The following is a 115,343-nucleotide window of genomic DNA, read 5'->3' as shown; positions in this document are numbered from 1 at the left end:
ACCACGGCACGGCCTACATGGCGATGCCCTGTTACCAGGGCCGCACGCTGACCCAGACCCTGCGCGAGATGGGCGGCGCTCCCGGCGAGGCCTGGCTGCGCGCCATGCTGGCGCCGCTGCTGGACGCGCTCGAAACCATGCATGCCGAGGATTGCCTGCACCGCGACATCGCGCCCGACAACATCCTGATGCTGGCCAACGGCCAGCCGCTGCTGCTCGACTTCGGCGCCGCGCGGCGCGCCATCGCCGGCATGGCGCAGAATTTCACCGTGATCCTCAAGCCCGGCTATGCGCCGGTCGAGCAGTACGCCGAGACCGGCGCGATGCCCCAGGGGCCGTGGACCGATATCTATGCGCTGGGCGCGGTGCTGCATTTCGCCATCACCGGCCGCCCGCCCGCGCCGTCGGTGGCGCGCATGGTGGCGGACGCGCAGCCAGCCCTGGCGGGCGTCGCGGCCGGGCGCTACAGCGACGCCTTCCTGGCCGGCATCGACCGGGCTCTGGCGGTTCGGCCCGAGCACAGGCCGCAAAGCATCGCCGCCTTGCGGGACGTGATCGGCCTATCCGGCGCGCCCCGGCCGCCGGAACCGTTCACGCCGGAGCCGCCCCCGCCAAGCCAGTGGCGCGCGGCCGAACCGACCGGCCCGCGCGGGACCGAGCCGCCCGGGCCCTCCCTTTCGCAAGGAACCGGCGCGCCGGAACCCCGCATGCCACAAGGCCCCGGGCGGGCCAGGCCGCGCGCTGTGGGACATACCTCGGCCATCCTGGCCACCCGGGCGCGCCGCGCGGCCGTGGCGGCGCTGTTGCTTGCGGCGGCGGCCGGCGTTTATTTGGCCACGCGCGAATGGAACGCCCCGTCACGACGCGCCGCGTCGCCGGCGCCAACGCAGACGCCAACGCCACCCCCAACGCAAACGCAAACGCAAACGCGGCCCCCGGCCGGGGATACCGCGCCGGCTCCCCTCGATCCGATCGCCGTGCTCGACCGCATCGCGCTCGCCAGCAACCGGGACCACGCCGTGACGGTCGGCGTCGCGCAGCCGCGGGTGCGCATCGGCGTGGACCGGCTGCGCTTCTCGGTGCGTTCGTCCCGGGCCGGCTACGTCTACCTGCTGATGGTCGGCACCGACCGCTCGCAGTTCTGGCTGCTGTTCCCCAACCGGCTGGACGGCGACAACCGCGTGGACGCGGGCGGCGCGCTGGCGCTCCCGCGCCCGAGCTGGCGCATGACGGCGGCCGGCCCGCCCGGCGTGGACCACTTGCTGGCGCTGGTGTCGGAATCGCCGCGCGACTTCAGCGCCGCCGGCCTGCGGGCGAACCCGCCGTTCGCCGAGTTTCCGGTGGCGGCGCTGGCGCGGGCGGCGGGCGACGCGCGCGCCGGAACGGTCTTCGCCGGCGTGCCGCGCTGCCCGGCCGGCGCGGCCTGTCCCGCGTCGTATGGGGCCGCGCTGTTTTCGATCGAGGAGACGGCGGCGCCGTGAGCGTCGCGCGTCGGTTTTTTGTCAGGAGAACACGTTTCAGGAGAACGACATGGGCTACGAAGGCGAACTACTCAATTCATGCGGGGCGATCCATATCGACCCGTCCAGCCTGCAGGTCGTCGCCGTCAGCGGCGACGGGCCGAATTTCTGCGGGCACCTGCTGCTGCACACGCCCAAGGGCGGCGGCTACTACTTTCACGTGGTGGGCCTGCGCGGCAACCCGCGCTACATGAACGAGGCCGGCTACCAGCGCTATCTGAAGGAGGCGAAAAAGTCCGAACTGCGCCGCAGATCCCTCGACCTGCCCAATCCGCAGGGCGCCCTGCTGCACATCGAAAGCCTGCTGGCCGAGCCTTGGACCTGGGGCGGCGTGCCGCACAATTGCGTGACCTTCGTCGAGGGGGTGATCAAGGCCGGCGGCGGCAACTGGGGTTCGTACAGCAACTGCCCGGCGCTGGCCACGGCGGACTCGGTGTCGGACCGCATCAACGCCTTCTTCCGCTGGATGGAAAGCGGCGTCCGCGGCCTGTATGGCGCGCCCTGACGGTCAGGCCACCTGCCAGTAGCGCTGGAAGGCGTCGCGTATGGTCTTGCGCAGGTTGGCGTCGTCCCAGGGTTTGGTCATGAACTTGAAGACCGCGCCCTGGTTGACGCTTTCGGTGACGGCCGCCAGGTCGGTATAGCCGGACAGCATGATCCGTATCGTGTCCGGATACAGGTCCTTGACGATGCCGAGGAACTCGGAACCGGACATCCCGGGCATGCGCTGGTCCGAGATGATCACCTGCACCCGGTGCAGGGACAGCAGCCGCAACCCTTCCCGCCCGCTGTCGGCGGTCAGCACCCGGTAGCCCTCCCTGCGCAGCGTCCGGTTCAAGGCGGCCAGGTTGTTCGGCTCGTCGTCGACGATGAGCAGCGTGTCGCCCTCCTCCCCGCTCCCGGCGGCGCGCAGCTGCGTTCCCTCGCGCAGCATGGCCTCGAACGCCGCCGCCGGCACCGCCGGGCTGAAGAAATAGCCCTGCATCTCGTCGCAGCGGCGCTTGCGCAGGAATTGCAACTGCCCCTCGGTTTCCACGCCCTCGGCCACCACGCGTAGGCGCAGGCTGTGCGCCATGGCGATCACGGCGGTGACGATGGCGGCGTCGCCGGGGTTGCTGGTCACGTTGGCGATGAAGGAGCGGTCGATCTTCACGTAGTCGAAGGGAAAGCGCTGCAGATAGGCCAGCGAGGAATAACCGGTGCCGAAGTCGTCGAGCGCCAGTTGCACGCCCAGCGCCTTCAAGGCCTTCAGGTTGTACGCCGCCTCCTCGGGATTGCCCATCACCATGGACTCGGTGAGTTCGAAGGAAATGTGCTGCGGCTCCAGGCCGTGGCGCTCGAGGGCGTCGCGTATGGTCTGCAGCAGCTTGCCCTGCTTGAACTGGACGGCCGACAGGTTGACCGCCACCGGCACCACCTCGAGCTGGCGCGCGATCCACTCCGCCTGCTGCACGCAGACGGCGTCCAGCACCAGCGCGCCGATGGGAACGATCAGGCCGACCTCCTCGGCCAGCGGGATGAAGGCGGCCGGCGCCACCAGGCCGCGCTGCGGATGGCGCCAGCGCACCAGTGCCTCGGCGCTGACGATGCGCCCGCTGCCCAGGTCGACCTTGGGCTGGTAGAACACTTCGAATTGCCTGGCCTCCAGCGCGTGCCGCAACTCGTTTTCCAGTTCCAGCCGCACCGAGTGCGCCGCGTTCATCGCGGGGGCGTAGTAGGCGTAGCGCTCGCCGGCGGCCTTGGCGTTCTTCAGGGCCACCTCGGCGTGCTTGAACAGGGTTTCCGCGTCGCCGCCGTCGCCGGGGAACAGCGCCAGGCCGGCGCGCGCCGAGACGCGCGCCTCCTGCCGGTCCATCACGAAGGGCTGGACGAAGCACTCGAGCACGTCCTGCTCCAGCACGCGGCCGAAGTCGGTGTCGCCGTGCGGGTCCGGGATGGCGACGGCGAAGGTCGAGCCCGAGATCCGGGCCAGGCTGTAGCCGCCCTGCAGCGCCTCGTCCAGGCGCGCCGCCAGTTGCTTGAGCAGTTCGTCGCCCGCATGGCGGCCCAGCGCGTCGTTGAGCTGGGCGAAGCGGTCGACGTTGACCAGCGCCACGCCGACGCCGCGCCCCTCCGCCTTGGCGGCTTGGATGAACTGCGCCAGCCTGTCCTCGAACAGCTTTGCGTTTGCCAGCCCGGTCAGCGAATCGTAATAGGCCAGGTAGCTCAGGCGTTCCTCGTTGTCGATGAATTGCAGCGCGAAAGTGAGGTCGCCGACGACGTCGTCCAGCAGCTTCATCTCGGCCTCGTCGAAGAAGCCGGGCACGTCGGCCAACAGCGAGAACACGGCCACCGCGCGGCCGTTGCGGATCAGCGGCAACGCCACCGCCGCCCGGTGGCCGCGCGCCAGCAGGTCGGCCGAGAGGAAGGCGATCGACGGATCGCTGGCGATGTCGTTGCAGATCACCGGCCGCATCTCGCGCACGGCGGCGCTGGCCGGGCGCGAGCGCTCCGGCGCGTCCTCGCGCGCGGTCAGCAGGATGTTCTCGGCGATGCCGGGCGCGCCGCCGAACCAGGCCACCACCCTGCCCTCCAGCGTTTCCGGATCGACGACGCCGATCCAGGCCATGCTGAAGGCGCCGTCGTGCACCGCCACCCGGCAGGCCTCCTGGAACAGCTCGTCGCGCTTGTGGATGCGCACGATGGCCGAGTTGATGCCGCTGGAGACGGCGTAGATGCGGCCCAGCCGGGCGATGCGGGCCTGCTGCTGGGTCTGCTCCGTGACGTCCTGGATGGTGTTGAACCAGCGCAGCGCCGCGCCGGAGGCCACCGGCGGCAGCGGTTCTATCACCTGGCGCAACTGGACCCAGGCGCCGTCGCCGCGCCGCAGCCGGTACTCGGCGCCCACGCGCGTCCCCTCGCGGGCGGCGGCGATGCAGTTGTCGCGGAAACGGGCGCGGTCGTCCGGATGCACCAGCTCCAGCCATCGCCGGGTGTCGGCCGGGATGTCCCGGGGCGCCAGGCCGACCAGCAGCGGCAGCGTGTCGGACCAGCTTTCGAAGACACCGCCCGGGCCGGTGATCACGTGCGCGCTCTTGTTCGTCACCTGCGCCCGGCGCAGGCCGGCCTCGCTCTCGGCCAGGCGCTTGGTGGTGCGCAGCAGTTCGGCTTCGCGCTCGATGAATTGCAGCGCGAAGGAAACATCGGCGGCCAACTCGTTAAGCAGCCGCAACTCGGCCTCGTCGAAATAGCCGACCACCGTGGTGCACAGCACCAGCACGCCGGCCACCCGCTGCCCCGAAAACAGCGGCAGCGCCGCCAGCGCGTAGCGCTTGCGCTCGCCCACCCGCTCCAGCCAGTCGGCCAGGGCGGGCTCGGCGTGCAGGTCGTTGTAGACCACGGCGGCGCCCTCGCGCGCGGCGCGGCTGGCGGGCCGGGCGCTGTCGGGCGCGTCGGCGCGCGCGCTGAGCCGCGTCTGGTCCAGCAGCGGCAAGGCGGCGCCCGCGCGGGCGGCGATGGCGCCGTCCAGCGTGTCCGGGTCGATCTCGAAAATGTAGGCGGCGACGAACTCGCCCTCCTCGATGGCGATGCGGCAAGTCTCGTGATACAGCTCGGCGCGCTCGCGGGTGCGGATGATGGTGGAATTGATCCGGCTGAGCACGGCGTAGATACGATTCAGCCGCGCGATCTTCTCCTCCGCCTGGGCGCGCGCCGTGACGTCGTGGGCCAGCACGAATTTGCAGTCGCGGCCATTGAAGTACAGCGGATGGGAGGTGATGTCGACGTCGATCGGCGTGCCGTCCTTCTTGAGGTGCCGCCAGGTCCCCGATTTCTCCAAGGCGTGCAGCGGCGCGGCGCGCAGGTTGTCGCGCAGCCTGGCCAGCTCGGTTTTGGGCCGGATGTCCTTGATCGTCATGCCGAGAAATTCGGCCTCGGTGTAGCCGTAGTGGGTGATGGCGGCGGTGTTGACCGCCTGGAAACGGAGTGTTTCCAGGTCGTACACCCACATCGGAACGGGGTGAGCCAGAAACAGGGCGATAAAGGAAGAATCGTCTTTCTGTATCATGCGGATCGCCGGGATTTTCGTTACCCAATTCTACTGGATATCCCAGCGTCATGCTCCTCCGTTTCCTGGAGGACACACCCCTCGTCCCGCCCCGCGACGCTAGGTGGCGGGCCGCCCGTTGACCGAGGAAATGATCTCGTCGTGCCGCTGGTTGTCGGTCTTGTGCAGATAGGCCGCCGTGGTGGCGATGCTGGCGTGGCCCGCCGTGTCCTGCAGCGTCTTCAGTTGCACGCCGTTGTTGGCGTGGTTGGTCAGCATGCTGTGGCGCAGCCAGTGGGCCGACGCCTGCCGCAGGCTGGCCGCGGTGTCGCCGTCGCCCAGCGCGGCCGCCGCGTCGCCGGCCGCCGCGAACACTCCCTTCAGCGCCCCGGCCGCCGCCTCGTCCGTGATGCGGGACGGCGCCGCGCCCCGGCTGGACAGCACCAGCGGCATGGCGTCGCCGCGCGCGGTCTGCGGCAGCAGGCCGAAGGCTTGCCGGTAGGCGCGGTAGGCGTCCAGCATCTCGTCCGGCACCGGCAGGCGGCGCGGCTTGCCGCCCTTGCCCATCACGTCCAGCCACCAGCGGCCATGGCCCTCGGTGTACAGCGCCCCCATGGCGGCGCTGACGATCTCGTTCAGCCGGGCGCCGGTGTGCGCGTACGCCAGCAGCAGGAAACGGTCGCGCGCGCGGCGGCGCTGCGCGGCCGGCGTCCCGGCCTCCCGCGCCTCGACGGTGGCCAGCGCCAGCGCGATCGCCCGCGGCGTGAGGTAGCGCGTGATGCGGGCGGCGGTGGCGACCTTGACGTTCCTGACCAGCGCGCCGGGATCGCGCCGCAGGTAGCCGGTCTGCTCGGCGAACGCCATCAAGCCCTTCACGGCGATCATCGCCTGGCGCCGGCTGGCATCCGACAGCGGGCCGCTGAATGGCCGGTAGCGCTCGTCCGAGCGCGGCCACTTGGTGTGGCACACCCAGTCGGCGGGCGGTGCCTTGAGGAACTCCTTGTAGCCGTTCAGGTCGGCGACGGTGAGCTGGCGCAGCGTCTTGCCGGCCTCCTCCCTGCACCAGGTGAGGAAACGGAACAGTTCCTTTTGCGTGTTCGCCATCGATTTCGGGCTCAGTTCCCCGTGGGCGATGAATTCGCGGGCGATTTCGCTGTCCGTGCGCGCGTCGGTGATGGCGTCCTCGGCGATGCCGCGGTGCTCGGCGACGCGCCGCCTGCGGTGTTCGGCGTCGGCGGAAAGCGACGCCGTGGGTTGCAAATCGATCAATGCGAATTTACTGGTCATGCGTACAGTATAGCATACAGTGTTTCATACAGTTGTTTTAATGAAATTAATAATGCTTGTTTTAATATCCCGCTGCTATAAAATTTATCAATGCCCCGTTCGTCTTAAATCCGTCTTTATTCCCGCCAATAAGGAGAAAGTAATGGAAATCGCGTCGCCCGACCATACGCCGGTAATCGATCAATGGCAGCAACGGCGCCAGAAGGCTTTCAAAACAGTACCCGAGGAAGGCAAGCGTATTAAATACCTGGGCAAGGAATTCCTGGTGTATCCGGACACGTTCTGGCCGTACAAGGACAGCCAGCCGCTGGTGCGGCATTTCCGCGTCCGCCCCGGGGAGCACGTGCTGGACGTGGGCACCGGATCCGGCGTGATCGCCATCTTCGCCTGCTACCAGGGCGCCGGCCGGGTGGTGGCGGTGGACGTCAACCCCTCGGCGATCCGCAGCGCCACCCACAACGCGCGCCACCATGGTTTCGACCACCTGATGGAGGTCAAGCAGTCCAACCTGTTCGAACAGCTGGGCGACGAGCAGTTCGACGTCATCACCGCGAACCTGCCGTTCCGCAACAAACCGGCGCCCGACGTCGTGGCCCGCTCCCAGTGGGACACCGATTTCCGCACCAACACCCGTTTCTTCGAGGAAGTGGCGCGCCACCTGAAGCCGGGCGGCAGGATTTACTTCTCCCAGTCCAATTTCGGCGCCATCCCGGAAGTGAAGCGGCTGGCGAAGGCGGCCGGCTTTTCCATCCGCAAACTGGCGGACGACAGCAACAGCAAGGACGAGAACAAGACGTTCTACGCCTTCGTGCTGAGGAAGGTCGACCGGGCGCCGGAGGCATGAGCGCGTTGATCGACACGGTCAACCGGCTGCGCGCCGTGCACGGCCCCGCGATGGCGGCCGAGGTGCGCTCCGTCTGCGTGATCCTGTGCAGCTCCCGCTCGGGCTCCAGCCTGATGCACAGCGTGCTGGCCGGCCACCCGGACATCGCCACGCTGGACGGCGAGATCGAGCCCTTCCTGGCGCTGACGGGCAACGGCTTCGGCTACTCGTCCGACAGCGACGCGCTGGGCACGCTGGTCCACCGCGACGAACTGGCGGCAAACCTGCTGGACGAGGCCAGCGTCCACGCCGACGGCAGCCTGCCGCCGGCGGCGCTGAGGGAACGCTGGCGCAAGCGCTGCCTGCTGCAGTTTCCCGCGCTGTTCACCCAGCCGGCCGCCCACCGCCACCTGCGGCAGGCGCTGGACGCGGCGCTGGGGGACGCGCAGGACGGCGTGCCCGGCGACGAGGCCGCGCTGCAAGCGGCGGTGCTGGAACGGCTGTACCGGGAGTCGCCGTGGCGCATCGGCTGCTACGACGGCCAGGGCGAGGCGGTCGGCGAATGCCGCTTCGACGAGCTGGAAAAGATCGAGGAGCCGCCGTTCGTGCTGCCGCGCCATTTCTGCACGCCGCTGGCCGAGGCCGGCGCGGACGGCAAGGTGCTGCTGTTCAAGGCGCCGTCGGACGCCTACCGCATCGGCATCCACCGGCAACTGTTTCCCAACGCGGACATCCGCTACATCCACCTGACGCGCGGCTACGCGCAGACCGTGAACGGCCTGATGGACGGTTGGCTGTCCCCGCGCGGCTTCTTCTCGCACGACATGCGGCGCGCCGGCGTCTCGCTGCGCATCCGCGGCTATTCCGACCAGACCCCGTTCGGCGAGCGCTGGTGGAAGTTCGACCTGCCGCCCAACTGGCGCGACTGGGTGCACGCCCGGCTGGACCAGGTGTGCCTGAACCAATGGATGTCCGCGCACCATGCCATCCTCGACAGCGGCCTGCCCTGCCTGCGGCTGGCGTTCGAAGACTTCCTGGACGATCCGTCCGCCACCATGCGCCGCCTCACCGACTACCTGGACCTGCCGCCGGCCGACGTCCCGGACGCCATGCCGGTGCGGATGGCGACCGAGCGCCCGCGCCGCCAGCGCTGGCGCAAGCGCGAGCGGATGATGCTCGATCTCGGCGAAAGCGCCGGCGTGGCCTCCATGATGGACCGCCTGGGCTACCGCATGGCGCCGGAGACTTGGCCATGAACCGCCACCTGGTCACACCCTACCTGATGGGGCAGCGTCGCGACGGCCTGGCCCGGGTGACGGAACTGGACCATCACGGCTGGGACGTGCTGCTGCGGCCGGACTACGACGCCGTCCACCTGGACGGCGCCAACGAGAAGCTGCGCCGCATGGGCGGCGTCTATGCGCTGCTGGCCGGCGCCGTCGAGCGCGTGGCGCGCGCCGGCCAACGGCCGGTGAGCGTGGCCGGCGATTGCGTCTCCACGCTGGGCGTGCTGGCGGGGCTGCAGCGGGCCGGCAAGACGCCGGACCGCATCCTGTGGCTGGACGCCCATGGCGATTTCCACACCTGGGCCACGTCCCAGACCAAATACCTGGGCGGCATGCCGCTGGCCATGCTGGTGGGGCGCGACGACCGCCGCCGTGGCGAGCGCAACGCCATCGACGCCATGCGGCGGGAAATCGGCGTGCAACCGTATCCCGAGGAGCGCATCATCCTGTCCGACGCGCGCGATCTCGATCCGGGGGAAAAGGAATCGCTGGAGGCGAGCGCGATCACCGTGTGCGATATAGAAGAGATACCGGGTTATTTATTGCAGCATGAAAGTTTATACCTGCATTGGGACACCGATGTCCTGGACGCCAGCGTTGAATTACCCTCGCTTAAATACCAGGTGAGCGGTGGACCGGGAATCGCGCAATTGGCCGAATTGTTCCGCCTATTAAAAAGTTTCCCGTTGCTCGCCGTTTCTGTTTCCGCATGGCATGAAGAGCAGGACACCGGCGACCGTGCCGCCAGTGCCTGCCTCGCCCTGCTCTCCGAGCTGGATTAGAACTTATACGTCGCGCCGACGAAATAGCGGCGGCCGGACCAGGCCAGCTCGTTGCGGCGCGCCGTCGAACCCGAGTTCAGATACTGCCCCTCGTCCGACAGATTCTTGCCCTCGAACGAAATGGTCAGCTGGTCGTTGACCCGGTACTGGATCTTCGCGTCCAGGAAACCCACCGCCTCGCCGTACACCGGCAACTGCGCGTTGGCGTCCACCGAGCCGGTGTAATAGCCGTCGCGGTAGTTGTACGCCAGGCGCGCGTTCCACTGGCCCAGGTCGTACCAGACGCCGATGTTGTAGCTGTCGCGCGACATGCCGGGATACGGCAGCACCGAGTTGTCCAGCGGATTGAGCAACTCCTTGCCCGGCGCGTACTTGAAGCTCATGCGGGTGTAGTTGGCGTCCAGGCCCAGGCCGCCCAGCACGCCCGGCAGCATGGTCAGCGCCGTGCGTCCCGCCAGTTCCCAACCCTTGGTCACGGCGCCCTCGCTGTTGATCGAGGTCTTCAAGTCCCATAGCACGCCGTCGCCGAACACGTTCTGGTTGGGCAGGATCACGTCGTTCTGGATGTAGCTGCCGATGTCCTTGCGGAAGAAGGCCAGCGACAGCTGCGAGTCGCGCGACGGATACCATTCCACGCTGACGTCCTTGTTGGTGGCGCGGAACGGTTTCAGCTTGGTGTTGCCGCCGGTGCAGTCGTCCGCGCTGCCGTCGCCGCCGAAGCGCGACTGGCCGCTGCCCTGGATGCAGTTGACGGTCGGCGTCAGGCGGTCGATGAAGGGACGGGACATGACCTTGCCCCAGCCCACGCGCGCCACCAGGGTGTCCGGCACCAGCCAGCCGGCCATGTTGAAACTGGGCAGCACGTCGCTGTATTCGTTCTCCACCGTGACGATCCGGTTCTGCAGCACGCGCTCGATGCGCGAGCCGCCGGTCGGATTGTCCTCGTAGCGGCGGTAGGAGCTCAGGCCGGTGGCGCGCGTCTTGGTGCCGGCGTAGCGCAGGCCCACGTTGCCGTCCAGCTCCACGCCGAACAGCTCGTGCGAGAAGTCGGCGCGCACGTAGAAGGCCTTGATCTTCTCGGACACCGCGAACTGCGGCGGCATCGCGTACACCTTGCCGTCGCTGCCGATGGATTCGCGCAGCAGGTCGTGGTTGTAGCGCGACAGGTCGAAGAATTGGGCCGAGTTGGCGAAGCTGGGCGCCATCCAGCCGGTCGGATAGCCGCTCAGGCCGTCGTAGCCGTTGAGGAAGGTGCCCGGCGTGTTGACGCGGATCTGGTCCACCAGCGACGACATCTGGGCGGCAGTCACATAGCGGGTGGTGTTGTTGGCCGTTAGTCCGGTGCCCGGGATGACCTGGCCGTTGTTGCGCAGCACGCCAGAGGTGTTGAGTGGATCGAAGATGATCTCGTGGCGCACCTCGGGGCTGCGCACGACGATGTCGTCGGCGGTGCTGGCCAGGTCCGCGCCCGGGCTGGCCATGTAGCCGGTCCAGCGGTACTGCTCGGAGGTGGACTTGCGGCCCTGGCCGCCGAAGGACAGCGCCTTCAGGAAGGCCATGTCGGTGCGGTATTTCAGGTCCAGCTTGAGCTGGTCCTCCGTGTTGTCGGTCAGCGAGGGCTGGTAGTTGGAGACGATGCGGGTGTAGGTGCCGCTCTTGCCCGGGTCGTAATTGGCCGGGAAGGTGAACTTGGGCAGGCCCTGCTCGTCGAACTTGACCTGCAGGCCGGGGATGTTGGCGTCGAGCACGATGTTATTCGTGTGCAGCTCGTAGTAGGAGCTGGTCTTGGCCACCAGGCCCTCGGCCGACCAGGCGCCGCTCTTCCAGTTGAAGCCGCCGGAACGGTAGTTGGAATTGATCTTCAGCGCGAAGTCGCGCGCCGCCGTGTTGAAGTTGTAGGAGGCGCCCTCGCCCGGCACGTTCATGCAGGTGCCGGAGGAAAAGGCCGTCATCACGTGGTTGGCGAAGCTCATGCCGGGCGGCGTGACGCCGGTGGCCGGCTCGGCGCAGGAAGCGGCCGGCGTGCCCAGCGGCGCGCCGTTGGCGCCGTACACGGGCGCGGTGCCGGAGGTGGAGAAGCGCTTGACGGCGCCGAAGTCGGACACATAGTTGCGGTCGTTCAGCATCTGGTCCTGGTTGTTCTTGTTGTAGCGGGCCCAGACGTTCAGTTCGTTGCTGACCTTGTACTGAGCGGTCAGTTCGGCGCTGGAGCGCTCGTGGTCGCGGGTCCAGATGCCGTAGCGCGGCACGCCCGGCGAATAGTCGAACCACTGGCTGTCGCAGGCGGTGCGGTCGGCCCCGGCCAGCGCGGCGCAGCCGGCCTTGCCCGTCACGGCCGAGGCGCGCGGATTCAGGCTGACGTTGGTCTTCTCGGGCGACTGGTCCCAGTCGCGGAAATAGCGCCAGTTGCTGTTGCGCACGTAGTCGTTCTGCGTGTAGACCTTGTCGTAGACCAGGTTGGCCATCAGGCCCAGGCGGCCGTCGAGGAACTTGTCGGCCCACAGCAGGCTGCCGCGCGGCTGGGCGCCGCCGCGGTTGGTGCTGCGCTCGCCCTCCAGTTTCATCACCAGCGTGCGGGTCTTGAAGTCCAGCGGCAGGTTGGTCTTGATGCTGACGGTGCCGCCGATGCCGCCCTCGGTCTGGTCGGCCGTCACGCCCTTGAACACGTCGATGGATTTGATCAGCTCGGCCGGCAGCTCGCGCAGCTCGGCGCCGCGGCCGGCCGTGCCGTTGGTGCTGAGCACGGACAGGCCGTTGATCTCGATGCGGTTCAGGTTGGCCTCGACGCCGCGGATGTTGACCTGCGAGCCCTCGCCGAAATCGCGCGACAGTTGCACGCCGGTCACGCGCGACAGCGCCTCGCCGACGTTCTTGTCGGGAAACTCGCCGATGTCCTCGGCGACGATGGAATCGACCACCGTGCTGGCGTTCTTCTTGCGGTCGATCGCCGAGGCCACCGACTGGCGGGTGCCTGAGACGACCACGACATTGGCCTGGTCGGCGGCGGTTGCCTGCTGGGCGCGGGCGTCCTGCGCCAGCAGGGTGACGGCGGCCGCGACGGCGGCGGCGCAAACGGTGGGACGGACGCGGTGGTGCGTGCTGCGGTTCGATGGCATTGAGTGGTCTCCGGATGTTTTTATGACGACAACCTTGCTAGTTGCTGTCCCAATTCTAGGAGAACCGACTTTTCAAAAACCGCCGCGCGCCCAAACGCTCAGCGAGATGAGTGTTAGGCGGGGAAGAGTATCAATCAAGCAACACCCTCCCGTATGCGGGATTGCCGTGGCCCGGAAAGCGCATTAGAATCCCGCGCCCGGGCGGGCCGTCCGCAACCGCGCGCATCAGCTCGCTGGCCGGCACCGGGCGGCCGAACAGGTAGCCCTGGTAGCGCCGGCAACCCAGCTTGGCCAGCAGTGCGCGCTGGGCCTCGGTCTCCACGCCCTCGGCGATGACCTCCAGCTTCAGGCTGCGCGCCATGGCGATGATGGTCAGCACGATGGCCTGGTCGTTGCCGTCGCCGACCAGGTCGCGCACGAAGGACTGGTCTATCTTCAACTGGTCCAGCGGCAGCCGCTTCAGGTACTGCAGCGACGAGTAGCCGGTGCCGAAATCGTCCAGCGAGAGTCGCACGCCGATGCGCTTCAGCCGGTGCATGGTGGCGATGGTCCGCTCCATGCTCTCGAGCAGCATGCCTTCGGTCAATTCGAGTTTCAGGACGCCCGGCGCCACGCCGTGGCGCGCCACCGCCGCGGCGACCCGCTCGCAGAAATCGGGCTGGTGGAACTGGCGGGCGCTGACATTGACCGCCACCGTCAGGCCGCGCGTGCCGGGCAGGCGCTGCCACTCCTTCCACTGGGCGCAGGCGCGCTCCAGCACCCAGCCGCCCAGCGCGAGGATCAGCCCCGTCTCCTCGGCCAGTGGAATGAAGCGGGACGGCGGCACGCAGCCGCCGTTCGGGTGGTTCCAGCGCACCAGCGCCTCGGCGCCCACGATGCGGCCGCGCTGGTCCACCTGCGCCTGGTAGTACAGCTCGAACTCATCCCGCTCCAGGGCCAGCCGCAGTTCGCTCTCCAGCCGCACGCGGGCGCTGATGGAATCCTGCATGCTCTGGTCGAAGAAGCGCACGCCGTTGCGCCCGGCCTGTTTGGCCTGGTACATGGCGATGTCGGCGTGCATCAGCAGCTCGTCCGGACGCTGCGGGTGGCCGTGGTGAAACAGCGCGACCCCGACGCTGGCCGAACTGTGGCACTGGTGCGCCCCCAGCCTGTAGGGCTCGTTCAGCGCGGCCAGGATCTTGCCGGCCACGCCGTCGGCCTCGGCCGCCGCGTCCAGCGGCTGGCCGCCCAGGCCCTCGAGCAGCACAACGAACTCGTCGCCGCCCAGGCGCGCCACCGTGTCGCCCTGGCGCAGGCAGGCTTGCAGGCGGGCGGCGACCTGCTGCAGCAGCAGGTCGCCGACGTTGTGGCCCAGCGTGTCGTTCAGGGTCTTGAAGTTGTCCAGGTCGAGGAACATCAGCGCGCCGCCGTGGCGCCCGGCGGCGGCGGCGGCCAGCGCCTGGTTCAGGCGTTCCAGCAGGAGCCGGCGGTTCGGCAGGCGCGTCAGGGGATCGTAAAAGGCCAGCATCTTGATCTCGTCGCTGGCCGCCTTGCTGACGGTGATGTCGGTGATCGCGGCGACGTAGTTGGTCACCGCGCCGTCGCAATCCTTGACGGCCGCGATGCTGAGGCGCTCGGGGTAGACCTCGCCGTTCTTGCGCCGGTTCCATATCTCGCCCTCCCAGCCGCCGTGCTCGTTGATGCAGCGCCACATCTCCCGGTAGAAGGCGGCGTCGTGGCGGCCAGAGCTGAGCACGGCGGGCCGCTGGCCGACAATCTCCGTCGCGCTGTAGCCGGTGATGTTGCAAAACGATTGGTTGACCTTCAGGATGACGCCGTGCTCGTCGGTCACCATCATGCCGTCGGACGAATCGAAGGCGATGGCGGCCACCCGCAGGCTGGCCTCGGCCTGGCGCCGCGCCGTGATGTCGCCGTGCGCCACCACCGCCCCCGCCCAGCCGTGCGCCAGCGGCGTCACCGACATGCCGAACCAGCGCTGACGCTCCTCGCTGTGGCAGGTGTACTCCATGGAGAAGCCGTCGCGCTCCCCGGCCAGCACCGCCTCGATGCCGGCCAGCGCGTCCGCCGCGCCCTCGGCGCCGCGCGCCGCCGCGCGCCGGCACTCGTCCAGGTAGCCTGCGCCGACGCCGCAGCGCACCGGCGGCGTCCGTTGTTCGTCGGCGAAGCGGCGCCACGCGGCGTTGACCGCGACGATGTCGCCGCCGGCGTCCAGCACCGCGATCTGCTCGGGCAAGGCGTCGAGTATGGCGCAGGCGAAGCTGTGGCAGGCCGCGGGTGGTGGCGTCTCGCCCCGGCGTTGGGCGCAAAGCGCAATCGGGGCGATGTCGGTTGCTGAACTCATGGCGGGACTCGCTATGCATTGATGTGCAGTCAGAGTAATGATTTGGAGCAAGAAAAAAATTGACCCAGATCAAAAATCCCAAACAAATCCGCGTTCACCCCGCCTTGCCGCTGGACGCCGGCCCTGCCCGTCCCTACGCTGGGCCGACCTGTCACCACAAACGGAGCACCGCCATGTCCTATCGCACCATCCTCGTCCACGCCGACACCTCGCGCCACGCCAAGGACCGCATCGCGTTCGCCGCGACGCTGGCCCGCACCTACGACGCCCATCTGGTCGGCGCCGCGCTCACCGGGGTCTCGCGCTTTCTGCCGCCGGTCGCCATCGAACAGGGCGGCCAATTGGTGGCCGAACAGATCGCCCTCATGCGCCAGGCCGCCGATGACGCGCTGGCCCTGTTCGAACAGCAGGCCGCCGGCCTCGGGGTCGACTCGCGCGAGGGGCGGCTGGTCAACGACGACCTGGACGGCGGCATGGCGCTGCAGGCGCGCTACGCGGACCTGACCATCGTCAGCCAGACCGATCCCGACGACCCCGCCCTCGGGGCCTGGCGCGACCTGCCCGAGTACGTGCTGCTGAACGCCGCGCGCCCGCTGCTGGTGCTGCCCTACGCCGGACGGCACGAGCACGTCGGCAGCCATGTGCTGGTGGCGTGGGACGGCAGCATGGAGGCCACGCGCGCGTTGGCCTGCGCCCTGCCGCTGCTGCGCGACGCCGCGCTGGTGTCGGTGGTGGTGTTCAATCCCGGCGAGGGCGACGGCGTGCACGGTGAGCAGCCCGGCGCCGACATCGCCATGTACCTGAGCCGCCACGGCGTGCGCGTCGAGGTGTGCGCCCAGCTCACCGGCATCGACGTCGGCAACGCTTTGCTGTCGCTGGCCGCCGACACCGGCGCCGACCTGCTGGTGATGGGCGGCTACGGCCACGCGCGTTACCGCGAACTGCTGCTGGGCGGGGTCACGCGCACCATCCTGCGTTCGATGACGCTGCCGGTGCTGATGGCGCACTAGGCTTGACGGCGCGCCAGGCGTGGCGGCGAGCCGGGCGTGCCCGGCGCCCTCAGCCGCCGCCGGCGCGGCGGAACCGGTCGCGCCCCTCGCGCTTGGCCGCGTACATCGCGCCGTCGCTCAGGCGCTGCAAGTCCCGCGGGCTCTCGGCGTCGACCGGATACAGCGCGATGCCGATGCTGGCCGAGACCGCCGCGCTCCCCCCTCCGGGCAGCGCGACAGGTTCGCGCGCCGCCAGCACCACCCGCTCCGCGATCTCCTCGGCCCTGGCCGGCTCGTCCAGGTCGGCCAGCAGCAGCACGAACTCGTCGCCGCCCACGCGCGCCACCGTGTCGTTCGCGCGCAGCAGGCGCTGCAGCCGGGCCGCCACCGCCACCAGCACCTCGTCGCCCGCCTCGTGCCCGCCGTTGTCGTTGACGGCCTTGAAGCCGTCCAGGTCGATCGCGCACACGGCCAGCAGCGTGCCGTCGCGCCGCGCCCGCGCCAGGGCCTGGCGCAGGCGGTCTGCCAGCAGGCGCCGGTTGGGCAGCCCCGTCAGCGGGTCGGTGTAGGCCACGCGCTCGATTTCCTCCTGCTCCAGCCGCTGGCTGGTGATGTCGGAAAACAGCGCGATGTAGTGGCTCACCGCGCCGCCGGCGTCCACCACCCGGCTGATGGTCAGATAGGCGGCGAACAGCGAGCCGTCGCGCCGCCGGTCCCAGATCTGGCCCTGCCAATGGCCGTGCGCGGCGATGGCCCGCCACATGCGCTCGTAGTACGCGCGGTCGTGCTTGCCCGATTGCAGGATGCGGGTCGATTCGCCGATCAATTCCTCGCGGCGGTAGCCGCTCATCGCCTGGAACGCCCGGTTGGCCTCGACGATGCGCATCTGGGCGTCGGCCAGCACGATGCCCTCGGCGGTGGCGCTGAACACGCTGGACACCAGTTCCAGCCGCGCCCCGGCGGCCTCGCGCGCGGCCTGCATCTCGTTGAAGCGGCGCGCCAGCCGGACGATCTCCAGCGGACCCGTCAGCGGCGCCCGCGCGGATCCGTCGCCCTCGGCGGCGCGCCGCGCGGCCTCCTCCAGCGCCGCCAGCGGCCGCGACACCGCGCGCGCGAAGCGCCAGGCCATGGCGGCGCCCGCGGCCAGCGCGGCCAGCACGGCGGCGACGGCCCAGGCGGAACCGCCGGATTGGCGCAGCGTCAGCAGGAATGCGCCCCCGACCAGCGCGCCGGGCAACAGCGTCAGGGCGAACAGCCACCCCACCCCGCCGCGCGGGCCTTTGTTCGCCGCGGTGACCGCCATGTCCCCTCCCCTGTGGTTCGCTATCACATTATTGGCCGACAGGCATGTTGCAAGTCAAGAACATGCGCGCGCGACCTTGGACGAATTTGATCTGGATCATGGCCGCATGGCGCCGCCATGCGCAGACTGGTCCCATCGGCGCGAATGTCCGGGAAAGGAAAAAGATGCACACATTACTCTGGTCGTCGGCCATGGAGTTGGGCCACGCGGGCATGGATGAATCGCACCGCCTGCTGTTTGAATCGCTCGGCCGCCTGGCGCGCCTGGCCGATCGGGAATTCACGCCGGCCTGGGGCGCCCTGGTCCAGCGCCTGGAGGCCGATTTCCGCGAGGAAGAGGCGCTGATGGAACGGCTGGCCCACCCCGGCCTGCGCGCCCACCGCGAACAGCACGCTTCGATGTTGGCCCCGCTGCATCGCGCGACCGGCGCCCTGCTGCGGGGGGATCCAGCCCCGGCGCGCCAGGCGCTGGCGCAACTGCCGCATTGGTTCGTGCTGCACATCGTCTCGATGGACCTGGCGCTGGCCGAGGCGGCGGCGAACCCGCTTCCGCCGGCGCTCCGGACCGCCTCCGGCCCGCTTCACACATACAACTAAGGAGACCCACCATGTTCAAACACATCCTGCTGCCGGTCGATGGTTCCGAGGCCGGCCGCGCCGCGCTCGAGGCCGGCCTGCGCCTGGCGCGCGACTGCGGCGCGCGCGTCACCGCGCTGCACGTGCTGCCCGACTTCCACGTCTTCACCTACCGCCCGGCGATGCTGGAGGAGACGCGCGAGGAATTCATGCAGGACAGCACCGAGCAAGGCGCGCTGGCGCTGGCCCATGCCAGCGAGGCCGCGCGCGAACTCAGGGTCGAATGCGACACCCTGGCGCTGCGTTCGGACCAGCCGCACAAGCGCATCGTCGAGGCCGCCCGCGAGCGCGGCTGCGACCTGATCGCCATGGCCAGCCACGGCCATCTGGGCCTGACAGGCGTGCTGCTGGGCAGTGTGACGCACAAGGTGCTGGTGCACAGCGGCGTGCCGGTGCTGGTGCTGCGGGGCGCATGAACGCGCCCGAACCCGCCGCCGCGCCGGTCGAACGCGCGGCCAGCGCCTGGCAGGACCACGGGAAGGACGCCACGCGCCAGCGCGAGTGGGCGCACTGGGACCTGTTGCTGAACGCCTGGCTGGGCAAGGCCACCGGCCACCTGTCGCCGGTGGGCGTGGGCCTGGCGTACGCCGACTGGCTGGCGCACCTGGCGCTGTCGCCCTCCAAGCGCGCCGAGCTGGCCGGCAAGGCGGTGCGCAAGCTGATGCGCTGGCAGCGCTACGCCCTGCATCCGGCCTTGGCCGGCGAGGCGGGCGAGTCCGGCGAGGCCGAGTCCGGCGTCGAACCGCTGCCGCAGGACCAGCGCTTTTCCGATCCCGCCTGGCGGCGCGCGCCCTACGACCTGCTGGCGCAGGCCTTCCTGCTGCAGCAGCAGTGGTGGCACATCGCCACCACCGGCGTGCGCGGCGTCTCGCGGCACCACGAGGACATCGTCAATTTCACCGTGCGCCAGTTCCTGGACATGCTGGCCCCGTCCAACTTCGTGCTCACCAACCCCGTGGTGCTGGACGAGACCATGCGCCGCGGCGGCGCCAACCTGGTGAACGGCGCGGCCGCCGCGCTGGCGGACTGGCGGCGCCAGCAGAGCGGCGGCAGCGAGCGCTTCCGTCCCGGCGCGGAGGTGGCGGCCACGCCGGGACGCGTGGTGTTCCGCAACCGTCTGATCGAACTGCTGCAATACGCGCCCGCCGGCGAGCGCGCCCACGCGCGGCCCCTGCTGATCGTGCCGGCCTGGATCATGAAGTACTACATCCTCGACCTGTCGCCGCACAATTCGCTGGTGCGCTACCTGGTCGAGCGTGGCCACACGGTGTTCATGATCTCGTGGAAGAACCCGGACGCCGGCGACCGCGACCTGTCGCTGGAGGACTACCGGTGCGACGGCGTGATGGCCGCGCTGGCCGAGGTCGCTCGCATCACGGGAGCGGCCCGCGTCAACGCCGCCGGCTATTGCCTGGGCGGCACCTTGCTGGCGATCGCGGCGGCCGCCATGGCGCGCGACGGCGACGAGCGGCTGGCCAGCATGACGCTGCTGGCGGCGCAGACCGATTTCACCGAGCCGGGCGAACTGTCGCTGTTCATCGACGAGAGCCAGGTCAGCTTCCTGGAGGCGAGCATGTGGGAACAGGGCTACCTGGACACGCGCCAAATGGCCGGCGCCTTCCAGATGCTGCGCTCGAACGACCTGATCTGGTCGCGCCGGCTGCGCCACTACCTGCTCGACGAGCCCCAGGCCGAGACCGACCTGATGGCCTGGAACGCCGACGCCACCCGCATGCCCTGCCGCATGCACAGCGAATACCTGCGCCGCCTGTTCCTGGACAACGAGCTGGCGCGCGGGCGCTACCTGTGCGACGGGCGCCCGGTGTCGCTGGGCGAACTGGAGCTGCCCGTGCTGGCGGTGGCCACCACCACCGACCACGTGGCGCCGTGGCGCTCGGTCTACAAGCTGCTGCAGCAGACCAGCACCGACGCCACCTTCCTGCTGACCACGGGCGGCCACAACGCCGGCGTGGTGTCGCCGCCCGGCCGCGCCGGCCGCGAGTTCCGCATCGCGCGGCGCGTTCCCGGCGCGCCCTACGCCGACGCCGACGCCTGGCTGGCGCAGGCGCGACGCGGCGAGGGCTCGTGGTGGCCGGTGTGGGAGTCGTGGCTGGCGGCGCAGGCCGGGCCGATGGCGCCGCCGCCGCCGATGGGCCCGGACCTGGGCGCCGCGCCGGGCACCTATGTGCTGCAGCGCTAGCGGGCGCCGCCCGGCCGCCGGCCGCTCCTCGTCAGAGGTGGCGGCGGTGATGGAGGGCGTGTTGCGCCACTGCAAGAACCGCGGCAAAGCTAAATGTCTTCAAATTGTGGCTTCGCCCTTTACCGGGTCAGGATTTCCTTATGGGAATTCAGGGATTCGCTGATATTTTTCTTGGAAATATTGCATTAGAGTTCCGGTTTGAGAATCCGGCGTGTGCATTGCTTCATTCAAAAAAAATAAAGGTTGATGCGTGGAAAATATATTGCGCAAGCCCGCCCGTTGCGCGCCCCGTTGCACTGGCCGCATGGGCTTGATCGATCCGAACCGGCGAGCCCGCGTATCGCGATCGTTTGATTGTTGGCAAATTTGGTCACGAATATCCTTCTCCGCTCGCGCGTAGATCTCGCCCATCGGGGCATCGGATTCGAACTCGGACGGTACCCCGTACCTTCGACCGGCTTGTGGCTTTCAATGATTTACCTCTTCGGCGATTGTGCCGGCACGCTTCCTCCTTTCCGTAGGCGACCGGCGACAGGTCAATGACGCCTATCCGCAATCGATTTTCAAAGCACGTTCCCATTTTTCAAAGGAGTTTTGAGTGAGTACGGTACAAAACGTTGCACCCATAGCCAGTTCTGCGGATGAATCGCGGGTGCCTTCCAAGGCCCTCGAATTTCTCGCCTTTACCCTGGGCGAGGAAGAATACGGCATCGACATCCAGAAGGTTCAGGAGTTGCGCGGCTACGAAGCCGTGACCCGGATCGCCAACGCGCCCGAATTCATCAAGGGCGTCGTCAATCTGCGCGGCATCATCGTGCCGATCATCGACATGCGCATCAAATTCAATCTGGGCACCCCGAGCTATGACCAGTTCACGGTCGTCATCATCCTCAACATCGGCGGCCGCGTGATGGGCATGGTGGTCGATAGTGTGTCGGATGTCATCACCCTAACGGACGAGCAAATCAGACCGGCACCCGACATGGGATCCGAGTTCGATGTCGATTACATGACCGGCCTCGGCGTGGTGGAAGAGCGTATGTTGATCCTGACCGATATCGACAGGCTGATGTCATCCACCGAGATAGGTTTGATCGACAGACTGGCTGCGTAGGAGTGACGTGCCCAGCCGCACAAGAAGAATTTCTTCAAGGGAGGGGATGACAATGAAAAATTTAAAGATAGGCGTGCGTCTGGGATTGGGCTTTGGCGCGATCGTTGCGTTTATGCTCGGCCTCTCTATCATGAGCGTGTCGCGGCTCGGCGCAATGAATGATGGAATGAATCTCATCATGAAAGACCGCTATCCGAAGGTCTTGTTGGCCAATGACACGATTACACTCACGATTGACAATGGACGGATGTTGCGCAGCATGTTGCTTTCCGCCAGCGACGAGGAAGCCGAGAAATTCAAGAGGATCGTCGAGAGCACGAATCGTCCCAAGATTGTCGAAGATCTCGCGAAAATGGAAAAACTGATTAGTACCGAGAAAGGCAAGCAGCTTTTCAAAGAGATCATGGATAAGCGCGCATTGCTCGATCCAAAGTACGACAAGCTGTACGCGTTAGCGAAATCCGACAAAGATGCGGCAGCCGAATTCTTGCGCAACGATTTCGCGGCGACCAACAATGCCTACTGGGCTGCGCTGGATGCGATGGCGAAGTTTCAGTCTGAGCAGATGGACGAGGGAGGGGCGAACGCGGATGAAGTCTATCTGGCGACACGCACCTTGATCGTTGCGGTCACGTCCATCACGCTTGTGCTCGCCGGCCTGGTCGCGTTGGTGATTACGCGCAGTGTCACACGTCCAATGAGCGAGGCGGTCAAAGTCGCACAAACCGTAGCGCGCGGCGACCTGACCAGTCGCATCGAGGTGAGCCGCAAGGATGAAGCCGGTCAACTGCTGCAAGCGCTGAAGGAAATGAACGACAGCCTGGTCAATATCGTCGGTCAGGTGCGCACCGGCACCGACACCATCGCCACCGCGTCCAAGCAGATTGCTAGTGGCAACCTTGACTTGTCGTCCCGCACCGAGCAGCAAGCCAGTTCGCTGGAAGAAACCGCGTCCTCGATGGAAGAAATGACCTCGACCGTCAAGCAGAATGCCGACAATGCGCGCCAAGCCAACCAGCTGGCGATATCGGCTTCTGAGGTTGCCGTCAAGGGTGGCGCAGTCGTGTCGCAAGTCGTCGATACCATGGAGTCGATTAACGCATCGTCCAAGAAAATCGTCGACATCATCGGCGTGATCGACGGCATCGCATTCCAGACCAATATCCTGGCGCTCAATGCGGCGGTCGAAGCGGCGCGCGCCGGGGAGCAAGGCCGAGGTTTCGCCGTCGTCGCCAGCGAGGTTCGCAACCTGGCGCAACGCTCAGCCGCCGCCGCCAAGGAAATCAAGACCTTGATTGGGGATTCCGTGGAAAAAGTCGATATCGGCGCCAAGCTGGTCGATCAGGCCGGATCGACCATGCAGGCCATCGTCGAGAGCATCAAGAGCGTGACCGATATCATGGGCGAGATCACCGCGGCCAGCCAGGAGCAGACCTCGGGTATCGAGCAGATCAATCACGCCATTGCACAGATGGATGAAGTCACCCAGCAAAATGCAGCCCTGGTGGAAGAAGCCGCCGCCGCCGCTGGCTCGCTACAGGATCAGGCAGGCAGCCTGGCTCAAGTTGTGAGCGTGTTTAAGCTCAACCTTACACATGCGACTACCGTTGCGCCGTCGCATGCGGCAAGGCGCTTTGTTCCGGTCTCGATAGGCTCCGTGCCTCTCTAGCGGCCACCACGCGCAATGCCGGGCGTTCGACGAAGAAAGTTAAGCCTTTGAAACAGGTGGCGAATTCGCCCGGCCGCCGCCCGCGGCCGGCCAGGACGACGCCCAGGCCGCCCAGCAGCATCAGCCAGGCCCGCGGCTCGGGTATGGAGCGGGCTGAGCAACAAGGCCTGGCAGCCCGCCGCGTCGCATCCCCAGGCTGCGATCTGGTGCCGGTCGTTGATGCCGCGGGCGCCGGCGATGGTCCAGCCGCCCGGCGCCGCCACCACCGCGTTCAAGTCCAGCAGCCGGCCTTCCGTATACAGGAAGCCGGTGCTGCTCCCGGGCAAACCGCTCTCGGTGCCGACCACCTCGCCCCAGATGTTGATGTCGTGGGCGACGCTGTTGTTGGCTGCGCCGCCCAGCAGTCCCAGATCGACCACCTCGCCGCCGGAGAACAGGACCGCGCGAGAATAGTAGGCGTCGCCCAGCCGCACCAGCGCGTGGCCGGCGGCGTCGCCCCGCTCGTTGACGGCGTTCGCGCCGCTCACCTCGCTGCCCGGCAGCGTTCCCAGCGCCGTGACGGCGCCGTTCTCGTAGCGCACCGCGCTGGCGCCCCGTCCCTCGGGGTAGTCCGACATCCCGACGGCGACGCCGGCGTCGTTGATGTCGTTGGCCGAACTGCGCCGGCCGCCCAGCGTGGGCAGCGCCCGCGTCACGCCGTCGGCGTGGACGAAGCCGAAGGCGAACAGGTTCGGATAGTCGAACGGGCTGGTGTCGATCATGCCCGCCACCATGCCGCTGTTGTTGATGGCGTGGCCGTGGCCGGTGTTCCAGCCCAACGCGCCCAGCGTCGTCGTCACGCCGTCCCGATAAATGTAGGGTTCCGCGTGGGCGAAGCCCGAATACACGGTGCCGGTCAGCGCGCGGGCGTCGTTGACGCCGCCCACCTCGGCGTAGTCGCCGCCCAGCCGGCCCAGGCCGGTCAACACGCCGCCGCTGAAGACAAAGGCGGTGCCGGCGATGTCGCCGGCGCGGTTGATGGCCAGGTCCGCGTGGGGCGCGCCGGGCGCCCCGGTCGGCGTGATGGCGTAGCGCGGCGCGGCGTGGACCTCCCGGGCTGCGGGCGCGAAAAGCAGCGGGAGCGCAAGAGCGAGCGCGAGCGCGAGGGGGCGGGCAAGCGGGCGTGCGGGCGTTTTCATGGCTGATCCTGTCGAGTGGCTGCGGCGGCGGCGGAGGTCAGGGAGGAATCGGCTCGTCGGCCGGTTCAATGCTTGTGTTCCGGCCCATCCTTCTGCTGGCCGTCCCTTTTTTCGGCGTCGTGCGGCTTCTTGCCGTCCGCGTGTCCTTTCATCATCATGTGATGCTCGGCCATCATCTGATCCATCATTTGCCGCATCAGTTGCTGGTGTTCCCTCATCCATTCCTCGCGCTCCTGCACGGTGGTCCCGGGGCGCGGCTCCATCGCGCGCATCCCGTCCATGACCTCCTTCATCATCCGCATATGCTCGCCCATCAATTTGGCGCGCTCGGCGCCCTTGGCCGCCTCCGCCTCGCGCAGTTTGTCCTTGGCGGCCATGGCGCGTTGGATGGCTTGGCGCTGCGCCTCGTCCGGCGCCGCGATGGCGGCGCCGGCCAGGCCGAGCATGGCCGCGGCCGCGGCCGCGAGGAATGTGGTTTTCATTTCGATTCTCCTGGTGTGCGTTGCGAACGGTTAAATCATGGCCCGGCCATTGCCGGCGCGGCCGTCCCGGCGGCCGTCAGCGGCAAGGTGGCCCAAAAGCGCCGGCCGAGGTCGCGCAGTTCCGCGTCGTCGGCGGCGCCGGGCCCCGGCGTCAGCGGCTCCAGGGCCATGCCGCACCTGGGGCAGCTTCCCGGCCGGTCCCGTCGTATCCCGGGGTGCATCGGACAGGTGTAGACCGCCGCGGCGCCGGGCGCCGGTGTCGGCGGCGGACTGGCCGGCGCCTGGTGTTCGTGACGGTCCATGGTTCTGCTCTTCGCGGTGGGCGCGGATGGCCGCGCGTGTGCCCAATGGCGTGCCGGCGCCGCGGCGGTTGCGCGCCACGCGCCGACACTTCGACCCGGAATCAACGAAAACGTTCGGCCGGGCCGCGGCTCCCCCTCATGCGGAGGCCGCGATCGTCACCAGGTTGTCCTGGGACTCGGCGTAGGCCAGCGCGTAGGCCAGTTCGCCGGGCGACTCGGCGTGCAGGGTCAGCAGCGGCTGGCCGACCGCGACCGGCGTGCCCAGCGGCGCGTGGAATTCCAGCCCGGCGGCCGGCGCCCCGGGCGCGCCGGCCAGCCTGGCCACGCGCGCCAGGACCCGGTTGTCCACCGCCACCACCGTGCCGGCGTGGGCCGCGCACACGGCGCGCGTGTAGCGCGCCCGCGGCGGCTCGCGCATGCCGCCCTGGGCCGCGCAGATGGCCTGGAACTTGGTCCAGGCGGCGCCGCCGGCCAGGGTCGCGGCGGCCAGCGCCAGGCCGGCGCCGGGCGCCGCCCTGCCGGCCAGCTCCAGCACGCCGCCGGCCAGCAGCAGCGCGCGCCGGCGCAGGTCGTCCGGCGCGCCGGGCTCGCCGCGCAGCACGGCCAGCACGTCGCGCGCCTCCAGCGCGGGGCCGATGCCGCGCCCCACCGGTTGCGCGCCGTCGGTCAGTTGCACCGCCAGCTTCAGCCCGAAGTGGCGCGCCACCGCCGACAGCCGCCGCGCCAGCGCGCCGGCCTCCTCCGGCGAACGCACCTTGGCCGTGCGCCCGACCGGCATGTCGATCAGCACGTGGGTGGCGCCGGCGGCCACCTTCTTGGACAGGATGGAGGCCACCATCAGGCCGTCGCTGTCCAGTCCCAGCGGGCGCTCCACGCGGATCAGCATGTCGTCCACCGGACTGAGCGCCATGGTCCCGCCCCAGGCCACGCAGCCCCCCTCGCGTTCGAGCACGCGGCGCAGGGCGGGCAGGTCCAGCGCCACCGGCGCCAGCGTCTCCATGGTGTCGGCGGTGCCGGCCGGCGAGGTGATGGCGCGCGACGAGGTCTTGGGGATCAGCACGCCGCAGGCGGCCACGATGGGCACCACCAGCAGCGTGGTCCGGTTGCCGGGCAGGCCGCCCACGCAGTGTTTGTCGGCCACCACCGGCGCGTCCCAGCGCAGGCGCTGTCCGGCGTCCACCATGGCGCTCGACAGCGCGGCGGTCTCGGCCGCGTCGAGGCGCTGGCCGGAGCACGCCGCCACCAGCGCGGCCAGCTCGATGTCGGCGTAGCGCCCGGCGGCGACGTCGCCGACGATGCGCGCGGCCGCGTCGGCGCCGAAGGGACGCCCGTGGATCTTGCCGCGCACCGCGGAAAAGGATGGCGGCGGCGCGGCGTGGCGCAGCCGCAGCGCGGCCCCGTCCGCAGCGCCCAGGGCGCGCCAGGCGGCCTCGGACAGGCCGATCTCGTCCGGTTCCAGCAGGGCCAGGCCGGCGCCGTGCAGCAGCACGTTCAAGGTGGCGGTGACGCAACGCCCGCCGTGCCACAACTCGAGCCGCGAGCGCGACCCGAAGCCCTCCGACTTGCACACGGCGCTGTCGCCGCGGAGGTAGGCCACCGGCTGCTGGCAGGCCTCGATGCCAAGCCGGCGCAGCCGCGCCGTGGGTCCCGCGGCGGGCATGGCCGGCTCCGCTTCGCGCGCGCTCACGACAGCTCCGCCTGGTCGCCGCGGGCGGGGGCCATTCAGGCCGCGCGCGGCGCGGCGTAGTCCGGCTGGTTGCCGGCCTCGCCGCCGCCGACGCCGCCGTCCTCCGCCTCGCCCGCCACGCCCAGCGACAACCGCTCCAGCCCGGCGAGGTCGAGCAGGCTGACCTCGCGCTTGTCCAGGCTGATCCAGCCCTGCTTGCGGAAGCGCGCCAGCAGGCGGCTGACGCTCTCGATGGTCAGGCCCAGGTAGCCGCCGATGTCCTCGCGCGACATGCGCAACTGGAAGCTGGCCGGCGAGTAGCCGCGCGCCGCGTAGCGCGCGCCCATGCTGAGCAGGAACAGCGCCAGGCGCTGCTCGGCCCGCATATTGCCCAGGAACAGCATCACCGACTGCTCGCGCTGGATCTCGCGCGCCATGGTGCGGTGGAAATGCTGCATCAGCGGCGGCACCTGCAGCACCAGTTCCTGCAGGCGCGCGAACGGGATCTCGCACACCTCGCTGTCCTCCAGCGCCACGGCGGCGCAGCTGTGCTGGCCGCTGCCGATGGCCTCCATGCCCAGCAGGTCGCCGGCCATGTGGAAGCCGGTGATCTGCTGCTCGCCGCGGCGGTTGACCTGGGCCGTCTTGAAATGGCCCAGCCGCACCGCGTACAGGCTGTGGAAGGACTGGCCCATGGCGTACAGGCTCTCGTCGCGCAGCACGCGGCGGCGGCGCACGATGATCTGGTCCAGGCGACCCATGTCGTGCTCGTCCAGGCCCTGGGGCAGGCACAGTTTGTTGAAGCTGCACAGGCCGCAGCGCACCTCGGCCCGGGCGCCCGGGCGTTGTGGATTGACGACGGCGATCGGTATGGTTGGATGCATGGTCCAGCTCCTGTTGGGCGCGGCGCGGAGAGCGCGCCGCCAATGGAGCCAGTATCGCCGCCGGCGCGCTTTCCGCCTATCGGGCATCGCCAACACTTTGTGTAGGGGATCCCCCACACGCGAGCCCGGACCTGGTCAGATCAAGCCGTTTTGCAGCGCGTAGCGGGTCAGGTCGGCGTTGCTGGCCATGCCCATCTTCTCCAGGATGCGGGCGCGGTAGGTGGTCACCGTGTTCGGGCTCAGGTGCAGCAGCTCGCCGATGCGCACCAGCGATTCGCCGGCCGCGATCAGCTTGAACACCTCCAGCTCGCGGTTCGACAGCGACTCGTGGTCGCCGCCGCCGGCGCCGCCGATCGCCTCCGCCAGCTTTTCCAGCAGCGCCGGGCTGACGTGCTTGCCGCCGGCGGCGGCCTTGCGCACCGCCGCCACCAGGGTGGCCGTGGGCGCGTCCTTGGTCAGGTAGCCGGCCGCGCCCAGGCGCAGCGCCCGCACCGCGTAGATCTCCTCGGAATAGGTGCTCAGCATCAGCACCGCCATGCGCGGGCGTTCCGCGCGCAGCGTCTTCAGCAGGTCCAGGCCGCTCTTGCCCGGCATCGTGATGTCGAGCAGCGCCACGTCGAAGCTCCGCTCGGCGATGCGCCGCATCGCCTCCTGCGCGTCGCCCGCCTCGCCGTCGACGCGGATGTCGGGGGCCGTGCCCAGCATCAGGCGCACGCCGTTGCGGGCGATCGCGTGGTCGTCCACCAGCAGCACGCGGATCGGTTCATTTGCCATCGTCAGTCGCCATTCCAGGTTGTATTCGCCAGCGGCAGCCGCAGGGCCAACACCGTGCCCCGTCCGGGCGCGCCGCTCATTTTCAATTCGCCGCCGAAACTGCGGCTGCGCTCGTGCATCCCGAGGATGCCCCAGGACTCCCTGCTCAGCAGGCCCTCGGAGTCGATGCCCTTGCCGTCGTCCGTGATGGTCAGCAGCAGCGCGCCCTCCTCCAGTTCCACCGCCACCGTCGCCGCGCTGGCCTCGGCGTGGCGCACCACGTTGGTCAGCGCCTCCTGCGCCACCCGGAACAGCATGGTGCTGCGCTCGGGATCGAGTTCCAGCGCCGCCGCCGCCGCGCCGACGCGGCAGTCGCAGCGCAGCCCCGAGCGCAGCGCCACCTGCTCGGCGTACCATTCCAGCGCGGCCCACACGCCCAGCTGGTCCAGCACGCTGGGCCGCAGGTCGGCGATCACCCGCCGCACCGTGTCGATCGCGGTCTGCGCCAGGCCGGCGGTCTCGGCCAGCAGCGGGTCCGGCGCCCCGCCCTGCTGCGCGCCGCGCTCGATGGCCACCGAGATATAGGCCTTGATGCCGGTCAGCAGGCCGCCCAGCTCGTCGTGCACCTCGCGCGCGATGCGCTTGCGCTCCTCCTCCTTGATGCGCTCCTGGTGCGCGGCCAGCTGGCGCAGCTCGTTCTGCGAGTGGCGCAGCGCCTGCTCGGCCAGCTTGCTGGCCGAGATGTCGATCAGGATGCCCTGCATGAACCATTCGCCGCCGCCGGCGTCCACCCGGTCGGCCTGGTCGCGCATCCACAGTTCGCTGCCGATGCGTGCCCGCAGCCGGTATTCCTGCCGCAGCGGCGTGCCCAGGGCGCGGCTGGCGCGGATCGCGGCCCAGGCGCGCTCGCGGTCGTCCGGGTGCAGGCGGTCGCGGTGCAGCCCGGGGTCGGCAAGCCATTCCTCGTCGGTGTAGCCGAGCGCCCGGATCTGCGGGCTGATGTAGCGCAGCGCGCCGGCCTCGCCGGGATCGGCGATGTAGGTGATGGCCTGGATCTGTTCGACCAGCGTGCGGAACTTGGCCTCGGCCTGCCGCTTCTCGTCGAGCAGGCGCTGCTCGCGCAGCATGCGGTCGATGCCGGCCGGCAGCAGTTCCAGGTAGTGGCCGTCGCCGTCCTTGACCAGGTAGTCGCGCGCGCCGCGCCGCATGGCCTCGGCCGCCACGGTGGCGCTGTCGGCGCCGGTCAGCATCATCACCGGCGGGCCGGCCTCGCCCCCGGCCAGGCCGGCCCTCAGGCGGTCCAGGAATTCCACCCCGGTCAGGTCGGGCAGGTGGTAGTCCAGCAGCACGCAGTCGGGGCGGCGCTCCAGCGCGAGCGCCAGGCCGGCCTCGCCGCTGTCGGCCTCCAGCAGCTCGAAGGGCCTGCCGGCGGCGGCGAACGCGCGCCGGCAGGCCATGCGGTCGACCAGGTCGTCCTCGACGATCAACACCCGCAGCGTCGCTGGGACTCCCATGGCTAGGGCATCTCGCTGATGGTCCAGTAGAGGTCGATCGAGCGCACCACCTCGACGAAGCGCCGGTAGTCGACCGGCTTGGCCATGTAGCCGGCCACGCCCGAGTCGAAGCTGTTGACCTTGTCCTGCTGCTCCTCGGAGGTGGTCAGCACCACCACCGGGATGCGCCGCAGCGCCGGGTCGGCCTTGGCCTCGCGCAGGAACTCGATGCCGTTCATCACCGGCATGTTCAGGTCCAGCAGGATGATGCAGGGACGCTCGTTGGCCGGGTCGCGCAGGTGGTCGAGCGCGGCCTCGCCGTGCTCCATCACCACCACCGGGTTGCCGACGCGGATCTCCTTGAGCGCGCGGCGGATGGTCATCACGTCCACGCTGTCGTCCTCGACCAGCAGGATGGGCTTGCTGGAATTGTTCATGCGGTGCTCGCTCCTTGTGCTTGATGGGATCGTCCCGCCGCCTTGGGCCAGGTGAACAGGAAGGTGGCGCCGGCGCCCGGCGCGGACTCGACCCAGACCCGGCCGCGGTACATTTCCACGATTTTCTTCACCAGCGCCAGGCCGACACCGGTGCTCTCGACGCGGTCGCGCGGCGCCAGCGTCTGGAACAACTGGAAGATGCGCTCGAAGTGCCGCGGCTCGATGCCGGGACCGTTGTCGGCCACGCTGAAGCGCCAGAAGGCGCCGTCGTCGGCGCAGCCGATATGGATCTCGCCGTCCGTCCGGCCGATGTATTTGACGGCGTTCGACAGCAGATTCTGGAACACCTGCTGCAGCCGGGTCGGCTCGCCCACCACGGTCGGCAGGCCGGGCTGGACCGTGACGCGCAGGCCTGCCGGCGGCGCCTGCAGGTCGACCACGTCGGCCAGCAGCCGGTTCAGGTCCACCGCGCCGGCCGCCTCGCGCACCCGCCCCACGCGCGAGTATTGCAGGATGCCGTCGATCAGCGCGCCCATGCGGTGCACGCGGTTGATCAGCAGGCGCATGTGCTCCTTGCCCTCGTCGTTGAACTTGTCGGCGTAGTCGGTGGCCAGCCAGTCCGCCAGCGAGCCGATGCCGCGCAGCGGCGCCTTCAGGTCGTGCGACACCACGTAGGCGAAGTTGGTCAGCTCCTCGTTGGCGCTGCTGACCTCCTGCAGCAGCTGGAGGGTCTTCTCCTCGGCCTGGCGGCGCTCGGTGATGTCGCGCACCAGGCCGGTGAACATGCGGCGCCCGTTCAGCGTCATCTCCGCCACCGCCAGGTCCATCGGGAACACGCTGCCGTCGCGCCGCAGGCCCCGCACCTCGCGGCCCTTGCCGATGATGCGCTTCTCGCCGGTGGCCAGATAGTGGGCCAGGTAGCCGTCGTGCAGCTTGCGGTGCGGCGACGGCATCAGCATGGAGATGTTGCGCCCGGCCACCTCGGCCTCGGTGTAGCCGAACATGCGCTCGGCCGCCGGGTTCAGGCGCTCCAGGATGCCGCGCTCGTCGATGGTGATGATGGCGTCCACCGCCGTCTCGAACACGGCGCGCATGCGCGCCTCGCTTTCCTGCAGGGCGCGCTCGGCGGCCTTGCGCGCGCTGATGTCGTGGATGGTGGCCATCACCATGGTCTGCGCGCCGTCGCTGCGCAGCGGCGACAGGCTGACCTCGACCGGGAACTCGCGGCCGTCGCGGTGCGCGCCGTGCAGCTCGGCGCCGGCGCCCATCGCCCGCGGACGGGGATGGCGCGCGTAGTCGGCGCGCAGCGCGCCGTGGCCGTGGCGGTAGCGTTGCGGGATCAGCACCTCGACCGGTTGCCCTTGCAGCGTCCCCGGATCGTAGCCGAACAGGCGCTCCAGCGCCGGGTTGGCCAGCAGGATGGCGCCGTCGCCGTCGATGATCAGCATGGCGTCGGTGGCGGAGGCCAGCAGCCAGTCCAGGCTCTGCTCGGCGATGGTGGGGTTTTTCACGGCTGCGGCCCGCTAGTGGTATTGCCTCGCATCATACGATCCGTACGCCCTTTGGTAAAGGCCGGGACGACATGGCGCAAGATTTCGCTTCGGAAATTGCTGGCGCGCTTGACCTGGATCAAATCGCGCGCGGGCGGCGCGGAACCGCCTGGTCTACATTGGAGGAACGGCGGCGCCGGGCCGCGGGCTTGGGATATCCGCAGCGTGTCCGCCGCGGGGCGGGCCACGATGCTGGCCGGCAGCGGGGAGCTGGAGCGGGTGACGGCCGCCTTCGTGCGCAAATTCCCCCAGCTCAAGGCGATGGTGCCGGGCGCCAGCCCGATGCCGTGGGGCGGCATCGTCTTCCTGCGCATCGCGCCGCGCGTCATCTCGCTGCTGGACTACCGGCTGGGCTTCGGCCACACCGAGCTGTACGACGTGGCTGAGGGGCAACTGGCGCCATGAGCGGGCGCCGCCGCCGTCAACCGGGGGTGATGATCATCTTCAGGGCCTGGGTCTCGGCCGCGTTGACGAAGGTGGCGTAGGCCTGGACGATCTCGTCCAGCGTGTAGCGGTGGCTGATCAGCCGTCCCGGGTCCAGCCGCCGCCCCTGCACCGCCTTCAGCAACTGCGGCGTCGACACGGTGTCGACCAGGCGTGTCGTGATCGTGATGTTGTGCGACCAGAGCCGCTCCAGGTGCAGGTCCACCTTGCAGCCGTGCACGCCGACGTTGGCGATGGTGCCGCCGGGTGCGACGATGTCCTCGCACAGCTCGAAGCTGGCAGGGATGCCGACCGCCTCGATCGCCGTGTCGACGCCGCGCCCGCCGGTCAGCTCCAGCACCGCCAGCGCGGCCGCCTTGCCGACCGCGCGCACCGTGTGGGTGGCGCCGAACTCGCGGCTGACGGCCAGCCGGTGCTCGTCCAGATCCACCATGATGATCTCGGCCGGGCTGAAGAACTGGGCGGTCATCAGGGCGGCCAGTCCGATCGGCCCGGCGCCGACGATGCACACCACGCCGCCCGGTCGCACCTTGCCGTTCAACACGCCGCACTCGAAGCCGGTCGGCAGGATGTCGCTCAGCATGACCAGCGCCTCCTCGCCGCTGCCGGCGGGGATATGGTGCAGGCTGGTGTCCGCGTGCGGGATGCGGACGTAGTCGGCCTGGGTGCCGTCGATCTTGTTGCCCAGTATCCAGCCGCCGTCGGCGCAGTGCGAATACATGCCGCTCCTGCAGTACTCGCAGCGGCCGCAGGACGTGATGCAGGAGATCAGCACCGCGTCCCCCGGCCGGAAGCCGCGCACGGCGGCCCCGGCCGACTCGATCACGCCCACGCCCTCGTGGCCCAGCGTGGTGCCGGGTTTGCAGCTGGGCACGTCGCCCTTGAGGATGTGCAGGTCGGTGCCGCAGATGGTGGTGTGGGTGACGCGCACGATGGCGTCGGTGGCCTCGCGGATTTCCGGCCGGGGCTTGTCGCGCAGGACCGGCAGTCCCGGGCCCTCGTAAACCAAAGCACGCATGGTCGCTCCTTGAAAAGGTGGTGGCAATGGGACCACGATAGGCCCCTCCGGGGTTCCAGTCACGGGCGCGATTTGACCTGGATCAAGGCCGGGCGATATTCAATCGCCGCTTGACCATCCTTCGCGGCGTTTGATCCAGATCAAGGCGCGCGCCGCCTCCGGGCGCGCACACTGGATCGCACATCCAACCGGGAGCCATCATGTACAAGACCATCCTCACCCATATCGACCAGTTCACCGACTTCGAACCGCGCCTGCGGGTGGCCGCCGCGCTGGCCGAGGCTTTCCAGGCCCATCTGGTCGGCGGAGCGGCCAACGGCGCCGACCAGATGGACCGGCTGCTGTTCGGCGCGGCCGCGCTGGCCAAGCTGCCGCCGGCCCCCGAGCCGCCGCTGCAACGCGGCGCCGTGGAGCAACTGCGGCGCTTCGAACAGGCCTGCGCCCGCCTGGGCGTGGCCTCCTACGAGACCCGTCTGGCCGACGGCGGCGCCCTCGAATCCCTGGTGCTGCAGGCGCGTTACAGCGACCTGCTGGTCACCGGCCAGGCCGACCTGAGCGAGCCGGCCATGTTGTGGAGCGCGCGCCTGCCGGGCTACCTGGCCCTGCGCAGCGTGCGACCGCTGCTGGTGGTGCCGCAGCGGGCCGGCGCCCCGATTCCGGGCCGGACGGTGGTGGTGGGCTGGAGCGGCAGCCCCGAGTCCAGCCGCGCGGTCGCCGGCGCCCTGCCGCTGCTGCGGCGCGCCGACCTGGTCAAGGTGGCGGTGTTCAATCCGCAGCGCGACCAGCTCATGCACGGCGCCGAGCCGGGCGCCGACCTGGCGCACTGGCTGGTGCGCCACGGCGTGAAGGTGGAGGTGGTGTGCCGCGACACCTCGCTGGTGGCCGGCGACGCGCTGCTGCGCCTGGCCGACGACAGCGGGGCCGACCTCATCGTCGCCGGCGCCTACGGCCATACCCGCTTCCACGAGTGGGTGCTGGGCAGCACCACCGGCTCGCTGCTGGGCCAGGATAAGACCGCGGTCCTGCTGTGCCATTGAACGGCCCGCCGCCGCACGGCGGGACGGCGCCGCCGCCGTCGCTCGACAGCGAGGCGGCGGCCCGGCTGCTGGCCGAGCACGGCCCCAACCGGCTGCCCGAGCCGGCCCGGCGCCGCTGGTGGCATATCGCGGCCGGCGCCGCGCGCGAACCGATGTTCGCGCTGCTGCTGGCCGCCGCCGGCCTGTACCTGGCGCTGGGCGAATTGCGCGAGGGCCTGTTCCTGGCCTGCATGGTCGCGCTCACGCTGGGCATCACGCTGTACCAGGAGGGCCGCACCGAGCACGCGCTGCAGGCCCTGCGCGCGCTGAGCGCCCCGGTGGCGCTGGCGGTGCGCGACGGCGTGCGCGTCACGCTGCCGGCCGCCGGCCTGGTGCCGGGCGACCTCATCATCCTGGGCGAGGGAGACCGGGTGCCGGCCGACGCCTGGCTGATCGAGGGCAACGGCGTGCGCGCCGACGAATCGCTGCTGACGGGCGAATCCGTGCCGGTCGACAAGGCGCCGACGCCGCTGCCGGGCGCGCCGCAACCGCCGGGAGGCGACGGCCTGCCGTGGGTCTATTCCGGCACCTTGATCGTGCAGGGCCACGGCATGGCGCGCGTGGCGGCCACCGGCGCGGCCAGCGAGATCGGCAAACTGGGCAGCGCGCTGCGCGAGCTGTCCCCGCCGCCCTCGCCGCTGCAAAGGCAGGGCGCGACGCTGGCGCGCAGGCTGGCGGTGGCCGGACTGGCCGCCAGCGCCCTGCTGACGCTGCTGCTGGCCAGCCGCGACGGACTGTGGGTGCCGGCCTTGCTGGCCGGTATCGCGCTGTCGATGTCGATGCTGCCCGAGGAGTTGCCGGTCATCCTGACCGTGTTTCCCGCGCTGGGCGCATGGCGCTTGTCGCGCCGCCGGGTGTTGACGCGGCGCCTGGCCGCCATCGAGACGCTGGGCTCGACGTCCGTGCTGTGCGTGGACAAGACCGGCACGCTGACCGAGAACCGGATGGCGGTCGGCCGCCTGTGGTGCGCGGGCGGCGACGCCACGCCGCGCGCCGGCGCGTTGACCCCCGAGCAGGAAGCGCTGCTCACGGCGGCGCTGCTGGCCAGCCACCCGCGCTCGCGCGATCCGATGGAGCGCGCGTTCGCCGAGCTGGCGGGCCGGGCCGAGCCGGGCGCGGCGGCGGCGGCGGCCGGGTTGGAATTGTTGCGCGAGTACGGCCTGAGCCCAAGCCAGCCGGCGCTGGCGCAGGCCTGGGGCCGCGCCGACGGCGCGCCTGCGGTGGTGGCGATCAAGGGCGCGCCCGAGTATGTGCTGGGGCTGTGCGCGCTGACGGCGGACCAGCGGGCCCTGGCGCTGCTGGCGGCCGAGGACATGGCGCGCCAGGGCCTGCGGGTGCTGGCCGTGGCGCACGCGACGCACGCGGGCGACGCCTGGCCGTCCGGGCCGGAAGGGTTTTCCTACTCCCTGCTGGGCCTGGCCGGCCTGGCCGACCCGCTGCGGCCCGGCATCGCCGAGGCGGTCGCGGAGTGCCGCGCGGCCGGCGTGCGCCTGCTGATGATCACGGGCGACCACCCGGTCACCGCCTGCGCCATCGCGGCCCAGGCGGGCATCGCCACCGGCGGCGTGCTGCGCGGGCCCGACCTGGACGCGATGGACGACGCGCAACTGGCCAGGGCGCTGGCCGGCGCCGGCGTGTGCGCCCGCGTCCGGCCCGAGCAGAAGCTGCGCATCGTGCGGGCCCTGCAGCGCGGCGGCGCGGTGGTGGCCATGACGGGCGACGGCGTCAACGACGCGCCCGCCTTGCGGGCGGCCGACGTCGGCATCGCCATGGGGCAGCGCGGCACGGACGTGGCGCGCGAGGCGGCCCAGCTTACGCTGCTGGACGACAGTTTCGCCTCCATCGTCGAGGCGATACGGGCCGGCCGCCGCATCTACAGCAACATGCGGAAAGCGGTGGCCTATGTGCTGGCGATGCACCTGCCGATCGCAGGCCTGGCGCTGCTGCCGCCGCTACTGGGCTGGCCGGTGCTGTTGCTGCCCATGCATATCGTGTTCATGGAACTGATCATCGATCCCGCCTGCTCGCTGGCCTTCGAGGGCGAGCCCGAGGAGCGGGACCTGATGCGCACGCCGCCCCGGCCCGCCGGGCGCTCGCTGTTCGGCCGCGGCCTGCTGCTGCGCGCGGTGCTCCAGGGTGGCGCCATGCTGGCGCTGATCGCGGCCGCTTATGGCGCGGCGGCTACGCTGCTGCCGGCCGACCAGGCCCGGGGCTTCGGCTTCGCCGTGTTGGTGCTCGGCAATCTGGCGCTGCTGCTGGCCAATCGGCGCCAGGACGGCGCCGCCGGCGCGCTCATGGTCCGCAATCCCGTGTTCTGGGGCATCGTGGGCGCGGCCCTGGCCGCGCTGCTGGCGGCCCTTTACATGCCGGCGGTCGGCGCCATCTTCCGCGTGGCCCCGCCGACGGCGCCGGTGCTGGCCGCCGCCGCCGTCACCGGGCTGGCGATGATGCTCGCGCTGCACCTGTTGCGGGAACGGCGGCCGGACCCGCCCGCGGCGTCGGCCTGAAGGTCTGCGCCGCAAGCCGACAGCCCATCGGCCTTGGGCGTGGTTCCCAGGCCGCCCGACCGCGCGGGTCCGTCCGGCCCCTATACCAGCGCGCCGGCGTCCGGATGCAGCAGCAAACGCATCTCCGCGGCGTCGTCGCCGGCGGCGACGCTGAAGCCGAGCTCGCGCGCCAGGGCCAGCATGCGGGCGTTGTCCGGCAGCGCCGTGCCGCGCAGTTCGCACAATCCCTCGGCGCGGCAATACTCCAGCAGGCGCGCCAGCAGCAGCCGTCCCAGGCCCCTGCCCTTCAGGTCGGAGCGCACGGTGACGGCGAATTCGCCGCGGATGTTGTCGGGATCTGCCACCACCCGCGCCACGCCCAGCGTCTCGGCCTGGCCGCCGGCGCCGGTGCGGGTGGCGATGAAGGCCATCTCGCGCGCATAGTCGATCTGGGTGAAACGCGCCAGCTGCGCCGGCGTCAGCTCCCGCAGCGCCCCGAACATGCGGAAATGCACGTCCTCCGGCGTCAGCGCGGCGAAGAACGCCTGGTGCGCGGCGCCGTCCTCCGGCCGTATCGGCCGCACCAGCAAGTCCTGCCCTTCCCAATGCACGGTGCGCGCCAGTTGCTCCGGATACGGCAGGATGGCCAGCCGGTCCGCCCCGCGCGCGCCCGGCGCGGCCGGAGCCAGCCGCATGCGCGCGTCCAGGGCCAGCACGCCGCCGGCGTCGGCCAGCAGCGGGTTGATGTCCAGCTCCATCAGCTCGGGCGTGTCGGCCGCGAACTGGCCGATGCGCACCAGCACGTCGCACAGGGCCGCGCGGTCGGCCGGCGGCCGGTCGCGGTAGCCCGCCAGCAGCCGCGCCACGCGGGTGCGGTCGATCAGGTCGGCCGCCAGCACCCGGTTCAGCGGCGGCAAGGCGATGGCCTGGTCCGGCGCGGCCTCGACGGCGACGCCGCCCTGGCCGAACAGCACCACCGGGCCGAACACGGGATCGGTGCTGACGCCGACGATCAGTTCGACCGCGCGCGGGCGCCGCGCCATGGCCTGCACCGTGAAGCCGGCCGTGCGCGCGCCGGGCCGCAGCCGCGCCAGCCGCTCGCCGATGGCCTCGGCCGCCTCGCGCAGCGCGCGCTCGTCGGCGATGTCCAGCACCACCCCGCCCACGTCCGACTTGTGCGTCACGTCCGGCGAGAGCAGCTTGAGGGCGACCGGATAGCCGAGCCGCGCCGCCGCCCGCGCGGCCTCGCCGGCGGTCGCCACCGTCGCCGTGCCGACCACCGGGATGCCGTAGGCGGCGAGGATGGCCATCGCCTCGGGCGCGGCCACCGCCGTCTCGCCGCGCGCGAGCACGGCCCGCACCAGCGCCCGCGCCGCCTCGCGGTCCGGCGCGCCGCTGCCGCCGGCGGACGGCGCCTGCATCAGCAGATTCTGGTTGCGCCGGTAGCGCACCTGCTGCAGGAAGGCCTGCACGGCCGCCTCCGGCGTGTCGAACGCCGGCACCCCGGCGTCCTGGCACAGCCGCCGCGCCTCGGCCACGCTGGCGCCGCCCAGCCAGCACGTGAGCACCGGCCGGTCCGCCGCGCGCAGCAGCGGCAGCAATGTCCGGGCGATCGCGGCGCTGCCGGCGATGGCGGTGGGCGCGTGGATCAGCAGCAGCGCGTCGGAATCCTTGCCCGCCAGCAGGGCCCGCAGCGCGGCCTCGTAGCGTTCCGGGGGCGCGTCGCCGATGATGTCGACCGGGTCGCCGTGCGACCAGTTGGACGGCAGCGCCGCCGACAGCCGGGTCAGCGTCTCCGGCGCGAGCGCGGCCAGCGCGCCGCCGCCGGCGATCAGCGCGTCGGTCGCCATCACGCCCGGGCCGCCGCCATTGGTGAGGATGGCCAGCCGCTCGCCGCGCAGGGGCTGGCGGCGCGACAGCATCTCGGCCGCGTCGAACAGCTCGCCGGTCGAATAGACGCGCAGCATGCCGGCCCGCCGCACGGCCGCGTCATAGACCAGGTCGGACCCGGCCAGCGCGCCGGTGTGGCTGAAGGCCGCGTGGGCGGCCTCGGCGGCCCGTCCCGCCTTGACGATCAGCGTGGGTTTGCCGCGCGCCGCGCCGCGCGCCGCCGACATGAACTTGCGCGCGTGGCGCAGGCTTTCCACGTACAGCAGGATGGCGTCGGTGCCGGGATCGGCCGCCAGGTAATCCAGCAAGTCGCCGAAATCGACGTCGCTGCCGTCGCCCAGCGAGACGAAGCTGGAAAAGCCGATTTTGCGCGCGGCGGCCCAGTCCAGCAGCCCGGTCACCAGCGCGCCCGATTGCGACACGAAGGCCAGCCGCCCGGGCAGCGCGTTGACCGGCGCGAAACTGGCGTTCAGGCCGATGCCGGGCACCAGCAGGCCCACGCAGTTGGGTCCCAGGATGCGCAGCAGATGGGGCTGGGCCGCGTTCAGCATGGCCTGGCGCAGGGTGCCGCCGTGGCGCGCGGCGCCGTCCATGCCCGCGCTGAGCACGACGGCGGCCCGGCAGCCCAGTTCACCCAGCTGGGCGATCAGGCCCGGCACCGTCGGCGCCGGCGTGCAGATCACCGCCAGTTCGGGCGCGCGCGGCAGTTGCGCCAGCGAATGGAACACGCGGCGCCCGTCGAACGCGCTGTGCTTGGGGTTGACCGGATAGATGTCGCCCTTGAAGCCGCCGGCGAGCATGTTGCGGTACACGGTCGCCCCCACGCTGCCGGGGCGCTGCGAGGCGCCGACGATGGCGACCGACTTCGGCGCGAACAGGAATTGCAGATTGCGGATGCTCATATTCTTCCCCACGTAATGGACCGTCCCGCGAGGGTAACGAAAGCGCCTGCAAAGATTCATGATTCAGATCAAAATGACGCGAAAGGATCCGTGCTCGGCTCCGTTCGCGGCGACAATCGCCCCATCACAGAAAGGTGGCTGATGGCAAAACTGATGCATTGGATGATCGCGCTGACCGCGTCGGCGTTCCTGGCGGCACCCGCCATCTCGGGGCAGGCGGTCATCAAGACCGATCACGTGCGCGCCGAACTGCTCGCGCACGCGCCGCAGGGGGTGCGTCCGGGCGGGCAATTCAAACTGGGCCTGCTGCTCGAGCACCAGCCGCACTGGCACACCTACTGGAGCAACCCCGGCGACTCGGGCCTGCCCACCACGGTGTCATGGACCTTGCCCGCGGGAATGACCGCCGGCGGGATCGAATGGCCGGCGCCCCGCAAGTTGCCGCTGGGACCGCTGACCAACTACGGCTACGAGGGCAAGGTCTTGCTGCCGGTGACGGTGGACGTGCCCGCCAGCTACCGGCCCGCAGCGGACGGCAAGGCGGTGGAGTTCTCCCTGCACGCGGAATGGCTGGTTTGCAAGGAGATTTGCCTGCCGGAGTCGGGGGACTTCAGGCTGTCCATTCCGGGCGGTGTCCCGTCCACGGCGTCCGCCGCGCTGTTCGATGCGGCGCGGAGGGCCCGGCCCGCCACGCTGCCGGAGGTCCGCGCCACGGCGCGGGCGGGCGCGGCGACGCTGGCGCTCGACGTGCAGGGCTTGCCCGCCACGCTGCGCGGCAAGGAACTCGACGTGTTCGTGGCCGACGCCGGCGTGATCGACCATGCGGCCCGGGTCGCGCAGCGCTGGGACGGCGGCGTGCTGAGGCTGGCGATCCCGCTGTCCGCGCAACGCAGTGAAAGCCCGGCGAAGATGGAGGCGGTGCTGATCCACCCGGCCGTCGCGGGCGGCGTCGCGGTGCCATTCGCCGTGGACGGCGGCTGGCCGGTGTCCGGCGCCGGCACATCGACCGCGGCGCTTTCCGCCGCCACGCAACCGTCCACGCCCTTCGCGGCCTCCCCTTACGCGGGGGCCGCCGCCGCCCAGCCGTCCACGCCCGGGCCCGCCGCCACCCCGCCGATCGCGTCGGCTGCCATGGCCGGTGCCGGCTCCGGGACTGCGGCGGACGGGGCGTTCAACGCAGGCGCTGGCGCCGCATCGCCATCTTACGCGCCGACGGAGCCGCTATCGATCACCCTCGCGCTCGCGTTCGCCGGCGGGCTGCTGCTGAACCTGATGCCTTGCGTCTTCCCCGTCCTTGCGCTGAAGGTGTTCGGCTTCGCCCAGCACGCCCATGAGCGACGCCGCCTGGCTGCCGGCGGACTCGCCTACACGGCCGGCGTGGTGCTGTCCTTCCTGGCGCTGGCGGCCGCACTGTTGGCGCTGCGGGCCGGAGGCGAACAACTGGGCTGGGGCTTCCAACTGCAATCGCCTGCCATCGTCACGCTGCTGGCCGCCCTGTTCACGCTGATCGGCCTGAACCTGGCGGGCGTGTTCGAATTCGGCGGGATACTGCCGGCCGGCGTGGCCGGCTTGCGCAGCCGCCATCCCATGGTCGACGACGCCCTCGGCGGCGCGTTGGCCGTGGCCGTGGCCTCGCCCTGCACCGCCCCGTTCATGGGCGCCGCGCTGGGCGCCACGCTGACGCAGCCCGCCCCGGCTGCCCTCGCCACCTTCGCCGCCCTGGGCCTGGGCATGGCGTCGCCCTACCTCCTCGCCAGCCTGTGGCCGGGATTGGCCCGGCGCATACCGCGTCCCGGCGCGTGGATGGTGCGTTTCAAGGTGCTGATGGCCTTCCCCATGTTCGCCACGGTGATCTGGCTGATATGGGTGCTGGGCCAGCAGACCGGCATCGACGGCGCGGCCGCCGCGCTGGCCTTGCTCCTGGCGCTGGCGTTCGCCTGCTGGACTTTCGGCACGCCCGCCGCCAGCCGCTGGACGCGCGGCCTCCTGGCCGGCAGCGGCCTCGCCGTGCTGGCGGCCGCCGTCGCATGGACCGGACCCGTGCTGACGAACGTCCAAGCCGCGCCGGAAGCCGCCGCAACCGTGGCCAGCGCGTCCAGCGAGGCCGGCCAACGCTGGCAGGCCTGGTCCGAGGCCGCCCAGGAAACGGCCCGCCGGCAAGGGCGCCCCGTGTTCGTCGACTTCACGGCCGCCTGGTGCGTCACCTGCCAGTTCAACAAGCGCACGGCGCTGGCCGACGCGGCCCTGTTGCAAGCCTTCGACGCCAAGCGGGTGCTGCTGATGCGCGCGGACTGGACCCTGCGCGATCCCGCCATTACCCGCCAGTTGGCCGCGCTGGGCCGCAGCGGCGTGCCGGTCTACGTGCTGTACCGCCCGGGCCAGCCCGCGCCGCAACTGTTTTCCGAACTGCTCACAGCCGAGCAGGTTCGTTCCGCCGTAGCCACACTGTAAGCACCCAACCACAGGAGAAATGCAATGTACAAGGTATTGATCGCCGCCGCATTCATGACTGTTTCCACCGCCGCGTCCGCCCAGGCCGTCGTCGGCCAGGCAGCGCCTGCGTTCACCGCGACGGACACGTCCGGCAAGGCCGTGTCGCTGAGCGACTTCAAGGGCAAGTACGTGGTGCTGGAATGGGTCAATCCCGAGTGCCCGTTCGTGAAGAAGCACTACGACAGCGGCAACATGCCCGCCACGCAGAAGCACGCGAACGGCAAGGGCGTGGTCTGGCTGTCCATCGACACCACCGACGGCGTGGCGGGCAATCCCAAGGCCACCGCCGCGCTGGCGTCCTGGCTCAAGGGCCGCAACGCGTCGCCGAACGCCATCCTGGTCGACAGCGGCAAGATCGGACGCGCCTACGGCGCCCGCACCACGCCGCACATGTACGTGATCGACCCGGCCGGCAAACTGGTGTACGCGGGCGCCATCGACAGCAAGCCCAGCACCAACCCGGCCGATATCCCGGGCGCCATCAACTACGTGACGCAGGCCATCGACGAGGTCAGCGCCGGCAAGCCCGTCAGCCGCCCCATTACCCAGCCCTACGGCTGTTCCGTGAAGTACGCGGCCAGCTGAAATTCGCCAAAATGACCGCTAAATTTTAACAACGTCGGCCATTTTGTCTCAAATTAGACAAACGTTGCGCCAAAGACGCACGCTTTGCCAGAAATTCATGCTTTCGCGTCGAACAATGTTTACCTCGTGTCATGAGTATGTGACGATGTTTTACATGAGCCCGGCTCACAAGGCCGGGCTCAGTACTAAAACATCCCACTTACGGAGAGACACGAATGAACTGGAATCATGTGGTCAAGTTTGGCGGTTCGGTAGCGGCAATGAGCCTGTGCCTGGCGGCGAACGCCTCGAACGGCCTGGTGGCAAGCGTCAGCCTGGATAAACACGCGCTGGGTCCCAGCGACGACGTCGTGGTCAAGGTGACGATGACCAACACCTCGTCCGAGCCGCAGCGCGTGCTGAAATGGCACACCCCGTTCGGCGACATCGAGGAATCGCTGTTTGAAGTGACGCGCGACGGCGTGAAAGTCCCCTACGAGGGCATGCACGTCAAGCGTCCGGCGCCAAAAGCGTCCGACTACTTCGTGATCCAGCCCGGCAAGTCCCACACCGTGACGGTCGAGCTGTCCGCGCTGTACGACATGAGCGCCACCGGCGACTACTCGATCCGCTACCACACCAAGTCCAACAAGCTGTTCGACAAGGCCACGCAGGGCGCCCGCGCCAGCGACGAGAAGCAAGCGACGGTGTTGGAATCGGACGCCGTGTCCGTCTTCATCGAAGGCAACGGCAGCCGCACGACCGCCGCGCAGCAACTGTCCGCGGCGCCGGCGGCGACCCTGGCCGGCAGCCTGAGCTTCACGAAGTGCAGCGCCTCGCAGCAGACCACCATCACCCAGGCCATGGGCGCGGCCACCACCATGGCCAACAATGGCGACGCCTACCTGCAGGCGGGCACCGCCGGAACGCGCTACACCAAGTGGTTCGGCTCCTACGACGCAGGCCGCTACGCCACCGTGAAATCGCACTTCAGCGCGATCAAGGACGCCTTCGCCAACAAGCCGGTGACGGTCGATTGCGGCTGCAACAAGACCTACTACGCCTATGTGTACCCGACCCAACCGTACAAGATCTATGTCTGCAAGGCCTTCTGGACCGCGCCGCTGACCGGCACCGACTCCAAGGGCGGCACGCTGGTGCACGAGATGAGCCACTTCAACGCCGTGGCCGGCACCGACGACTGGGCGTACGGCCAGTCCGCCGCGTCCAGCCTGGCGATCAGCAACCCAACCCAGGCCATCGACAACGCCGACTCGCACGAGTACTTCGGCGAGAACACGCCGGCCCTGCAATAAGCTGAACTGCGCGTCCCGCTTCGAGGGGGAGCGGGACGCGCTTCGGGATGTCTCCCTATTTGTCTCCCCTATTTCGCCTCGTGCGTGAACGTCACCGCCGGCGCCGTCAGCGCCACCTCCGCCCCCGCCGCCTGTCCCAGCTTCTTCAAATCCAGCAGATAACTTCCCTCATAGCTCAGCCGATAGGTGCGCTTGCCCGGCTTGAAGGCGTAGCTGTTCGTGATGTCGATGGTGTTGCGATGCTTGGCCTTGGGCTTCAGCGTCAGGTAATCCTCCGCCGTCATCGGCCCGCGCTTGACCATGATGCCCTGGTACTCGACGGGCTCGCCGGTCGCCGCGTCCGTGATCTCGAACATCTTCCCGAACAACTCGTTCTCGCTGGCCAGGGCGCGCGGCACGTGCACCGCGTGCGCGCTCTGGTTATGCAGGGACACGCCCACCAGCACATGTCCCGCCGCCGACTTCACGCTCATCGTCAAGCTGAGTTCCTTCATGGGTCCCTCTTCCGCGTGCAGCGGCATGGCCGGCGCGATCAGCGCGGCCGCCGCCAGTGTGGCGATAGTCTTCCGGTTCAAGTTTGTCTCCCGTCTACAGTGAATTTGTGTGACGCGTCACATTTAACACCATGTTTGCGTGACGCGTCACATATAATAAGCCCAATCACTTCAGGAGGGCCGCATGGCGGAACAGGAAAAACGCGGGCGCGGCAGACCCGCCAAGGAAGATGCGCTCACTCCCGCCGAGCGCGCCAAGCGCTACCGCGACAACAAGCGGGCCGAGCGGATCGCCATCGCGATTAGCCGTGACGCGTCACGGGAAATGGAGCCGCCGGACGCGCCCAGCCGCCTGTTCGCGGAGCTGGACAAGGCGCTGGCGCGAGTGGATGCCCTGGAGCGGGAATTGGCGCAGGCGCGTGCAGAGATCGCCGCGCTCAAGATCACTAAATAAGCGTGACGCGTCACGAAATTAAAGTGACTTAGTTGCGGCTAGTCAAAGTAGCGCCCCGCCCTGTCCGCTTCCCCTATGCTGGGTTCATTGAAACCGGCACGACGGAGGATGCATGCAAACGGAACGACCCAAAGGCGGCGACGTGGTGCGGCCGATAGGCTGGCGCCAGAAAATGATCGTGGTGGGCGCCGCGCGCAGGACGCCGGGCGTCGAGGACGGCGTGTGCTGCCGCTGGAGCGACGACGACGGCGGCCATGAACAGGTCTTCAGCGCCCGCCAGCTGGAAATCGTCAAGCGCGGCGCCGAGTTCTCGGTCCCGGGACAGCAGGCGGCGCGTCCGCGGCGGCGCCTGGTCCTCCACCGCGGATAGCGCCCCCGCCTACTGCGCATCCCAATAGAACGCCAGCGAACGGTCGCCGTGCCTTGCCACGGTGATGACCTTCTGCTGCTGCCTGCCCGCCGCCGTCGCCGTGACCTTGTAGCGTCCCGCCGGCAATTGCGTGTAGAACAGCGGCCCCGCCTGATCAGCCTGCACCTGCACGCCGCTGCGCATGTCGCGGATGTCGACCGCCACGGCGGAGCGGTATTCGCCGCTGCCGCGGTCGGCGAAGGTGAGTTTCAGGTTGTAGTCCGGGCTCGCGGACTGCATGGCTTGTCGTTCCTCCATGCCCACCCCGCCCGTCACATAGGGTATGCCGTTGACGGTTTTCGGCACGGCGGCGGCCGTGTCCGGCGCCGGCGTCTGGGTCTCGGCCTGCGCCGCCAGCGGCAGCGCCATCGCGCCGGCCAACAGCCAGACGCCTGTCTTCGATCGGTTCATGGTGACCTCCCGGTGTTGTCCAGGAGGCCAGTATCGGATAATCGGCGCCACAGTGGCGCTCGCTTATGCAAGCCGCGCGCTCAGCGTTCGATCAGGATAGGCACTTCCTTGAAGGCAGGCGTGTTCGAGCCGCGCGCCGTCAGGTCCGGCGAGGACAGGGGCGTGAGCTCCGGGAAATAGCCGAACACGTCGTCGTTGAGGATGGGGTATTGCACTAGCCGATAGCCATGCACCACGCGTTCGACGCCGTCCAGGGAGGCCGCGCGCAGGCTCACGATCTCGCCGTCCAGGAAACCCAGCCGGGCCAGCGTCGCGGGACCGATGAACAGCACCTTGCGCGTGTGGTGCACGCCGCGGTAGCGGTCCACCTCGCCGCGCGGATCGTGATAGACCGTGGTGTTGTACTGCCGGTGCGCCCGCACCGTCGCCAGGCACAGCACGCGGTCGCCATGGCGCGCCCGCGCCCTCTGCATGATGGAATCGGCCGGCAAGGCGTGGGCCGCGAAATTGGCCTTGCCCGTGTCGGTCTTCCACACGCGCAGCGCCGCCGTGTTCGGCAGGTGGAAGCCGCGCCGCTGGCGGATGTTGGCGTTGTAATCCTCGAATCCGGCCACCGCGCCCTCGGCCACGCGTTCGATCAGGTCGCGCGTGACGTCGTAATCGCGGCCCATGGCGCGCCAATCGATGGCGGAATCCGGCAGCGTGTGGCGCGCCAGTTCCGTCACGATGTGGGGCTCGGAGCGCAGCTTGCCGCTGGCCGGCCGGTTGCGCCCGGTGGACGCGTGCACCATGCTGGCCGTGTCCTCCACGCTGACGAATTGCTGGCCGCCCGGTTGCTCGTCGTGCTCGGTGCGGCCCAGGCAAGGCAGCAGCAGGCCGATGGCGCCCGGATACAGGTGTGTGCGGTTCAGCTTGGTGGCGATGTGCACCGTCAGCTTGCAGTTGGACATGGCCGCCAGCACGCGCGGGCTGTCCGGACCGGCCACGGCGAAGTTGCCGCCCAGGCCGGTGAACGCGTGCACCGACCCGTCCAGCAGGCCGTGGATGGTGGCCACCGCGTCCAGTCCGGGTTCGGACGGCGGCGTGAAGCCGAACACCCGCTCCAGGCCTTGCAGCCATTCCGCCTTGGGACGGTTGGTCACGCCCACGGTGCGGTCGCCCTGCACGTTGGAGTGGCCGCGCACCGGCATCACGCCCGCGCCGGGCTTGCCCACGTTGCCGCGCAACAGCATCAGGTTGACCAGCATCTGGATCGTGGCGATGGCGTACTCGTGCTGGGTCAGGCCCATGCACCAGGTGGCGATGGTGGCGTTCGATGCGCCGTAGAGCTCGGCGATGTGCTCCATCTGCGCGCGCGACAGGCCGCTGTCGCGCTCGATGGCGTCCCAGGGCTGCGCCTGGACCACGGCCGCCATCTCGTCGTATCCAGCCGTGTGCTCGGCGATGAAGGCGCGGTCCAGGTGCCGGTCCGGCGCCAGCAGCGCCTTGATGATGCCGGTCAGCGCGGCCAGGTCGCCGCCCGTCCGCAACTGGTAATACTCGTCGGCGATGACGGTGCTGCCGCCGGTCAGCATCTCGCCGGCCGATTGCGGATCGGTGAAGCGCTGCAGGCCGCGCTCAGCAAGGGATTGAAGACGACGATCTTGCAGCCGCGCAGCTTCGCGTGGCGCAAGTCCCCCAGCATGCGCGGATGGTTGGTGGCCGGGTTCTGGCCGAACACGAAGATCGCCTCCGCGTGCTCGAAATCCTCGCGCGTCACGGTGGCCTTGCCCACGCCGAGCGACAGGCGCAAGGCGTCGCCGGACGACTCGTGGCAATAGTTGGACGAATCCGGCATGTTGTTGGTGCCGAAGGCGCGCGCGAACAGCTGGTAGGGGAAGGCCGCCTCGTTGCTGCTGCGGCCGGACGCGTAAAACACCGCGCGGTTCGGCGACTCCAGTTCTCGCAGGGCCTTGCCCGCCATGGCGAAGGCGTCGTCCCAGGCGATTTCGCGGTAGGTGTCCGAGGCGCGGTCGTACAGCATGGGGGCGGTCAGGCGGCCGATGGCTTCCAGTTGCCAATCCTCGCGCGTGCGCAGCTCCGTGACCGTATGCGCGGCGAAATACTCCGGCGTCGCGCGCTTGGGCGTCGCCTCGTGCGCGATGGCCCAGGCGCCCTGCTCGCAAAAGTCCACCGACTTGTCGGTCGGCGAATCCGGGTAGGCGCAGCCGGGGCAATCGATGCCCTGCGGCTGGTTCACATGCGGCAGCGCCTTCAGCGCAGGCAGCGGGCCGTTGCCGGTCAGCGCGCTGGCCGTGCCGCGCAGGGAACCGAAGCCGCCAGCGGGCTTGTCGTAGGCTTGAATGGGGATGATTTTGTCTGACACGAGGGCCTCCACATAGGCAAGGCGCGCACTTTACCACAAGGCCCTCCATGCTCAAATCCTAGCACAGCCCCAGCCCCAGCCGAAGCGGCCTGAGCCCCATTTGGGGCCTGGCCCCAAATGGGGCTCAGGCCGCTTGACGCCAGGCCACACTCAGCCGGCGACGGCGCGCGCCGGGGCGGCGGCGGCGAGCAAGGTGGCGCGGTCGGCGGATGGCGGGTAGATCCATTGCGTGTTGATCTTCACTTTCAAGGCCTTGGCGTCGGCACCTGCCATTTTTACTTGACGGTCCCAGCCTTCCGTGTAGACCGCGCCCCACCCGCCCAGGTCCAGGCAGGTCACGTAACGCGGCTGCCGGTAGGCCAGCGTCGGCAGGCCCAGCAGGTCGGCGGCGACGTTGTGGCCGGCGTGGCGGCCCATGTCGAGGGCGTGCTGGCAGGACATCAGCGCGTGCTTGCCCTGGTCGTCGACGACGGCGCTCGCCACATCGCCGGCGGCGAAGACGCCGGGGACGCCAGCGACGCGCAGGTCGTCCTCCACCCGCAGGCGGCCCAGGGCGTCGCGCTCGCCGGCCAGTTGCTCGGTCAGCGCGCTGGCGCGCGGGCCGCCGGTCCAGATCACCGTGGCCGCTTCGACGCGCCGGCCATCCGCCGTGCGCACGCCGCCGGTGTCCACCGCCACCACGGCGGCGCCCAGCACGCGCGTGACGCCCAACTTGTCCAGCGCCTCCTCGATCACCGGGCGCGGTCCCGCTCCCAGGTCCGGACCGATCTCGGCGCCGCGCTCGACCAGCACGATGTCGAACGCCGCATCCCCGCCCAGCGCCGCGCGCAGCCGCGCCGGCAGCTCGCAGGCGACTTCGATGCCCGTGAAGCCGCCGCCGACGACGACCACCGTGTTGCGCGCGGGCGTTTCTGGCAGGCTGGCGAGCCGCTTCAGGTGGCGGTCCAGCGCCACCGCCTCTTCAAGCTGGTCGACGCTGAAGGCGTGTTCGCGCAGGCCCGGCACTTCGGGGCGGTGCATGCGGCTGCCGCTGGTCAACAGCAGGCGGTCGTAAGACAGCGTCAGCCGCCCGCCATCGGCGGAGGTCGCCTCCACGCACTGGTCCCGCTGGTGAATGCGGTCCACCGTGCCCTGGATGTAACGCACGCCCGCCGCTTCCAGCAGCGGCAGGATGGGCGTCGTCATGCCCTCCGGTTCGCTTTCATGCAGCCGGGGCCGCATCGCCAGCACCGGCGCCGGCGAGACCAGCGCGATCTCGACCGGGCCATCCGCGCGGCCCTCCATGTCCAGCAGCCTGGCCGCGCCGAGCGCGCCCCACAGTCCGGCGAAACCGCCGCCGACGATCACAATTTTCCTGCTCATAGTCTTCCCTTTCAGATGATATTAAACTACGACTCGATTAATCGGAGTTTACAATACAACATGAGAGGCGCGCGGGCAAGCGCTTGCCAAGCACGGCGGGAGTGGTTATCCTAAAAACTACGATAGATCAAGTCGGGGTTTTGGATGTCTCATATCAGCACGGGCGTGGAATACGGCCTGCATTGCCTGTTATTCCTGGCCAATCCGGCGGGCGGCGCGAAGGAAGCCAGCGCCAAGGACCTGGCCGACCTGCAGGGCATCCCCGCCGAATACGTGGCCAAGCTGTTCACCAAGCTGAACAAGGCGGGACTGGTCAGGGCGACCGAGGGCGTGCGCGGCGGATTCGCGCTGGCGAAGCCGCCCGGCGAGATATCGGTGCTGGATGTGGTGGAGGCGATCGATGGCAGGAAGGCGCTGTTCGACTGCCGCGAAATCCGCCAGCGCTGCGCCGTGTTCGAGGATGAACAGCCGGACTGGTCGCAGGTGCCGCCCTGCACCATCCACATGGTGATGATGTCCGCCGAGCAGCGCATGCGCGAGGAACTGGCCGGCCACACGCTGGCCGACCTGTCCAGCCGGGTGACGTCGAAAACGCCGCCCGCCTACCACGCGGCCGTGGTGCAATGGCTGGGCAAGCGCGCGGCCGGCAAACGGCCGGGCCGCGCCGAACGGGAGCCGGGCTAGCGCCGCGCGGCCAGTTCCTTGCCGACCCAGCGCATCAAGGCGGCGTCGTCCCCCATATTGCCGGGATACGCCACGTCCGGCGTCATGGGCTCGCGGGTGGCCGTGGACGATAGAAAATACCCGGATGGCACGAACAAGGCCGCCCTGCCGCTCGGCAGCTTCACTTCGGTGGTTTCGCCGTAGGGGGAATAGCCCACGGTGGCTTCGCCCAGCACGACCGCCCCCTTTACGCGCCGTATCTGCTGCAGCACCGACTGGCACGAGCTGAAGCAGTTGCGGTCGATCACGGCGGCCAGTCGCGGCCCGCGTGGCGCGGCCAGGCTGAAGGGCTGCCGGATGGCGGCCGGGTCGCTGTCGTCGCCATCGATCAGGTCCACGGCGCGGCCGGCCTGTCTGGCGGCCGCCAGCTTCGCGGCGCTTTTCAGCAGGTAGTCCTTCATGGGCGCGAAATTGGGATGGGCGGCGAAGCGCGTGAACTGGTCTATCGTCGCCTGGTCCGCGATCGCGTAGCTGGCGGAGCCGGCGCCCTTCTCCAGGCGGTCCGCGTAGCCGCCGCCGTACATCGCGGCCAGCGCGTTCTGGCCCCAGGCGGTCGAGCCGCCGCCATTGCCGCGCAAGTCCAGCACCACCCATTTGGCCCCCTTCAGGGCCCGTAGTTTCGCGTAGACGGCCTCGTAGGCCTTGCCGCCGTCGCGCACGCCGAACGAGGGCATGCCTACCCAGTACATGTCGCGGGGCATGGGATAGACGTCCACCGGACGCGCCACGGCGACGCGGTCGCGGGTGGCGGCGTCCAGCCGGGTCTGGCTGACATCGGATGGCACGCCGCGCAGCGGCAGTTCGTAGGATTTGACGGCGCCATCCCCAAGCACGAAGGTGCAGCGGGCCGGCGCCCAGGCCAGGCCGTTCTGCCGCATGACCTGTTGCGCCAGCAGACTCATGGTGTGGGCGTATTCGCCCGCGTGGTTGACATAGGGCGCGACCCGGGTCTGCAGATAGGTGCCGATCCAGACGCCATCGCAGTCCCGGACCTCCGCGCCCCTGGGCGGCAGCGCCACCGGCCAGTTCGCTTCGCTCCAGGTGACGCGATAGCGGCCGTCCACGCGGTCCAGCATCAATCCGGTCCAGCCGGTGTCCCGCAAGTCGAGCTCCAGCCCGGTGTGCGGATCGCCGAAACCGCTGACGAAGCGGGCCAGCATGCGGTTATAGGCGATTTCATCGCCCACCAGCGCGGCCTCCGCCTGCGCGGCGCGCAGTCCGTGCTCCAGCGGCGCGGTCACGTTCAGGTGGCCGGCCACGGCGCCGAAATGCCGGCCGCGTATGGCATCGGCCGCCGCCCGCAGGTCGCGCTGCGCGAGTTCGGCCCATCCAGCCGCGCCGTCCGGGGTGGCGGCGGATGCGCCGGACAGCGCGCCGAATAGCGTCAGCGCCAGCGGCAAGGCTTTACGATAAGAAATCATGTCGATTTATTAAGAACGAAATGACGGATCGTAAAGCGCGCCGTTCCGGCGGTCAAGTCCCCCCGCTTATTGCAGCGCCTCGGCCGGACCGAAGAACTCGTAGTGGGTCTGCGCCTCCGGAACGCCCAGCTCGCGCAGATGCGTCTTGACCGCCTTCATGAACGGCGTGGGTCCGAGGAAATAGGCGTCCACGTCGCGCGACTCGGGCAGCCAAGCGGCCAGCGTGTCGCGGGTAATGTAGCCGGTGGCATGCGGTGGCACCGCGCCGTTGTCCTCCTCGTACACGTAATAGCGGGACAGCTGGGGATGGTCCTCGGCGAGCTGGTCGATAAGCTGGCGGAAGGCATGCACGCCCGCGTGGCGCGCGGCGTGGATGAAATGCACCGGACGGCGCGTGCGCAGCGCCGCCGACAGCATCGCCAGCGTGGGCGTGATGCCGACGCCGCCGCTGATCAGGACCAGCGGCTTGTCGCCCGTGCGCAGCGTGAACGCGCCGGCCGGCGGGAACAGCTCCACCGTGTCGCCGGGCTGCACGGCATCATGCAGGAAGTTCGACACCTTGCCGCCCGGCTCGCGCTTCACACTGACGCGGTAGGTCTCGCCATTGCTCTCGGCCGACAGCGAATACTGGCGGCGCATCTCCTCGCCATCCACCGTCACCTTGACGCTGATGTACTGGCCGGGCTGGAAAGCCAGCACCTTGCCGCCATCCACCGGTGCGAACACAAAGGACGTGATCTCGGCGCTCTCGGCGGTCTTGCGGACCACCTGGAACTGGCGGCCGCCGCGCCAGCCGCCCTCCGCCTCGGCGTTCGCGTCGTAGATTTGCTGTTCCGCGCCGGCCAGGATATCGGCCAGCTGGCCGTAGGCCGCGCCCCATGCCTCCAGCACCGCGTCGGTCGCCACCTGCGCGCCCAGCACTTCGCGGATGGCGCCCAGCAGCGCCGCGCCCACCATCGGATAATGCTCGCGCTGGATCTGCAGCGACACGTGCTTGTTGACGATGGTTCCCACCAGCGGACCGAGTGCCTCCAGCCGATCGATATTCGACGCGTACATCAAAATGCTGTTCGCCAACGCCCGCTGCTGCGTGCCGCCATGCTGGTGCGCCTGGTTGAAGAACGGCGCCACCTCCGGATACTCCCTGAACAGCTTCTGATAGAAGTGGCGGGTCAAGGCCTCGCCGCCCTCCTTCAAGATGGGGACGGTGGCGGTGACGATGGCGCGATGTTCTTGAGACAACATGATGAGTCCTTTACTGATGAATTACCGGAAGAAGTAAGAAGTTCAGTAGTGAATATACCCGTTTCCCTATAAACATGCAAATATAATATATGTTTAAAGTAAAAAGCGCCCAGGGCTATTTTTCCCGTACGGGAATAAAAGCCCTGGGCGCTTTTCCGGGGGGGCAGTGCTGTGGGGCGAGGCGCCACAGATGCACGGAGGCGACGGCACATGACGGCGCGGAAAAAAGCGCCCTGGGCTATTTTATCCATGCGGGAATAAAAGCCCTGGGCGCTTTTCGGGAGGTTAGCGGTGGGGGGCGAGGCGGGACAGCAGCGCGTCGGCGACGGCGATGGCGGAGGCGGGGTTTTGACCCGTGATGAGCTCGCGGTCGACCACCATGTGCGGCGTCCAGTCGGCGGCGCTGCTGTACTTGCCGCCGGCGCGCTCCAGCGCGGTCTGCGGCGTGTATTTCATTTCGCCGCCCTTCAGCATGGGCTTGGCCGCGTCCTCCTCGGTGTTGCTGATCACCGTCATGCGGTAGTCCTTGTAGATCCAGCCGGCGGCCGGCGCGGCGGAGGCGCCGGATTCCAGCTGGCCGACCAGCCGGCCCTTGTCGTCCAGCGCGGACAGCAAGGCGGCCGGGCCGTGGCAGACCAGCGCGGTGGGCTTGGCCGCCGCGTGGAAGTGCTTGAGCAGGCGTCCCAGCGCCGGGTTGCGCGTCAGGTCCTGCATGGGCGCGTGGCCGCCGGGCACGTACAGCGCGTCGTACCTGCCGTAACCGCCCTGCTCCACGCGCGCCAGGCTCACCACCGGCGAATCGGCCGCCGTGATGCGCAGCTTCTCCATCAGCGCCAGGTGTTCGGCCATGGCCGCCTCGCCGCCGAAGTACGACGGGTCCAGCGAGTTGCGGTCCACCGTGGGCGCCTTGCCCAGCGGCGTGGCGAAGGTGACGCTGTGGCCGGCGTCCAGCAGCTTTTTCACCGGCTGCATCAGCTCGTTGGCGTAAAAGCCGGTCTCGAAGCCGCGCCCGCCGCGCAGCTCCAGCCGGGCCTCGTCGGACAGCACGACCAGCACGTTGGCGGCCTGGGCGCCAGCGGCGGCCAGCAACAGCGCCGCGGCGGCGGCGTGACGGATCGAATGGTTCATGGTTGGGCTCCTGTTGATTTGTTGAATGACAGGCGCCAGTCTATTCATGCCGCTATAATCAATAAACAGCCACACAGACAAATCATTTGTTCCACAGAGATCATAATGCCACGCCAATTCGACTATCTGGGCGACGTGGAAGCCTTCCTCGCCATCATGGACCACGGCACCATCAGCGCCGCCGCCGTGGCGCTGGGCACCACGCCCTCCGTCCTGAGCCGTGCCGTGGCCCGGCTGGAGACGCGGCTGGGCGCGCAGTTGATGCGCCGCACCACCCGCCGCATCAGCATCACGGAGGCGGGCCAGGCCTACCTGGAGCAGGCGCGGGACGCCTTCCGCCTGCTGGCCGGCGCGGAGCGCGCGGCGCAGGGCCAGGGCGGCGAGCTGACCGGCACCGTCCGCATCAGCGCGCCCACCACCTACGCCCACTATCGCCTGCCGGGCTTGCTGCGGCCCTTCATGGACAGGCACCCGCGGGTGGTGATCGAACTGAGCATCGCCAACCGCAACGTCGACCTGGTGTCCGAGGGCTATGACATGGCGATACGCCTGGGCGAACTGAAGGACAGCGGCCTGGCCGCGCGCAAGCTGGAGGATGCTCCGCTGTGCCTGGTGGCCGCGCCCTCCTACTTGGCGCGGGCCGGCGCGCCGCGCGCGATAGCCGACCTGGCCGGCCACGCCTGCCTGCCCTTCGTCATGCCCAGCACCGGCAAGCTGGCGCCCTGGCTGCTGCGCGAGGACGGAGGGGACGTGGACTGGGTCCCGCCCGCGCGCCTCCGGGTGACGGACGACGTGCTGGGAGTCGTATCCTTGGCGCAACAAGGCTTAGGCATCTGCCAAACGTATGAATTCATCGCCGCGGAGCGCCTGGCGCGGGGCGAGCTGGTGGCCGTGCTGCCCGCGAACAGCGGCCGCGTCAGGGCTTTCTCGCTGATCTACCCGCCGCACCGCGGCCTGCCCGCCGCCTGCAGGGCGCTGATCGACGCGATCGCCCATGAAACGCACGGGCCCGCCGCGTAGACTTTCCTACAGCAATTGCGTATGCTTGCCCGGTGAACCTCATTCAACGACACAGGCGCCTTCGTGCGGCTGTCCATCCCTAGCAGACGATGCCGAGAACAGCAAGCTCAGGTAAATACACCTGGTCCGCTCGCCGATGGTTCGCACGCGTCGCCCTGGCGCCCGGAGTTGCGTCCATGCTCGCGTTGGCCGCTCCCCCCGCCCTATCCGCTCCCGCCGCCCCGCCGGCGGCCGACCGCTGGGCCAAGCTGGCCACGCCGCTGTTCGAACATCTGGGCCAGGAGCACGAGCAGGCCATCACGATGGCGCTGGCGCAGGACGGCGACGGCTTCGTGTGGATGGGCACGCAGAACGGCCTGGCGCGCTGGGACGGCTACCGCTTGCGCCGCTTCAAGTTCGATCCCGCCGATCCCGGTTCGCTGCCGGGCGATTTCATCCAGGCGCTGCACGTGGACCGCCAGGGCCGGCTCTGGATCGGCACCACACTGGCCGGCCTGGCCATGTACGACAAGGCGCTGGAGCGCTTCGTGCGCTATCCCGCCAACGCCACCGGCCTGGGCCACGCGGCCGTCAACGCCATCGCCAGCGACGCCCACGGCGGCGTCTGGATAGGCACGGCCGGCGGGCTGGACTACATCAATCCCGCCACGGCCGCCATCGCCCACTACCGCCACGAGCGCGGCGTGGCGGGCGGCCTGCCCGACAACCAGGTCCGCTCCCTGCTGGTGGACCGGCGCGGCGACCTGTGGATCGGCACCGCCACCGGCCTGACCCGGCGCGACGCAGGCAGCGGCCGCTTCCTCGCCGTGCCGGTCGGCGCGGCGCCGGGCGACAACGGGGCGCCCCCGGGCGCATGGCAGGACGCCGTGCTGAGCCTGCACGAGGACAGCCAGGGCGCCATCACCTTCGGCACCCTGAAGAGCGGCATCGGCAAGGTGGACGCGGCGGGCGCGGGGACGGCGGCGGCCGGCCGCATCCTGCAGCTGCCCGGCGTGCCGGACGCGCACGCCAGCATGGTGCTGTCCATCGCCGAGGCGCGCCCGGGCAAGTTGTGGGCCGCCACCTACGGCGGCGGCGTGCTGGAGTTCGACACCGCCGGCGGCCCCGCGCGTCGTATCCAGCACCAGGCCGCCGTGCCCGCCAGCCTCGGCAACGACCGCACCGCCGCCCTGCTGCGCGACCGCAGCGGCCTGGTCTGGGTGGCCAACGAGCGCGGCATCGACTACCACTCGCCACAAAGCCGCGCCATCGGCGCCGTGTTCGGCGGCGAGGGCTTGCTGGAGGCGGCCGTCACGGCGGTGATGGCCGACGGCGCCGGCCGCGCCTGGATCGGACTGGCGGACCAGGGCGTGGACATCGTCTCGCCCGGCGGCGGCCGCGTCGCCGCGCTGCGGCCGGACCCCGCCAAGCCGGACACGGCCCTGCCCAAGCGCGTGGTGCTGGCCCTGGCCGAGGCGCCGGGAAGGGAGGCCTGGATCGGCACCCAGCTGGGCCTGTACTTGAGCTCGGCCGGCGGCACCCGCGTCAAGCGCGTGCCGCTGCCGCTGGAAACGCCCTATCCCCGCATCGGCAACATCCTGCCGCTGGACGGCAAGCTGTGGCTGGGCACCTACGAGGGCCTGCTGCGCTTCGATCCCGCCACGCGCGCGCTGCGCGCCTACGTCCAGCGCCCGGCCGGCGGCGGCGGCCTCACCGACGGCCGCGTCCACGCCCTGCTGCCGGACGGCAAGGGCGGCCTGTGGGTCGGCACGCGCAGCGGCCTGAACCTGGTCGACATGGCCGGCGGCGGCGTGGAACAGATCGCGCCCAACGGGGCCTCGCGCACCGGCTTGCCCGAATCCATCATCACCTCGCTGGCCTTCGACAGCCAGGGCCGGCTGTGGGTGGCCTCCCACGGCGGCGGCATCAGCGTGCTGGAGCGGCGCGGCCCCGGCGGCGCGCCCGAGTTCCGCCGGCTGGGCGTGGCCGACGGCCTGCCCAGCGACGTGGTGCCGGCCCTGCAGCTGGACCGCAAGGGACGCATGTGGGCCGCCACCGCCAGCGGCATCGCCGTGTTCGACACCCAGACCATGAAGGCGCGCTCGCTGGGACGCGCCGACGGCGTCGCCTTCCAGACCTATTTCATCGGCGCCGCCGCGCAGACGGCGGAGGCGGACCTGCTGTTCGGCGCCACCGGCGGCCTGGCCGTGTTCCACCCGGACGCGCTGCAGACCTGGTCCTTCCGCGCGCCGCTGGCCATCACCTCGGTGCTGGTGGACGGCCGCCCCGTCGCCCAGCCGCGGCGGCTGACGCTGGAGCCGGAGGCCAAGGGCTTCGAGGTGGAGGTCGCCGCGCTGGACTATTCGGCGCCGCAGCGCAACCGCTACGCCTACCGGCTGGACGGCTACGACCACGCCTGGACCGAGGCCGACGCCAGCCGCCGCGCGGTCACCTACCGCAACCTGCCGCCGGGCGACTATCTGCTGCGCCTGCGCGGCGCCAACCGCGCCGGCATGTGGAGCCCGGACGAGCTGACGATACCGGTCCAGGTGCTGCCCGCCTGGCACCAGACCGCCTGGGCCCACGGCGCCTTCGCGCTGGCCCTGGCGCTGTTGGCCTGGGGCCTGCTGCGCTGGCGCACGCTCTACCTGCGGCGCGACCAGGCCCGCCTGCAGACGCTGGTGTACTCGCGCACGCGCCACCTGGAGAAGCTGAACGCCATCGTCAAGTCCATCAACGAGCAGCTCGATTTCGACGCGCTGCTGCACACCATCCTGCAGGAAACCACCGTCATCAAGGGCGTCGACGCGGCGCTCGCGCTGGTGCGCAAGACCGGCACCGACACGCTGACGCTGCGCGCGGCCTGGGGCGACGTGGGCACGGCCGACGCGCGCCAGCGCCTGGAACTGGCGGAGGCCGAGGCGGCCTATATGGACGCCGGCGAGCGCATCGCGCCGGACATCTTCCTGGTGCGGGCGGCCGAGGGCAGGATGCTGCACGGCGCCTGCGCTGTGCTGGCCGTGCGCATCTGCGTGGACCGGCACGTGGAGGGCTACCTGCTGTTCGAGAACCACCGCCAGCACGCCGCCTTCGACGGCAGCGACCTGGACCTGCTGAAGGCGCTGAGGGAACCGTTCGTGACGGCCTTCCAGAAGGCGCGCTCGCTGCGCCAGGTGGAGCTGGCGCGCGCCAACGCCGAGGCCGCCACGCGCGCCAAGAGCGAGTTCCTGGCCAACATCAGCCACGAGATCCGCACGCCGATGAACGCCATCATCGGCTTCGCCGGCCTGGGCGTCCAGATGGACCTGCCGGCCAAGCCGGTCGACTATTTCCGCAAGATCGGCCGCGCCGGCCAGAGCCTGCTGCGCATCATCAACGACGTGCTGGACTTCTCCAAGATCGAATCGGGCAAGCTGGAACTGGAGGCCGTGCCCTTCGACCTGAACGACACCCTCACCCAGATCAACGACCTGTTCTCGTGGCAGGCGGCCGAGAAGGGCCTGGAACTGGTGGTGTGGGCCGCGCCCGACGTGCCGCCCCACGTGCTGGGCGACCCGCTGCGGCTGGGCCAGGTGCTGACCAACCTGGTCGGCAACGCGCTCAAGTTCACCAGCCGCGGCCATATCCGCCTGCGCGTGGAACTGGACGACAGCGCGCCCGCCAGCGACGAGAGCGACATGGTGCGGCTGCGCTTCCTGGTCGAGGACAGCGGCGTGGGCATCAGCGCCGAACAGCAGGGCCGCCTGTTCCAGGCCTTCGCGCAGGCGGACGCCAGCACCACCAGGGTCTATGGCGGCACCGGCCTCGGCCTGGCCATCTCCCAGCAGCTGGTGCGCAAGATGGGCGGCGCCATCGTGGTCGACAGCGAACCCGGCCAGGGCAGCCGCTTCGGCTTCGCCGTCTCGCTGCGGATCGCCTCCGCCAGTGCCACGCAGGCGGCCACCGGCCCGTCGGGCGCCGTCAGGCCGGCGCAACGGCTGGGCGGGCTGCGCGTGCTGGTGGTCGACGACAACATCATCAACCAGCAGGTCTGCGCCGAGATCCTGCAACGGGCCGGCGTCGCCGTCGAGCTGGCCGGCAGCGGCAAGGACGCGCTGCGCATGGTGGCGGCGCAGCGCTACGACGCGGTGATGATGGACATCCAGATGCCGGACATGGACGGCTACCACGTGACCGAGCGCATCCGCGCCATGCCCGCGCTGGAGCGCCTGCCCATCATCGCCATCACCGCGCACGCGGTGCGCGGCTACCGGGAACACTGCATCGCCATGGGCATGAACGACTACGTGGCCAAGCCCATCGACCCGGCCACGCTGTACGCCGTGCTGGACCGCTGCACCGGGGGCGGCGGCGCGCTGCACCTGGAACCGGCCCAGGTGGCGTCCCGGCTGACCTTGCCGCCGCTGCCGGGGCTGGACCTGCCGGCCGCGCTGGAACGGCTGGGCGGCAACGCGGCGCTGCTGGGGCGCTTGCTCACCATCTTCATCCACGATTTCGACACCCTGCTGCCGCAATTGCGGCAAGCCATCGCCGCCGCCGAGCATGAACAGGCCGCGCGGCTGGTGCACAAGGTCAAGGGCGCGGCCAGCAACCTGTCGGCCAACGAGCTGTACCAGGCGGCGGCCGCGCTGGAACAGGCGCTGGCCGGCCGGGAATCGGCCGCCTTGCCCGGCCTGCTGGACGCCTTCCTGCGCGCGCTGGCGCAGGCGGGCGACAGCGCGCAGTATTATCTTGAGAAAACAGCGTCCATGTCTTAGGATGGTTGCGGCGGCACACATAAACGCCATCCATCCAACGTGATGAAAGGATTTCAAATGGAAACTGTAATAGGCAGCGATATTGATACCGTCCTCGACAAGCTTTCGCGCGACGACGCCTTCCGCGCCTGGGTACTGGACGATCCCGCGGCCGCGCTGGCCAGCGTGGGCGTCGCCATCGATCCCCGGGAACTGCCCGCGATCCGCAGCCTGCCGTCGAAAGAAGTGGTGATGTCGGCGCGCCTTGCCATCAAGGCCAAGCTGGCCAGTTCCGCCGGCGCCATTCCGTTCTTCCTGTCCGGCAAGCTGTAAGTCGCCTGGACAGTCCGGCTGCGGCCAGCCCGCGGCCGTCCGTTACGCCCCTCCCCGTCCCAAGCACATGTCCGTCCCGGCGGCGGAACCGCGCCGCCCGCTGCACAGTTGAAAAATATGCCATCATAGCGATCCAACAACGAAGGAGAACCCCCATGTCCGAACGCGCCGACGTCCAATTCCACGCCCTGCACGCGGAGGGCTTGCTGCTGTTGTCGAACTGCTGGGATGCCGGCAGCGCCCGGCTGGCCGAGGCGGCCGGCGGCAAGGCGCTGGCCACCAGCAGCGCCGCCGTCGCCTGGTCGCACGGCTACGCGGACGGCAGCCACCTGCCGCTGGAACTGCTGCTGTCGACCGTGCGCGGCATCCGCCGCGTGACCACGCTGCCGCTCACCGTCGACATCGAGGACGGCTACAGCGGCGATCCGCAAGAGGTGGCGGCGCTGGGCGCGCAACTGCTGGGAGCGGGCGTGGTGGGCGTCAATATCGAGGACGGCGCGGACGAGCCGGAACTGCTGTGCCGCAAGATCGCCGCGCTGCGCGCCGCCGCCTCCGCCGCCGGCGTGGACCTGTACATCAACGCCCGCACCGACGTCTACCTGCGCCAGCTGGCCGGCGACGGCGAGCGCGTGGCCGAGACGCTGCGCCGCGCGCGGCTGTACCGCGAGGCCGGCGCCAGCGGCCTGTTCGCGCCCGGCGTGCGCGACGAGGCGGAGATCGCCGCCATCGCCGCCGGCAGCCCGATGCCGCTGAACGTGCTGGTGCGCCCCGGCTTCCCATCGCCGCAGCGCCTGCTCGAATTGGGCGTGCGCCGCCTGAGCGCCGGCTCGGACATCGCCGAGATGTCGCTGAGCTACGTGTCGCACGCGATGCGCCAGTTCCTGGACAGCGGCAGCATCGTCTCGCCGCAGACGCCGATCCTGACCTACCCCGCGCTAAACGGGCTGATGGCGCGCGGCTAAGGCTTTATGATGGGGTTTCCCCGTTTTTCATGGAGCCGGACATGATAGAAGGAAAATCCTTGCGCAGCGACCTGCACCGCCTCGCGCGCGCCCTGACGGCGCTGCACCACGCGATGCCGGACCCTGAGGCGCGGCGCAAGCTGGGCATCCTGATGGCCGACCTGGACGAGTGCCTGGACGACGAGGAGGCGCTGGCGGTGGACATGGAGCGCCGCTTCCATATCGAGGTGGAGCGGCTGCTGGGGCCGCTGCCGCCCGCCGACCCGGCCTTCCGCGAGCGCTACACGGCCATGCTGGCGGCGTCGCCGGCGGTCGCCATCGCCGACGCCGCGCTGCGCGTGGTGCTGGCCCGCATGCCCGTCCCGCCGCAACCTTAGCCGGCCGCCATCCGGCACGGACCGCGCGGCTTCCGGCCCCTCGCGGGTCAGCCCTCGCGGCCGTCAGCCTTTTCCGGCAGGACCACGGCGTGACGCCCCCGGCCGCCGGCCTTGGCCCGGTACAGGGCCTGGTCCGCCAGCCCCAGCAGCTGCTCGAGCGTGCCGCCGTCGCGCGGGCGCATGCTGCTCAGGCCGATGCTGATGCTGACGTTGGGCCCGCTCGGCGAGGCCGCGTGGGGTATCTCCAGTTCCGCCACCCGCTGGCAGATCCACTCCCCGTACTGGTCCAGTTCGTCCGCTCCCGTGTGCGGCAGCAGCACCACGAACTCCTCGCCCCCGTAGCGCGCGACCACCTCGTCGGGCCTGCGCGTGCCGGTCTCCAGGGTGCGCGCCACGTCCTGCAGGCAACCGTCGCCCAGCTGATGCCCGTAGTGGTCGTTGTACAGCTTGAAATGGTCGACGTCGATCAGCGCCACCCCCAGCGCCTCGCCGTGGCGCCGGTGGCGGGCGAACTCCTCGGCGTAGCGGTGGTCGAAATAGCGGCGGTTGTACAAGCCGGTCAGCCCGTCACGGTTGGCCTGGCTCTGCAGGCGGTTCAACGCCGCCTGCAGCCGCAAGTGGGTGCGCACGCGGGCCTGCACCACGGAGGCGTTCAGCGGCTTGCTGATGAAGTCCACCGCGCCGGCCGCCAGTCCGGCGATCTCGCTGTCCGCGCCGCTCTGGGCGGTGACGAAAATCACCGGGCTGTTCTGCAAGTCCGGGTCGGCCGTGATGCGCCGGCACACGGCGAAACCGTCCATGCCGCGCATCTCCACGTCCAGCAATATCAGTTGCGGCCGCACGCGGCGCGCCAGTTCCAGCCCGCTCTTGCCGTCCAGCGCGAACAATATCCTGCCCTGGTCGCGCATGATGGCGCTGAGCAGCTGTATCGTGTCGACGTTGTCGTCGATGATCAGGATCGTGTTGTCGTCGGCCCGAGGATGGTCAGCACGGCGGGAAAGTCCAACCTCGCCATCGCCTCCTGGATCGCGTTCCTCCGTGTGGTGTCCAGGATGCCCAGGCTGTTCTTCAACTGGTGATACTGCGCCACCGCGTCGATGTTGTTTTCGGATAGCAATTTTTTCCATTTTTTCATGGCCAGTTCAAGGTCATCGGGTGCCGGCGCCGCGGTGCGCGCCTGCCTGTCCAGCCAGGCGCGCACCGCCCCGGCCACTTCCGCCAGCTCCGCGCCGGCCCTGGGAAACAGCGTTTCCGCCAATTCGCGCTGTCCGGCCTTGACGGCGGCCTCCAGTTCGCGCGAGGTGGCGGCGAAGGTGTTCGCCCCCAGCGTGCCTATGCTGCCGCGCAAGGCGTGCAGCGCCGCCGCGGCTTCGCGGTATTGCCCCAGGCGGCAGGCCTCGCGGGCCGCCTCCAGGTCGGCGCCGGCCTGCTCGCCCAGCCGCTCCAGCAGCGCCAGCAGCGCCTCCCTCTGGCGCGGCGGGCTGTTCGGCGAAAGCAGGCGCGACACGTCGAAAACGTTGGGAATGCGGTCTTGCCCCGGATCTGGAATGGATGGCATCAATCTCCCCTCAAGAGCTCGGCGGACCCGCCGGCACCGTGATCATACCCGTTATCGGGCTCGGCCAGCAGGGGCAGAACGACCTCGACGGTGCTGCCCAGTCCCGGCCCCGGGCTGTCGGCGCGCAACCGGCCGCCGTGCAATTCCACGATGCTGCGCACGATGGACAGTCCCAGCCCCAGTCCGCCGGCGGCGCGCGCCAGCGGCTGCGGCGCCTGGTAGAACGGTTCGAAGATGCGCTCGATCAGTTCCGGCGCCATGCCGATGCCGCGGTCGCTCACCCGCACGCGGGCCTCGCCGGGATGCTGCTCCAGCGCCAGTTCGATGTCGCCCTCGCCGCCGAAACGCACCGCGTTCGACAGCAGGTTGGTCAGCACCTGCACCAGGCGGCTCTCGTCTCCCAGCACCCACAGCCGGGCCGGCATGCGCGCCAGGATGGGCGGCGCGGGCGAGCGGGTGGCGCGCACCGTTTCCACCGCCTGCCCGGCCACCTGCACCAGGTCCACCGGTTCCATGCGCAGCTCCAGCTTGCCGCGGGTGATGCGCGACACGTCCAGCAAGTCGTCGACCAGCCGCTTCAAGTGGCTGACCTGGCGCCGCATCACTTCGCGCTCGCGCTTGTAGGCGCCCTGCTCGCGCGCCTCCATCAAGTCCAGCGCGGTGACGATGGGGCTGAGCGGATTGCGCAACTCGTGGCCGAGCACGGCCAGGAAGTGGTCCTTGGACTGGCTGGCGCTTTCGGCCCGGGCCAGCGCCTCGTCCTGCGAGCGCACCGCCTTCTCCAGCGACGCCAGCAGTTCGCCCCGTTCCCGCTCGTGCTCGGTGCGCTGGCGCGCGGCCACGGCCAGCGCCCTGCCCATCTGGTCCACCTCGTAGATGCGCGAGGGCGTCACGTCCACCGGCTGACCGCGGCCCAGGCGCGCGGCCTGCTCCTGCAGCGCGGCCATTTCCCGCACCGTGCGGCGGGCGATCAGCGCCGCCAGCGCGGTGCACAGCAGCAGCGAGGCGGCGATGGCCGTGGCGTACACGGCCGCGCTTCTCAGCCACGCGGCGCGCAGGTCCGCCGTCGGCGCGCCCACCGCCACCGCCCAGCCGTAGCGCGACTGCTTGCTGAAGGCGGTCACCACCTCCACCCCTTCCAGCGTGTGGGAGACGCCGACGCCCTCCGGCCCGGTCCCCATCAGCCTGGCCAACGTGGGGCTGGGGCCGGTGCCCATGGTGCGTTCGTGGTCCCTGGAGCGGGCCACGCGCAGGCCGGTGTTGTCGTGGACGGAAATGACCCAGCCGTCGGGTATCTTTTGGCGCTGCACCACGCGCAGCACGCGGCTGGGCTGGATGGCGGCGGTCAGCACATAGAAGCGGTTTGCCGCGTCGGTGACCGGCACGCGCACGGGAAACGCCGCGATGCCCTTCTGGCCGACGGCGATGCGCCCGACCACCGGCACGCGCGTGGCCAGCGCCCTGGACAAACTGTCCGGATCGGCGATCCTCCCCTCGGGCGAGCCGAAGGGTAGCGAGGTCTTGAACAGCAGCTTGCCCCGCGCGTCGCTCAGCAGCACGCCCACCCAGTCCGGCTGGGCGCGCGCCTGCTCGCGCGCCAGGGTGTAAAAGGCCTGCAGGTCGCCGCCCGCCATCGCCGGCGCGTGCGACATGCCGCGCAGGGTGTCGACCCAGCCGTCCAGTTCCGCGTCCACCGCGCTCAGCAGCGCGCGCGACTGGTCCAGCATGGAACGCTCCAGCTCCCTGCGCTGGTAGTCGGCGGCGGCGTGGATGCCCCAGGCGCCGATCAGGGTCACCGGCAGGAATCCGATCACGGTCAGCAGGACCAGCAAGTATCTCAGCCGTAACGGCGCGCGTTTGTCCGGTCTCATCGTTCGGCGGGTCTCTCGTAGGGAGTGTGAATCACAGGCTCAAGGTTGCGCCCGCCACGCGGTATATGCAAGTTGGGTATGAAGTTATAACGCATCTGTATTGGTTATACGCAGCTTGCTGAGGCAAGAATGCGACCTATCCCTTACAATGTTGCCCACGGCATCATTTTTTCAGCAGCATACTCTTTTAGTCAGGATTGTGACACATGAGCAACATGAACGAAGAGCGCGTATTGAGCGTGCACCATTGGACGGACACCCTGTTTTCCTTCACGACCACGCGCGACCCCGCGCTGCGCTTCTCCAACGGCCACTTCACCATGATCGGCCTGCGCGTGGACGGCAAGCCGCTGCTGCGCGCCTACAGCATCGCCAGCGCCAATTACGAGGACCATCTGGAGTTCTTCAGCATCAAGGTGCCGGGCGGTCCGCTGACCTCGCGCCTACAGCACTTGCAGGTGGGCGACACCGTGATCGTCGGCCGCAAGCCGACCGGCACGCTGGTGTCCGACTACCTGCTGCCGGGCAAGCGCCTGTACATGCTGTCGACCGGCACCGGCCTGGCGCCATTCATGAGCATTGTGCGCGATCCGGAGATTTACGAGAAGTTCGACCAGTTGATCCTGGTGCACGGTGTGCGCCAGGTGGACGAGCTGGCCTACCACGACCTGCTGGTGGAGCACTTGCCTAACCACGAATTCCTGGGCGACCTGGTCACCAGCAAGCTGCGCTACTACCCGACCGTGACCCGCGAGGAATACAAGAACATGGGCCGCGTGACGGACCTGATCGAGAGCGGCAAGCTGTTCGAGGACCTGGGCGTGCCCGAACTGAACCCGAACGAGGACCGCGTGATGATCTGCGGCAGCGCCGACATGCTGCGCGACCTGAAGGAAATGCTGGAGGCCCGCGGCTTCAACGAAGGCAACACCTCCACGCCCGGCGACTTCGTCATCGAACGCGCGTTCGCCGAGAAGTAATCCGCATGGCGAAAATAGCCCTGGGCGCTGTTAAAAAGCGCCCAGGGCTATTTATTTAGAACGCGCCGACGTAGTTTTCCGCCAGCGCCGTCATCATGGCGCGCGAGGCGACCACATTGTCCAGCTCGGCCCGCTGCACCTGGCGCTCGAACGCCGACGCGTCCTGGAAGGTGTGCAACATGCTGGTCATCCACCACGAGAAGTATTCCGCCCGCCACACCCGCTTCAGCGCCGTTTCCGTGTAGCCGTTCAGCAGCGCCTCGCCGCCGGTGCGGTAGAAACTGTCCAGCCCCTCGGACAGGATGCGCACGTCCGAGATCGCCAGGTTCATGCCCTTGGCGCCGGTCGGCGGCACGATGTGGGCCGCGTCGCCCGCCAGGAACAGCCGTCCGTGCTGCATCGGCGTGGACACGAAGCTGCGCATGCCGATGATGCCCTTCTGGAAGATCTTGCCTTCGTTCACCTTCCAGCCGTCGTTGTTCTCCAGCCGCAGGTGCAGCTCGTTCCAGATGCGGTCGTCCGACCAGTTGTCGACATGGTCGGCCGGGTCGCACTGGAAGTACAGGCGCTGCACGGTCGGCGAACGGGTGCTGACCAGCGCGAAGCCGCGCTCGTGCCGCGCGTAGATCAGCTCCTCGGACGACGGCGCCGACTCCACCAGGATGCCGAACCAGCCGAAGGGATAGACGCGCTGGAAGTCCTGGCGCCCCTCGCCCGGCATCGACGGACGGGTGACGCCGTGGAAACCGTCGCAGCCGACGACGAAATCGGCCTCGATGGCGTAGCGTTCGCCGCCCTGGGTGAAGGACACGCCCGGCTTGCCGGTGTCGATGTCCTTGAGCGAGACCGCGCCGACCTCGAAACGCAGGTCGCCGCCGGCCGCCAGGCGCGCGGCCACCAGGTCCTTGATCACCTCGTGCTGCGGATAGACGGTGATGGACTTGCCGGTCAGCCCGTGCAGGTCGACGCGGTGGCGCTGGCCGCCGAAGGCCAGTTCGAAGCCGTGGTGCAAGGCGCCCTCGGCGCGCATGCGCTCGCCGACGCCGGCCTCGCTCAGGATGTCCATGGTGCCCTGCTCCAGCACGCCGGCGCGGATGGTGGCCTCGATGTCGGCCCGGCTGCGGGTTTCGATGACGACCGACTCCACGCCCCGCAAATGCAGCAGATGCGACAGCAACAGGCCCGCCGGCCCCGCTCCGATGATGGCTACCTGGGTTTTCATATTGTCTCCTTGATCAATTGGACTTGGACTAAATTAATGCATGTCCGTATCGTATCCCTCCCAAATCGACAAAAGAATGGATTAAGCGGCGAAGTTCTTGTACTATTTTTACATGCACGAGATTCCACAATTCGCCCTGTACGGCGAGCACGGCCCGGTCGACAACGCCGAGTTCGTGCACATCGAGACCATCGAGAAGCGTAGCCGCCAGCACGACTGGCATATCGGCCGCCACACCCATCCCGGCCTGTTCCAGGTGTTGTTCCTGATGGCCGGCCACGTGCGCGCCAGCATGGACGACGAGACCTGGGACCGCGAGGGCCCCACCGTGCTGACCATCCATCCGGCGGTGGTGCACGGCTTCGAGTTCTCCGAGGAGGCGCAGGGCTATGTGCTGACGGTGGACCAGAACATCGTGTTCCTCAGCGCCGGCCTGCAGGCGGACACCTTCGCGCCGCTGTTCATCCAGCCGCTGGCGATCGACCTGGCGGGCGTGCCGGACCTGCGCGTGCGGCTGGAGGTGCTGCTGCGCCAGTTGATCGCCGAGTCGGCGTGGAACCATTACGGCCACACGCTGATGCTGGACTGGCTGGCGCGCGCCGTGCTGATGCTGCTGCTGCGCGCCCACGCCGCCGGCCGCGTCGCGGGCCAGTCTGGCCGGCAGGACTTCGAGCTGTTCAGCCGTTTCCGCGCGCTGGTGGAGGGGCATTTCCGCGACCAGTGGCAGGTGGCCCGATACGCGGACGCGCTGCACGTGACGCCCAGCCGGCTGAACCGCCTGTGCCTCAAGCTGAACGGCAAGTCCGCCTTCGACATGGCCCAGGACCGGCTGGTCCTGGAGGCCTGCCGCAAGCTGACCTATGTGCCGTCCGGCGTGGCCAGCATCGCCTATGAACTGGGCTTCCAGGACCCGGCCTATTTCAGCCGCCTGTTCAAGAAGCACACCGGCATGACGCCCAAGGAGTTCCGGCTGCGCGGGCCCCAGCCGCCCGCCGATGCCGCCGCTTGAGCCAGTGGGCCGTTTCGCCACAGAAACTACGCGCTTGAAAGAATGTCGTTTCGGGAAAAAGCGCCGCGGGAGTAGAATCGGGAAAAAATCAAGTTCCGTGCCCCTCCCAACGCCCAGGTGGAAAAAAATGAACTATAAAAACCTCAAAGTCGGCCAGCGCCTCGCAATCAGTTTCGGCATCGTCATCGCGCTGCTGCTCGCGCTGGCGGTCCTCGCCGTGGCGCGGATCACGGGCCTGAGCGCCGAGCTGGCGAACAACAACGACAACCGCTATCCCAAGACCGTGCTGGCCCACACCATCAAGGATGGCGCCGACGAGGTCGCGCGCAGCATGCGCAACCTGCTGTTGATGAGCGACGAGACGGCGCGCCAGAAGGAGATCGACAACATCACCCGCAGCGAGAAGGAAATCCAGTCCGCATTGGATCAGCTGGCCAAATCGGTGGTATCGGAGGCGGGCCGCGCCAACCTGGCCACCGTCCAGGCCCTGCACCCCAAATTCATCAACGGCCGCATCGCCTTCGACAAGCTGCTGGCCGAGGACCGCAGCGAGGCGCGCGTGTTCCTGCTCAAGGAACTGCACCCCATCCAGGCCGAATACATGGCCGCGCTGGACAAGGTGGTCGCCTTCCACGCGGGACTGATGCGGCAAAGCGGACAGGACGCGGGGCGCCAGGCGGAAACGTCCAAGTACGCGATCGCCGGGCTGGCCCTGGCCGCCATCGCCATCGCCGCCGTGGTCGCCTACCTGGTCACGCGCAGCATCACCGTGCCGCTGGGCGCGGCGGTGGACGTGGCGCGCAAGGTCGCCGACGGCGACCTGAGCAGCCAGATCACCGTGCGCTCCGGCGACGAGACGGGCCAGCTGCTGCAGGCGCTGAAGGACATGAACGCCGGCTTGATGGACATCATCGGCCAGGTGCGCAAGGGCAGCGACACCATCGCCACCGCCTCGGCCGAGATCGCCAGCGGCAACCTCGACCTGTCCTCCCGCACCGAGCAGCAAGCCGGTTCGCTTGAAGAGACCGCCTCCTCCATGGAGGAGCTGACCTCCACCGTCAAGCAGAACGCCGAGCACGCGCGGCAAGCCAACACGCTGGCCGCGTCGGCCTCCGAAGTGGCCGTCCGCGGCGGCGACGTGGTGGCCCAGGTGGTGCAGAAGATGGACGCCATCAACGGCGCCTCGAAGAAGATCGTCGACATCATCGGCGTGATCGACGGCATCGCCTTCCAGACCAACATCCTGGCGCTGAACGCGGCCGTGGAGGCGGCGCGCGCGGGCGAGCAGGGCCGCGGCTTCGCCGTGGTGGCGTCCGAGGTGCGCAGCCTGGCGCAGCGCTCGGCCAGCGCCGCCAAGGAGATCAAGACGCTGATCGACGATTCGGTGTCCCAGGTGGACGCCGGCAGCAGGCTGGTCGACCAGGCCGGCAGCACCATGCAGGACATCGTGGCCAGCGTGCGCCGCGTGACCGACATCATGGCCGACATCAGCGCCGCCAGCATGGAGCAGGAATCCGGCATCGACCAGGTCAACCGCGCCATCACGGAGATGGACGCGGCCACGCAGCAGAACGCGGCGCTGGTGGAGCAGGCCGCCGCCGCCGCCACCTCGCTGCAGGACCAGGCGGCCACGCTGGCGCAACTGGTCAGCACCTTCCGCCTGGACGGCGAGGACGGCGCCCATGCCGAAGCCGGCGGCGGCATGCGCCCCGCGCGGCAGGCTTCCCAAGCGCCGCGGCTGGCCTCGGCCATCTAGTTTCCCCTCCCTCCCCGCCCGGCCGGGCGGGGACGTCTTCCCCGATTCGTCTCATTCCATCCACGATTCCGCCCCGGGCGGGGCATGGTAGCGCCGTCATCAATCAACAACGTGATTCTTTAGACAATACGGGCCTTCCCCGATTGACGGGCATGTGGCTGGAAATGAATACTTGGCTGGCAAGAAAAGATGTCGATAACACAAAAATCGCCACTACAACCAAGGAGACGAGCATGACCACCCAGCATCTGAAAACATCCATCGCCACCCTTCCCCTCTTGACACTGCTGGCGCTGCTGGCTGGCTGCGGCGGCGGCGAAACCGCGGGCGACACGGCGTCCGGCCCGACGGCCAAGCGCATGGGCGCGCCGGAAGCCGGCACCTTCGGCCTGAGCGAGGACGCCAATTTCTACACCGTGGACACCGGCGCCGGCCTTGTGTTCAAGATCCGCCGCCTGGACAACGGTGTCAGCACCCAGTCCGCCGGCGACATCGCCTCCATGATCTACAACGGCGTGCAGTACCAGGACGCGTCCCGCGGCAGCCAGGTGAATTCCGGCTTCGATTTCCTGTACACGGGCGTCTCCGCCGTCAGTGTCACCGCGGCGGTGGTCGGCACGGAGCACGTCAAGGTCACCGTCAAGGCCGGCGACCTGACCCACTATTACATCGTCAAGAAAGGGGTCAACAACATCTACATGGGCACCCATTTCACGAGCGAGCCGAGCACGCTGGGCCTGACGCGCTTCATCCTGCGCGTGCCCATCAACGCGCTGCCGAACGGCCCGGTCCCGTCCGATCTGCGCGGCACCACCAGCACCATCGAGTCCGGCGACATCTTCGGCCTGCCGAACGGGCAGACGCGCTCCAAGCACTATTCGAACATGCGCCTGAAGGACTGGCGGTACATCGGCGCCACCAGCGCCACGGCCGGCATGTGGGTGGTGCGCGACAACAACGAGGGCAACTCGGGCGGACCGTTCTACCGCAGCCTGCTGAACCAGGCCACCAGCACCAACCAGGAGCTGACCTACATCGTCAACTACGGCGAGGCCCAGACCGAGGCCTTCCGCACCAACATCCTCAACCAGTACACCCTTGTGTTCAACGATGGTAGCGCTCCCTCCGTGGGCGACACCGCTTTCCTGGCCAATATGGGCATGGTGGGCTACGTTCCGGACAGCGGCCGCGGCCGCGTGGCCGGCGTCGGCATCACGGGCCGCGTTCCCAACTACGAGTACACAGTGGGATTCGCCAACGCCACAGCCCAGTACTGGACCAAGGCCGACCCCGTCACCGGCCACTTCGACAGCCCGGGCATGCTGCCCGGCACCTACACGATGACGGTGTACAAGAACGAGTACGCGGTCGAGAGCCGCGGTGTGACGGTGACGGCGGGCGGCGTCGAGGCCCTCAACACCATCGCCATCACGGGCGACCCGAGCGCGGCCACGCCGCTGTGGCGCATCGGCGACTGGGATGGCACGCCCACCGAGTTCATCAACGGCGACAAGCTCACCACCATGCACCCGCAGGACGTGCGCATGGCCTCGTGGGTGCCGCCCGACTACGTGGTGGGCACGTCCACCCCGTCCACCGGCTTCCCGGCCTACCAGTGGAAGGACGTGAACGGCACCATCACCATCAAGTTCAACCTGAAGAGCAGCCAGATCGCCAACTACCAGCTGCGCCTGGGCATGACGGTGTCGTACGCGGGCGGACGGCCCAAGCCGCAGCTCAACGGCTGGGTCGCAGCCAACCCGGCCGCGCCCAACCAGCCCAAGACGCGCACGCTCACGGTGGGCACCTACCGCGGCAACAACACCATGTACACCTTCAACATCCCCGCCAGCGAACTGGTGGTGGGCCAGAACGTGCTCACGCTGACGGCCATCAGCGGCTCGAGCGGGGTCAAGTACCTGAGCCCCGGCTATGCGTACGACGCGGTCGACTTCATCAAACTATAAGAGACGGGAACGCGACATGAAGAAAACCATCATCCGCATCGCGCTCGCGGCGGCCGCGGCCGGCCTGGCCGGCGGCGCGTCCGCCGGCGTCATCGCCAGCTTCGGCGCCAATAGCGCGATCCGCTCGCCGACCCATGCCGCCAACTTCGACGCCAACACCACGCTGGCCGGGAACTACGCGGAGAACGGCCTGCTGTTCTCCTACACCGGATCAGCCGGCAACAACGGCTGCGGCTACGCCGGCGTGGACTGCTACGACGACGTCAGCGAACTGAGTCCCGCCTTCCAGGGCAATTACATGGCCACGGCCGGCAACAACGCCTATGTCAGCATCCGGCTGGCCGGCGGCGGGGAGATGTACGGCCTGGAGTTCGCGGCCGGCTCCGGCTACCTCGGCCTGAATGGCTACTGGAAAACCTACAACGACAACCTGCAGACGGGCGCGGGCAACTTCAGCATGCCGGTTGGCGCCATCCTCGGCCTGAGGGACGCGGCCGGCTTCGACGAGGTGCGCTACTACGCCTTCTCCACCGCCAACAAGCAAAGCGGCTTCAGCGCGGCGGCCATCGACCAGGTGCGGGCCGACGTGCCGGAACCCGGCTCGGCGCTGCTGCTGGCGTGCGGCCTGCTGGGCATGGGCGTGGCGCGCCGACGGCGCGAGGGCTGACGCAAGGCTGGCACACCCCGGGCGGCGCGCTAGCGTGCGCCACCCGGGCGTCCTTCCAGCGGTACTATATGCCACATGCGTTTACTCATACTCTCAGACCTGCACCATGAACTCTGGCGCGAGTTCGCGCCCCGCATCGATCCGGCGCGAAGCCGGCCCGACGCGGTCATCCTGGCCGGCGACATCGACAGCGGCGCGCGTGGCGTGGCGTGGGCCGAGCGCACCTTCCCCGGCCTGCCCGTGTTCTACGTGCACGGCAACCACGAGGGCTACGGCCACGACCTGGACACGGTGCAGATCGACATGGAGGCCGCGTCGCAGGCCGCCGGCAATGTGCTGGTGCTCAATTGCGGCGAGCAGATCATCGGCAACGTGCGCTTCCTGGGCGCCACGCTGTGGACCGACTTCCGCCTGTTCGGCGACGACACGCGGCACGCGGCCATGCAGGAGTGCGAGGCGCTGATGAACGATTACCGGCGCATCGGCCTGGCGGCGAAAAGCCGCAAGCTGAACGCCTCGGACACGGCGCAGTTCCACGCGCGGCAGCGCCACTGGCTGGAGCGCAAGCTGGACCAGCCCTTCGCCGGCAAGACCGTCGTCGTCACGCACATGGCCCCGTCCATGCGCTCCGTGGCGGGGCGCTTCAGGACCATGCCGGTGTCCGCCGCGTACGCCTCGCGCCTGGAAGCGCTGGTGGAGCGGGCCGACCTGTGGGTCCACGGCCATATGCACACCTCGTTCGACTACACGGTGGGCAAATGCCGCGTGGTCTGCAATCCCTGCGGCTACATGACGCGCGGCGGCACTCCCGAGAACCCCCGCTTCGATCCCGATTTCATTGTGGACGTCGCCTGAAAACGACATACGGCGCGACAATTCAGCCATGTCTGAACTATTTTTTTGGCACGGGGGCGATTTCCCTTAAGCTAAGTTCAACAGTCGGCCGCGCATGGCCGCCGCCGCGCCCCACCCACCACGAATCGGATTGAATAGATGAAAAAGCACCTCATGGCAGCATCCATCCTGGCCGCCCTCGGCCTGGCGCAAGCCCACGCCGGCGCGCTGGACAGCGGCAACCTCAGCATCGGCGGCTTCGGCACGCTGGGCGTGGCGCAGAGCGATGCCGACGACGTGCAGTTCGCCCGCTACAACCAGGCGGTCGGCGTCAAGGACTCGCCGCGCATCGGGCTGGACAGCAACCTGGGCCTGCAAGCCACCTACAAGTTCAACGACATGTTCTCGGCCACCGCGCAGGTGCTCACGCGCAAGAACACCAGCCCGCAATTCACCACCGACCTCACCTGGGCCTTCGTCAAGGCCAAGCTCAGCGATGAGCTCAGCGTGCGCGTGGGCCGCATGGTGCTGCCCGCGTTCACGATTTCGGATTACCAGAACGTCGGCTACGCCAACACCATGATGCGGCCGCCTATCGAGATGTACGGCCAGGAGCCGATCGAAAACCTGGACGGCGCGGACGCGAACTGGCAGCACGCCTTCGGCGACACCAACGTCACGGTGCAGGGTTTTGTCGGCGTCAGCAGCGGCAAGCTGTTCTTGCCCACCGGCGGCGGGCTGACCGCCAAGTACCGCGCGCCGGCCTACGGCTTCGCGGCCTCGGCCGAGCACGGCCCGTTCACGGTCCGCCTCGGCCACCTGCGCGCCAAGCTCGACAGCGACGAGGTGGTGCCGGTGAACTCGCTGGTCAACGTGCTGACACAGTCCGGCTTCGCGCAACTGGGGCGCGACATCGCGCTGGAGGAAAAACACATCAACTTCACGTCCCTGGGCCTGAACATGGACTGGAACAACGTCGTGCTGCAGACCGAGTACGCGCAGCGCCGCGCGCAGGAACCGGTGTACGCGTCCGACAGCGATTCCTGGTACGTGATGGCCGGCTACCGCTTCGGCAAGGTGCTGCCCTACGCCGCGCACGCCGCGCTGGACGGCAAGGGTTCGATCGTGCGGGTGCCGGCCGCGCTGGCCAGGGCGCCGCAACTGGCGGCGGCCGTCGACAACTTGTTGCTGGGGGCGCGGCAGTCGACCAAGCTGATCGGCGTGCGCTGGGACTTCGCGCAGTCCCTGGCCTTGAAGGTGCAGGTCGACCGCGTCAACCCGAAACGCAAGTCCGGCTCGCTGATCTTCCCGCCCGCCGCCGGCCGGCGGGACTCGCTGACCGTGGTCGCGGCGGGCGTGGATTTCGTCTTCTAGGGAACCGCCATGAAAAGCAGATTCGGCCTTCTGATGTTCGCCGCCGCGTTCGGCGCGGCCCCGCCCGCGCTCGCGGAGACGGTGGTCATCGTCAGCCCCAAGAACCCGGCCACGCGCATGTTCTCCGAGCAGGCGTCGCAATTCTTCCTCGGCAAATCGAGCATGTTCACGCCGATCGACCAGGCCGAGGGCTCGACCATCCGCAACGAGTTCTACCAGAAGGTGGCCGACAAGGACCCGTCGCAGGTGAAGGCGATCTGGTCCAAGCTGGTGTTCACCGGCAAGGCCACGCCGCCCAAGGAATTCAAGTCCAATGCGGAAGTGAAGAAGGCCGTCGCCGACGACCCGAAAGCCATCGGCTACATCGACAAGTCGGCCGTGGACGACACGGTCAAGGTCATCCTGACTTTGCCGTGATGTGATTCCGGACCTCGAGGCTTACCGACTTGCCGGCCCGTGCCAGCATCTCCACCAAGGAATCGATCGTGAATTTGGCGGTTTTCTTGTTGACGACATCGGAAACCCGCGGGCGCGTCACATGGAGGATGTGAGCCGCTTCCGCCTGTTTGAGCTTGTGCTCCTCCATCCACAGCACCAACTCTGCCATGAGCTGTTCCTTGAGCGCCAGCGCCTGCTTGATATGTAGACGGGCCTCCTCATGATATTGCCGCGCCTCCTCTGGCGTGAAACCCAGTTCGGCAAACAGATTGGCCCCGGGCGGAGTTACATGCGCAATCTCAACGTCGATCTTCTTGACTTGGCAACCCTCCTCGCATGCACAACGGCGCGGTAGCGGCAGACCGCGATGTCTTTATCTTCCTTGGCGGTGGCAAGGGACTTCTTCTGAAAGCAATGCAATACGTATACAGCTTCCTCAAACTTCGCTATGTATATGATCCGGTTACGAGGCCCATATGGAAGCGCAAGCAAGTCGCTGTATGCGGTTCCCACCCAACGTATCTCTTTTTCTTCGCCCATTGTATCAAATTTTATACAAGCCGCGTCGCCGGCGAGAGAATCAGGCTACAACCGCCGCAAGGCAGCGCGGGTGACGAAAAGCAAAGCGCCATAGAAAAAGCCCCTATCAAGGGGCTTGGATTTCCAGACGCTGTCGCGCCGCGACAAGCGTTAGCCGCGGGCGGCGGCGTAGGCGCGCAGGGCGAAGGCGACGGCGACCATCAGGTACGGCAGGCTGTGCAGGATCGTTTGCATGGTGGGCTCCTTAAAGTATGTTGCGATGCAATACAGATTAACAAGCGCACTGTGATTCAGCCAATTTTAATTTCCGATATGCCACATTTCGTCTTGTTATAACTGGGCCGCATGGGCGCGGTGGGGTGCTTGCCAGAGTGACATTCGGGTGGGGCCTTGTGCTAGTATGCGGCACCGCTCCGCCAAGCCCCACCCGGGCGCCGGCAAACGCGGTGAAACCTGACGCCAAAAACAAAACAGACGGAGAATAACAGTGAGTATTTTCAGAACGAAGAACCTCGACGACATGGTGGCCGCCAGCAAAGCGCCCGGCGGACTATCGAAAGTGCTGGGCCCATTCGACCTTATATTGATGGGCATAGGGGCCATCGTCGGCACCGGCATCTTCGTCCTCACCGGCACCGGCGCCCTCACCGCCGGCCCGGCCTTGACCATCTCCTTCATCGTCGCCGCCATCGCCTGCGGCTTCGCCGCCCTCTGCTACGCCGAATTCGCCTCCTCCGTGCCGGTCGCCGGCTCCATCTACACCTACAGCTACGCCACCCTGGGCGAACTGGTCGCGTGGATGATAGGCTGGGACCTGCTGCTCGAATATGGCCTGGCCACGTCCGCCGTGTCGGTCGGCTGGTCCGGCTATTTTCAGTCGCTGATGGCCGGCTTCGGCCTCAAGCTGCCGGTGGAACTGACCGCCGCGCCCGGCGCGCTGCCCGGCGTCGCCACCTGGTTCAACCTGCCCGCGCTGCTGATCATGCTGGCGCTGACGGCCATGCTGTCGCTGGGCGTGCGCGAATCGGCGCGCGTCAACAACGTGATGGTCGCCATCAAGATCGGCGTCGTGCTGCTGTTCATCGCGGTCGGCGCCGGCCACGTCAAGCCGGAGAACTGGCAGCCCTACGCGCCGTTCGGCGTGACCGGCATCATGAGCGCCGCCGCGCTGGTGTTCTTCGCCTTCATCGGCTTCGACGCGGTGACCTCGGCCGCCGAGGAAGTCAAGCGCCCCGAGCGCGACCTGCCGATCGGCATCATCGGTTCGTTGGCCGCCTGCGCCGTGCTGTACGTGATCGTCTCGGCCATCATGACCGGCATCGTGCCTTACAAGGAATTCCTGGGTGTGGACCATCCGGTGTCGCTGGCGCTGAAGTACGCGGGCGAGAACTGGGTGGCCGGCTTCGTCGATCTGGGCGCGATCCTGGGCATGACCACCGTGATCCTGGTGATGGCCTACGGCCAGACCCGCATCATCTTCGCCATGTCGCGCGACGGCCTGCTGCCGAAGAAACTGTCCGCCATCCATCCCAAGCACCACACGCCGTTCTTCGCCACCTGGGTGGTGGGCCTGCTGTTCGGCCTGATCGCCGCGCTGGTGCCGCTGAACGTGCTGACCGAGCTGATCAACATCGGCACGCTGGCCGCGTTCAGCCTGGTGTCGGTGGCCGTCATCATCCTGCGCAAAAAGCGTCCGGACCTGCACCGCGCGTTCCGCTGCCCGGGCGTGCCGGTGGTCCCGGCGCTGGCCGTGATCATGTGCGTGGTGCTGATGTCCTTCCTGACCTTGTTCACGTGGATCGCGTTCGGTATCTGGCTGGTGATTGGACTGGTGGTGTACTTCGGCTACGCGCGGCAGCGGTCGCTGCTGCACGTGGCCGCCGCCTAAGGCGGGATCGCCGCCGCGGCCTACTTCGCGGCCGGCCTGATCACCGCCACGGCGCCGCCGTTCGCAGCCATCGTCAAGCGCAGCCGGCCGGTGCGCCGCACCCGCTGCTCACCCGTCCGCAGGGACGAGACGCTGGCGCCGTCCTGCCAGGTGCGCGCCTCGTAGGTCCCGCTGCCGAGGAAGTCGAGCGGGACGGTGACGCTTTTCGCCTGGTCCGTCATCGCCCCGACGTACCATGTGTCGCCCGAGCGGCGCGCCAGGACGATGTGGTCGTCCAGGTCGCCCCGGATGAAGCGGATCTCGTCCCACGAGGCCGGCACCATCTTCAGGAAATCGACACCGTCCTCCCAGCCGCCATCGGCCTTCCGGTACGCCAGGGGGCTGTCGGACACCATCTGGAACGGACTCTCGAAGATGACATACATGGCCAGCGCCGCGCCGCGGGTCGTCATCACATAGGGATCGATGAAGCGCTGCTTCGACGGGAACTGTTCCGGCGTCGCGTGGCGGAAGCCGCCGGGCGTGTAATCCATCGGCCCCAGCAGCCCGCGCGTGAACGCCAGCGCGATGTTGTGCCTGGCCGTGATTCGGCGGCTCCACTTGTTGTTCTCCGCGCCGAGCACGCCTTCCTGCGTCATGTAGTGCGGATAGGTGCGCGTCAACCCGGCCGGCGGGAAGGCGCCGTGCAGGTCCACCATCAACTTGTGCTCGGCCGTCTTGGTCAGCAGGCGATGGTAGAAGGGCATGATCTCCTGGTCGTTGCGGTTGATGAAGTCGACCTTGATCCCCTTGATCCCCCAGCGCTCATAGGCCGCGAGGGCCTGGTCCATCTGCCGCTCCAGCTGCCGCCACTGCAGCCACACCCATACCCCCACTCCCTTGGCCGAGGCGTAGCGGATGATCTCCGCCATGTTCATCTCCGGCTTGGGGCGCGTCACGTCGGCCTGGTCGTTCGGCTCGATCGCCGATCCGACCGACCAGCCTTCGTCGATCAGGATGTATTTCAAACCCAGCTCCGCGGCGAAGTCCACATAGGCCTTGTAGGTCGCGGTGTTCATCCCGGCGCGCTGGCCATCGGCGTTGTGCGGGGCCGGCAAGGCGAACTGGGTGCCGTTCCACCAGTCCCAGGCCGACAGCCCCGGTTGTATCCAGCTGGTGTCGGCCAGCTTCGACGGCGTGGCCAAGGCGTTGACCAGGTTCGATTCGGTGAGCTTGCCGACGCTGTCGCCCAGCATGACCACGCGCCAGGGCGTTTCCGCGCCCTGCGACAGATCGATCTTCGCCGCCACGGTGTTGGCGCGCAGTTCGGGATCGTTGTCCTTGCGTGGCGTCAGCACCAGTTTGAGGCCAAGGCCCGCGTCGCCCAGGCCGGAGAAGTAGGCCCCCGGGTAGATTTTCGGATCGGATTCGGCGATGGCGAAGGCGGCCTTGCCCGTCTTGCACACGAACGGGGCCTGGAACAGATGGAAGGGCCTTACCTGCGAGGCCTTGACCGCGTCATGCTCGCCTTCGAAGGCGTGTTCGAAGCGACCCTGGTTCAGGCCCCGGCAGTTGTAGTCGCCTGCGAAACGGAACTCGGTGGCCTCGTCCTGGATGGAGATGGCGCCCGGCTGCGCGGGCAGCACATAGCGGAACGCGACGCCGTCGTTATAGGCGCGCACAACGATGGTGAAGGTCTTTACCAGCCCATCCTTGACGTTGAAGGTCAGCCGCGATTCGCGGTAAGGCGCCTTGACGTGCTTGGTCTTCCCCACCGGCAGGGTGAATTCATCCACGCCGCTCGCGCCGGACTGCTCCGCGAGGGTCAGGCCGCCGAGCGCCTGGGCCGACGCGGGTTGGTTGTACACGAGGAAGCCGAGTTCCGACGGGGTGATCAGCGTTTCCCGGTGGCGGCTGATCTGCAGCCGCGGCACGCCGGCGTTCAAGCTGATCTCCACACGGTTGCTGCCGTCCGGCGATACGGTGCTGACGGTTTGCGCCCAGCACGGGGCGGCCAATGCCAGCCCAAGGCCCACTGCGCCGAAACCAGAACTTCCCTTCATCTTGCGTCTCCTTTATTTTGGGAGCGCAAGTATCGCCTGATTTAAATATATTGTAAACAATCCGTTAATATTTCGGATGTGTGGCCCGGCGCATCAATGGCTGGCCAGCGTCTCCGGCGCGGCCATGCGCGAGGCGAAGTAGCAAGACCCGGCGGCCTCTTCCAGCGCCTCGCGGTCCAGCACGGCGATCACACCGCGGCGGCATTGGATGATGCCGTCCGTCTGCAGCTTGCCGGCGGCGGCCGTGATGCTTTCGCGGCGCACGCCCACCAGGTTGGCGATCAATTCCTGCGTCACCTTCAGTTCGTCGCACGAGGAGCGGTCCAGGCGCTCCAGCAGCCAGCGGCACAGCTTCTGCTCGATGCTGCTGTGGCGGCTGCTGACCACGTTCTGCGCCAGCTGGGCGAACATGCAACTGGTGTAGCGCATCAGCTGCTGGGCCATCATGCCGCCCTCGGCGAAGGCGTCGCGCAGCGCCTCGGTGCGCATGCGGTAGCCGTAGCCGGGCGTGGTGACCACCGCCGTGTTGCTGGCTTGCTCGCCGCGGTACATCGTCACGCCCAGCACGCCTTCGCGGCCGACCACGGCGATCTCGGTGGTGGCGCCGTCCTCGTTGATGTATTGCAGCGAGACGATGGCGTTGGTGGGGAAGTAGGCGAATTCGATTTTCTCGCCGAAGTCGTACAGGTGCTTGCCGACCGGGAGCTGCACCAGTTCCAGGTGCTCGAACAAACGCTCCAGGTCCCCGCGCGGCAATACGCGCAGCAGGTCGTTCTGCTGGGCGCCGGTGATGCTGATGGGCTGTGCCATCACCGCTGGACGGACGGTGGTTGGCGACGAGATGGACTGGGCGTTATACATGTGAAACCTCCGAGGCGTTTTTGTGTGATTCAGTGCCTCCACTGTAGACCCTGAATGAACTCGACCGTATCGGAGCGCACGAGCAACTCTTGTAGTACAAAAACATGACGGGATGTCATCTCATTCCTACGTGAGTTACCGCACATCCAGAAAGAACCGTTTCACCCATAATACGTAACAGCAGTAACAAATTCCCCTTCAACTACGTACGAATAATGCAGATGGACAACTTCGCACAAGCCCTCTATGCACTGAAACGCCAACGCATCGCAGTCGAGCGCACCCTGGGCGCCGGAACGACGGAAGAATGCGTGGTGGCGTCCCGCTGGGTCACAGCCTGGCAAAAACTGGTGCAGGCCAGGTTGGATCAAGACCTGGCCTCGCCGGTGCAAAACAGGCGCTTTGTGGACCGAAAGACGGGCCAGTATCTGCACTGACCCGTTTGCACTGAACCGTCGCGCCAGTCTCTACACCCGCTCGATCACGATCGCGATGCCCTGCCCCACGCCCACGCACATGGTGCACAGGGCGTAGCGGCCGCCGGTGCGGTGCAACTGGTACATCGCCGTCGTCACCAGGCGCGCGCCGCTCATGCCGAGTGGATGACCGAGCGCGATCGCGCCGCCCAGCTGGTTCACGCGGGGATCGTCGTCGCGCAGACCCAGTTCGCGCAACACCGCAAGACCCTGCGAGGCGAAAGCCTCGTTCAGTTCGATCACATCCATCTGCTCCAGCGTCATGCCCAGTTTGGCCATCAGCTTTTGCGTGGCCGGCACGGGGCCGATGCCCATCACGCGCGGCGCCACGCCGGCCGTCGCCATGCCGACGATGCGGGCGCGCGGCGTCAACCCGTGCTTTTGCGCCGCCTCGGCGCTGGCGATCAGCAGCGCGCAGGCGCCGTCATTGACGCCGGACGCGTTGCCCGCGGTGACGCTGCCGTCCGGCCGCACCACGCCCTTCAGCTTGGCCAGGGTCTCGATGCTGGTCTCGCGCGGATGCTCGTCCTGCGCGAAGAGGACGGCATCGCCTTTCTTCTGAGGGATCGCGACCGGCACGATCTCGTCGGCGAACAGGCCGTCGCGCTGGGCGCGCGCGGTCTTGGACTGGCTGCGCAGCGCGAAGCGGTCCTGGTCGTCGCGGCTGACGCCGTAGTCGTCGGCCACGTTCTCCGCCGTCTCCGGCATCGCGTCCACGCCGTACAGCTCCTTCATCACCTTGTTCGGGAAGCGCCAGCCGATGGTGGTGTCGTAGATGTTGGCGTTGCGGCTGAAGGCCGAATCGGCCTTGCCCATCACGAATGGCGCGCGCGTCATCGATTCCACGCCGCCGGCGATCATCAACTCGGCGTCGCCGGACTGGATCGCGCGGGCGGCCGTGCCCACCGCGTCCATGCCGGAGCCGCAAAGGCGGTTCACGGTGGAACCGGGCACCGACAGCGGCAGCCCCGCCAGCAGCGCCGACATGCGCGCCACGTTGCGGTTGTCCTCGCCGGCCTGGTTGGCGCAGCCGTAGATCACGTCGTCGATGGTGTTCCAGTCCACCGAGGGATTGCGGCGCATCAGTTCGCGCAGCGGGATGGCGCCCAGGTCGTCGGCGCGCATGTCCTTCAGCGCGCCGCCGTAGCGGCCGATCGGGGTGCGGATCGCGTCGCAGATAAATGCATCAACCATTTAGTCTTCTCCTTATTGAGGGCGCAGCAGCGGCGCGCCGGTGGCCGCCTGCAGTTCTTCGAATGTCAGGCCGGCGGCCATTTCGCGCACGGCCAGGCCGGCCGGCGTCACGTCCAGCACCGCCAGGTCGGTGTAGATGCGGTTGACGCAGCCGATGCCGGTCAGCGGGTAGGCGCATTGCGCCACGATCTTGCTCTCGCCGGTCTTGGTCTGGTGGTCCATCATCACGAACACCTGCTTGGCGCCGATCGCCAGGTCCATCGCGCCGCCCACGGCGGGGATGGCGTCCGGCGCGCCGGTGTGCCAGTTGGCCAGGTCGCCGCCGGCCGACACCTGGAAGGCGCCCAGCACGCACACGTCCAGGTGGCCGCCGCGCATCATGGCGAAGGCGTCGGCGTGGTGGAAGTAGGCGCCGCCCGTCAGCAGGGTGACCGGCTGCTTGCCGGCGTTGATCAGGTCCTCGTCCTCCTCGCCCTCGGCGGGCGCCGGGCCCATGCCCAGCAGGCCGTTCTCGCTGTGCAGGAACACCTCGCGGTCGGCCGGCAGGTAGTTGGCGACCTTGGTCGGCAGGCCGATGCCCAGGTTCACGTAGGCGCCTTCGGGAATGTCCCGGGCCACGCAGGCGGCCATCTCATCGCGGGTATATCGTTTCATTTGGAGCTCTCCTTAACAACACGCTGCACAAAGATGCCGGGGGTGACGATCACCTCGGGATCGAGTTCGCCCAGCGCCACCACGCTCTGCACCTGGGCGATGGTGATCTTGGCGGCCGTGGCCATGATGGGGCCGAAATTGCGGGCCGTCTTGCGGTACACCAGGTTGCCCCAGCGGTCGCCGCGCAGCGCCTTGATCAGCGCGAAGTCGGCGTGGATGGGCGATTCCAGCACGTAGTGGCGGCCGTTGATCAGGCGCGTCTCCTTGCCCTCGGCCAGCTGGGTGCCGTAGCCGGTGGGCGTGAAGAAGCCGCCGATGCCGGCGCCTGCGGCGCGGATGCGCTCGGCCAGGTTGCCTTGCGGCGTCAGTTCCAGCTCGATCTCGCCGGCGCGGTACAGCGCGTCGAACACCTGCGAATCGGCCTGGCGCGGGAAGGAGCAGATGATCTTGCGCACCCGCTTGGCCTTCAGCAGCGCCGCCAGCCCGGTCTCGCCGTTGCCCGCGTTGTTGTTGACGATGGTGAGCTCGCGCGCGCCCTGGGCGATCAGCGCGTCGATCAGCGCCGACGGCATGCCCGCGTTGCCGAAGCCGCCGATCATGACGGTGGCGCCGTCGTGCACGTCGGCGACGGCGCGTTCCAGCGATTCGTATGTCTTGTCGATCATGGTCCTGTCCTGTCAGAGTGGTGTACTATCGCATAATGTTCGATTATCGAACATATGTTTGTTTATCGCACACCGAAGTGTATCGACATAAAAGCCCGAAGGTCAAGAAAAAAACTCCTATCGGCTCCGCGAGGGGCCATATAAAATCACGCCATGCCTAAAACACCAGCCAACAAGACCGCCCCCGCCGAGGGCGCGGAGGAACGCGAACCGACCATCGCCGAGGAGATCGACGCCCTCACCGACCCCAATTTCATGACGTCGCTGGCGCGCGGCCTGGCCGTGGTGCGCGCCTTCAGCGACTCGCGCAAGCCGCAGACCATCGCCCAGCTGAGCCAGAAAACCGGCATCCCGCGCGCCGCGGTGCGGCGCTGCCTGCACACGCTGCAGCAGCTGGGCTATGTGGACGCGGAACTGAACAACTTCTCGCTGCGGCCCAAGGTGCTGACGCTGGGGTATTCCTACCTGTCGTCGACGCCATTGACGGTGTCGGCCCAGCCCTGCCTGAACGGCATCAGCCGGACGCTGAACGAATCGAGCTCGCTGGCCGTGCTGGACGACGGCGAAGTGCTGTACGTGGCGCGCGCCGCCACCTCGCGCGTGATGTCGGTGGCGCTGAACACGGGCAGCCGCCTTCCGGCCTACTGCACTTCTCTGGGCCGCGTGATGCTGGCGCAATTGGCGCCCGAGGAACTGGACGCGTACTTCGAAAAGACCAAGCTGCGCCCGATGACGGAGCGCACCGTGGTGTCGCAGAAGCGCCTGCGCGAGATCCTGGCCGAGGTGAAGCGGCAGGGATACGCGATCAACAACGAGGAACTGGAATTGGGACTGCGCTCGATCGCCGTGCCGGTGCGCGGCGCCTCGGGCGTGGTGCACGCGGCGCTGAACGTGGGCGCGCAGGCGGCGCGCGTCAGCGCCGAACAGCTGGAAAAGGAGTTCCTGCCCGTGCTGCTGCGGGGCGCGCAGGAGCTATCGGTGCTGCTGCCGAATTAGATTGATCGACGCCAGGGGAGACAAGCGATGCGCTGCCGGTTGTTGATGGTCTTCCTCGCCCTGTTCCTGCGCCACCACTACGCCGGGGCGGAATCCTACCACTGCGTGTCGTTCGAATATCCGCCGCTGATCAGCCTGGCGCCGGGCGGCGCCGAGCCTTCGGGCTTCGCGGTGGAGCTGGTCAAGCGCGTATTCCAACAGCTCGGCGCGACCGCCGAGTATCGCCACCTGCTGGAAAAATACCGGCTCGAGCCGGCCCCGCCGCGCTAGTCGCCCGCGCCGCTCCAGCGGCTGAACGGGGCGGCGTCCACGCCTTGCGGCACATACCACTTGCGGCGCTTGGGGTCCCAGCGGGCGCCCAGCTGCTTGGCCTCGTCCTTCTCCGCGAAGGGCACGTTCAATATCGTCACCGCCCGCGTGGACTTCACCTCGGCGCGCGGCGCGGGAGCGGCGGAGCGCACGTCCGTCGCTGGCGGCGACGCCTCGACCTGGCTGCCGTCCGCCAGCACCTCGATCCATTTGACACTGCCATCCTCGGCGGCGACGCGGGTTTTGTAGGGCGGATCGAACGGGAGCGTGGAAGTCATGGCGGCCTGGGAGTGAGCTGGGACGGCAATTATCCGGCACGGCGCCCGCCATGGCAAGGCGTGACAATTGGCGAGAATTCCTGGCGGAAAATCGGTATAGCATTATCGCCCCGACAACAATATCGAAAGGGAGGTGCGAGATGAAAGCCGAAATAAGCAACGCGAGTCAGTTGAAGGATTGGCTGGACGATCCGAGGCCGGCGGTATTCCAGGCCATGAATCTGCTGGACGTCTCCAGCGACATGGCGGAGCGCAACCTCAAGGACTGCGCTTTCCTGGGTTGCGTCGTGTCGCCCACCCTCGCGGCGGCGGCGGCGGTGGCGAACTGCCTGGTGCTGCCGCCGGCGCCGGACGTCCCCTTCGACCCGTACATCGCGAGCTTGTACACTCCCGACAAGCTTTATGACAAACTCGATCCAACGGTGCCGGGTTCCTACAACAACTGCCTGGACAAACGGATTTACGACAGCTATGCCGACGCCAAGCAGAACGTGCTCGAAGTGAGCTGCGACCTGATGCTGCTGCGCCGCATGCATGACGCCAGCATCACCGAGTCGCTGGACGACTGGATCGCCAGCCGCAAGCCGCGCACCGTGGCGATCATGGGCGGCCATGATCTGAACCGCGACGATCCGAAGTTCGCCAACGCGGCGCGGCTGGCGATGCGCCTCGCGCAGCAAGGCTTCCTCGTGGCCACCGGCGGCGGCCCCGGCGCCATGGAAGCCGCCAATCTCGGCGCGTACGCGGCCGGATTCGCGGCCCCCGAGCGGGTGCTGGACGCGGCGCTGGCCAAACTGGCGGAGGCGCCGAAGTTCAGCGTCGACATCGGCAAGTGGCTGCGCGTCGGCTACGCCGCCTGGAAAGAGATGGGCGTGCCGGAGTTCCCTGAAATGGGCGAAAACCTCGGCATTCCCACTTGGTTCTACGGCCACGAGCCAGCCAATGTCTTCGCCACCCGCATCGCCAAGTACTTCGAGAACAGCGTGCGCGAGGAAGGCCTGCTGGCCATCGCGCAGGGTGGCATCGTCTTCACCGAGGGGAACGCCGGCACGGTGCAGGAGATCTTCCAGGACGCGTGCCAGAACTACTACCGCACCTACGACAAGTACAAAAGCCCGATGGTGCTGCTGGACCGGGCGTAATGGAACCCGGCCTTCGGCGAGTACGAGGCCCCCGCCTCCAAGGCCAAGCCGCTCTATCCGCTGCTATGGAAACTGGCGACGCTGAAGGGCTTCGACGATTACCTGCTACTGACCGACGAAATCGACGCGGCGGTGCGGTTCATCGTCTCCCATCCGCCAGTCAAACAATGATCGAAGGGAGCGAATAATGAAAGTCTCGATTGCCACATTCAACGCCGAAAACCTGATCACGGCCGGCAAGCCGATCTACGACGAACCCAGGCCGCGCTACACGGCCGAACAGTATCCCCGGAAAGTGGGCTGGATGCGCGAACAGCTGTTGAAAATGAACGCCGACATCGTCGGCTTCCAGGAGGTGTTCGAAGAGCAGGCGCTGCGCGATTGCCTCGAAGGCACGCACATGGCGCAATGGCACCTGCGCACCGCCAATCCGACCGGGCTGGGACCGGTCAACGCCATCCTCAGCAAGTTCCCCATCGTCGACACGCGGGTGGTGGAGGACATCCCCGTGGCCTTCGAGTTCTACGACGACAGGCCCACCCGCGAGGCGCTCGACAGTCAGGCGGTGCCGATTCCCATCCAGAAGTTCTCGCGCGGCGTGCTGATCGCGAAGCTGCAGATCCGGGAGGGACTGGCGATGCAGGTGGTGGTGCTGCACCTGAAGTCCAAGCGCCCCATCTTCCGCGGCGCGGCCGATGGCGACAACGCCGGTTACGCCGAGCTGGCGCAGGGCAACGTGCGCTCGCTGATACGCCGCGCGGTGGAGGCCTGCGGCGTGCGCAAATTGATCAGCGAGGAGCTCGACAAGGACGACGGCACGCCGCTGTGCGTGCTCGGCGACATGAACGACAACGACACCTCCGTGACCAGCCAGGCCATCATCGGCGAGGAACCTTTCCGCAACCTGCCGCCGGCGGAAAAGGAAAAGCGCTGGCGCCACGTGCTGCAGAATTGCCGCGACGTCCAGGCCCGCAAAAGCATCGAGAACTTCCAGTATTCGTACATCCACAACGGCCACTACGAAAGCCTGGACAACATCTTCGTCAGCAACCACTTCGCGGACCTGAACAAGGCGAGGCTGGGACGGGTCATCGATGTGCGGCTGTTCAACGACCATGTCATCGACAGCAAGACATCGCTGGACCGCAAACCCTTCTTCGCCTCCGACCACGGCCAGGTGATGGCCAATCTGGAGATAAGCGACCCGCCACCGGCTTAACTTGGCCCGCCACGGCCGCGCCGCGTGTTTGCGCGCGTAACACTATGTATCAGTCATTTACATGATTACATGTGGGCGGCCGTTGACACTGTTGATCGGAATATCGATACTCGGACCCAAATCAACGCGAGGTCCTTCCATGTCGTCATCCCCCAAGCACAAACCCAGCACCGTCCTGATTTCCGCCCTCTTCGCCGCGGCCGCCGCCCAAGCCGGCGCCGCGGAGAAGCTTTCCATCACCGTCACCCACGAGCTGGCGGCCGCGCGGCCGGCCGAGACCATCGTGATTCCCTGGTCCGAGGTGAACCGCCACCTGCCCGGCGCGATGCTGCAGAAGATCGCCGTCAAGGACGCCGCCGGCCGCGTGCTGCCCTACCAGGTCACCAACGTCGCGCCGCAAGCGAAAGACCCCGAGAACAAGGGCATCGCCTACGGCGAGCTGATTTTCCAGCACGACTTCGCCACCGGCGAAAAGAGCGCCACCTTCACCGTCGAGAAGATCGACACCGTGGCGCCGGTCTTCCCGTCCAAGGTCTCGGCGCGCTACGTGCCGGAGCGCCTGGACGATTTCGCCTGGGAGAACGACAAGGTCGCCCACCGCACCTACGGTCCCGCGCTGGGCGCGCCCGCCGCCCCCGGCAGCGGCAAGGAGGTGCTGGTCACCAGCGGCCTGGATATCTGGTTCAAGCGCGTGGCCTACCCCATCGTCGATCGCTGGTACAACAAGGGCCACGACCACTACCACCACGACGAGGGCGAAGGCATGGACATGTACAACGTCGGCAAGTCGCGCGGCGCCGGCGGCGTGGGCATCTGGGACGGCAAGGCCCTGCACACCGCCCGCAACTACGCGACGTGGAAAGTGCTGGCCAACGGTCCCGTGCGCGCCATCTTCGAACTGAATTACGACGCCTGGGACGCGGCCGGCGTGAAGGTCTCGGAGGTCAAGCGCTTCACGGTGGACGCGGGCAGCTATTTCGACCAGATCGACAGCACCTTCACCTTCGAGGGAGCGAAGCAGCTGACCGCCGCCGTGGGCCTGAACCGGACGCCGACCGACAAGGGCCAGGAGCCGGCCATCGAAGCCATCGCCCCGAACGCCCCGGCCATCGGCCAGTGGGTGGTCCAGAAGAGCAATGGCGCCTTCGGCACCGCGATCATCATCCCCTCGGTGCAGGGGCCCAAGACGGCGGCCGACGACCTGAACCAGCTGATCCTGGCGCCGGTCACCTCCGGCCAGCCGCTGCGCTACTACGTGGGCGCCGCGTGGGACCGCGGCAGCGAGTTCAAGACCCGGGAAGACTGGACCCGCCATGTCGCCGCCCAGGCCGCGCGCGCACAGTCGCCGGTCAAGGTGACGCTGGCAGCCGTCAAGTAAGCGGCGAAGACACACCATCCGCGCGGCGGGCCGGTATCGCCGCCCCGGTATCGCTCCCCGATATCCCGCCGCGCATCCACACATCCCAGATATCATGCCGCCACTTACCCGCCGTTCCTTCATCCAGGCCTCGATACTCGCTTCCCTGCCGCTGGCGACCACCGGCAAGGCGGAGCGGCAATCCCCGGCCACGACGCCTCCCGCCGCCCGCCCCGCCGGGGGCCCGGCGTTCAACCCGGCCGCCGGCGCCGCGCTGCGCTGGCTGGACGGCGCCGTGCCCGCGCTGTCGGCCGGCGCCACGCTCGGCCTGCCCTGGCCGAAAGGCGCTTTCCTTGGCGGCCAGTCCTTCGTGCTGACCGCGCCGGACGGCGCCGAAGTGCCGCTGCAAACCTGGCCCACCGCCTACTGGCCTGACGGATCGCTGAAGTGGACCGCGCACGCGCTTCCGGCCGGCGCCGGCCTGGCGAAGGACCTGGTCATCAAGCCCGGCAAGGCCAAACCGCATGCCGGCCACATGGTGCGCGTACAGGACGGCGCCGAGGCCATCGAGGTCGACACCGGCGTGATCCGCTGCACGGTGCTGCGCTACGGCCCCGAGCTGATACGTTCCATCCGCCGCGACGGCCGCGAGATCGCCCGCGCCGGCCGTCTCGTCGCATTGACCGACGACCAGCCGGACGCCTCCAGCGGCACCGTGCGCCAGACCAGCCATGAAAGCGCCGTCAAATCGGTCACCGTGGAGCAGAACGGCCCGGTGCGCGCCGTGCTCCGGATAGAGGGCAAGCACCGCAGCGGCCAGCGCGAATGGTTGCCCTTCATCGTGCGCCTGTACTTCCACGCGGGCGCCGAATCGGTGCGCGTCATGCACACCTTCATCTTCGACGGCGACGAGCACAAGGACTACGTGCGCGGCATCGGCCTGCGCTTCGGTGTGCCGCTGCGCGACGAGATGCACAACCGCCATGTGCGCTTCGCCGGCGAGGACAAGGGCGTGTGGGGCGAAGGCGTGCGCACCCTCACCGGCCTGCGCCGCGATCCGGGCGCCATGTTCCGCAAGGCCCAGGTGGCGGGCCTGCCGGTGCCGCCGCTGGAGCAGATGAACAAGCAGGTGCGAGAGCGCCTGCACCTGATCCCGGCCTGGGGCGACTTCACGCTGTCGCAACTGTCGGCCGACGGCTTCCAGATCCGCAAGCGCACCAAGCCCGGCCACGGCTGGATCGACGCCGCGTGGGGCCGCCGCGCGCCGGGCTCCGGCTACGTCGGCGGCGTCTCGGGCGGCGTGGCCTTCGGCCTGCGCGACTTCTGGCAGCGCCACCCCACCCAGCTCGACATCCGCAACGCCCACACCGACGCCGCCGAGGTCACGCTGTGGATGTGGTCCCCCGACGCGCCGGCCATGGACATGCGCTTCTACCACGACGGCCTGGGCATGGAAACCCACGAGGACGAACGCGAAGGCCTGGAGATCACCTACGAGGACTACGAAAAGGGCTACGGCAGCCCGGTCGGCGTGGCCCGCAGCAGCGAGATCACCCTGTTCGCGCTGGACGCGACGCCGTCCCGCGAACGCATGGCGCAACTGGCGGACTTCGTGCGACAGCCGCCGCAACTGGTGGCCCAGCCGGCCCACTACCTGGCATGCAACGTGTTCGGCGGCATGTGGACGCTGCCGGACCGCACGCACCCGCTCAAGGCGCGCATCGAGGATGAGCTGGACCGGCGCTTCGACTACTACCGCAGCCAGGTCGAGCAGCACCACTGGTACGGCTTCTGGAACTACGGCGACGTGATGCACACCTACGACGAGGACCGCCACACCTGGCGCTACGACGTGGGCGGCTACGCCTGGGACAATTCGGAGCTGTCGCCGGACCTGTGGCTGTGGTATTCCTTCCTGCGCACCGGCCGCGCGGACATCTTCCGCCTGGCCGAGGCCATGGTGCGCCACACCAGCGAGGTGGACATGTACCACCTGGGCCAGTTCGCCGGCCTGGGCTCGCGCCACAACGTGCAGCACTGGGGCTGCAGCGCCAAGCAGGTGCGCATCAGCGCGGCCGTGTACCGCCGCTTCTACTACTACCTGACGGCCGACGAGCGCATCGGCGACATCATGCGCGAGCTGCTGGACGCGGACGCCAAGCTGGGCGCCGTGGATCCGGTGCGCAAGCTGAAGGACGCGCCGCCGGCCGGCGCCTATCCGGTGCGCGCCGCCTTCGGCACCGACTGGGGCTCGCTGGCCGGCAACTGGCTGACCGAGTGGGAGCGCGGCGGCGACAAGCGCTATCGCGACAAGCTGCTGACCGGCATGCGCGACATCGCCGCCATGCCCAAGGGCTTCTTCAACGCCGAGCGCGCCGGCTACGAGCCGGCCAACGGCCACCTGCACAACATGGTGGGCGAGGACGTGCAGGCGTCGCACCTGAACGCCGTTTTCGGCGCGGTGGAGATCTTCGCCGAGCTGATCTCGGTGACCGGGCGCGCCGACTTCGAGAAGGCGTGGCTGCAGTACTGCGCCATGTACAACGCGCCCAAGGACCTGCAGATCAAGACCCTGGGCAAATCGCACACCGGCACCAACGCGCTGCGCGTGGGCCATTCCCGCCTGACCGCCTATGCCGCGTGGCGCACGCAGGACGCGGCGCTGGCCAAGCGCGCCTGGCGCGAATTCAACGAGCGCCCCGCCCCGCTGGTGCGCACGGTGCGGGTCGGCGGACCGGACGTGCTCAACCCGGTCGACGAGGTGGCGTGGCTCAGCACCAACGACACCGCGCAGTGGGGCCTGGCCGCGATCCAGAACCTGGCTCTGGTCGGCGACCATATCGAATAATCAACGGAACCAACATGAACCACAGATTCCATCCCGCCGCCCTGGCGCTGCTGGCGGTAGCCTGCGCCGCCCAAGCGCAGGCGCCACGCAAGTTCGACTTCAGCGACAAGCCGGCGCCCGGCTACACCGCAGTCTCCCCCGCCACCGACTACACGCCGGCGCGCGGCTACGGCTACGAGGTTCCGGCGGCGGGCGGCAAGCCGTCCTACTTCTCCGTCGACCTCCCCGAGGGCAATTACAACGTCACCGTCACGCTGGGCGGCGCCGCCGAAGGCAGCACCACCATCAAATCCGAACTGCGCCGGCTGATGCTGGAAAACGTGCGCACCGCCGCCGGCGCCACCGCGACGCGCACCTTCACCGTGAACGTGCGCACGCCGAAGATCCCCGCCGGCGCCACGCTGCGGGCCGGCTCGGTCGCCCTCAAGGCCCCGCGCGAGACCGTGCAGGAAGCCTGGAACTGGGACCGGCGCCTGACGCTGGAATTCAACGGCGCCGCGCCCGCCGTGCGCACCCTGGAAATCGCCCCGGCCGAGGTGCCCACGCTGTTCCTGCTGGGCGACTCCACCGTCAGCGACCAGCCGGGCGAGCCTTACGCCAGCTGGGGCCAGATGCTGCCGCGCTTCTTCAAGCCCGGCATCGCCATCGCCAACCACGCGCAATCGGGCGAGACCTACCGCGACTCGCTGGCGCGCCGGCGCATCGACAAGATCCTCAGCGCCATGCAGCCGGGCGACACCGTGCTGATGCAGTTCGGCCACAACGACCAAAAGCAGATCAAGGACGGCAAGGGCGGCCCCTTCACCACCTACAAGGCCGAGATCAAGGCCCACGTCGACGCCATCCGCGCGCACAGCGGCGTGCCGGTCATCATCTCGCCCATGGAGCGCCGCCGCTTCGACGACCAGGGCAAGGCCGGCATCACGCTGCAGGACTACGCGGACGCGGCGCGCCAATCGGCGCGGGAACTGGGCGTGGCCTTCATCGACCTGCACGCCATGAGCGTTCCCCTGTACCAGACGTTGGGACCGGAAGCGTCCAAGGCGGCCTTCGCGTCCACCGGCCCCGGCCACCTGGACAACACCCACCACAGCAACTACGGCGCCTATGAGCTGGCGCAGGCCGTGGCGGCCGGGATGCGCAAGGCCGGCCTGCCCGCCGCCTCCTATATCGCCGATGGTTATGGCGCCTTCGACCCGGTCCGGCCGGACCCGTTCGCGTCCTTCGCCGTCCCGGCGAGCCCCACCCACAGCAATGAGCGGCCGCTGGGCGACGAGACCAACCAATAAAAGAGCCGTGCGGCGCGCGTTGGAAACAATGCGTTAACAATCATGCGCTACGCTGCGCGGGGCGCATGATTGTTAACGCGGATCCGCGCGCGCCGCAACCAAAGAAAATCCGAACAGTGAACCACCTGCCCAAGCCATCGACCACATCCCGGCTCTTGCTCGCCAGTTGCCTATGCCTGGCCGGCGGCGCCCATGCGCAAACGGCCCAGAAGCCGCCAGCGCCGGAGAAGCCCCAGCCGGCCAAACCCAAGCCCGCCCCGGCGGCCGAACCGTCCAAGGCGGCGGAGACGCCGGCCGAAACGCCAGTCGGCACGCAGACCGGCACCCAGGCCCCGGCCGAAATGGCCAGCGTGGTGGTGGCGGCCGAGCGGCAGACCACACGCATCGACCGCGACGTCTACGACGTCAAGAGCGATGCCAGCAGCTCCAACGGCACGGCGGCCGACGCGCTCAATTCCGTGCCCTCGGTGGCGGTGGACCCGGACGGCTCGGTGACCTTGCGCGGCAGCCAGAACGTGCAGATCATGGTGGACGGCAAACCATCGGCCATGATGCAGGGCGATAACCGCGGCGCGGCGCTGATGTCGATCCCGGCCGACGACATCGAGTCGATCGAGGTGATCAACAACCCCGGCGCCCAGTTCGGCAACGAGGGCGGCAGCGGCCCCATACTGAATCTCGTCATGCGCCGCAACCGCCGCGCGGGGGGCTTCGCGGCCATCAACGCCAACGCCGGCACGGCGGGGCGCTACAACACCTCCGTGACCGGCTCGTACAACACTGGCCCGTTCGGCATGCAGGGCGGCTTGAATGTGCGCCACGATGGCCGCGATTCGGTCGGCAGCACGGTGCGCGACCGCTACGACCCGTTCAGCGGCGCCATGCTGCACAGCACCCAGACCGGTAGTTCCACCGGCTTGAACGACACGGTGGGCGTGAACGGATCGGTGCACTACAACGCCACCGCCAAGGACACCGTGGGCGCCAGCTTCTCCTACAGCGGCAGCAGCAACGACAACCAATCCCTCGACCACTACCTGCGCTACAACCAGGCGCGGTTGGTGGACACCGACTATGTGCGCACCAGCGCCCGGAGCGGCGACCGGCGCAACACCGGCTTCGGCGCCCGCTGGGACCACAAGGGCGGCGCGGACGGCGAAGAGTTCAAAATGGACTTGCGCGTGACCGACTCGGACAACACCGCCTTCAATCGCTACGCGAACATGTACGCCCCCGGATCGCTGCGCGGCACCAGTGGCCAAAGCCGCCAGAACAACGAGGCCGACACCCGCATCATCGACTACACCGGCGACTACGAGCTCCCCAGCGACAAGGGCATACTCCGGCTGGGCTACAAGCTGTCGCGCACCCGCAGCGGCAACGACATCCTGGATGTGAACATCGATCCGGCGACGCAGGCCGAAACCGTCAACACGCAGCGCACCAACCGCTTCAGCGTGACGGAAAAGAACTACGCGCTGTACGGCTCCTACGAAAAGCCGCTGGACGCCTACTGGGGCATCCAGGGCGGCCTGCGCGTGGAGCGCACGGAGCTGGACATCCAGCAGCTGACCCAGAACATCGATGCCGCCAACAGCTACACCAACCTGATCCCCAGCGCCTACGCGCTGCGCAAATGGAACGACGGCACCAAGCTGCGCTTCTCCTATTCGCACCGCATACGGCGCCCGAACGGCAACGAGCTCAATCCCTTCATCATCTACCGCGACGAGTTCAATGTCTCTTCGGGCAATCCCAGGCTGAAACCGACGCAGCGCGATTCGATCGAAGTGGCTTACGACGCCAAGTACGCCGGCGTGGACACCAAAATACGCGGCTATTTCAACAAGGAGACCGACGCGATCCTGGAGCGGCGCTACTTCATCAACGACACCGTGCTGCTGACCACGCGCGACAACGCGGGCGGCACCCACAGCGGCGGCGTGGAACTGAACCTGGGCGGCAAGCTGCTGCCGGGCCTGAGCCTGAACGGCAATATGAACCTGCTGCGCACCCAGCAGCGCCTGCTGGAACTCACTGGCGCGGAAAGCCGCCGCATGGTCAACTCGCTGTCGGCCCGCATCCGCGTCAATTACCAGCTCGGCGCGGCGGACCAGTTGCAGGCCATGATCATGGCGCAGGGTAAAACGTTGATGGGGCAGCTCGAACGCCAACCCACCACCACCGTCAACCTCACGCTGCGGCACGCCTTCACGCCGCAGTTCGCCATGGTGCTGAACGTGACGGACGCCTTCGCCGGCAACCGGAATAAGTCCCTCATCGACTCCGCCACCTTGAAGGAGACGCGCATTTTCAGCTACGACAGCCGCATCGTCTACCTGGGGCTGACCTACCGCTTCGGCGGCTTCGCCCCCGCTGGCGGCGGTGGACGCAACAACGGCGGCGGCGGGCGCAATGGCGGCTTGGGCGGTGTTGGCCCCCGGCCCGGCGTGGGCGACTGACGGACGGGGGTAGGCGCCTTCCGCGCCGCACCCGGCCGGCGGCAATCCCCAATTGATTTATTTCTACATAACAAGAAATTCTCTCTCAATCCAACACTTTCCTGATGGTATTGATCTAAAATCGGTGCACGGCCGCAACCGTCGGCTATCACCGCTGGAGATCGTATGAAGCGCACGCTCGACATCAAGACCCGGTTCGCCCTGCTGCTTGGGTGTTTCACCCTGGGTTACGCGGCCTACGGGGCCTGGTCCTTCAAGGTGATGAGCGAAATCAGCGTCGACGGTCCCATCTACGAGCGCATCGTGCAGAGCAAGGACCTGGTGGCAGACATCCTGCCGCCGCCCGCCTACATCATCGAATCCTACCTCGTCACCCACGAAATGCTGGGCGCCGGCCCCGCCGAGCGGGCCCCGCTGGTGGAACGCCTGCGCGCCCTGCAGGCCGACTACGAGACCCGCCACAAGTTCTGGCAGCAGCAGGCGCTGGAGCCGGCGCTGAAACAAAGCATGCTGCAGGACGCCGACCGGGCCGCCCGCGACTTCTACACCGTGGCGCAGAGCGAGTTCGTGCCCGCCGTCCAGCGCGGCGACCAGGCCGCCGCCGCCGCGGCCATGGCGCGCCTGGCGCCGCATTACGCCGCCCACCGCCGCGCCATCGACCAGACCGTCCAACTGGCGAACCAGCGCTATGCCACCGACGAAGCGGACGCCAAGAAACGCATCGCGTCCGCCAACTGGCAGCTGCTGGCGATACTGGGCCTGTCTTTGGCGGCCGGCGTGGGCGTGGCCGTGCAGATCCTGCGCAAGCTTTTCCGCCAACTGGGCGACGACCCGGCCGTGGCGGCCAACGTGGCCAACCGCATCGCGGCGGGCGACCTCACGGTGGAGATCAACCTGCGTCCGGGCGACGACACCAGCCTGCTGCACGCCATGCAGGGCATGCGCGACAACTTGGCCAAGCTGGTGGCGGAGGCCCATAACGCGACCGCGGGCATCTCCGCCGCCTCGGCCCAGATCGCGAGCGGCAACCAGGACCTGGCGCAACGCACCGCCGCGCAGGCCGGCTCCCTGGAGCGCACCTCGCATTCCATGGAGGACTTGACCGAAACCGTGGCGCAGAACGCCGGCCACGCGCGGCAAGCCAACGAACTGGCGGCCGAGGCCTCGGACGTCGCCCGCCGCGGCGGCGCGGTGGTGGCGCAGGTGGTCGGCACCATGGGGGCCATCAGCGACTCCTCCAGAAGGATCGTCGACATCATCGGCGTCATCGACGGCATCGCCTTCCAGACCAATATCCTGGCGCTCAACGCGGCCGTGGAGGCCGCGCGCGCCGGCGAACAGGGGCGCGGCTTCGCCGTGGTGGCGTCCGAGGTTCGCAACCTGGCGCAACGCTCGGCCTCCGCCGCGCGCGAAATCAAGACCCTGATCACGGACTCGGTGCAGAAGGTGGAAGCGGGCAACCTGCTGGCCGGCCAGGCCGGGGAGCTGATGCGGGACGTGGTGGGCAGCGTCGAGCGCGTGACCGGCATCATGAACGACATCACGCGCGCCAGCGGCCAGCAAAGCGGCGGCATCGCCGAGGTGCGCCAGGCCATCAGCGAAATGGACGCGGCCACCCAGCAGAACGCGGCCCTGGTGGAGGAAGCCGCGGCGGCGGCGTGCTCGATGCGCGAGCAGGCCAGTCACCTGGTGGACGTGGTGAGCGTCTTCAAGCTCGGCGCCATGGCGGCCAACATCAGCCCCATCGGCGCCGCGCGCCCCGCCGGCGCGCGGCCGAAACACGCGCCGCTGCGGAGGATCGCCGCCTAAGATCGCGGCGCACAGGGCGCCGGGACTATCCCCCGCCCACCTTTCCGCCCTCGCTGGTCCACACTTTCATGGTCTGCACGGACAGCAGGCGGCACTCGCCGCCGCTGTTCACATAGGTGCGCATGAACTGGTAGCGGTTGGTGCGCCACGTCTTGCCGTCCGCGTTCCACGTGTCCACCGAACTCAGTCCGCGCAGCACCACGGTGTCGCCCAGCACGTGGGCCTTCACCTCGCTGGTGGTGCGTGCCTTGGGGATCGAGGCCGGCTTGCGGGCCCTCGCCAGCAGGTCCGCCTTGGCGTCGATGGAGGACACCAGGTTGTGCACCCACACGAAATCGTCCGCCAGGTGCTTCTCGAGGAAGGCCGGATCGCCGACCCGCATCGCCTCCTCGTACTGCGAATCGCGCGCGATCAGCTCGGGGATGGGGAGGCATGGCGCGGCTTGCGCCACAAGCGGCAGCGCGCCGCACAGGTAGAACAGCAGGGTTGGTTTCATCGCGTCATTTTACGCCGGAGCCGGCGCCCGGCACAACGCCGGCCCTGGTCCCGCCAAGCAGGCGATGCACCTTGAAGCCGCTGATCTCCTGCCGCGAGTGCGTGGTGCGGAAGCCGAAATGCCCGCCGCGCAGTGGGGCCGGGTCCTTGAAGCTGAAGTACTCCCGGCCGTCCACCAGCAAGCGCGTGCAGCCCTGGTAGACATCGATCTGGATCGCGTACTCGCGGTTGGGTTGCAACAGGTGCGCCGCGTCGGCCAGGTCCGCGTGCAGCACGCGTTCGCCGTTGCCCTCGTACTTGCGGAACCGGGTGGTGGTGTTGGTATTGCCGCCGATGCCCGCATAGTAGAGCCGCAACGAATCATACTGGCTGAAGGTGCCGTCGCGCGTGAACAGGTCGGCGTTGCGCGGGTCGGACGCCATCCAGAACTGGTTCATATCGGACAGGCGGTCGTTGGCGCCGCCCGCCATCAGGACCTTGCGGCGGTAGCTGATGCGCACGTCGCCGGTCAGGGCCGGCTTGAACCACAGCGTCGCGTCCCCCGCGAGATCCATCAGCAACTTGCCCTTCTCCGCGGCGATGGCGGAACCTGCGACGGGCTTGAACTCGGATACCCACTGCGCCAGGCCGCCATTGAAGTCGTCCGCGTGCAACTGGCGGCCGGTCTTTCCCCAATCCGAACAGGTCTGCGCATGCGGCGCCGACGCCATGGCCAACAGCGCTAATGTGGCCAGCCGCCTCATGGCACCGCCGCGCCCGGGGACGCGGTCTTGGCCGCCGCGGGCGCCGCGGCCGCAACCGACTGGCCCTGGTTGGACAGCCATGCGGACACGGGATTGTCGCGCAGCCCCTTGAGCACGGCGACCACGCGCTGCGCGTTGAACTTCGCGCCCTCGTCGTTGGTGTGGGTGCGCGCGTCGGAAAAGTATCCGTCCACGACTTGCGGTCCTACCTGGCGATAGCCCTCGCTGATGGCCATGGTGAGGTCGGCGAACTGCGCGCCGCCCGCCTTCGCGACCTCGGCGTCCCATTGCGCGAAGGTGGCGAAGTCGCGCTCCTGTTGCCAGCGGTCCTTGTGCGGAACGGGCGACAGCAGCACCACCGACGCGCCCTTGGCTTTCGCGTCCGCGACGTACTTCGCCATGTACCAGCCGAAGGTGTGGACCTGTTCCTTGGCCCCGTCCGGCCGCGTGTCCTCGACGGTCTCGGAACCGGTGCCGGGCGCCGAGGCGCGATTCTTCATGGCCGGGTCGCCGATGCGGCCGCCGTCGTTGTGGCCGAACTGGATCAGGACCACGTCGCCCGGTTTCATCTGGGCCACCACCTTGTCCCAGCGGCCCTCGGTGAAGAAGGTGCGGCTGCTGCGCCCGCCGATGGCGTGGTTGACGACATTGACCTTGGATGTGTCGAAATACGGGGCGATGCGCTCGCCCCATCCGATCGCGCCGCCCGCGCCGCCGCTGCGCACCGTGGAATCGCCGACGATGAGCAGGTTGGGCAGCGAGGGATCGCGCGGGCGGTCCGCCGGCACCCTGGCCGCGTCCACCACCGGGCGCTCGTCCTCGGCCGGCGCCACGTCGGCGGCCCTTGCGCCCAGCCCGGCGGCCAACACCGGCACGCGCAGCGCCTTGATGCCGGAGACCACCAGGCGCGCGTTGAGCTCCGCGCCGGCCAGGTTGGTGTGCACGCTTTCATCGGGTGTCACCAGCGGGAACATCTTCATCACCGCGTCGCGCCCCATTTCGTCGTACTTGCGCGCCGCCATCTCGTTCAGGTCGATGAAGCCCACCTTTTCGACGCGCGCCACGTCGGCCGCCCAGCCGCCGTAGTCGCCGCGGTTGCGGCGGATCTTGCCCTCGGCGTCCCAGCGCTTGCGCGGAATCGGCGAGCAGATGATGGGGGTGGCGCCCTTGGCGCGGATATCGGCGACGAAGCGGCGCAGATACCAACCGTAGCTATGCACCGTTTCACGCTGGCCGGTCAGCATGTTGTCGATGTCCTGGCTTTCCTCGCCCGTGCCCTTGATGGTGCCGCGCGCGCGGCTGTTGTCGTTGATGGCGCTGCTGTCGTTGTGGCCGAACTGCATGATGACGACGTCGCCCGGCTTCACCAGCGCCAGGGTGCGCTGCCAGTGGCCGCTGGTGACGTAGGTGCGGCTGCTCAAACCGCCCACCGCGCGGTTCACCACGTTGATCTTGGCTGGATCGAAATAGGCGGCGATGGGATTGCCCCAGCCCCACTGCCCTTCCGCGCCCTTGCCCTGGCCGTCGTCCTTGCCGTTGCGGACCGTGGAATCGCCTATGAAAAACAGTGTCGGCAGGGCCGCGTTGGCGGGCTCCGGCAACGTGACCTGCGCTTTCGCCGGATCGGTGTTGACGGCCGCCGGCAGCGGGGTTTGGGCCTGCGCCCCGGAGAGGTTCGCGGAGAGGGCTGTGAAGAGTGCGGCGCAGCCCAGCGCCTTCAGGAATCGGTTCATGGGTTCATTTTATGCGATGCCTTTTCGCGCCCTTCAGCCGGCTTTCAAAGAATCAGTAAGATGAGCAGTCCAGCCCCTTGAAACGGATGACAATCGGACTCCCTACACCTCACATCCCTCAGCCATCATGACATCCCGATCCATCCTGGCAGCCACGCTGCCGGTCCTTCTGGCGCTGGCGTTCAGCACCGCGGCGCACGCGCAGATAGGCAAGCGTTTCCCGTCCGAGCGCAAGGTCGTCAAAGACCCGGTGACCGGCACCATGCTCACCTTCCTCACCAGCAAACCGCAGGGCGATTCCAAGATCTACCCCACCCACCCGCAATGGACCTCGGACGGCAAGTGGCTGGTGTTCCGCTCGAACCGGGTGAAGGGCGAGGCCATGGCCGTCAACGAGGAAACGGGCGACCTAGTGCAGGTGACCGAGGGCGGCTACACCGGCATGCTGAACCTCGCGCAAAAGTCGATGAAGCTCTACTTCATGCGCAACGACAGCGCGCCTGGACGTCTGCAAATCGTGGAAGTGGACCTGGCGCGCCTGCTGGCCGACAGCAAGGCCGGGACGATGAAGCCCGCCGACGCCTACCAGCGCATCTGCGGCACCACCCCGGAGCAACTGGGCGCCGGCGGCGACATGGCGCTGGACGCGGACGAGGAATGGGCCTACTTCCGCGTCGGCGCGGGCGAGGCCGGCAAGCACCTTGCGCCGGGCACCAAGATCGAGCCTGCGTTCGGCCCGCGCAAGATGGGCGCCGGACCGAACGGCATCGCGCGCATGAACGTGCGCACGGGCGAAATCAGGCACGTGGTGTCGGTGCCGTTCCAGATCGGCCATATCCAGGCCAACCTGTTCAATCCCGGGGAGATCGTGTTCTGCTGGGAGACCGGCGGCAAATCGCCGCAACGCACCTGGACCGTGAAGGCGGACGGCACCGGCCTGCGTCCGCTGTATCCTGAGGCGCCGTATGAATGGGTGACCCACGAGGCGGTGATTTCCAAGGACGAGGTGGCGATGGCCATCATGGGCCACCGCCCCATCCCGGGTGGAGGTGGGGGCGTGGACGGGGCGGCCACCGGTGTGGGCGGCGCGAACCCCGGCCAGGAAGAGGGCTGGGGCATCACCGGCACGCGCGAGAAGCCGAGCGGCCTGGCCATCGTCAACCTGCGCACGCGGGAGATGACCATCGCGGGGCAGACGCCGTCCGGCAGCGGCTTGTGGCACGTGCACGGCTCGTCCGACGGACGCTGGGCCGTGGGGGATGATTTCAGCCGCAGCGTCTACCTGATCGACCGCCGCACGCGCGAGATGATCACGCTGACGGCCGGCCACAAGACGACGGCGGCGGACCACCCGCATCCCACTTTCAACGCGGACGGCACGCGCATCCAGATCCAGTCCGCCATGCTGTCCGAGGACGGGCGTTCGATGAACATTTGCATCGTGCCGGTGCCGGAAGCGTGGCTCAAGCGCAAATAGCATCCGCGGGCGCCTGGCCGCCGGGCTTAGTCCAGCGGCGTCAGCGCCACCCCGCGCAACTCGTACGGCGCCCCTTCGAGCTGGAAGCCGATCCGTCCGAACCGCGGGGACGCCTGCGTGACCTTGTTCTGCGCCGCGCCGTTCACCGTCACCTCCACCGTCCCGTCGCGGCTCACGATATCGGCGCTGTTCCACTCCCCGGCCGGCAGTTCGCTGTCCGCCGCCATGCGGGCCTTGATCACCGGCTGGGCACCCGGGGCGCTGGTGGGCGGCTCGGCGAAGCCGTAGCCCGCCATCGGCAGGATGTCGCCCACGCTGCCATGCTTGGTTTGCACCTGCAGGCTCACCGGCCACACCCGGTCCATCGGCCCCGGGCTGATGTGCAGCAGCACGCCGCCGTTGCCCGGCTTGGCGGTCCAGCGCCATTCCACGTGCAGCCGGTAGTTGCGGTAGCTGGCGGTCGTGGCCAGGAAACCGGACGGCTGGCCGCTGGAGGCGATCACGCCGCCCGGCCGCACCGTGAACGCGGCGCTCATCGGCGCCGCCGGCGTGGTTTGCAGCTCCCAGCCGCTGAAGTCCTTGCCATTGAAGAGATCCACCGCCGAGGCGTGGCCCGCCGCCGCTAGCAGCAAAGCCCCGCCACCTAGTACCATACGAACAACCTTCACATTCATCATCTGCTACTCTCCATGAAGAAAATCCTGCTTGCCACGATCATGACCAGTCTTACCGCGTTCGCCTTCGCCAATCCGGCGCTGCCGCTGTGGCCCGAGGGCGTTCCCGGCGCCCGCGCCATCGGCGCCGAACAGCTGAGCGATGGCCGCATTTCCAATGTCAGCGAACCCACGCTGACGGTGTTCCGCCCCGCCGTGGACCGTCCCAACGGCACGGCGGTGATTATCTGCCCAGGTGGGGGCTATGTGCGCCTTTCCGCGGAGCGTGAAGGCGCGCAGTACGCCAACTGGCTCGGCACCCTGGGCGTGACCACCTTCGTGCTCAAATACCGCATGGCGGAGTTCGGGCATCCGGCACCGCTGCAGGACGTGCTGCGCGCCGTGCGCATGGTGCGCTCGCGCGCCAAGGAGTTCGGCGTCGACCCGTCGCGCGTCGGCGTGATGGGCAGCTCGGCCGGCGGACACCTGGCGGCCAGCGCGGGCACGCTGTTCGACCACGCCGCCGGCCGCACCGGCGCCGCGCTGGACGCCATCAGCGGCAAGCCGGACTTCCTGATGCTGCTCTATCCCGTGATCGCCATGGAGGGGCCGGCCGTGCACGCGGGCTCGCGCAAGGCCTTGCTGGGTTCCTCGCCCACGGCGGAGACGGTGCAACTGATGTCGGTCGAGAGGCAAGTCAGCGCCGCCACGCCGCCCACGCTGTTGATCCATACGCAGGAGGATCAGGCGGTGCCGGTCGAGAACAGCATCCTGTTCTACCAGGCGCTGACCCGGGCCAAGGTGCCGGCCGAGATGTATCTGTTCGAGCATGGCGGCCATGGGATGGGGATGAAGGATGGCTTGGGCACGGCCTCCGAATGGCCGCGCCGGGCGGAGGAATGGTTGCGGGGCCGGGGCTTGCTGAGCGCGGGCAAGTGACAGCGGCCACCGGCTCACGCGAAATGGAACATCTGCTCCAGCGGCCATTCGCGCGGACGGTTGCCCGGCTCCACTTCCATCAGGTCCGCCATGTAGTCCCACCACTTCTTCATCACCGGCTTGGCCGGCAATTCCTCGATCTTGTTGTCCGGCCACAGCTTGAGCACCGCGAACAGGTGCAGCGTTTCCTCGTCCAGGAAGATCGAGTAGTCGTAGATGCCCGCCTCGCTCAAGGCCTGGCCCAGGTCCGGCCACAGTTCGTCGTGCCGGCGCTTGTATTCCTCCACCGTGCCGGGCTTGAGCTTCATGCGGAACGCCTTGCTTGTCATTTCATCACCTCCTTCGATGCCGTCATCTTCTTCAATTCGGCGGCCGCCAGAAGGAAGCCGCCCACACCATAGTTGAAACTGGACGCCGGCCGGTAGAACGCCGGTTCGGCGCCGGTCTGCTGGATGCCGCCCAGGCGCCCGTCCGCGTACACATTGCGCAGCAGCCCCGCCCACGCCCGTTCGATCACGGGGCGGTAAGTCTTCTCGTCCAGGTGGCCCCGGTTCACGCCATACGCCATGCCATACACGAACAGCGAGGCGCCCGAAGTCTCCGCCAGCGGGTAGGTGGCCGGGTCCAGCAGGCCGGCGTGCCACAATCCATCCTTGTCCTGCAAGGACGCGATGCGCGCCGACATCTCGCGCAGCTGCTGGATGTAGAACGGCCGCCGCGGATCGTCCGCCGGAATCAGGTCCAGCGAGCGCGCCAGGCCGCCCATCACCCAGCCTTCGCCGCGCGACCAGAAGATCTTCTTCCCATTCGGCTCGGTCTTGCCGATATAGCCCACATCGCGCGCGTACAGGTGCTCCTGCTTGTCGTACAACGCGTCCGAGGTCTTGCGCCACTGCTCGTGCACATAATCCAGGTATTTGCGCTCGCCCGTCGCCTTGTACATCTTCAGCCACACGGGCGGCCCCATGAACAGCGCGTCGCACCACCACCAGGGCAGGCGCTCGTCACCCGGCCGCATGGTCTTCAGGTTGATCAGGATATCGAGATGCTTGCGCGTCGGCGCGATCTTTTCGGGCGACGGGTCCTGGAAATACAGCTCAAGGTAGGTCTGCGCCACGCTCAGGTCGTCAGCGTCCGGATACTCCCTGCGCAGCTCCCAGTTGAACTGCTTGCCCATCGCGTGCATCGCGTCGCGGTACTTGTTGTCGCCGGTGGCTTCGGAGGCCGCCATGAAGCCGGTGAACAGCACGGCCGAGGTCCAGATGCGGTCGACGTTTTTCAGCGTGCGCGCCAGCTGCCAGTCCGCCACCTTGCGCAGCGCCTTGTCGATGTCGGCGTGACGCAAGGCCGGAGAGAGGTCCGTGGCCAGCGGGCCGCCATCGGCGGGCGCGTCGCCGAAATGGCGGCCGGTGTCCTTGTCGACGATGGCCTGCATGGCCGGCGTCGGCAAAGGATACTGCTGGGCGCTGGCCATGGACATGGCGCCGGCCAGCGCGGCGAACATCAGGGATTTTTTCAGCATGTCAGGTCTTGTCCTGTTCCTCGAAACTCTTCTTGGTGGGATCTTCCTTCGCCTGGCGGGCGCGCACCACGGAGGTTCCGGCCGGCAGGCCGCGCACGGAGGTGGCGTTTTCCAGGTCCACCGGCGTCGAGAGCGCCAGCTTCACATCGGTGAACTGCCAGTCCTTCGAGTCGTAGATGTAGCCGCCCTTCTTCGCCTGGATATCCAGCTTGCTCAGGCTGAAACGCTCCAGCGGCGCCTCCTTGTAGCCATCCACCTCGAAAGCGGTGGTGGCGCCCGTGGCCTTGATATTCCAGATCCGCACGTCCTTGAAGCGCGCCATGCCCTTCTCTTTCGGCACCGGCGTGGCCAGCACTTTCCAGTACGGCGGATAATCCTTGATGTCCTTCGGGATCTCGGCGTAGCTGTAGCTTGGATTCCAGTTCATGGTCACGCGCAGAACGACGGGAACATCGGTCATGGTGATGTCGTGGATGCGCAGGTTCTCGCCGAAGCCGCCGCGCGTGTGGGCGGACTTGAACAGGATGCCCACCGGCGTCTTTTTCAGCACCGTGATGTTGTAGACCTCGATGTTGCGGAAGCCCCCCGCCGTCTCGCTGCCGAAGGTGACGCCGGCGGCCGCCTCGCGCACGATGGAGTCGCGGATCACCACATCCTCGGTGGTGCGCGCCACGCGCTGGCCGTCCGAGTCGCGTCCGGCCTTCATGCACAGGGCGTCGTCGTTGACGTCGATGTCCGCGTTCTGCACCAGGATGCGCTTCGATGAATCGATGTCGATGCCGTCGGTGGACGGTCCGAGGCCGCCCTCGTTGTTGCGTATCACCACGCCATCGATGGTGACGTCGATGGAATAGCAGATGTGCAGCGTCCAGAAGCCGGATCGGCGCAGCAGCAGGCCGCCGCCCACCTTCACGTCGGACGAATTGAACACCTGGATCAGGCGCGGACGCTGGGCGTCGTAGTCCGAGGCCCAGCGCAGGCCGCGCGGCTCGTACTGTTTGCGCAGGGTCCAATAGCTGTCCCAGAACACCTTGCCGTCGCCGTCGATGGTGCCCTCGCCTTCGATCGCGGCCTTTTTCTGCTCGTAGACGTTCACCAGCGCGGCCGGCCAGCGCATTTCTATGCCCGCGATACGGGTCGGCAGGACCGGATAGTCCTCCAGCCGCTGGGAACCCAGCAGCGTCACGCCCTTGTCGATGCGCAGCGTCACGCCGCTCTTCACGAAGATCGATCCGCTCAGGTAGGTGCCCTGCTTGAACACCACCGTCCCGCCATCCTTCGCGGCGGCGTCGATGGCGCTCTGGATCGATTTCGTGTTGAGCGTCGTGCCGTCGGCCTTGGCGCCGTATGCCTCGACGCTGTAGTCCTTGGCGCCCGCGACCGACATCGCCAGGGCCAGCAAGCCCCCGGCGGCGGCCCGCATCCAACGTGCATGCATGGTATTCCTCATAGGGTTTTCTCCGACAGCAGGCGCACCGGGCCAAGCATGCCCGAAGGGCGCGGCTCGATCAGATGGGTATCCTGCGGCACGAAGCGCTGTCCGTAACGGGCGGAGAGCAGGCGGTAGTCGGGACGCTCCTGGCCGGCCATGCCGTTCAGCGCCAGGTTGGCCACACGCACCTCGATGCGGTTCGCGCCGGCCTTGAGCAGCGGCGTCACGTCCAGCTGGTATGGCGGACGCCACACCGAACCGGCGCGTTGACCGTTCACATAGACGACGGCGGCTTCGCGCACCGGGCTGTCCAGCATCGCGCGCATGCCGCTCGGGACCTTGGGCGTGGATTCCAGCGGCGTACCCTGGCCGAAGTCCAGCGTCACGCGGGCGCCCTGGATGCCGGCGGCGTCCAGGTTCACGTCCCTGGTGTAGACGCCCTCGCCCGAATAAAAGCGGGTGGCGGCGTCGTCGGTCCAGGAGCGCAGTTCCGGCATCGCCGCCGGTTTCTCCCCGGCGATGGCGAACCGCCAGTCGCGGCCGAGATCCGCCAGCACCACGGGCGCGGCCAGCCTGGGCGCCGGCGCGGCGGCTTGCGGCTTGTCCGTCAACACCAGCACGCGGGACTCGTACGGCGCCAGGCGCAATTCCAGCGACGGTTTCACGGCAACCGCCGTGGCCTTGCCATCATGCGGATTCCACCACACCGCGTTGGAGCGCGGCGCGCGCAGCGTGGCGGTGGTGCGCACCTCGCGGTTGCTGGTGTTGGCGATGAAGTAGATGTCGCCGTCCGCCAGTTTGCGGCGAATGAAGCCCACGTCGGATGCGTTCGACGCGACCCGGAAATCGCCGGGCAGCGCCTTGGCGACCGCCGCGCCCACCGCGGCGTCGTCGGCCACGAGCTGCACCACCGGTCCGGTGAACAGCGCGCGCGACGCGGCCGCCACCTGCGCGGAGACACGCCTGGCGTCCACATAGCCGGGCGCCAGCGATGGCGTGCCGCCGACGGCGATGATCTTGCCGCCGCCGCGCACGTAGTCGGCCAGCTTGGCCAGCACTTCCGGCGCCAGGCGCGTCACGTGCGGCATCACCAGCACGGGATGGCGCAGGCCCAATGCGAGGATGGATTCCGCGTCCACGTAGTCCAGATTGTGGCCGGCGTCCAGCACCTGCTCGATCAGTCGCGGCGTGACGTGCTTGTGCATCTCGGCCGACAGCGAGACCTTGCCCGGCGTGAGCGCGGCATAGACATCGTCGTTCGGCAGGAACACCGCCACCTCGTTGGCGGGCCGGCCCTGGCGCAGCAGGTAGCTGGTGCGGTGCAGATAGGCGTTCACGTCCGGCATCACGCTCCACCATGGCTGGTGGTCGTTGAACACGGCGGCGGCGTAGAAGGCGTAGCCGGGTTCCTGCGTGCCGGGCGGCGTGTAGGGCCAGCCGTGACCCACGAACTGGTTCACGCCCTGCAGCAGCATGCGGTCCGCCTCGGCCTTCATGTCCAGCGGCGTGGCGCTGAAGGCGGGGGAATTGAGCCAGGTCCAGGTCTCGGCAGAGATCACCGGACGGTTGTACAGGTGGCCCGCGGACGTGGCCAGGCGCGTGAACGAGAAGGTGCGGAACTGCGGGCCCTCGCCTTCCGGCAGATGCACCAGGCGGTTGCTGGACATGGACACTGCGGGCTCGCCGTAGGTCTGCGAACGGAAACGCGTGTTGCGGGCGGCAGCCCAGTCGTTGACCGGCGTGAGATAGCGCTCGTTGACGAGCTCCGTCTGCGTCAGCGCCCAGTCGCGGCGCAGCGCCGGCGCGTCCTCGCCCTGTCCGCTGTAGATCGCGGGCAGGTGCGGTTTGATGTCGTAGCCGCGGCGGCGCTTGAACTCGGCGATGAAGTCGTCCGTCCAGTCGGTGCCGTAGACCTCCAGGCTGTCCGAGAACACGGCGTATGGCGGCTTGTCGCCGAAGGCCTTCAACAGCGGCTCGGCCACCGTGTTCAGGTGGCGGTCGATGGCGCTGCGGCTCAGGTGGTCCAGCACGAAGCCCTCGGCGCCGAGCGCGGCGCGCTTGACCTGCTGGCCGGTGCGGCTGGCGATATAGAACACGACGACGCGATTTTGCGTTGAAGCCGCGATCGTCGCGCGCGCCGGCACCCGGGCGATGCCCGGGCCGACAGCACCGCCGGTGGCCGGAACGGCGCCCTGCGCTGGCGGCTGCGCGCCGCCGTTGGCGGGATTCTCGGCGCCATCTAGCAGGCGCAGACGGGTCGCGTCGTATTGCTTGTCGTTGCCGTCGCCGATGAAGGAGGCGATCAGCCGCTCTCCGCTCATCACCGATGGCATGGCGTAGGAGTCGGCGCCGGGCGGCACCACGGCCGTGGCCACGCGGATGCGGCCCGCGGCCTCGGTGACCGGCACGTTGGGGCCGCCGTAGGGCCAACCGCTGGCCAAGGTCATGTCCACGCGCAGATTCTGCTCATGGGCCTTGTTGTTGACGAAGGTGACCGCGTCCAGGAAGTCCGGCGACAGGTAGGGCACGTTGCGGATGCCGCGCGCCGGGTCGTCCAGTTCCATGGGGTAGACGGGTTGAATCTCGAAACCGCCGAAGCCGCCGGCCTTCATGGCCAGCATTTCGCGTTCGAGCTGGGGCTTGGAAACGGCCGGGCCGAACCACCACCAGCGCACCATGGCGCGGGCGTCGTCCGGCGGCGCCGCCAGCCGCGCCGCCACGTCGGCGATGCGGTTGGACAGCACCGGCTCGCCGGCCAGCGTGGCGGCTGCCGTGGCCATCGCCGTGCGTGCCGGGGCGGCGGCACCGGACGCCCCTGTAGCCGTGCTTGGGCCGGCGCCCTGGGCATACGCCGCCGATAAAATGGCCCCGCCGCCGGTCAGCGTCGCCGCCGCCAGCCATGCGCAGGGAATCAAACGGGCGGCCGCCGTCCTGCGCATCACGCGCTCGCTCATATCCTCGGACTCCGCGGCGGTTTAAACGATGCCGCTGCTGCTGGCGCCAGCCTTGGCTGGACGGTTCACGGCCGCCTGCTCGCGGTAACCGGACGCGCGGTACAGCGCCACCGGATCGGCCGCGCCGCCCGAACGCACGCGGGCCATGGCCAGGATGGCGCTGACGTCGGTGCGGTAGGCGTGCTTCAGTGCCTGCGCCGATTGCAGCGCGTCGTTGTTGTCCTGGTGCCGCTTCAGCGCGTCGCGGTCCACCAATGCCGCCTGGACAAAGGCGCGCTGCACTTCCACCGCGCTGTTCATCAGGCTCTCGATCGGATCGGTCACGTTGTGGGACTGGTCCAGCATGTAGGAAGGCTTGAAGCCGGCGCCGTCGCGTTGCGCCGCGTCGGCCAGCTCGTTGAAGACCAGGAACAGCTGGAAGGGATTGATGCTGCCCGAGTCCAGGTCGTCGTCGCCGTATTTGCTGTCGTTGAAGTGGAAACCACCCAGCTTGCCGAATTGGGCAAGGCGCGCGACGATCATTTCGATGTTGGTGTTCGGCGCGTGGTGGCCCAGGTCGACCAGGCACTTGGCCTTGGGACCCAGTTCGGTGGCGCAGGCGAAGCTGGTGCCCCAGTCGGCGATGGTGGTGGCGTAGAACGCCGGCTCGAACAGCTTGTGTTCGATGTACATCAGCCAGTCGGCCGGCAGCGCGGCGTAGATGCCGCGCATGCTGTCCAGGTAGCGTTCCAGCGCGCCGCGCAGGTTGTGCTGGCCGGGGAAGTTGGCGCCGTCGCCGACCCACACCGTCAGGCCCTTGGAGCCGAGCGCCTGGCCTAGTTCGATGCATTCGATATTGTGCGCCACCGCTTGCGCGCGGGTGGCCGCGTTGTTGGAAGTCAGGCTGCCATATTTATATGTGTGTTCCTGGCCCTGCTGGTCCTGGAAGGTGTTCGAGTTGACGGCGTCGAAGCCCAGGCCGTAGCCATTGGCGATTTCGCGCAGCGCTTTCGGATCGTCGGTCTTATCCCACGGGAAGTGCAGCGACACGGCCGGCGTGGCGCGCGTCAGTTGGTGGATCACGCCGCAGTCTTCCATTTTTTCAAACACGTTGCGCGGCTCGCCCTTGCCCGGGAAGCGCGCGAAACGGGTACCGCCAGTGCCGACTCCCCAGCTTGGCAGCGCCACCGCGAAGCTCTGCGCGGCGGCCGTCAGCTTTTCGATGTCCTGTCCGCGGCGGGCCAGGATGCCGGCCAGCGCGTCGTAGTCGGCTTGCAGGTTCACCTGCAGTTTGGCGTTATGCTCGGCCACCAGGCCATTGTCGATCACTGCTTTCATGCTTGTCTCCTTTATACGGACGATCCGGCGCGGGGCCGGATCGTCCTATTTTCGTCTATCGACTAATTAACGCGTGAACGCGGCGGCGTTGCCGGCATCCACGTTGATGATGTTGCCGGTGCTCTTGCCCGCCTTGTCGCTGGACAGGAAGTACACGGCTTCCGCGATATCCTCCGGCAGCACGCTCAGTTTCAGCATGCTGCGCTGGCGGTAGAACTCTTCGATGTTGTCCGTATCGATCTTGTTGGACTGCGCGCGCTCTTCCTTCCACTTGCCGTCCCAGATGCGCGAGCCGCGGATGACGGCGTCTGGATTGACGACGTTGACGCGGATGCCGTGCGCCGCGCCTTCCAGCGCGATGCAGCGCGCCAGGTGGATCTCGGCGGCCTTGGCGGTGCAGTAGGCGGACGCGCCGGCCGATGCCACCAGGCCGTTCTTGCTGGCCACGAAGACCATGCTGCCGCCCAGTTTCTGCTGCTTCATGACGCGGAAGGCCGCGCGGCTGACCAGGAAGTAACCGGTGACCAGGATGTCCTGGTTGCGGTTCCAGATCTCCAGCGTGGTCTCGTCCAGCGGCGCCGAGGAGGCGATGCCGGCGTTCGACACCAGCAGGTCCACGCCGCCGAAGCGCAGTGCCGCCTCTTCCAGTATGCCTTCCACGGCCGCTTCGCTGGTCACGTTGGCGACGATGCTGGCCACGTTGTCCTTGCCTGCCACCTTGGCCAGCGACTTGTGCGCCTCGGCCAGGGCTTCGCCGTCGATGTCGGTCAGCAGCACGCAAGCGCCTTCCCGCAGCATCTGGCGGGCGACCGCCTGGCCGATCCCGCCGGCGCCGCCGGTGACCAGCGCGATGCGGCCGGCCAGGCTTTTCGGCTTGGGCATGCGCTGCAGCTTCGCCTCTTCCAGCAGCCAGTATTCGATGTCGAAGGCTTCCTGTTCCGGCAGGCCGACGTAGGTGTCCACGCCGTTCGCGCCGCGCATCACGTTGATGGCGTTGACGTAGAACTCGGCGGCGATGCGCGCGGTGGCCTTGTCCTTGGCGAAGGACAGCATGCCGACGCCGGGGATCAGGTAGATGATCGGGTTGGCGTCGCGCACGGCCGGGCTGTTGTCATGCTTGCAGCGCTCGTGGTAGGCGCGGTAGTCGGCGCGGTACTGTTCCAGCGCCTCGTCCAGGCCGCCCACCAGCTTGTCGAAGTCCGGCTTGGCCGGGTCGAAATCGACCACGAAGGGGCGGATCTTGGTGCGCAGGAAGTGGTCCGGGCAGGAGGTGCCCAGCGCGGCCAGCGGCTGCAGGTCTTTGCTGCAGACGAATTCCAGCACGGCGTCGCTGTCGTCGAAGTGGCCCAGCTTGAATTCATCCTTGCTGATTTTGCCGCGCAGCAGAGGCATCAGGCGCGCGGCCAGGGCGGCGCGCTCGCCGGCCGGCAGCGCGGTGGCGCCGGCGCCGCCGAACACGGGCTGCTTGACGTTGGCGGCCAGCCATTCCTCGGCGCGCTTGATGATCGCCAGCGTGGTCTCGTAGCAGGACTTGGCGGTGTCGCCCCAGGTGAACAGGCCGTGGCCTTCCAGGATGATGCCTTTCAGCTCGGGTTGCGCTTTCGACAGCGCTTCCAGTTTCAGGCCCAGGTCGTAGCCTGGACGCTGCCATGGCAGCCAGCCCAGTTCACCCTCGAAGATCTTGGCGGTCAGTTCCTTGCTGTTCTTGCAGGCGGCGATGGCGATGCAGGAATCCGGGTGCATGTGATCGACGTGCTTGCGGTCGATGTAGGCGTGCAGCGGCGTGTCGATGCTGGCCGCGCGCGGATTCAGGTTGAAGGTGCAGTGCGGCAGGTAGGCCACCATCTCGTCCTCCAGCGCCAGGCCGCGGTAGCGCCCTTTCAGGGCCTGCAGCTTGCTCATGTACAGGGTCGAGAAGCCATCGAGCTTGATGCTGCCCAGGTCGCCGCCCGAACCCTTCACCCACAGGACTTCCACCGTCTCGCCGCTCAGCGGATCGGTCATCGCGACCTTGGCCGAGGTGTTGCCGCCGCCAAAATTGGTGATGCGCAGATCGGAGCCGAGCAGGTTGGAACGGTACAGCAGCAGTTCCGGCTCGCTCATCGCGGCCGCTGCGCTGTCATCCCATAGAGACGTGATCGGTTCTTTCTGCTTTGCTTCATTCATTGCTGTTCTCCATCGTTGGTATGTGTGCAGTTTTGTGATGCCTTTTAGCCTCGTGGGCCACTGCAACCAGTAGAAATCAGCGGGCCATGGGGTGTCAATGCGCAAGCAATCAACATGGTGACTAAGAGTGAAATAATCATCTGGTTGATTGTAATCACGAAAGCGCGGCGCGGCGCGTCGGAAATAATCAACTTATTGATTGCTCGTTGATTGACTGGCGGGATCGAAGTGATTAGTCTCTAATTAATAAAGCGATCAACCCGGGATGGCCAACGGCGCCGCAAGCCGTAGCGAAGACCGGAGTAGGTTAATAAAAGGAGACGAAAATGGTAAATCACAAGCGCCGTAAACGTTTGTTGAAGCTGCTCGCCGAACATAATACGGCCAGCGTTCCCCAGTTGGTGGAGTGGCTCAACGCTTCCCCCGCCACCGTCCGGCGCGACATCAGCTGGCTCGCGATGCGCAATCTGCTCACCCGCACCCGGGGCGGCGCCGCCAACCTGCAGCAGAAGAAGCGCGGCTTCCCGCTCACCAGCGAGACCTTCCAGAACAACATCCAGGCCCACGCCGACTGCAAGCGCGCCATCGCCCGCTACGCGGCCGGCATGTGCACCGACGGCGAAACGATCATCATCAACGGCGGCACCACCACCTTCATGATGGCCGAATTCCTGGTCGACCAGCACCTCAAGATCCTGACCAATTCCTTCCTGATGGCCGAGCGTCTGCTCGTCTCCAGCGAAAACGAGATCATCCTCCCCGGCGGCAAGGTGTACCGCGAGCAGAACGTGATCCTCAGCCCCTTCGACAACGACATCACCCAGCACCACTACGCCGCCAAGATGTTCATGAGCGTGTACGGCCTGTCGCTGCTTGGCCTGATGGAGGCCGATCCGCTGCTGATCCAGGCCGAGAAGCGTTTGATCAGCCAGGCCGAGGAATTGATCGTCCTGGCCGACAGCTCCAAGTTCGCCAAGAAGGCGGGCCTGATCCTGTGCGGCCTGAATCGCGTGTCCACCGTGATCACCGACACCCACGCCTCCGACTCCGCGGTGCAACTGATGGAGCAATCCGGCATCCGCGTGGTGACGGTCGAACCCGAAGCCATGCCGCCGCAAATGACCACCGCCCCTTTTAATCCGGCGTTCGACTTCCAGTCCCCAGCCATGTTCCAATCGGAGACCTCGCATTGAAACTCAAGAAACTCGTATTCGCGGCCGTCGCCGCCTCCCTGCTGGTCGGCGTCGCCGGTTGCAACAAGCAGCCTGAAAAAGTCCGCATCGCCATGGTCGTGAAAAGCCTGGGCAACGGCTTCTTCGACGCGGCCCACGCCGGCGCCGACGAGGCGGCCAAGGAATTGAAGGACGTGGAGATCATCTACACGGGTCCGACCACGCCGAACGCCGAGGGACAGATCGAGATCATCAACTCGCTGATCAGCCAGAAGGTCAACGCCATCGTCATCTCCGCCAACGACCCGAACGCGCTGGTGCCGATCACGAAGAAGGCCATGCAGCGCGGGATCAAGGTGATTTCCTTCGACAGCGGCCTGGCGCAGGAAGGCCGCTTGATGCAGCTGAATCCTTCGAACGCGGGGCTGATCGGCCTGAAGCAGATCCAGATGGCGTCCGACGCCATCGGCGGCGCCGGCGAAATCGCCATCCTGTCCGCCTCCGCCCAGGCCACCAACCAGAACATCTGGATCAACGTGATGAAGGAACAGCTGGCCAAGCCCGAATTCGCCAAGCTGAAACTGGTGGCCACCGTGTACGGCGACGACCAGTCGGACAAAAGCTACCGCGAAGCCATCGGCCTGTTGCGCAGCAATCCCAACCTGAAAGCCATCATCGCCCCGACCACGGTTGGCATCAACGCCGCCAGCAAGGCCGTGGTGGACGAGAACCTGGTGGGCAAGGTGTACGTGACCGGCCTGGGGCTGCCATCCGAAATGGCGGGCCACGTGAAGAGCGGCGCCGTGCGCGAGTTCGCGATCTGGAATCCGATCGACCTGGGCTACGCGGCCACCTACGCGGCCTACCAGTTCGTCAAGGGCGCTCCGGAAGCCAAGGCGGGCGGCAACGTCTCGGCTGGCCGCATGGGCACCATCGCCATCGACGCGACCGGCGAAGCCGCCATGGGTGCGCCGTTCACTTACAACAAAGAGAACGTCGACAAATTCGCCAAGATCTTCTGACCAGGAAGCTGTATGCAACTGAATTTAGCAGACGGCGCGCCGCCGGCCATGCGGGCGGCGACGCCGCATGGCGCCGCGGGCGGCACGCCGCTTGATACGGCGCCCCCGGCCACGCTGGCCGAGCCGATACTGGCGCTGGAGGGCATCACCAAGCGCTTCGCCGGCATCACGGCGCTGAACAAGGTGGCGCTCACGGTGCGCGCCGGCGAGGTGATGGCGCTGATCGGCGAAAACGGCGCCGGCAAGTCCACCCTGGTGAAAACGCTGACCGGCATCTACCAGCCCGACGAGGGCAGCATCACCCTGGGCGGCCAGCGCGTGGCCTTCGGCAGCGCCCAGGAAGCCATGCGCGCCGGGATCACCGCCGTGCACCAGGAAACCGTGATGTTCGACGAGCTCACCGTGGCCGAGAACATCTACGTGGGCCGCCAGCCCTGCCGCGGCCCCGCCGGCCGCGTCGACTGGCGCCGCATCGAGGCCGAGGCCGAGAAGCTGTTCGAGCGGCTCGAGGTCGCCCTGCCCGTGCGCGCCAAGGTCAAGGACCTGAGCGTGGCGCAGCGCCACTTTGTGG

94 protein-coding genes and 1 pseudogene (1 of these 95 running past the window's edge) are annotated in these 115,343 nt (G+C 68.3%); 49 read left to right on the top strand and 46 right to left on the bottom strand.

Annotated elements, in window-relative coordinates:
- Window positions 1-1,481 carry the 3' portion of a serine/threonine-protein kinase gene (locus tag BM436_RS19275; RefSeq protein ID WP_093557148.1) on the top strand. The gene continues 361 nt to the left of window position 1, outside the view, so the window shows 1,481 of its 1,842 coding nt (coding positions 362-1,842); the start codon falls outside the window, past its left edge; the stop codon is at window positions 1,479-1,481.
- 49 nt (window positions 1,482-1,530) lie between these two features.
- Window positions 1,531-2,025, top strand: a complete 495-nt coding sequence (locus BM436_RS19270) for a hypothetical protein (protein WP_093557147.1) — start codon at window positions 1,531-1,533, stop codon at window positions 2,023-2,025.
- A 3-nt stretch (window positions 2,026-2,028) separates the two neighbouring features.
- Here BM436_RS19270 and BM436_RS19265 read toward each other — a convergent pair whose 3' ends face one another.
- Window positions 2,029-5,565 (bottom strand): EAL domain-containing protein, encoded by a 3,537-nt coding sequence (locus BM436_RS19265; protein WP_093557146.1) that lies wholly within the window; start codon window positions 5,563-5,565, stop codon window positions 2,029-2,031.
- A 99-nt stretch (window positions 5,566-5,664) separates the two neighbouring features.
- Entirely contained in the window at window positions 5,665-6,813 is a 1,149-nt protein-coding gene (locus BM436_RS19260; RefSeq protein ID WP_229490492.1) for a tyrosine-type recombinase/integrase, read from the bottom strand.
- A gap of 160 nt (window positions 6,814-6,973) precedes the next feature.
- Between BM436_RS19260 and BM436_RS19255 the strand changes: the two genes are divergently transcribed.
- From BM436_RS19255 to BM436_RS19245, 3 genes are read left to right on the top strand one after another with little or no spacing between them, the layout of a single operon-like run.
- Window positions 6,974-7,675, top strand: a complete 702-nt coding sequence (locus tag BM436_RS19255; RefSeq protein ID WP_093557144.1) for a methyltransferase — start codon at window positions 6,974-6,976, stop codon at window positions 7,673-7,675.
- A complete protein-coding gene (locus BM436_RS19250; protein WP_093557143.1) occupies window positions 7,672-8,910 on the top strand; it encodes a sulfotransferase in 1,239 nt (412 codons plus the stop codon). Before BM436_RS19255 ends, BM436_RS19250 begins: the two co-directional genes overlap by 4 nt.
- Window positions 8,907-9,722, top strand: coding sequence for an arginase family protein (locus BM436_RS19245; protein WP_093557194.1), 816 nt, complete (start codon window positions 8,907-8,909; stop codon window positions 9,720-9,722). The genes BM436_RS19250 and BM436_RS19245 overlap by 4 nt, the downstream gene beginning before the upstream one ends.
- Here the strand turns inward: BM436_RS19245 and BM436_RS19240 are convergent.
- Both BM436_RS19240 and BM436_RS38510 read right to left on the bottom strand, forming a co-directional pair.
- Window positions 9,719-12,838, bottom strand: coding sequence for a TonB-dependent receptor (locus tag BM436_RS19240; RefSeq protein ID WP_093557142.1), 3,120 nt, complete (start codon window positions 12,836-12,838; stop codon window positions 9,719-9,721). The genes BM436_RS19245 and BM436_RS19240 overlap by 4 nt on opposite strands.
- A gap of 130 nt (window positions 12,839-12,968) precedes the next feature.
- Window positions 12,969-15,179: a putative bifunctional diguanylate cyclase/phosphodiesterase gene (locus BM436_RS38510; protein WP_093557141.1), complete on the bottom strand. Its 2,211-nt coding sequence runs from the start codon at window positions 15,177-15,179 to the stop codon at window positions 12,969-12,971.
- A gap of 173 nt (window positions 15,180-15,352) precedes the next feature.
- Between BM436_RS38510 and BM436_RS19230 the strand changes: the two genes are divergently transcribed.
- On the top strand, window positions 15,353-16,189 hold the full coding sequence (locus tag BM436_RS19230; protein ID WP_093557140.1) for a universal stress protein: 837 nt from the start codon (window positions 15,353-15,355) through the stop codon (window positions 16,187-16,189).
- Window positions 16,190-16,238: 49 nt separating this feature from the next.
- Here BM436_RS19230 and BM436_RS19225 read toward each other — a convergent pair whose 3' ends face one another.
- Window positions 16,239-17,471, bottom strand: coding sequence for a diguanylate cyclase domain-containing protein (locus tag BM436_RS19225; RefSeq protein WP_093557139.1), 1,233 nt, complete (start codon window positions 17,469-17,471; stop codon window positions 16,239-16,241).
- A 164-nt stretch (window positions 17,472-17,635) separates the two neighbouring features.
- Between BM436_RS19225 and BM436_RS19220 the strand changes: the two genes are divergently transcribed.
- The 3 genes from BM436_RS19220 to BM436_RS19210 are packed head-to-tail and all read left to right on the top strand — an operon-like array spanning window position 17,636 to window position 20,306.
- Window positions 17,636-18,067: a bacteriohemerythrin gene (locus BM436_RS19220; RefSeq protein WP_177307340.1), complete on the top strand. Its 432-nt coding sequence runs from the start codon at window positions 17,636-17,638 to the stop codon at window positions 18,065-18,067.
- A gap of 11 nt (window positions 18,068-18,078) precedes the next feature.
- Window positions 18,079-18,522, top strand: coding sequence for a universal stress protein (locus BM436_RS19215; protein WP_093557137.1), 444 nt, complete (start codon window positions 18,079-18,081; stop codon window positions 18,520-18,522).
- A complete protein-coding gene (locus BM436_RS19210) occupies window positions 18,519-20,306 on the top strand; it encodes a PHA/PHB synthase family protein (RefSeq protein ID WP_093557136.1) in 1,788 nt (595 codons plus the stop codon). Before BM436_RS19215 ends, BM436_RS19210 begins: the two co-directional genes overlap by 4 nt.
- A gap of 138 nt (window positions 20,307-20,444) precedes the next feature.
- Here the strand turns inward: BM436_RS19210 and BM436_RS36280 are convergent, their stop codons facing one another.
- Window positions 20,445-20,717: a hypothetical protein gene (locus BM436_RS36280; protein WP_143133225.1), complete on the bottom strand. Its 273-nt coding sequence runs from the start codon at window positions 20,715-20,717 to the stop codon at window positions 20,445-20,447.
- Window positions 20,718-20,931: 214 nt separating this feature from the next.
- On the opposite strand from BM436_RS36280, the gene BM436_RS19205 reads away from it, so the two are divergent.
- Both BM436_RS19205 and BM436_RS19200 read left to right on the top strand, forming a co-directional pair.
- Complete coding sequence (locus BM436_RS19205; protein ID WP_093557193.1) at window positions 20,932-21,420, top strand: chemotaxis protein CheW; 489 nt, start codon at window positions 20,932-20,934, stop codon at window positions 21,418-21,420.
- 52 nt (window positions 21,421-21,472) lie between these two features.
- Window positions 21,473-23,089: a methyl-accepting chemotaxis protein gene (locus tag BM436_RS19200; RefSeq protein ID WP_093557192.1), complete on the top strand. Its 1,617-nt coding sequence runs from the start codon at window positions 21,473-21,475 to the stop codon at window positions 23,087-23,089.
- Here BM436_RS19200 and BM436_RS19195 read toward each other — a convergent pair.
- From BM436_RS19195 to BM436_RS19155, 9 genes are all read right to left on the bottom strand, one after another.
- Window positions 23,086-24,267, bottom strand: a complete 1,182-nt coding sequence (locus tag BM436_RS19195) for a hypothetical protein (RefSeq protein ID WP_093557135.1) — start codon at window positions 24,265-24,267, stop codon at window positions 23,086-23,088. The two genes, BM436_RS19200 and BM436_RS19195, sit on opposite strands and share 4 nt — an antisense overlap.
- 65 nt (window positions 24,268-24,332) lie before the next feature.
- Window positions 24,333-24,749, bottom strand: coding sequence for a hypothetical protein (locus BM436_RS19190; RefSeq protein WP_177307335.1), 417 nt, complete (start codon window positions 24,747-24,749; stop codon window positions 24,333-24,335).
- Between the two features lie 35 nt (window positions 24,750-24,784).
- A complete protein-coding gene (locus tag BM436_RS37935; protein ID WP_093557134.1) occupies window positions 24,785-25,051 on the bottom strand; it encodes a heavy metal-binding domain-containing protein in 267 nt (88 codons plus the stop codon).
- Between the two features lie 136 nt (window positions 25,052-25,187).
- Window positions 25,188-26,711, bottom strand: a complete 1,524-nt coding sequence (locus tag BM436_RS19180) for a thymidine phosphorylase family protein (protein WP_093557191.1) — start codon at window positions 26,709-26,711, stop codon at window positions 25,188-25,190.
- Between the two features lie 62 nt (window positions 26,712-26,773).
- On the bottom strand, window positions 26,774-27,601 hold the full coding sequence (fnr, locus tag BM436_RS19175) for a fumarate/nitrate reduction transcriptional regulator Fnr (protein WP_093557133.1): 828 nt from the start codon (window positions 27,599-27,601) through the stop codon (window positions 26,774-26,776).
- A gap of 135 nt (window positions 27,602-27,736) precedes the next feature.
- On the bottom strand, window positions 27,737-28,375 hold the full coding sequence (locus BM436_RS19170) for a response regulator transcription factor (protein WP_093557132.1): 639 nt from the start codon (window positions 28,373-28,375) through the stop codon (window positions 27,737-27,739).
- A 2-nt stretch (window positions 28,376-28,377) separates the two neighbouring features.
- Window positions 28,378-29,868 (bottom strand): response regulator, encoded by a 1,491-nt coding sequence (locus BM436_RS19165; RefSeq protein ID WP_093557131.1) that lies wholly within the window; start codon window positions 29,866-29,868, stop codon window positions 28,378-28,380.
- Window positions 29,869-29,870: 2 nt separating this feature from the next.
- On the bottom strand, window positions 29,871-30,284 hold the full coding sequence (locus BM436_RS19160; RefSeq protein WP_093557130.1) for a response regulator: 414 nt from the start codon (window positions 30,282-30,284) through the stop codon (window positions 29,871-29,873).
- Window positions 30,281-31,795 (bottom strand): sensor histidine kinase, encoded by a 1,515-nt coding sequence (locus BM436_RS19155; RefSeq protein WP_093557129.1) that lies wholly within the window; start codon window positions 31,793-31,795, stop codon window positions 30,281-30,283. Before BM436_RS19155 ends, BM436_RS19160 begins: the two co-directional genes overlap by 4 nt.
- A gap of 204 nt (window positions 31,796-31,999) precedes the next feature.
- On the opposite strand from BM436_RS19155, the gene BM436_RS19150 reads away from it, so the two are divergent.
- Complete coding sequence (locus BM436_RS19150; protein ID WP_143133224.1) at window positions 32,000-32,239, top strand: hypothetical protein; 240 nt, start codon at window positions 32,000-32,002, stop codon at window positions 32,237-32,239.
- 16 nt (window positions 32,240-32,255) lie between these two features.
- On the opposite strand, the gene BM436_RS19145 is transcribed toward BM436_RS19150, so the two are convergent.
- The gene (locus tag BM436_RS19145) at window positions 32,256-33,296 is read right to left on the bottom strand and encodes a zinc-dependent alcohol dehydrogenase family protein (RefSeq protein WP_093557127.1); all 1,041 of its coding nucleotides are present in this window, start codon (window positions 33,294-33,296) and stop codon (window positions 32,256-32,258) included.
- 200 nt (window positions 33,297-33,496) lie between these two features.
- On the opposite strand from BM436_RS19145, the gene BM436_RS19140 reads away from it, so the two are divergent.
- A complete protein-coding gene (locus BM436_RS19140) occupies window positions 33,497-34,333 on the top strand; it encodes a universal stress protein (protein WP_093557126.1) in 837 nt (278 codons plus the stop codon).
- Entirely contained in the window at window positions 34,324-36,879 is a 2,556-nt protein-coding gene (locus BM436_RS19135) for a cation-translocating P-type ATPase (protein WP_093557125.1), read from the top strand. Before BM436_RS19140 ends, BM436_RS19135 begins: the two co-directional genes overlap by 10 nt.
- 80 nt (window positions 36,880-36,959) lie before the next feature.
- Here BM436_RS19135 and BM436_RS19130 read toward each other — a convergent pair whose 3' ends face one another.
- Complete coding sequence (locus BM436_RS19130) at window positions 36,960-39,650, bottom strand: bifunctional acetate--CoA ligase family protein/GNAT family N-acetyltransferase (RefSeq protein ID WP_093557124.1); 2,691 nt, start codon at window positions 39,648-39,650, stop codon at window positions 36,960-36,962.
- A gap of 162 nt (window positions 39,651-39,812) precedes the next feature.
- Here BM436_RS19130 and BM436_RS19125 point away from each other — a divergent pair, with 162 nt between their 5' ends.
- The 3 genes from BM436_RS19125 (at window position 39,813) to BM436_RS19115 (ending at window position 44,023) form a co-directional block, all read left to right on the top strand.
- A complete protein-coding gene (locus tag BM436_RS19125) occupies window positions 39,813-42,101 on the top strand; it encodes a protein-disulfide reductase DsbD family protein (RefSeq protein WP_177307348.1) in 2,289 nt (762 codons plus the stop codon).
- A gap of 24 nt (window positions 42,102-42,125) precedes the next feature.
- Entirely contained in the window at window positions 42,126-42,728 is a 603-nt protein-coding gene (locus BM436_RS19120; RefSeq protein WP_093557122.1) for a redoxin domain-containing protein, read from the top strand.
- A 215-nt stretch (window positions 42,729-42,943) separates the two neighbouring features.
- Complete coding sequence (locus BM436_RS19115; RefSeq protein WP_093557121.1) at window positions 42,944-44,023, top strand: M35 family metalloendopeptidase; 1,080 nt, start codon at window positions 42,944-42,946, stop codon at window positions 44,021-44,023.
- 68 nt (window positions 44,024-44,091) lie between these two features.
- Here BM436_RS19115 and BM436_RS19110 read toward each other — a convergent pair whose 3' ends face one another.
- The gene (locus BM436_RS19110) at window positions 44,092-44,598 is read right to left on the bottom strand and encodes a hypothetical protein (RefSeq protein WP_093557120.1); all 507 of its coding nucleotides are present in this window, start codon (window positions 44,596-44,598) and stop codon (window positions 44,092-44,094) included.
- A 103-nt stretch (window positions 44,599-44,701) separates the two neighbouring features.
- Between BM436_RS19110 and BM436_RS19105 the strand changes: the two genes are divergently transcribed.
- Window positions 44,702-44,971, top strand: a complete 270-nt coding sequence (locus BM436_RS19105) for a hypothetical protein (RefSeq protein WP_093557119.1) — start codon at window positions 44,702-44,704, stop codon at window positions 44,969-44,971.
- Between the two features lie 112 nt (window positions 44,972-45,083).
- Window positions 45,084-45,341, top strand: a complete 258-nt coding sequence (locus tag BM436_RS19100; protein WP_093557118.1) for a hypothetical protein — start codon at window positions 45,084-45,086, stop codon at window positions 45,339-45,341.
- A gap of 9 nt (window positions 45,342-45,350) precedes the next feature.
- Here BM436_RS19100 and BM436_RS19095 read toward each other — a convergent pair whose 3' ends face one another.
- The 3 genes and pseudogenes from BM436_RS19095 to BM436_RS19085 all read right to left on the bottom strand — a co-directional run bounded on the left by BM436_RS19095 (window position 45,351) and on the right by BM436_RS19085 (window position 49,518).
- Window positions 45,351-45,791: a carboxypeptidase regulatory-like domain-containing protein gene (locus BM436_RS19095; protein WP_143133223.1), complete on the bottom strand. Its 441-nt coding sequence runs from the start codon at window positions 45,789-45,791 to the stop codon at window positions 45,351-45,353.
- Between the two features lie 80 nt (window positions 45,792-45,871).
- Window positions 45,872-48,156 (bottom strand): annotated as a pseudogene (locus BM436_RS19090) (FdhF/YdeP family oxidoreductase).
- A 150-nt stretch (window positions 48,157-48,306) separates the two neighbouring features.
- Window positions 48,307-49,518 (bottom strand): NAD(P)/FAD-dependent oxidoreductase, encoded by a 1,212-nt coding sequence (locus BM436_RS19085; protein ID WP_093557116.1) that lies wholly within the window; start codon window positions 49,516-49,518, stop codon window positions 48,307-48,309.
- A gap of 144 nt (window positions 49,519-49,662) precedes the next feature.
- Between BM436_RS19085 and BM436_RS19080 the strand changes: the two genes are divergently transcribed.
- A complete protein-coding gene (locus BM436_RS19080) occupies window positions 49,663-50,202 on the top strand; it encodes an RrF2 family transcriptional regulator (RefSeq protein ID WP_093557115.1) in 540 nt (179 codons plus the stop codon).
- On the opposite strand, the gene BM436_RS19075 is transcribed toward BM436_RS19080, so the two are convergent.
- From BM436_RS19075 to BM436_RS19065, 3 genes are all read right to left on the bottom strand, one after another.
- Complete coding sequence (locus BM436_RS19075) at window positions 50,199-51,662, bottom strand: S41 family peptidase (protein WP_093557114.1); 1,464 nt, start codon at window positions 51,660-51,662, stop codon at window positions 50,199-50,201. The genes BM436_RS19080 and BM436_RS19075 overlap by 4 nt on opposite strands.
- A gap of 66 nt (window positions 51,663-51,728) precedes the next feature.
- Window positions 51,729-52,907 (bottom strand): NO-inducible flavohemoprotein, encoded by a 1,179-nt coding sequence (gene hmpA / locus BM436_RS19070; RefSeq protein WP_093557113.1) that lies wholly within the window; start codon window positions 52,905-52,907, stop codon window positions 51,729-51,731.
- A gap of 285 nt (window positions 52,908-53,192) precedes the next feature.
- Window positions 53,193-54,035, bottom strand: a complete 843-nt coding sequence (locus BM436_RS19065; RefSeq protein ID WP_093557112.1) for a type 1 glutamine amidotransferase domain-containing protein — start codon at window positions 54,033-54,035, stop codon at window positions 53,193-53,195.
- Between the two features lie 105 nt (window positions 54,036-54,140).
- Between BM436_RS19065 and BM436_RS19060 the strand changes: the two genes are divergently transcribed.
- The 5 genes from BM436_RS19060 (at window position 54,141) to BM436_RS19040 (ending at window position 61,442) form a co-directional block, all read left to right on the top strand.
- Entirely contained in the window at window positions 54,141-55,055 is a 915-nt protein-coding gene (locus tag BM436_RS19060; RefSeq protein WP_093557111.1) for a LysR family transcriptional regulator, read from the top strand.
- Window positions 55,056-55,231: 176 nt separating this feature from the next.
- Window positions 55,232-59,791, top strand: a complete 4,560-nt coding sequence (locus BM436_RS19055; RefSeq protein WP_093557110.1) for a two-component regulator propeller domain-containing protein — start codon at window positions 55,232-55,234, stop codon at window positions 59,789-59,791.
- 57 nt (window positions 59,792-59,848) lie between these two features.
- Window positions 59,849-60,103, top strand: a complete 255-nt coding sequence (locus tag BM436_RS19050) for an NHLP-related RiPP peptide (protein ID WP_093557109.1) — start codon at window positions 59,849-59,851, stop codon at window positions 60,101-60,103.
- A gap of 155 nt (window positions 60,104-60,258) precedes the next feature.
- A complete protein-coding gene (locus BM436_RS19045) occupies window positions 60,259-61,065 on the top strand; it encodes an isocitrate lyase/PEP mutase family protein (protein ID WP_093557108.1) in 807 nt (268 codons plus the stop codon).
- Window positions 61,066-61,106: 41 nt separating this feature from the next.
- Window positions 61,107-61,442, top strand: coding sequence for a hypothetical protein (locus BM436_RS19040; protein ID WP_143133222.1), 336 nt, complete (start codon window positions 61,107-61,109; stop codon window positions 61,440-61,442).
- 47 nt (window positions 61,443-61,489) lie between these two features.
- Here BM436_RS19040 and BM436_RS19035 read toward each other — a convergent pair whose 3' ends face one another.
- The 3 genes from BM436_RS19035 to BM436_RS19025 are packed head-to-tail and all read right to left on the bottom strand — an operon-like array spanning window position 61,490 to window position 64,832.
- Window positions 61,490-62,350: a diguanylate cyclase domain-containing protein gene (locus BM436_RS19035; protein ID WP_229490488.1), complete on the bottom strand. Its 861-nt coding sequence runs from the start codon at window positions 62,348-62,350 to the stop codon at window positions 61,490-61,492.
- 44 nt (window positions 62,351-62,394) lie between these two features.
- Entirely contained in the window at window positions 62,395-63,000 is a 606-nt protein-coding gene (locus BM436_RS37930; protein ID WP_093557105.1) for an Hpt domain-containing protein, read from the bottom strand.
- Window positions 63,000-64,832 carry a sensor histidine kinase gene (locus BM436_RS19025; protein WP_093557104.1) on the bottom strand — a complete coding sequence of 611 codons (1,833 nt, stop codon included), beginning with the start codon at window positions 64,830-64,832 and terminating at the stop codon, window positions 63,000-63,002. The genes BM436_RS37930 and BM436_RS19025 overlap by 1 nt, the downstream gene beginning before the upstream one ends.
- Window positions 64,833-65,077: 245 nt before the next feature.
- Here BM436_RS19025 and BM436_RS19020 point away from each other — a divergent pair, with 245 nt between their 5' ends.
- The gene (locus tag BM436_RS19020; RefSeq protein ID WP_093557103.1) at window positions 65,078-65,851 is read left to right on the top strand and encodes a ferredoxin--NADP reductase; all 774 of its coding nucleotides are present in this window, start codon (window positions 65,078-65,080) and stop codon (window positions 65,849-65,851) included.
- 55 nt (window positions 65,852-65,906) lie between these two features.
- On the opposite strand, the gene BM436_RS19015 is transcribed toward BM436_RS19020, so the two are convergent.
- Window positions 65,907-67,073, bottom strand: a complete 1,167-nt coding sequence (locus BM436_RS19015) for a 4-hydroxybenzoate 3-monooxygenase (protein WP_093557102.1) — start codon at window positions 67,071-67,073, stop codon at window positions 65,907-65,909.
- 112 nt (window positions 67,074-67,185) lie between these two features.
- Here BM436_RS19015 and BM436_RS19010 point away from each other — a divergent pair, with 112 nt between their 5' ends.
- The 7 genes from BM436_RS19010 (at window position 67,186) to BM436_RS18980 (ending at window position 75,097) form a co-directional block, all read left to right on the top strand.
- A complete protein-coding gene (locus tag BM436_RS19010) occupies window positions 67,186-68,082 on the top strand; it encodes a helix-turn-helix domain-containing protein (protein ID WP_093557190.1) in 897 nt (298 codons plus the stop codon).
- A 127-nt stretch (window positions 68,083-68,209) separates the two neighbouring features.
- Window positions 68,210-69,838 (top strand): methyl-accepting chemotaxis protein, encoded by a 1,629-nt coding sequence (locus tag BM436_RS38505; protein WP_093557101.1) that lies wholly within the window; start codon window positions 68,210-68,212, stop codon window positions 69,836-69,838.
- Between the two features lie 233 nt (window positions 69,839-70,071).
- Window positions 70,072-71,805 carry a rhamnogalacturonan lyase B N-terminal domain-containing protein gene (locus BM436_RS19000; protein WP_229490486.1) on the top strand — a complete coding sequence of 578 codons (1,734 nt, stop codon included), beginning with the start codon at window positions 70,072-70,074 and terminating at the stop codon, window positions 71,803-71,805.
- 16 nt (window positions 71,806-71,821) lie between these two features.
- On the top strand, window positions 71,822-72,472 hold the full coding sequence (locus BM436_RS18995) for a PEP-CTERM sorting domain-containing protein (RefSeq protein WP_143133221.1): 651 nt from the start codon (window positions 71,822-71,824) through the stop codon (window positions 72,470-72,472).
- A 75-nt stretch (window positions 72,473-72,547) separates the two neighbouring features.
- Window positions 72,548-73,327: a metallophosphoesterase gene (locus BM436_RS18990; protein ID WP_093557099.1), complete on the top strand. Its 780-nt coding sequence runs from the start codon at window positions 72,548-72,550 to the stop codon at window positions 73,325-73,327.
- A 138-nt stretch (window positions 73,328-73,465) separates the two neighbouring features.
- Window positions 73,466-74,680, top strand: coding sequence for a porin (locus BM436_RS18985; RefSeq protein ID WP_093557098.1), 1,215 nt, complete (start codon window positions 73,466-73,468; stop codon window positions 74,678-74,680).
- Window positions 74,681-74,689: 9 nt separating this feature from the next.
- Window positions 74,690-75,097, top strand: coding sequence for a type 2 periplasmic-binding domain-containing protein (locus BM436_RS18980; protein WP_371859654.1), 408 nt, complete (start codon window positions 74,690-74,692; stop codon window positions 75,095-75,097).
- Here the strand turns inward: BM436_RS18980 and BM436_RS18975 are convergent.
- Both BM436_RS18975 and BM436_RS18970 read right to left on the bottom strand, forming a co-directional pair.
- Window positions 75,078-75,428: a helix-turn-helix domain-containing protein gene (locus BM436_RS18975; RefSeq protein ID WP_229490501.1), complete on the bottom strand. Its 351-nt coding sequence runs from the start codon at window positions 75,426-75,428 to the stop codon at window positions 75,078-75,080. The genes BM436_RS18980 and BM436_RS18975 overlap by 20 nt on opposite strands.
- On the bottom strand, window positions 75,404-75,658 hold the full coding sequence (locus tag BM436_RS18970; RefSeq protein ID WP_093557095.1) for a type II toxin-antitoxin system RelE/ParE family toxin: 255 nt from the start codon (window positions 75,656-75,658) through the stop codon (window positions 75,404-75,406). Before BM436_RS18970 ends, BM436_RS18975 begins: the two co-directional genes overlap by 25 nt.
- A gap of 487 nt (window positions 75,659-76,145) precedes the next feature.
- Between BM436_RS18970 and bcaP the strand changes: the two genes are divergently transcribed.
- A complete protein-coding gene (gene bcaP / locus BM436_RS18965) occupies window positions 76,146-77,546 on the top strand; it encodes a branched-chain amino acid transporter BcaP (protein ID WP_093557094.1) in 1,401 nt (466 codons plus the stop codon).
- A 20-nt stretch (window positions 77,547-77,566) separates the two neighbouring features.
- Here bcaP and BM436_RS18960 read toward each other — a convergent pair whose 3' ends face one another.
- Entirely contained in the window at window positions 77,567-79,588 is a 2,022-nt protein-coding gene (locus BM436_RS18960; RefSeq protein ID WP_093557093.1) for a glycoside hydrolase family 97 protein, read from the bottom strand.
- 93 nt (window positions 79,589-79,681) lie between these two features.
- Window positions 79,682-80,398 carry a Crp/Fnr family transcriptional regulator gene (locus tag BM436_RS18955; protein WP_229490499.1) on the bottom strand — a complete coding sequence of 239 codons (717 nt, stop codon included), beginning with the start codon at window positions 80,396-80,398 and terminating at the stop codon, window positions 79,682-79,684.
- A 272-nt stretch (window positions 80,399-80,670) separates the two neighbouring features.
- On the opposite strand from BM436_RS18955, the gene BM436_RS18950 reads away from it, so the two are divergent.
- Window positions 80,671-80,886: a hypothetical protein gene (locus BM436_RS18950; RefSeq protein WP_229490484.1), complete on the top strand. Its 216-nt coding sequence runs from the start codon at window positions 80,671-80,673 to the stop codon at window positions 80,884-80,886.
- 30 nt (window positions 80,887-80,916) lie between these two features.
- On the opposite strand, the gene pcaF is transcribed toward BM436_RS18950, so the two are convergent.
- Genes pcaF through BM436_RS18935 form a run of 3 tightly spaced genes read right to left on the bottom strand, consistent with a single transcriptional unit; the run spans window position 80,917 to window position 83,438 of the window.
- The gene (gene pcaF, locus BM436_RS18945; RefSeq protein WP_093557090.1) at window positions 80,917-82,119 is read right to left on the bottom strand and encodes a 3-oxoadipyl-CoA thiolase; all 1,203 of its coding nucleotides are present in this window, start codon (window positions 82,117-82,119) and stop codon (window positions 80,917-80,919) included.
- A 12-nt stretch (window positions 82,120-82,131) separates the two neighbouring features.
- On the bottom strand, window positions 82,132-82,773 hold the full coding sequence (locus tag BM436_RS18940) for a CoA transferase subunit B (RefSeq protein ID WP_093557089.1): 642 nt from the start codon (window positions 82,771-82,773) through the stop codon (window positions 82,132-82,134).
- Window positions 82,770-83,438 (bottom strand): 3-oxoacid CoA-transferase subunit A, encoded by a 669-nt coding sequence (locus BM436_RS18935; protein WP_093557088.1) that lies wholly within the window; start codon window positions 83,436-83,438, stop codon window positions 82,770-82,772. Before BM436_RS18935 ends, BM436_RS18940 begins: the two co-directional genes overlap by 4 nt.
- Before the next feature lie 153 nt (window positions 83,439-83,591).
- Here BM436_RS18935 and BM436_RS18930 point away from each other — a divergent pair, with 153 nt between their 5' ends.
- A complete protein-coding gene (locus tag BM436_RS18930) occupies window positions 83,592-84,434 on the top strand; it encodes an IclR family transcriptional regulator domain-containing protein (RefSeq protein WP_093557087.1) in 843 nt (280 codons plus the stop codon).
- 27 nt (window positions 84,435-84,461) lie between these two features.
- On the top strand, window positions 84,462-84,704 hold the full coding sequence (locus BM436_RS18925; protein WP_143133220.1) for a hypothetical protein: 243 nt from the start codon (window positions 84,462-84,464) through the stop codon (window positions 84,702-84,704).
- On the opposite strand, the gene BM436_RS36275 is transcribed toward BM436_RS18925, so the two are convergent.
- Entirely contained in the window at window positions 84,701-85,021 is a 321-nt protein-coding gene (locus tag BM436_RS36275) for a DUF5710 domain-containing protein (protein ID WP_143133219.1), read from the bottom strand. The genes BM436_RS18925 and BM436_RS36275 overlap by 4 nt on opposite strands.
- Window positions 85,022-85,161: 140 nt before the next feature.
- Here BM436_RS36275 and BM436_RS18915 point away from each other — a divergent pair, with 140 nt between their 5' ends.
- The 7 genes from BM436_RS18915 (at window position 85,162) to BM436_RS38500 (ending at window position 97,147) form a co-directional block, all read left to right on the top strand.
- Window positions 85,162-86,163, top strand: a complete 1,002-nt coding sequence (locus BM436_RS18915) for an LOG family protein (protein ID WP_143133218.1) — start codon at window positions 85,162-85,164, stop codon at window positions 86,161-86,163.
- A gap of 187 nt (window positions 86,164-86,350) precedes the next feature.
- Complete coding sequence (locus BM436_RS18910; RefSeq protein WP_093557084.1) at window positions 86,351-87,382, top strand: endonuclease/exonuclease/phosphatase family protein; 1,032 nt, start codon at window positions 86,351-86,353, stop codon at window positions 87,380-87,382.
- Between the two features lie 139 nt (window positions 87,383-87,521).
- A complete protein-coding gene (locus BM436_RS18905) occupies window positions 87,522-88,760 on the top strand; it encodes a DUF4861 family protein (protein ID WP_093557083.1) in 1,239 nt (412 codons plus the stop codon).
- Between the two features lie 94 nt (window positions 88,761-88,854).
- Window positions 88,855-91,587, top strand: coding sequence for an exo-rhamnogalacturonan lyase family protein (locus BM436_RS18900; protein ID WP_093557082.1), 2,733 nt, complete (start codon window positions 88,855-88,857; stop codon window positions 91,585-91,587).
- A 14-nt stretch (window positions 91,588-91,601) separates the two neighbouring features.
- A complete protein-coding gene (locus tag BM436_RS18895) occupies window positions 91,602-92,876 on the top strand; it encodes a rhamnogalacturonan acetylesterase (protein ID WP_093557081.1) in 1,275 nt (424 codons plus the stop codon).
- 116 nt (window positions 92,877-92,992) lie between these two features.
- Entirely contained in the window at window positions 92,993-95,338 is a 2,346-nt protein-coding gene (locus tag BM436_RS18890; protein WP_143133217.1) for a TonB-dependent receptor domain-containing protein, read from the top strand.
- A 165-nt stretch (window positions 95,339-95,503) separates the two neighbouring features.
- Window positions 95,504-97,147, top strand: a complete 1,644-nt coding sequence (locus BM436_RS38500; RefSeq protein WP_093557079.1) for a methyl-accepting chemotaxis protein — start codon at window positions 95,504-95,506, stop codon at window positions 97,145-97,147.
- A gap of 25 nt (window positions 97,148-97,172) precedes the next feature.
- On the opposite strand, the gene BM436_RS18880 is transcribed toward BM436_RS38500, so the two are convergent.
- The 3 genes from BM436_RS18880 to BM436_RS18870 are packed head-to-tail and all read right to left on the bottom strand — an operon-like array spanning window position 97,173 to window position 100,118.
- On the bottom strand, window positions 97,173-97,643 hold the full coding sequence (locus BM436_RS18880) for a nuclear transport factor 2 family protein (RefSeq protein ID WP_093557078.1): 471 nt from the start codon (window positions 97,641-97,643) through the stop codon (window positions 97,173-97,175).
- A 4-nt stretch (window positions 97,644-97,647) separates the two neighbouring features.
- Window positions 97,648-98,385, bottom strand: coding sequence for a DUF6250 domain-containing protein (locus BM436_RS18875; RefSeq protein ID WP_143133216.1), 738 nt, complete (start codon window positions 98,383-98,385; stop codon window positions 97,648-97,650).
- Window positions 98,382-100,118 carry a GDSL-type esterase/lipase family protein gene (locus BM436_RS18870; protein WP_093557076.1) on the bottom strand — a complete coding sequence of 579 codons (1,737 nt, stop codon included), beginning with the start codon at window positions 100,116-100,118 and terminating at the stop codon, window positions 98,382-98,384. The genes BM436_RS18875 and BM436_RS18870 overlap by 4 nt, the downstream gene beginning before the upstream one ends.
- Before the next feature lie 127 nt (window positions 100,119-100,245).
- On the opposite strand from BM436_RS18870, the gene BM436_RS18865 reads away from it, so the two are divergent.
- Window positions 100,246-101,595 carry a TolB-like translocation protein gene (locus BM436_RS18865; RefSeq protein WP_229490482.1) on the top strand — a complete coding sequence of 450 codons (1,350 nt, stop codon included), beginning with the start codon at window positions 100,246-100,248 and terminating at the stop codon, window positions 101,593-101,595.
- 26 nt (window positions 101,596-101,621) lie between these two features.
- Here the strand turns inward: BM436_RS18865 and BM436_RS18860 are convergent, their stop codons facing one another.
- On the bottom strand, window positions 101,622-102,227 hold the full coding sequence (locus BM436_RS18860; protein ID WP_177307333.1) for a 3-keto-disaccharide hydrolase: 606 nt from the start codon (window positions 102,225-102,227) through the stop codon (window positions 101,622-101,624).
- Window positions 102,228-102,311: 84 nt separating this feature from the next.
- Between BM436_RS18860 and BM436_RS18855 the strand changes: the two genes are divergently transcribed.
- Window positions 102,312-103,187: an alpha/beta hydrolase gene (locus BM436_RS18855; protein WP_229490480.1), complete on the top strand. Its 876-nt coding sequence runs from the start codon at window positions 102,312-102,314 to the stop codon at window positions 103,185-103,187.
- 14 nt (window positions 103,188-103,201) lie between these two features.
- Here BM436_RS18855 and BM436_RS18850 read toward each other — a convergent pair whose 3' ends face one another.
- The 6 genes from BM436_RS18850 to BM436_RS18825 form a co-directional block, all read right to left on the bottom strand.
- Window positions 103,202-103,516: an L-rhamnose mutarotase gene (locus BM436_RS18850; protein WP_093557073.1), complete on the bottom strand. Its 315-nt coding sequence runs from the start codon at window positions 103,514-103,516 to the stop codon at window positions 103,202-103,204.
- Window positions 103,513-104,709 carry a glycoside hydrolase family 88/105 protein gene (locus tag BM436_RS18845; RefSeq protein ID WP_218164883.1) on the bottom strand — a complete coding sequence of 399 codons (1,197 nt, stop codon included), beginning with the start codon at window positions 104,707-104,709 and terminating at the stop codon, window positions 103,513-103,515. The genes BM436_RS18850 and BM436_RS18845 overlap by 4 nt, the downstream gene beginning before the upstream one ends.
- 1 nt (window position 104,710) lies before the next feature.
- The gene (locus BM436_RS18840; RefSeq protein ID WP_093557072.1) at window positions 104,711-106,147 is read right to left on the bottom strand and encodes a glycoside hydrolase family 28 protein; all 1,437 of its coding nucleotides are present in this window, start codon (window positions 106,145-106,147) and stop codon (window positions 104,711-104,713) included.
- An 8-nt stretch (window positions 106,148-106,155) separates the two neighbouring features.
- Window positions 106,156-109,095 carry a glycosyl hydrolase gene (locus tag BM436_RS18835; protein WP_229490478.1) on the bottom strand — a complete coding sequence of 980 codons (2,940 nt, stop codon included), beginning with the start codon at window positions 109,093-109,095 and terminating at the stop codon, window positions 106,156-106,158.
- 21 nt (window positions 109,096-109,116) lie between these two features.
- Complete coding sequence (gene rhaI / locus BM436_RS18830; RefSeq protein WP_093557070.1) at window positions 109,117-110,412, bottom strand: L-rhamnose catabolism isomerase; 1,296 nt, start codon at window positions 110,410-110,412, stop codon at window positions 109,117-109,119.
- A gap of 66 nt (window positions 110,413-110,478) precedes the next feature.
- Window positions 110,479-112,578 (bottom strand): bifunctional rhamnulose-1-phosphate aldolase/short-chain dehydrogenase, encoded by a 2,100-nt coding sequence (locus BM436_RS18825; protein WP_093557069.1) that lies wholly within the window; start codon window positions 112,576-112,578, stop codon window positions 110,479-110,481.
- Between the two features lie 326 nt (window positions 112,579-112,904).
- Here BM436_RS18825 and BM436_RS18820 point away from each other — a divergent pair, with 326 nt between their 5' ends.
- From BM436_RS18820 to BM436_RS18810, 3 genes are all read left to right on the top strand, one after another.
- Entirely contained in the window at window positions 112,905-113,771 is an 867-nt protein-coding gene (locus tag BM436_RS18820) for a DeoR/GlpR family DNA-binding transcription regulator (RefSeq protein WP_093557068.1), read from the top strand.
- Complete coding sequence (rhaS, locus tag BM436_RS18815) at window positions 113,768-114,772, top strand: rhamnose ABC transporter substrate-binding protein (protein WP_177307331.1); 1,005 nt, start codon at window positions 113,768-113,770, stop codon at window positions 114,770-114,772. Before BM436_RS18820 ends, rhaS begins: the two co-directional genes overlap by 4 nt.
- 12 nt (window positions 114,773-114,784) lie before the next feature.
- A partial coding sequence (locus BM436_RS18810; RefSeq protein ID WP_229490476.1) for an ATP-binding cassette domain-containing protein occupies window positions 114,785-115,343 on the top strand: 559 nt, incomplete at its 3' end.

It is taken from the genome of Pseudoduganella namucuonensis (genome assembly GCF_900116645.1).
Classification (GTDB): Bacteria; Pseudomonadota; Gammaproteobacteria; order Burkholderiales; family Burkholderiaceae_D; genus Rugamonas; species Rugamonas namucuonensis.
This window is presented reverse-complemented; position numbering and strand designations above follow the sequence as displayed.

Excerpts from the sequence above, each read along its gene's own strand:
- BM436_RS18905 (WP_093557083.1), top strand. The coding sequence starts at position 87,522 with ATGTCGTCATCCCCCAAGCACAAACCCAGCACCGTCCTGATTTCCGCC.
- BM436_RS19225 (WP_093557139.1), bottom strand. The coding sequence starts at position 17,471 with ATGGCGGTCACCGCGGCGAACAAAGGCCCGCGCGGCGGGGTGGGGTGG.
- BM436_RS19180 (WP_093557191.1), bottom strand. The coding sequence starts at position 26,711 with ATGCCCGCCGCGGGACCCACGGCGCGGCTGCGCCGGCTTGGCATCGAG.
- BM436_RS19145 (WP_093557127.1), bottom strand. The coding sequence starts at position 33,296 with ATGCGTGCTTTGGTTTACGAGGGCCCGGGACTGCCGGTCCTGCGCGAC.
- BM436_RS19200 (WP_093557192.1), top strand. The coding sequence starts at position 21,473 with ATGAAAAATTTAAAGATAGGCGTGCGTCTGGGATTGGGCTTTGGCGCG.
- BM436_RS18900 (WP_093557082.1), top strand. The coding sequence starts at position 88,855 with ATGCCGCCACTTACCCGCCGTTCCTTCATCCAGGCCTCGATACTCGCT.
- BM436_RS19060 (WP_093557111.1), top strand. The coding sequence starts at position 54,141 with ATGCCACGCCAATTCGACTATCTGGGCGACGTGGAAGCCTTCCTCGCC.
- BM436_RS18895 (WP_093557081.1), top strand. The coding sequence starts at position 91,602 with ATGAACCACAGATTCCATCCCGCCGCCCTGGCGCTGCTGGCGGTAGCC.
- BM436_RS19250 (WP_093557143.1), top strand. The coding sequence starts at position 7,672 with ATGAGCGCGTTGATCGACACGGTCAACCGGCTGCGCGCCGTGCACGGC.
- BM436_RS19160 (WP_093557130.1), bottom strand. The coding sequence starts at position 30,284 with ATGAACAATTCCAGCAAGCCCATCCTGCTGGTCGAGGACGACAGCGTG.
- BM436_RS18840 (WP_093557072.1), bottom strand. The coding sequence starts at position 106,147 with ATGCATGCACGTTGGATGCGGGCCGCCGCCGGGGGCTTGCTGGCCCTG.
- BM436_RS19255 (WP_093557144.1), top strand. The coding sequence starts at position 6,974 with ATGGAAATCGCGTCGCCCGACCATACGCCGGTAATCGATCAATGGCAG.
- BM436_RS19165 (WP_093557131.1), bottom strand. The coding sequence starts at position 29,868 with ATGGGAGTCCCAGCGACGCTGCGGGTGTTGATCGTCGAGGACGACCTG.
- BM436_RS18930 (WP_093557087.1), top strand. The coding sequence starts at position 83,592 with ATGCCTAAAACACCAGCCAACAAGACCGCCCCCGCCGAGGGCGCGGAG.
- BM436_RS19045 (WP_093557108.1), top strand. The coding sequence starts at position 60,259 with ATGTCCGAACGCGCCGACGTCCAATTCCACGCCCTGCACGCGGAGGGC.
- BM436_RS38510 (WP_093557141.1), bottom strand. The coding sequence starts at position 15,179 with ATGAGTTCAGCAACCGACATCGCCCCGATTGCGCTTTGCGCCCAACGC.
- BM436_RS19115 (WP_093557121.1), top strand. The coding sequence starts at position 42,944 with ATGAACTGGAATCATGTGGTCAAGTTTGGCGGTTCGGTAGCGGCAATG.
- BM436_RS19105 (WP_093557119.1), top strand. The coding sequence starts at position 44,702 with ATGGCGGAACAGGAAAAACGCGGGCGCGGCAGACCCGCCAAGGAAGAT.
- BM436_RS19125 (WP_177307348.1), top strand. The coding sequence starts at position 39,813 with ATGATCGCGCTGACCGCGTCGGCGTTCCTGGCGGCACCCGCCATCTCG.
- BM436_RS18940 (WP_093557089.1), bottom strand. The coding sequence starts at position 82,773 with ATGAAACGATATACCCGCGATGAGATGGCCGCCTGCGTGGCCCGGGAC.
- BM436_RS18925 (WP_143133220.1), top strand. The coding sequence starts at position 84,462 with ATGCGCTGCCGGTTGTTGATGGTCTTCCTCGCCCTGTTCCTGCGCCAC.
- BM436_RS18825 (WP_093557069.1), bottom strand. The coding sequence starts at position 112,578 with ATGAATGAAGCAAAGCAGAAAGAACCGATCACGTCTCTATGGGATGAC.
- BM436_RS19230 (WP_093557140.1), top strand. The coding sequence starts at position 15,353 with ATGTCCTATCGCACCATCCTCGTCCACGCCGACACCTCGCGCCACGCC.
- BM436_RS19215 (WP_093557137.1), top strand. The coding sequence starts at position 18,079 with ATGTTCAAACACATCCTGCTGCCGGTCGATGGTTCCGAGGCCGGCCGC.
- BM436_RS19035 (WP_229490488.1), bottom strand. The coding sequence starts at position 62,350 with ATGCGCGACCAGGGCAGGATATTGTTCGCGCTGGACGGCAAGAGCGGG.
- BM436_RS19050 (WP_093557109.1), top strand. The coding sequence starts at position 59,849 with ATGGAAACTGTAATAGGCAGCGATATTGATACCGTCCTCGACAAGCTT.
- BM436_RS18960 (WP_093557093.1), bottom strand. The coding sequence starts at position 79,588 with ATGAAGGGAAGTTCTGGTTTCGGCGCAGTGGGCCTTGGGCTGGCATTG.
- BM436_RS19265 (WP_093557146.1), bottom strand. The coding sequence starts at position 5,565 with ATGATACAGAAAGACGATTCTTCCTTTATCGCCCTGTTTCTGGCTCAC.
- BM436_RS19080 (WP_093557115.1), top strand. The coding sequence starts at position 49,663 with ATGTCTCATATCAGCACGGGCGTGGAATACGGCCTGCATTGCCTGTTA.
- rhaI (WP_093557070.1), bottom strand. The coding sequence starts at position 110,412 with ATGAAAGCAGTGATCGACAATGGCCTGGTGGCCGAGCATAACGCCAAA.
- BM436_RS19040 (WP_143133222.1), top strand. The coding sequence starts at position 61,107 with ATGATAGAAGGAAAATCCTTGCGCAGCGACCTGCACCGCCTCGCGCGC.
- BM436_RS18820 (WP_093557068.1), top strand. The coding sequence starts at position 112,905 with ATGGTAAATCACAAGCGCCGTAAACGTTTGTTGAAGCTGCTCGCCGAA.
- BM436_RS19085 (WP_093557116.1), bottom strand. The coding sequence starts at position 49,518 with ATGAGCAGGAAAATTGTGATCGTCGGCGGCGGTTTCGCCGGACTGTGG.
- BM436_RS18910 (WP_093557084.1), top strand. The coding sequence starts at position 86,351 with ATGAAAGTCTCGATTGCCACATTCAACGCCGAAAACCTGATCACGGCC.
- BM436_RS18845 (WP_218164883.1), bottom strand. The coding sequence starts at position 104,709 with ATGCTGAAAAAATCCCTGATGTTCGCCGCGCTGGCCGGCGCCATGTCC.
- fnr (WP_093557133.1), bottom strand. The coding sequence starts at position 27,601 with ATGCATCCAACCATACCGATCGCCGTCGTCAATCCACAACGCCCGGGC.
- BM436_RS19195 (WP_093557135.1), bottom strand. The coding sequence starts at position 24,267 with ATGAAAACGCCCGCACGCCCGCTTGCCCGCCCCCTCGCGCTCGCGCTC.
- BM436_RS19015 (WP_093557102.1), bottom strand. The coding sequence starts at position 67,073 with ATGAAAACCCAGGTAGCCATCATCGGAGCGGGGCCGGCGGGCCTGTTG.
- BM436_RS19075 (WP_093557114.1), bottom strand. The coding sequence starts at position 51,662 with ATGATTTCTTATCGTAAAGCCTTGCCGCTGGCGCTGACGCTATTCGGC.
- BM436_RS19140 (WP_093557126.1), top strand. The coding sequence starts at position 33,497 with ATGTACAAGACCATCCTCACCCATATCGACCAGTTCACCGACTTCGAA.
- BM436_RS37935 (WP_093557134.1), bottom strand. The coding sequence starts at position 25,051 with ATGGACCGTCACGAACACCAGGCGCCGGCCAGTCCGCCGCCGACACCG.
- BM436_RS37930 (WP_093557105.1), bottom strand. The coding sequence starts at position 63,000 with ATGCCATCCATTCCAGATCCGGGGCAAGACCGCATTCCCAACGTTTTC.
- pcaF (WP_093557090.1), bottom strand. The coding sequence starts at position 82,119 with ATGGTTGATGCATTTATCTGCGACGCGATCCGCACCCCGATCGGCCGC.
- BM436_RS19020 (WP_093557103.1), top strand. The coding sequence starts at position 65,078 with ATGAGCAACATGAACGAAGAGCGCGTATTGAGCGTGCACCATTGGACG.
- BM436_RS18995 (WP_143133221.1), top strand. The coding sequence starts at position 71,822 with ATGAAGAAAACCATCATCCGCATCGCGCTCGCGGCGGCCGCGGCCGGC.
- BM436_RS18990 (WP_093557099.1), top strand. The coding sequence starts at position 72,548 with ATGCGTTTACTCATACTCTCAGACCTGCACCATGAACTCTGGCGCGAG.
- BM436_RS18985 (WP_093557098.1), top strand. The coding sequence starts at position 73,466 with ATGAAAAAGCACCTCATGGCAGCATCCATCCTGGCCGCCCTCGGCCTG.
- BM436_RS18950 (WP_229490484.1), top strand. The coding sequence starts at position 80,671 with ATGGACAACTTCGCACAAGCCCTCTATGCACTGAAACGCCAACGCATC.
- BM436_RS19055 (WP_093557110.1), top strand. The coding sequence starts at position 55,232 with ATGCTCGCGTTGGCCGCTCCCCCCGCCCTATCCGCTCCCGCCGCCCCG.
- BM436_RS19270 (WP_093557147.1), top strand. The coding sequence starts at position 1,531 with ATGGGCTACGAAGGCGAACTACTCAATTCATGCGGGGCGATCCATATC.
- BM436_RS19100 (WP_093557118.1), top strand. The coding sequence starts at position 45,084 with ATGCAAACGGAACGACCCAAAGGCGGCGACGTGGTGCGGCCGATAGGC.
- hmpA (WP_093557113.1), bottom strand. The coding sequence starts at position 52,907 with ATGTTGTCTCAAGAACATCGCGCCATCGTCACCGCCACCGTCCCCATC.
- BM436_RS18835 (WP_229490478.1), bottom strand. The coding sequence starts at position 109,095 with ATGAGCGAGCGCGTGATGCGCAGGACGGCGGCCGCCCGTTTGATTCCC.
- BM436_RS19190 (WP_177307335.1), bottom strand. The coding sequence starts at position 24,749 with ATGAAAACCACATTCCTCGCGGCCGCGGCCGCGGCCATGCTCGGCCTG.
- BM436_RS19220 (WP_177307340.1), top strand. The coding sequence starts at position 17,636 with ATGCACACATTACTCTGGTCGTCGGCCATGGAGTTGGGCCACGCGGGC.
- BM436_RS36275 (WP_143133219.1), bottom strand. The coding sequence starts at position 85,021 with ATGACTTCCACGCTCCCGTTCGATCCGCCCTACAAAACCCGCGTCGCC.
- BM436_RS36280 (WP_143133225.1), bottom strand. The coding sequence starts at position 20,717 with ATGGGCGAGATCTACGCGCGAGCGGAGAAGGATATTCGTGACCAAATT.
- BM436_RS19065 (WP_093557112.1), bottom strand. The coding sequence starts at position 54,035 with ATGAACCATTCGATCCGTCACGCCGCCGCCGCGGCGCTGTTGCTGGCC.
- BM436_RS19095 (WP_143133223.1), bottom strand. The coding sequence starts at position 45,791 with ATGAACCGATCGAAGACAGGCGTCTGGCTGTTGGCCGGCGCGATGGCG.
- BM436_RS38500 (WP_093557079.1), top strand. The coding sequence starts at position 95,504 with ATGAAGCGCACGCTCGACATCAAGACCCGGTTCGCCCTGCTGCTTGGG.
- BM436_RS19130 (WP_093557124.1), bottom strand. The coding sequence starts at position 39,650 with ATGAGCATCCGCAATCTGCAATTCCTGTTCGCGCCGAAGTCGGTCGCC.
- BM436_RS18935 (WP_093557088.1), bottom strand. The coding sequence starts at position 83,438 with ATGATCGACAAGACATACGAATCGCTGGAACGCGCCGTCGCCGACGTG.
- BM436_RS19240 (WP_093557142.1), bottom strand. The coding sequence starts at position 12,838 with ATGCCATCGAACCGCAGCACGCACCACCGCGTCCGTCCCACCGTTTGC.
- BM436_RS19000 (WP_229490486.1), top strand. The coding sequence starts at position 70,072 with ATGACCACCCAGCATCTGAAAACATCCATCGCCACCCTTCCCCTCTTG.
- BM436_RS18855 (WP_229490480.1), top strand. The coding sequence starts at position 102,312 with ATGACCAGTCTTACCGCGTTCGCCTTCGCCAATCCGGCGCTGCCGCTG.
- BM436_RS38505 (WP_093557101.1), top strand. The coding sequence starts at position 68,210 with ATGAACTATAAAAACCTCAAAGTCGGCCAGCGCCTCGCAATCAGTTTC.
- BM436_RS18865 (WP_229490482.1), top strand. The coding sequence starts at position 100,246 with ATGACATCCCGATCCATCCTGGCAGCCACGCTGCCGGTCCTTCTGGCG.
- BM436_RS18850 (WP_093557073.1), bottom strand. The coding sequence starts at position 103,516 with ATGACAAGCAAGGCGTTCCGCATGAAGCTCAAGCCCGGCACGGTGGAG.
- BM436_RS18955 (WP_229490499.1), bottom strand. The coding sequence starts at position 80,398 with ATGGCACAGCCCATCAGCATCACCGGCGCCCAGCAGAACGACCTGCTG.
- BM436_RS18980 (WP_371859654.1), top strand. The coding sequence starts at position 74,690 with ATGAAAAGCAGATTCGGCCTTCTGATGTTCGCCGCCGCGTTCGGCGCG.
- BM436_RS18875 (WP_143133216.1), bottom strand. The coding sequence starts at position 98,385 with ATGAGGCGGCTGGCCACATTAGCGCTGTTGGCCATGGCGTCGGCGCCG.
- BM436_RS19245 (WP_093557194.1), top strand. The coding sequence starts at position 8,907 with ATGAACCGCCACCTGGTCACACCCTACCTGATGGGGCAGCGTCGCGAC.
- BM436_RS18970 (WP_093557095.1), bottom strand. The coding sequence starts at position 75,658 with ATGGGCGAAGAAAAAGAGATACGTTGGGTGGGAACCGCATACAGCGAC.
- BM436_RS19170 (WP_093557132.1), bottom strand. The coding sequence starts at position 28,375 with ATGGCAAATGAACCGATCCGCGTGCTGCTGGTGGACGACCACGCGATC.
- BM436_RS19120 (WP_093557122.1), top strand. The coding sequence starts at position 42,126 with ATGTACAAGGTATTGATCGCCGCCGCATTCATGACTGTTTCCACCGCC.
- BM436_RS18870 (WP_093557076.1), bottom strand. The coding sequence starts at position 100,118 with ATGAACCGATTCCTGAAGGCGCTGGGCTGCGCCGCACTCTTCACAGCC.
- BM436_RS18915 (WP_143133218.1), top strand. The coding sequence starts at position 85,162 with ATGAAAGCCGAAATAAGCAACGCGAGTCAGTTGAAGGATTGGCTGGAC.
- BM436_RS19010 (WP_093557190.1), top strand. The coding sequence starts at position 67,186 with ATGCACGAGATTCCACAATTCGCCCTGTACGGCGAGCACGGCCCGGTC.
- BM436_RS19210 (WP_093557136.1), top strand. The coding sequence starts at position 18,519 with ATGAACGCGCCCGAACCCGCCGCCGCGCCGGTCGAACGCGCGGCCAGC.
- BM436_RS18880 (WP_093557078.1), bottom strand. The coding sequence starts at position 97,643 with ATGAAACCAACCCTGCTGTTCTACCTGTGCGGCGCGCTGCCGCTTGTG.